The following is a 114,113-nucleotide window of genomic DNA, read 5'->3' on the forward strand; positions in this document are numbered from 1 at the left end:
ACATCGTCCGCGCAAGCGCGGTCGGCCATTCACGCCACAACGCACCAATGTTGGCGTTCTGACGTTCGAGGATGACCGGCACGAGCAGCGCGGCACTGATGAGGCAGATACCGATCAGCCCCCATTTCGGCAGCCGGAACATGACCGTCACCATGGCCAGACTTGCCAGTAGCTCGAAGAACAGCGTCCAGGCAGGCAGGTTTATCGGAAACAGCGCCTGCGCGACCGGGGACGGCAGCATCAGCAGGTTGGTGGGCAGACTGTAGAGTATCTTGTGCGCAACCGCGGAATTCCACCCCTCACCGGCCAGCTTGCCAAGCGCGGTGAGGGTGCACAGGATTATGCCCAGCAGGAACAGTGGATAGAGTCGGATCGCGCGTTGCCGCATGAACGCGAGCGTTCCGTAGCTACGTTCCTTCCATCGGGTGTAGTAAGCCTGCCAGAGCACGAAACCCGACAGCGCGAAGAAGAAATCGACGGCTATGTACCCATGCGGTGCGCGGATGAAGTCGAAGTGGAAAAGCGCGACGGCAAGCGCAGCAATGCCGCGCATCCCGTCCAGCGTGACGTAGCGACCGGGCACCGACCGGACAGGCGTCGATACGCCCGCTCGGTCCGTGGCTGTCCCGGTTTCGCTCATGCCCCTGATCCTTCTGCCCGGCAGCGCCGCAGGTCGGGCCGCCTAGACGAGAAGCGCCGCCACGCCGGGCAGTTCCTTGCCTTCCATCCATTCGAGGAAGGCACCACCAGCGGTGGAAATATAGCTGAAGTCCTTCGCAACACCGGCATGGTTGAGTGCCGCAACGGTATCGCCGCCGCCGGCCACCGAGACCAGCGTGCCTTCGATAGTCAGCGCAGCAGCCGTCTTGGCAAGGGCCACGGTGGCGGCGTCGAACGGGACCATCTCGAACGCACCGAGCGGGCCGTTCCACACGAGCGTACGGCAGGTCTTGAGCACATCGCCCAGCGCTTCGGTTGCCGCCGGACCGGCATCGAGGATCATCTCGTCGGCAGCGACTTCATGCACGTTGCATGTACGCAGCGACGGCGGATTGGCCGCAAATTCCTTCGAGACCACGACGTCGTAAGGCAGGTGCACGGTGCAGCCGGAACTGTCCGCAGCGGCGAGAATCTCGTTCGCCGTGCCGGTCAGATCGTGCTCGCACAGCGACTTGCCCACATCCACACCTTTTGCAGCGAGGAAGGTGTTGGCCATTCCGCCGCCGATGATCAGGTGATCGACCTGCGTCACCAGGTGCTTGAGCACGTCCAGCTTCGAGGAAACCTTTGCACCGCCGACAACAGCCGCAACTGGCTTGACCGGATTGCCGAGCGCCTTGTCGAGCGCGGTGAGTTCGGTTTCCATCGACCGGCCCGCATAGGCGGGAAGCAGCTTGGCCAGGCCTTCAGTCGTCGCATGCGCGCGGTGCGCGGCGGAAAAGGCGTCGTTGACGTAGAAATCGGCATTGGCGGCGATAGCCTTGGCCAGTTCCGGATCGTTCTTTTCCTCGCCCTTCCAGAAGCGGGTGTTCTCGAGGATCGCGACGTCGCCGGCGCGCAGGATGCCGACCGACTGCTCGACCACGGGGCCGGCGATCTCGGGCACGAACATCACTTCCTTGCCGAGCACCTTCTCGACCGCGCCGACCACCATCGAAAGCGACATGGTCGAGACGCGCTCGCCCTTGGGGCGGCCGAAGTGCGCCAGCAGCAGGACCTTGGCGCCCTTCTCGGTCAGGTCGACGATCGTCGGCACCGCCGCGCGAATGCGCGTATCGTCGGTGACAGATCCGTCCTTCATCGGCAGGTTGAGGTCGACACGCACCAGCGCCACCTTGCCGGTCACGTCGCCAAGGTCATCCAGGGTCTTGAAAGAACTCATCTCTCGATCCTCACTTCGTCGCCGACGGCAATCTCGCCGTCCTGCACCACCCGGCCGAGCACGCCCCCGCGCCAGTCCGGCGTCAGGGCGGCCGTCAGTCCGGGCCTGATTTCGTCCATGCGGCTGCATGGATCGCATTCCATGGTTATTTCGATGCGGCAGGTAGCGCCGATGGCGACAATCGCCCCCGGCTCACGCGGAAGCCGAAGCCCCGAAACACACAGATTCGCGCGCCGTGAATGCCACGGCAGGGCATCGCCTTGCGAACCTCCGGTTTCCTGCGTCGCCGCTTCCCAGCTTTCCGCCTCGATGATCGAGACCTGCCGGCGCGGCGGTTTCACGGCGCCCTGACGCACGACGCCGCGAAAGTCCCCTTGGACTCCCGCGGCGGCAGTGACGGCGACGGACTGCAATTCCTCCATGGCAGCGCGCGATTTCGATCGCCGCGCGATGCCCTGGAGTGTGCCCGTCGCCGAGTTCACTTTCAGAGGAACTTCGCCATCGCACCCGCAGTGTCGAGCATGCGGTTGGAGAAGCCCCACTCGTTGTCGTACCAGGAAACGACACGGACGAACTTGCCTTCCATGACGGCCGTTTCGAGGCTGTCGACGGTCGAGCTCGCGGGGTAGTGGTTGAAGTCCGAGGAGACCAGCGGCTCTTCGGTGTAGGCCAGAACGCCCTTCATGGCGCCTTCCGAGGCAGCCTTGAGGGCAGCGTTGATCTCTTCCTTGGTGGTGTCGCGCTTCGGCACGAAGCACAGGTCGACCAGGCTGACGTTCGGCGTCGGCACGCGGACCGACGAACCGTCCAGCTTGCCCTTCAGTTCGGGCAGCACGAGGCCAACCGCACGGGCAGCGCCAGTGGTGGTCGGGATCATGTTGGCGGCACCGGCACGGGCGCGGCGCAGGTCGCTGTGGATCTGGTCGAGCATGCGCTGATCGTTGGTGTACGAGTGGATCGTGGTCATGAAGCCACGTTCGATGCCGACGGTGTCGTTGCAGACCTTGGCGAGCGGCGCCAGGCAATTGGTGGTGCACGACGCATTCGATACGACGATCTGGTCGCCGGTCAGCGTTTCGTGGTTCACGCCGAACACGATCGTGTTGTCGACGCCGGTAGCCGGAGCCGAGATCAGCACGCGCTTGGCACCAGCGGCCAGATGCGGCTCGGATGCTTCCTTCGACTGGAAGAAGCCGGTGCACTCGAGCACGATGTCGATGCCGAGTTCCTTGTGCGGCAGCTTGCCGGGATCACGCTCGGCAGTGACGACGATGTCCTTGCCGTTGACCGTGATCTTGCCTTCGCCGGCCTCGACCGTGCCCGGGAAACGGCCATGGGTGCTGTCGTAGGAGAAGAGAAGAGCGTTCGACTTGGTGTCGGCCAGGTCGTTGATCGAGACCAGTTCGAGTCCGCAGTCGGGGCGTTCCAGAATGGCGCGAGCGACAAGCCGCCCAATACGTCCGAAACCGTTGATCGCAACCTTGGTCGCCATAAATACTCCTCCTTAGGCGCTTAGCTTGTCCAAAATCTTGGGCACAATTACTTCAGCCGTAAAGCCGAAGCGGGCAAAAAGGTCTTTCGCCGGAGCCGATGCCCCAAAGCGATCCAGACCGATATTCAGTCCGCCGTTGCGGCTGAGCGCGGTGTAGCGCTCCCAGCCCATCGTCGCGCCGGCTTCGATCGACACGCGCAGCAGCGCCGGATCGTGCGGCAGAACTTCGTGCTTGTAGGCTTCATCCTGCGCTTCGAACAGCTCCATGCACGGCATGGAAACGACGTCGGCACCAATGCCCTGGCCTTCCAGTACGTCGCGAACCTTGCAGGCCAGTTCCACTTCCGAACCGGTGGCAATGAGGATGACCTTGCGGTCCGCCTCGGCGCTACGCAGCACATAGGCTCCGTGGGCCGAGAGCATGTCGCCCGACTTGCGAAGCTGCGGCAGGTTCTGACGCGTCAGCGCGAGAACCGAAGGCGTCTCTGCCGATTCCAGTGCCAGATTCCAGCACTCGGCCGTCTCGACAGCATCGGCCGGACGGAACACGTTGAGGTTCGGGATCAGGCGCAGGCTCATTACCTGCTCGACCGGCTGGTGAGTCGGGCCGTCTTCACCAAGACCGATGGAATCGTGCGTCATGACGTAGATCGACCGGGTCTGCTGCAGCGCCGCCATGCGGATCGCGTTGCGGCAGTAGTCCGAGAAGATCAGGAAGGTGCCGCCGTAGGGGATCACGCCGCCGTGCAGCGCCATGCCGTTCATCGCGGCGGCCATGCCGAATTCGCGGATGCCGTAATAGACGTAGCGGCCCGAGTAATCGTCATCCGTGAACGGGGCCTGACACTTTGCCTTGGTATTGTTCGAACCGGTAAGGTCAGCCGAACCGCCGATCATCTCGGGCACGACAGGCGCGAGGACGTTCAGCCAGTTCTCGGAAGCCTTGCGGGTCGCGACCGTGGCATCCCCTTCGACCCATTCGGTCAGCGCCTTGCGGATGGCATCGCCGTTGGGAAGTTCGCCCGCCATACGGCGCTTGAACTCGGCCGCGTGCGCACTGACGGCGAGGCGCTCTTCCCAGGCCGCGTGCAGCTTCGCACCAGACTCACCGAGCGAACGCCAGTCAGCGAGCACTGCGGACGGGATTTCGAACGGCTCGGAGGTCCAGCCCAGATATTCGCGCGCGGCCGCGACTTCGTCCGTGCCGAGCGCAGCACCATGGACGTCGTGACCGCCCTGCTTGTTCGGCGCGCCCTTGCCGATCACGGTGCGGCAGGCAACGAGCGACGGCTTGTCGGACGCAGCAGCTTCGGACAGCGCCCGTTCGATATCGGCGTAGTCGTGACCGTCGCAATCGAACACGTCCCAACCGGCAGCGCGATAGCGGGCCGGAATGTCTTCGGAAGTCGAAAGCGAGGTGTCGCCGTCGATGGTGATCTTGTTGTCGTCCCACAGAACCTTGAGCTTGCCGAGCTTCAGGTTGCCGGCAAGGCCGATCGCCTCGTGGTTGATGCCTTCCATAAGGCAGCCGTCACCCGCGATGACCCAGGTGTTGTGGTCGACCAGATCGTTGCCGAACGTCGCATTGAGCTGGCGCTCCGCCATCGCCATGCCGACGGCCATCGCAAGGCCCTGACCGAGCGGGCCGGTGGTGCATTCCACGCCCGGAATCAGGAAGTTCTCCGGGTGGCCGGCGCAGGGGCTGCCGAGCTTACGGAAGTTGCGGATGTCGTCCATCGTCGGGCTTGCGTAGCCCGTGAGGTGCAGGAGCGAGTAGATCAGCATCGAGCCGTGACCGGCGGACAGAACGAAGCGGTCGCGGTCGGCCCACTGCGGATCGGCGGGATCGAACTTGAGGAACTTGGCGAAAAGAACGGTCGCCACGTCGGCCATGCCCATCGGCATGCCGGGGTGACCGCTGTTAGCCGCCTGAACCGCATCCATCGACAGCGCCCGGATGGCATTGGCCATCGGCGCAAAACGGTCGGGGGAAAGGGTCATGGGGTAGCTCCGGAAAACGGGAAATTGCAGGATGATTCGAAGATTTGCGCCCCCCTTTAGGGAGAGGGGCCTTCCCGTCAAGTTCAGCGCCCGAATTCACGACAGTCGTTGCCTGTGCTGCGACCTGTCCATCTCTTCACGAGATTGTGAACAACCTTGGCCAAATACTTGCCTCGTGGCGATAATGAGTTAGCGATGGTGTCATGGAGGATGCATCGATCGTGAATGCGATTGAAAGGATCGAAGCCGCCCTGACGCGTGCCGAAGCCGCCTCGCGCGAAGCGGCGGATCTTCGCCAGCGGCACGAGCGCCTCAAGTCCTCCGTTTCGCGCTCTCTGGAAAATCTCGACACGCTGATCGCCGGGCTGCGGCGATGAGCAATGTCACACTGTCCATCGGCGGCCGCAACTTCACCGTCGCCTGCGCGGACGGCGAGGAAGCGCACATCGGCAAGCTGGCCGCACTGATCGAGGAAAAGGTCACCACCGCTGGCATGGGCGGGCAGACCGAAACCCGCATGCTGCTCTATGCTGCGCTTCTCCTCGCGGACGACGTGCATGAGCTGAAAAGCCGCGCTGCCGATATAGCCCTGCCTGCCGATTTCGAGGATCGGCTCGGCCAGATTGCCACACGCATTGAAAATCTTGCGGACGTCCTTGAGGGACGCCCCGTGAACGCCTAGATAGCACTGGACGGGATCTGCCCGGCACGAGCCGTTCGAACATCCCTGAGGCTATAAGCAATCCAAGGGGGCTGTCCCTGCCCGGACCGTGGTCCGACGTATATGGCTCCCACCTGACGTTGAGGCGTCAGAGGATTTCTAGGCAACCGACCCATGGTGGATTCCGTCACCTTTTCAACGACTTAGGCAGATTGTTCCAACATTCAAACCTGTTTGAACTGGGCTTTTTGGAACGATCGTCTCAACTACTTGAAACTCTTAGCCTGTTCGAACGGTGTCATTTTCCTACAGGGCATATTGTAGTATGTCGCTAACTTCTCGCTGCACAGTGGTGCTAATGCTGCGCCCCATTCTTGCACGGCCAAGCAATCCTGAGAGCATAGAGCATTGATGTGAGCCCTTGCTCATTCGGCTTCCAAACACCGGCCTTTTCGAAATATTCAACGTACACAGCAGCCATCTCGCTGGCCAAATTTGCATCAGTCCGCGGGTTTGATGGGATACAATATTGCCATTGATTGCCTGGCTTCATGCGGCTCGAATATCCCATTGCGACGAGCGCAGTTCCCACACATTGAGCCGCCGAGTAAGGCCTGTATTGAGCGTCGTTCTTTGGAACATCGTCGTTCCTCAAAAATAGGCTGCAGCCGATGTAGGTTTCCCGCGCTGTTGGCCCTTGATCAGATGCAGATGCGCCAGTCGGGCATTGAGATCCAACGGTTAGCGCTGCCGAGAGAATGCGCTTCAACATTATTTTGCCTCCGCAAATTGACCGCCCCAAAGACGTGTAGGCATAGCGCTTAATATGATAGGATTATCGTTCCAACTTTTCGCCAAATTTCTAGCATTTTTGGAACGATTTCACCCTGCAAACCCGCAGAAATGCGTTGTCCTGCCGACTTTCTAGGAAAACGACCCATGGTGGACCCGTCACCCCCAAGGCATCCCGCCGACCACAAGAAGACCTTGCGCAAGGCCTTTCGCGAGGCCCGCGCGGCGCATGTCGCGGCCTTGCCGGAGAGCCTGCGGGCACTCGTTCTCAATCGCCCGCCGGGACCCGTGACCGGCATGATACCATCCGACGCAACCGTGGGCCTCTATCATGCCGTGGGCTCCGAAGCCCCGACGCATGGGTGGGCGCGCTGGCTCTCCGAGAACGGGCATCCGATCGCTCTTCCCTGGTTTGGCGAACGCGATGCGCCGATGGAATTCCGTCTATGGGACAATCCCTGGGATGAGGACGCCCTGCTGCAGGGCCCTTGGGGTGCTCTTCAACCGCCAGAAGGCGATGGTCCGGTGGTTCCGCAGTTCCTCGTGGTGCCGTTGCTGGCATTCACGCCAAGCGGCCGGAGGCTCGGCCAGGGCGGCGGTCATTATGACCGCTGGCTGGATGCCCATCCCGACGTTCCTGCAATCGGGCTTGCATGGGACTGCCAGATCGCCGAGGAGCTGCCGCACGAAGACCATGATCGCCACCTCGCGGCCGTGGTGACACCGACACGTATCTACGAAGGACAGATGTGACATGCGCGAGGCCCCGACATGGCGGATACCGATCGGCGTCCTGCTGCTGGTCGTCGCGCTGGCTTTCTATGGCATAGCCGTCGCCACATTCGTCCCGCCGCTGATCGGCGAGTGGAATGCGCTTGCCCAGACGCCCGTCTACGTCGTGCTCGGCATTGTCTGGATCCTCCCCTTGCGGCGGTTCCTGATCTGGATGGAAACGGGCCGCTGGGGCTGAACGCATCAGACCCCCATCGCAGCCAATAAAAAAGGCCGGGTTTCCCCGGCCTCGTTTTGTTTGCTGCGGCAGCCACTTCGTGAGAAGTGGCGCGAGTGACGGGACTCGAACCCGCGACCTTCGGCGTGACAGGCCGACACTCTAACCAACTGAGCTACACCCGCGCAGCTATATCTCGATCAAGTCGCGCCTGATCATCCGCATCTCTTCCGGTTTCCCGGTAGAGTTCCCAAGTGGCGCGAGTGACGGGACTCGAACCCGCGACCTTCGGCGTGACAGGCCGACACTCTAACCAACTGAGCTACACCCGCGTACTTTGCGGTGCGTCCGCTTGGGAGCCGCGCCACTAAGACAGCCATGGGGGCCTGTCAACTGCCTTGCCTAGGGGTGGACGATTTTTTGTGTCGCACCGTTCCAGCACTGTGCGCTGGCCTCTGAATTAACCATATTTTCGCGAACCCGCGGCATGTTCCATCTGGTCCGCAACCGGGCTGACAGGAACCCGATATCGTGCCTTGGAACCGCAAAGCGCTCTTCGTCTCTGCCATCGCCCTCGCAGGCGCATTCAACGGCCCGGCCCGGGCCGCTCCGGTCGTCGCGACCGACAGTGCCGTCTTCGTTGAACGAATCGCGCCCGATACGAGCCGCCGGCTCGAACCGGCCAGCAGGCTGGCCCGCGGCGATCGTGTGGTGACTGTCGTGCGCTGGTACCGAATGGGCGGTGACGGCGGCTTCGTGATTACCAACCCCTTGCCCGCATCCCTGGCCTATGAAGAAAGCGCCTCGGACTTCCAGGAAGTCTCGGTCGATGGCGGGCGAACCTGGGGCCATCTGGAAAATCTGCGCATAGGCACGCGTGACGCAACGCCTGAAGACGTCACCCACGTTCGATGGCGTATCCCCGCCAGCAGCGCTGCACGGGGACGCGGCGAAATCGTCTACGCCGGAACGGTCCGCTAGATCCTGCGCTCAGCCCGCAAGGATCAGCGCAGGCGCTTCGATCAGCTTCCTGAGATCCTGCGCAAAGCTGGCAGCATCCCATCCGTCGACGACGCGGTGGTCGCAGCTCATCGAGATGTTCATCAGCTTGCGCTTTTCGACGCGTTCGGCGCCGCTCGCATCGCGCACGAACATCGGGCGCTCGACGATACGGTTGGGGCCGATGATCGCCACTTCGGGACGATTGATGACCGGTGTTGTCACCACACCGCCCATCGGGCCGAGCGAGGTGACGGTAATCGTCGATCCGGAAAGCTCCGCCGACTTCGCCGATCCGTCGCGCGCAGCGTTGGCCAGACGCGAGATTTCGGTGGCCAGCTGCCAGAGGTTGCGATCCTGTGCATCGCGGATCACCGGAACCATCAGTCCTGCCGGCGTCTGCGCCGCCATGCCGAGATGGACCGAGCCATAGCGCGTCACGACACCGGCTTCGTCGTCGTAGTGCGCATTGAGCATCGGATATTTCGGCATGAGCTTGCAGATTGCCGAAATCAGGAACGGCAGCATCGTCAGCTTGGGGCGGTCGCCCCGCCCTTCATTGAGTTGCGCGCGTAGCTCTTCGAGCGCCGTGACGTCGTATTCCTCGACATAGGCGAAGTGCGGGATGTTGCGCTTCGAGGCGGCCATGTTCTCGGCAATGCGGCGACGCAGGCCGATGACGCGGACCTGCTCATCCCACCCCTTCTGCCCGGCAGGCTGGAAGCCGCCGGCGGAGTTGTAGGCCAGGAACGCATCGAGGTCGGCGTGACGGACACGGCCATCTTCGGCGGGACGGACCTCACCAAGATCAATGCCGAGGTCCTGCGCACGCTTGCGCACCGCCGGACTGGCCATGACCTTGGACTGTCCGGCGGCAGCCCGGGCAGCCGGAGCCTTGGTACCTGTCGCCGCCGGAGCGGTCTCTGCCTTCGGCTTGGCCGCAGGTTCGGGCGATGGCTCCGGTGCAGGCGCAGGCTTGGGAGCCAGGGCCGTCTCGGGAGCGGCAGCCGCGACACGATCAACGTCACCCGCATCGGGGTTTTCCGCCTCAATCCGCTCCTCGACCTCTTCGTCCTTGGGAGCGGGACCACCGGCATCCTTCTCGTTGCCGGCACCTTCGACTTCGATCACCACCAGGGGCGAGCCGATGGCGATAACGTCGCCGGCATCGCCGCCGACTTCGATCACCTTGCCGGCGACGGGGCTTTCCATTTCGACAGTTGCCTTGTCGGTCATCATGTCGGCCAGGCGGCCGTCTTCCTCGACGGTATCCCCAACCTTCACGTGCCAGGCGACAATCTCGGCCTCGGCGATGCCTTCACCGATGTCGGGAAGGCGGAATGTATAGCGACCCATTGGATCAATCCTTCATCAGCCGGTCCACCGCCTCGCCAATGCGGACGGGACCGGGGAAATAAGCCCATTCAAGGCTGTGCGGGTACGGCGTGTCGAAGCCGGTCACGCGCTCGATCGGCGCTTCCAGGTGATAGAAGCAACGCTCCTGCACGAGCGAAACCAGTTCCGCGCCGAAGCCGGAAGTCTTGGTCGCCTCGTGTATCACCAGACATTTCCCGGTCTTTTCCACGGACTTTTCCACAGCATCGATGTCGAGCGGGACAAGCGTGCGCAGGTCGATGATCTCGGCATCGACGCCCTTTTGCGCCAGCACCGCCTCGGCCACGTGTACCATCGTTCCGTAGACCAGCACGGTCATGGCCGAGCCTTCGCGCACGGTGCGCGCCTTGCCGAGCGGGATAGAATAGTACCCCTCGGGCACCTTGCCGCCCGAATGCGACTTCCACGTCTTGGACGGGCTGTCGTAATTGCCGTCGAAGGGGCCGTTGTAGATGCGCTTGGGCTCGAAGAAGATCACCGGATCGTTGTCTTCGATTGCGGCGATCAGCAGGCCCTTGGCATCGTGCGGGGTCGAGGGGATCACTGTCTTCAGGCCTGCAACATGCGTGAACAGCGCTTCGGGGCTCTGGCTATGCGTCTGACCACCGAAAATGCCGCCGCCGAAAGGCGAGCGCACCGTCAGCGGGGATGTGAACTGCCCGGCCGAACGATACCGCATGCGCGCCGCTTCGGAGATCAACTGGTCTAGCCCGGGATAGATATAGTCGGCGAACTGGATCTCCGGCACCGGGCGCAAGCCATAGGCTGCCATGCCCACCGCGGCACCGATGATGCCGCACTCGTTGATCGGGGAATCGAACACGCGGTTCTTCCCGTATTTCTTCTGCAACCCGGCGGTGGCGCGAAACACCCCGCCGAAATAGCCCACGTCCTCACCGAGCACGACGACGTCGGGGTCATGGCCCATCATGACATCGAGCGCGTCGTTGATCGCCTCGATCATGTTCATCTGCCGGGTCGGGGCCTCGTGGAGGCTGACCGCGTCCTCTTCCAGCATGCCCCCTACTCCTTCCACTCTGGAAACTTGGTTCGTCGTTCGCTGATCGCCTGATCGGCCTGTTCGCGAAGATTCCAGGGCAGGTCTTCGAAAACGTCCTCGAACATCGTGTGGAACGGATGATGCAGACCATGGCCGAGGATGCCGTTCTTCTCGGCCTCCTTGGTTGCCGTACGGACTTCCTCGGCAAGCGCCTTGTCCATTTCCGCGTGCTGCTCATCGGACCATTCGCCGAGCCCGATAAGGTGGTTCTTCAGGCGCATCACCGGATCGCCCAGCGGCCATTCCTCCGCCTCACGCGCCGAGCGGTAGGCGCTCGGGTCGTCGGAGGTCGAATGGCCTTCGGCGCGGTAGGTGAAATGCTCGATAAGCGTGGGTCCCTTGTTTGCCCGCGCGCGGTTGGCCGCCCAGTCCATCGCGGCGTAGACGGCAAGCGCGTCGTTGCCATCTACCCGGAGCCCGGCAATGCCATAGCCGTTGGCACGCGCTGCGAAGGTCGTGCGCTCGGATCCGGCAAAGCCCGAAAAGCTCGAAATCGCCCACTGATTGTTGACGACGTTGAGGACGACCGGCGCGTTATAAACCGCAGCAAAGGTCATCGCGGCGTGGAAATCGCCTTCCGCGCTCGATCCTTCGCCGATGAAGCTGGTGGCGATGCGGGTATCGCCCTTGATCGCACTGGCCATCGACCAGCCCACAGCCTGCGGGAATTGCGTGGCAAGATTGCCCGAGATCGTGAAGAAGCCGTAGTCCTTCGCCGAATACATGATCGGCAGCTGCCGTCCTTTCAGGCGGTCCGCACGGTTCGAGTAGATCTGGTTGATCATCTCGACGAGCGGATAGCCGCGCGAAATCAGGATACCCTGCTGGCGATAGCTGGGGAAGACCATGTCGTCGTCGGCCAGAGCGAAAGCACAGGCCACTGAAATCGCCTCTTCGCCGGTCGACTTCATGTAGAAGCTGGTCTTGCCCTGCCTCTGCCCGCGATACATGCGGTCGTCGAAGGCGCGCGTGAGCGCCATTGTGCGCAGCATGCCGCGCAGAGTCTCAGGATCGAGCTTGGGATCCCACGGGCCGACGGCCTGGTCGTTCTCATCGAGAACACGAATCAGATCGGTCGTGAGCGGCCAGGTTTCGTTTGCCTCACACGCCTCGTCCGGACGGCGCGCAGTGCCCGCTTCCGGTATCTCGAGATGCGAATAATCCACGACGTCGCCCGGCCGGTACCGGGGTTCGGGGACATAGAATTCCAGCGGCGGCAGATTACCCCGCGGCTTACCTGATCTAACCGGACCTTCGGCCATTTTCATGCTCTCCCGTCATGGTCGGGCCGCAAGAACCTTGAGCATCAAAATTCTACGGTGAGGTCATATTATTACGCACTCCCGCAATGTCAATCGCGCGTGATGCACAGCGGAAGCAGACCCTCCACCGAAGCAACGCCTATCTTCCGGTAAAGTTCGCTGCGCGCCGCTCGAACACGGCAGCCACCCCTTCGGCATAGTCCGCAGTCCCCTTGAGCGCGGTCTGCTCAGCGTGTTCGTGCTCCATGGCTTCCACCACTTTCGCGGGCAGGTCACCCGTCAGCGTCGAACGAATGGCGACAAGCGCAAGCGGCGCGTTGCAGGCGATCTCTTCCGCCATGGCCAGCGCGTCGGCTTCCAGGCTCTCTGCCGGGGCCACCCGATCCGCCAGCCCCCATTCGAATGCCTCTTCTGCCTTGATGCGGTTGCCGCTCAGCATCATCCACGAGGCCTTCTGCGTCCCGACGATGCGCGGCAGCGTGTGGGTAATGGCAAAGCCGGGGTGGAATCCCAGCTTCACGAAGTTCGCGGAAAACCGTGCGGCAGGTGATGCGATCCGGAAGTCCGCCGCGAGCGCCAGCCCCAGACCGGCGCCGATCGCCGCGCCTTGCACCACTGCTATCATCGGCTTCTTGCGCTTCATGATCCGCGCCGCGTTCTGATAGAACAGGGCGATTTCATTCATGCCCTCGGCGCCCTGCACTTCATCGGCACCGGCAAGATTGGCCCCGCCGCAAAACACCTTGCCTTCGGCGGTCAGCAGAATGCAGCGCGTGTCGATGTCCGCATCCATCACATCGATCGCATCGGCCAGGGCGCAAAGCATCCCCGACGAGGCAAAGTTATGGGGCGGCGCGGAGAAATGGATCTCGCCGACATGGCCATGATTGCGGGTGGTTACGTCGAATGTCACGAACAAGCCCTTTCGCTGCGCAGAAGTGCGCCCGGGCTGTATCCGACATTACGGGATGTCAAGCCGCGCAGCGCCGGATGTTGGCGCCTCAATATCTGTTCAGACCGCTACGGGGGCAGCGATGTGCTTATGGGGTTCGTAGTCGTGAACCTCGAAATCCTCGATACGATAGTCGAAGATCGATACCGGTTTGCGCGTCAGCTTCAGCACCGGGTGGCCGCGCGGTTCACGCGCAAGTTGCTCATGCACCAGATGCTCGTGATTGAGATAGACGTGCGCGTCGCCCGCGCTCCAGACGAGTTCGCCCGGCTCGAGGTCGCATTGCTGCGCCAGCATGCGTAGCAGCATTGCCGCCGAGAAGGCGTTGAAGGCGAATCCCAGGCCCAGGTCGCAGGACCGCTGCCAGAGCATGCCGGACAGTCGCCCGCCGGCAACATGGTACTGATAGGTCATGTGACAGGGCGGCAGCGCCATCCCGCCCAGTTCAGCGACGTTCCATCCGGTAAACAGCAACCGCCGCGACGTCGGGTTAGTGCGAATATCCTGCACGAGCTGCGCGATCTGGTTAACCGGCTCGCCGCGCCTGAACAGCCCATCACCGACCAGTTCATACGTATCCCAGTTCACCCACTGTTTGCCGTAAACCGGGCCAAGATCGCCCCATTGTGCCGCAAAGGCATCGTCTTCGAGAATGCGGGCCTCGAAGCTGTCGCGATCAATGTCCTCGCCCGTTTCGCGCCGATAGCGATCAAGGGGCCAGTCGGTCCAGATATGCACTTTCTGACGCACGAGTTCGCGGATGTTGGTATCGCCGGTTAGGAACCAGAGCATTTCCCGCGCGGCCGTCTTCCAGGCGACCCGCTTGGTCGTCAGCAAAGGGATTGCCTCATCCGAGAGATCGAAACGCATGGTGGGGCCAAACAGCGATCGTGTGCCGACACCGGTGCGGTCACGCCGTTCATCGCCCTGCTCCCAGACCTTGCGAAGCAGATCGAGGTACTGGTGTTCGAAATGCGGGGCAGTCATCGACGGTCTCGGCTCCTTGTCGGTTCCTCCATCGACCTAACCGCAGCAGCGGGCGAGGAAAAGAAGGTTGCCCAATTTACTCCACGACCTTGGTGATATTCCCTAATGCCAATTTTGCCCGGTTGAAGCGGGTTCCGAGCGATAATCGCCGAATGCCCCTCAAGATTTCCACCACGCTGAAGCGCCTGCTGCCAAGTCCGTTGGCGCTTCAGGGAGTCGTAGCCGTTATAGCATTGGCTTTTGCTCTCTCTCCCGCTCACGGCGGTACGGCGCTCTATCTGCCTCTCGATGGCAGCGACACGGCAAATGCCGTGGCCTGGTCCCGGCAGAATGGTGCGCGCCTTCTTGCTCCGGGCCCTTACGACGGGGCTTTCATCATTCGCGTGAACGCGAGCAAAGATGCCCTTTCCGCTTATTCTAGCGGAGCCCTGCTGATCTCCGTACCGGAATTTCTCTGTGGTGGTCCTGAAACAGAAACGGCTAAAACATCATGAACGGCCTGAATGAATTGCGCCGCAAGGGCGCCCTCGTCCTGATTTACGTGAGCTGGGTGTGCGTGGCCGTGATTGGCTTATGCACTTTCCTTGCCGATACGGGCTTCATGCCGGTGGCCGTTGCAGGTTTCATTACGGCGGTCCCGACATTTCAGGTCGTTCGCGGCGTATACGATGCCCAGACCCGGATGGCTATCGGGCTGGCACTGCCGCTCTATCCAGCCATCCTCCTTTGGCAGTGGGCCGGCGGGCAATGGATGCTCGACATCCACATGATCTTTTTCGCGGCAATCGCGATGCTCACGATCATGGCGGACTGGCGCCCCATCCTCGTGGCAGCGGGCGTTACCGCAGTCCATCACCTGACCACCAACTTCGCTGCCCCCTCGATCGTGTTTCCCAACGGTTCGGACTTGGAGCGCGTTGTTTTTCATGCGGTTGTCGTAGTGATCGAGACGACTGTCCTGATCATCATCGCGCGCAACGTGGAAAAGCTGGTGCTGGACCAGGCTGCGGCCCAGGAAGAACGTCAGCAGGTCGAAGAAGAAGCCCAGCGCGAGCGAAGCCGCACGGCCGAGCAGCAGAACCTGGTCATCGAGAAGATCGGTACGGCCCTCGGTTCGCTGGCCAAAGGCGATCTCTCGCTGCGGCTTACGGAAGCCTTTCCTGCCAGCTACGAAAAGCTGCGCACCCATCTCAACTCAGCTGTCGCCGACCTTGAGGACATCGTCCGCAACGTGACCGGCGCTTCCTTGCAGATTGAAAACGGATCGAGCGAAATCCGCAGTGCCACGGAAGATCTGGCCATGCGCACCGAACAGCAGGCTGCCACACTGGAAGATATCGCAGCGACCCTGCGCCAGCTCAATTCCAAGGTCCAGGCCAACGCTACGAGCGCGCAGGAGCTGCAAGGAAACGTCGCCCGTGCGCGGCAGGATGCCGTCAACGGCAGTTCTGTTGTAGAGACCGCCGTGCAGGCGATGGGCGAAATCGAGCAATCGGCGGACCAGATCAGTCAGATCATCACGCTGATCGACGGGATCGCCTTCCAGACCAACCTGCTCGCTCTCAATGCAGGCGTCGAAGCAGCCCGCGCGGGCGAGGCAGGAAAGGGTTTTGCCGTCGTTGCCACCGAGGTGCGGGCGTTGGCCCAGCGGTCCGCCGATGCCGCCAACGAGATCAAGGCGCTCATCGAAACCTCTGCCAGCCAGGTTGCCCGCGGGGTGAAACTGGTAGGCGAGTCGGGCGAGTCATTGTCGACGATCGTGTCGGGCATTGCCCAGATCAACGAAACGATCGAGACGATCGCGAGTGTTTCGCGTGAACAGGCCCAGGAAATCGGCCATGTCAACGAACGCATCGCGCGCCTGGACTCGGCCACCCAGCAAAATGCGGCGATGGTCGAGCAAGGCACTGCCGCTGCGCGCCACCTCTCCAACGAGGCGATCACGCTCGGTCAGATTGTGGCCCATTTCAAGCTTTCCCAGGAGCCGGCCGGCGGTTCCGGCCGCGCTTCGCATACCTCTTCCCGCCAGGCCGCATGATTTGCACAATCGGCCCTTGCCACCGCAAGAATCGCTCTCTATAGGCGCGCTCCTGCCTCGGGCCGCTTTCGCGCGGCACGATCGGTCGGGGAGTAGCTCAGCCTGGTAGAGCACTGTCTTCGGGAGGCAGGGGCCGGAGGTTCGAATCCTCTCTCCCCGACCATTTCACCACATCGGATCTATACTCAACGGCACCGCCGGCACACCATGTGCCCGGTGCCTTGATCCGTTCTGGCTTCCACAAAAATCGAACCGGCAAGAGCTTCGGCAAGCGAGGAGATTGCTGCCGAATCGGGGGCGTTCACACGCGATCGGCTGTGAACTCATCACTGGCGATCATGCCTGACATTCGCGCCACAGCGGCCTCGCGCCCGGAATCGCCAATTTTCGAGCAATTCGAAAGTGAATCCGGTTCATTTTTTCCGCGCCCGTTGCCGCGATGTCACAGTCTATCGCTCCTACGTAATCTTTTCGCACGCGCGTTGACTTAAAACTGAACGATCTTCAGTTCCTGCGCGCAACAAGCAACCCTGCACTACCTCATGGGAGAGATTATGCGCCTTATTTCCAGCCTGCTGCTGTGCTCTGCGAGCGTGGCCGGCCTTTCGACGCCTGCCTTCGCACAGGACACCGCGCCGGAAGCCGAAGCCGATACGTCGTTCACCGAAAACGTCATCATCGTTCAGACCCGCCGCCGCGCCGAGGACGTTCAGGACGTTCCCGCCGTGATCGACACCGTCTCTGCCGACGACGTCGACAAGCTGAACCTGCGTAGCTTCAACGATGTTGCGTCGATCGTTCCGGGTCTGCAACTGGACACCGAATCCAATGGCGTTGGCGGCGGCGCCAAGCTGCGCGGCGTCAACTTCGACGTGAGCGCGAGCGGCAACAACCCGACCGTCGAGTTCTATTTCAACGATGCCCCGATCACGGCCGGCGTCATCCTCCAGCAGATGTACGACATCGGCATGATCGAAGTGCAGCGTGGACCGCAGGGCACCCTGCGCGGCCGTGCATCCCCGTCCGGCTCGATTACGGTCACTGCCAAGAAGCCCGATCTCTATGAACTCGGCGGCTTCGGCGACATGACCGCCAACGACATCGGCACGCTGAACTTCAAGGGCGGTCTGAACATTCCGATTGTCGAAGGCATCGCCGCCATTCGCGTTGCCGGCGTGTGGGATGAAAACGAAGGTGACCGTGTTCGTTCGATCTACCCGGTCAAGGATCCCTTCTCCCGCACCAAGAGCGGCCGCATTTCCGCACTGGTCCAGCCCACCGACTGGCTCAAGCTGGAAGGCATGTACCAGCGTCTCGACCGCGAGGCCCGCTCGTACACTCAGGTTGCCTCGTTCAGCGAAGTGAATCCCGACGCGCCGGAAAGCCCCGTCTACATCTCCTCATCCGACCGCCTCTCCAACATGGAGCACGGCCTCGACACCCGCCAGGTCTATGACATCTACAACTGGCGCTCCGAAGTTTCCGCTTTGGGTCAGGTCCTCATCTACCAGGGCCAGCACTACACCCAGAAGATTTCTGGGGCAGAAAACATGGACAAGGGCAACTATTTCGACGGCGATTTCTTCCGTTACAACTACTCGCACATCAAATCGACGTCGCACGAAATCCGGCTGCAGAACGATGCTCGCCTGTTTGGGATGATCGACTATGTGGTCGGCTTCTTCGACTACAAGAACGACACCCCGACCGAGCTGCAGAGCCCGACCATCCTCGGCATGCCCAATCCGTTCGTCCCCAATCGCGGCCTTCTCGCATCGGCCCTGGATCCGCGGCTTGATGACACCATCATCACCGAGATCGATCGCACCGGCGGTTCGCATGAGCAGTCTTTCTTCGGAAACATCACGGCTCACATCAGCGACGACACGGAAATCGCGGGTGGCCTGCGTCATATCGACTACAACGATACCAACGGCCTGGTTGTCGGCGGCACACCGATTGCTTCGACCGGCCAGAGTGCAAAGAAGTGGATCTACAGCGCCTCGGTGAAGCACAACTTCACTCCGGACCTGATGATCTATGCAAGCACGGGCAGCTCCTGGCGCCCGGGTCTCAACGTCGTCGGTGACTTCAACCGTGCCCCGTCGGCCCTCGAACAGAGCTTCGTGAACTTGCCGGCCGAAACTTCGAAATCCTACGAAATCGGTCTGAAGAGCACGCTACTGGGCGGACGCGCCAACTTGAATCTGACGGCCTACCACCAGAAGTTCAAGAACTACCCCTACCGCGTCCCCAACCAGGGCGTGTACTATGTGAACACTGCAGTTGACCGGACGACCGGCGATGTTTTTCAGGAGGTAGCTCAGTTCAATTTCGTCGGCGCCGTGCCGGTGGAAGTGAACGGCATCGAAGGCGACCTGTCCGTAGCAGTCACGAACAACTGGGACGTCGGTATCACTGCCAGCTACTCGATCGGCAAGATCAAGGACGGCACCATCCCGTGTAATGACCTTAACGGTGATGGCGTGCCCGATTCGACCGTCTCGGCACCCTCCCTCGAAGAACTTCAGGCCGCCGTGGGCAGCAACAATCTGTCAGCCTGCAACGTCTCGCAGCGTTCGGGCTTCCAGGCTCCGTTCAGCGCCACACTCCGTTCGGAATACCGTGTGCCGGTCTCCGATGACGTGGAAGGCTATGTTCGCGGTCTCGTGAACTTCAACGGCAATTCGCGCGTGGACCCGACAAACATCTACGACGACGTGGATTCCTACGGCCTGCTCAACCTCTACGCCGGTATTCGGGCATTTGACGGCGCTTGGGCGATCTCGCTGTTCGCCAAGAACGTGCTCGACACGACCAAGACGCTCACGCGTGGCGATCCGCTGTTCACGTCGTACCGCAACATCGCCGCAGGTGGTGCCGCGACGACCTACACCAGCACGTACAACTCGGTGACCACCACCGCGCCGCGTGAATTCGGTATCAACGTGCGTTACGCTTTCGGCTCGCGCTGATAGCAGCACACGGCAACTGCCGCATGCGAAGAGGCGGGGGATCGAAAGGTCCTCCGCCTTTTCTCTTTGCGGCGTTCGTTGGTGGCGGAAAATCGTCAGCCGCCGCGAAGCAGCTGCACACCCCAGTCGCGCTCGAAGAGATAAAGGAGCTGCCGCGCAGCTTCGCCGCGCTTGCCCGACAAGCCGCCGTCGCGCTCCATCAATAGCCGGGCATCGTCATGGGCGAGCGGCAGGAGCTTCTGTATCTGCTCCAGACTGGCAATGCGGAATGGCGTATCCCCCGATTGCCGTGTCCCCAGCAATTCGCCGCCGCCGCGCAGTTCGAGATCTTCCTCGGCGAGACGAAAACCATCCTGTGTCTCGCGCATCAGAGCGAGCCGCTGGCGCGCCGTTTCCGACAGCGAATTTCCGCGCAGCAAAAGGCAGGTGGACTTCTCGCTGCCTCGTCCGACGCGGCCTCGCAGCTGGTGCAACTGGGCAAGACCGAACCGCTCTGCCTGCTCGATCACCATGAGCGTGGCATTGGGAACATCGACGCCTACTTCGATCACGGTAGTGGCGACCAGAAGCCGAGCCCTACCCGAAGCGAATTGCTCCATCGCGGCGTCCTTTGCCTCGGGTCGGAGCTGACCATGAACGAGAACGACATCCTCGCCGAAGCGCTCCTTGAGCACCGCGAAACGCGCTTCGGCTGCAGCGATGTCGTCGGTCTCGTTTTCGCGGACCATAGGACAGACCCAGTAGGCCTGCTGTCCGGTCTCGAAGTGCCGGGCCAGTGCACCGGCCACATCCGCGATCCGCTCGACCGAAACGACGCGCGTATCTATAGCCTGTCGCCCCGGGGGCAGTTCGTCGAGGCGGGAGACGTCCATCTCGCCGTACTGGGCCAAGGTGAGCGTGCGCGGGATCGGCGTGGCGGTCATCGCCAGCGTATGCGGCGTGCGCCGACCCTTGCGCGCCAGCATCAGGCGCTGTCCGACGCCGAAACGATGCTGCTCGTCGATCACGACCAGCGCCAGATTCCGATACTCTACAGAGTCCTGAAATATAGCATGCGTGCCGACGACAATGTCGATCGATCCGTCGAGCAGGCCCATCAGGATCGATTCCCGCGCCCTGCCCTTGTCCCGACCGGTGAGCAGCGCAATCTCGACGCCGGTGCCTTCCAGCATCTTGCGGAGCGTTTCGAAGTGCTGCCGAGCAAGAATTTCCGTGGGTGCCAACAGCGCTGCCTGCGCACCCGCTTCGACAGCGATCAGCATCGCCGAAAGCGCGACCACCGTCTTGCCGGCCCCCACATCGCCCTGCAGCAAACGCAGCATCGGCGCGGATTGGCCGAGGTCGCCCTCAATCTCGGCAATGGAGCGCTTCTGGGCACCGGTTAGCGCGAAGGGAAGCCGTAGCTTCGTCCGCAGCGAGCCATTGCCGGAAAGAGGGCTGCCGCGCTGCGCCCGATTGCTTTGGCGCACGAGCATCAGCGCCAGCGCATTGGCCAGAAGTTCATCATAGGCCAGTCGGTCGCGAGCGGCGGCATGAGCAGCCTTGTGCGCCTCTTGCAGCGCTTCGCGCCAGGCGGGCCACTGCATACGGTCCAGCAGCCCCGGCTCGATCCATTCGGGAAGCTCGGGCAGGCCTTTGAGCGCCTGCTGCACAAGTCCGGCGATACGTCCCTGCGTCAGCCCTTCGGACAGGGGATAGACGGCTTCGCGCAGCTGTGCGAGCGGGGCGGACGTACTTTCGGAGACATGCTCGGGATGGACGATCTGCAAGGCCTGCCCGTACTGGTCCAGCCTTCCCGCAACCCAGCGCCGCTCGCCCAAGGCCAATTGCTTCTTCGCCGTGTAGGACGCCCGCCCGAAATAGATGAGCGTGCAATGGTTCCCGATGTCGTCTTCGGCGACGACCCGGAACGGCCCCCTGCCCGCCGCCGCGCGATGTTCGCGCACGGTCAAGGCCACGACGACGTTCTCCCCCACCCCGGCTTCATCGAGATTCGAAACCGCGCGCCGCTCCACGAAACGGTCGGGCAGGTGGTAGGTTAGGTCCTTGATCCGGGCGAGGCCGAGCTTTTCGAGCGGACGGCGCAACTTGGGCCCGACTCCGTCGAGCACGTCCACTTCCACGAACAGGGGATTGAGCGCTTCTGGCCTCATGGCCACCCCTTAGCGCGGGAGCACATCGTTTCACCAGTGAATGCGGAACCGGCGCATGCAAGTTTCGTTGGAAACATGGATCAATCAATAAGAGGAGAAATCCATGCTCTTGCCGCACGGAACAGTGTTCGCGATCGTCGATGGAGAGAACTTCGAGCTCTATCGCAATTCCGGCATGGAAACGTCCCCCAAGCTCGCCGCGATGGACGTGCCCGATCTTAATGGCACCAACTACAGCGCCGGTGCCAAGGACCATGACAAGATATCACGATTCCAGACGGGTGCGCCCAAGGACAAGATCGGCAAGCTCGAGGAAGCAGCCCATGTGACTGCGGTTGCCGAGTGGCTGAATGGGGAGGTTCTGGCCCACCGGATTGATAAGCTGGTGATCGTCGCCGATCCGCGCTCGCTTGGGGAAATGCGCCGCCACTATCACAAGCAGCTGGAAAACGTGCTGCTGGGCGAAGTGCCCAAGACCATGACCGGCCGCCCAACCGAAGACATCGTGCAGATGCTGCACGCCTGACGGATCATAGAGCACCTTGCCGATACCGGCGCCGTGTCGTAACGGCGCCGGTATGTCTGATCTTTCGCCCCGCTTGGCCCGTTTGAAGTTCCGCGCATGGCATCGCGGCACGCGCGAGGCCGACTACATGATCGGCTGCTTCTTCGACCGCTTCCACGCCGATTGGTCCGAAGCCGACCTCGACCTGTTCGAAAAGATGATCGAGGAAGAGGATGTCGATATCATGGCCTGGGCGCTTGGCACCCAATCCATCCCTGAGGAATACCGCGGCCCGCTGATCGAGCGCATGATGAAGCTCGACTACGTCGAAATTCCGCGCTGACCTTCGGATCTACAGCGGGCTGAGCAAATGCCCGCCGTCGACGGGAATAGCCTCGCCAGCATGGCTCTCGATGCGCCCGTGACCAAAGCCCGCTTTCCGCTCAGATCTGTCACCGTCATTTACCGCACCTCGTCTGCTTGCCACGGTGATGGCCCAGAGGCAGCGGCGCACGCAACTCTCAAGATGATTGAAATTCCCACTCAAGCCGTTATCTCGCGCCCATCCTGACATGGCAGACTTTCAACGCATTCTCTCGGCCACCGCGCCCCTGACCCTGGCCTCGGTGACGCGCGGGGCGCAGCCACTCGTCATGGCCGACCTCGCCCGCGCCGCCAAAGGCCGCGCCGTATTCATCGCCGACAACGAAGCGGCAATGAGCGCTATTGCCGAAGCGGCGAAGTTTTTCGCGCCCGAGCTGGACGTGCTGGAATTCCCCGCATGGGACTGCCTGCCCTACGACCGCGCCAGCCCGGCGCTATCGGTCAGCGGGCGCCGGCTTGCCGCGCTTTACCGATTGCAGGCCAAGCGCAAGGGCCCGCAGCTGCTGGTCACGACGGCCAATGCCCTGCTGCAGCGTGTGCTGACGCCCTTTCGCATTCGGGAATCGGTGCGTCTCCTCAAGCCGGGAATGGAGATCGGCCACGAAAGCCTGATCGCGCTGTTACGACGGCAGGGCTATCAGCGTTCCGACACCGCTATCGATGCGGGCGAGTTCGCCGTGCGCGGCTCGATCTTCGATATCGTGCCCGCCGGGCTCGATGCCGGCCTGCGGCTCGACTTCTTCGGCGACGAACTCGAAACACTGCGGCTGTTCGATACGAGCACGCAGCGCTCGACCGGGACCGTCGATGACTACCTTCTGTTGCCCGCCGGCGAAGCCCTGCTCGACGACGCTACGGTCAAGCGCTTCCGCAGCCGCTATCGCGAGATGTTCGGCGCCAATGCCACGGGTGATCCGCTTTATCAGGCCGTCAGCGACGGGCGCCGGCTGGCGGGCATGGAGCACTGGCTGCCACTTTTCGAAGACCGGCTTGTCACGCTGTTCGACCATCTGGCCGACGACGATCTGATCGTCGCCGACACCGCAGCAATCGCCGCCACCGACGAGCGGCTTGGCGATATCGCAGATTACCACAAGGCCCGCCTCGACACCTCGGGCCAGAAGGCCGGCAGTTATCGTCCTCTGGCAACCGATGCCCTCTATCTGGGCGCCGAGGAACTGACGCAGGCGCTGTCGGGCTTTCCCGTCCATCGCGCCGATCCCTTCGCCCAGCCCGAGAGCGGCAAAGTCGTTGACTTCGGCTTTCGCAATGCCCGCGACTTCGCGCCGGAACGCGCGCGAGGCGACAATGCCTACGAAGCCGCCGCCAAGCATCTGCAGGCGGTTGGGAAGAGTGGGCGCAAGGCAATCCTTGCCGCCTATTCCACCGGCAGCCGTGCGCGTCTCGCTTCCATTCTGGGCGAGGCTCAGGGACCGGAACCGCGCCTGACCGAAACCTGGCAGGAAGCCCTGGGGCTGGCCGTGCAGGGCCGCTCCGCCGCGCTGGTGCTGCCGCTCGAAACCGGCTTTAGCAACGATGCGCTGGAAGTCGTCACCGAGCAGGACATCCTCGGCGACCGCCTCGTGCGGCGCAAGAAGAAGCGCAAGGATTCCGACGCCTTCCTCGCCGAACTCTCGGCGCTGACGCCGGGCGACCTGATCGTCCACATGGATCACGGCATCGGCCGCTACGAAGGTCTGCAGTCGATCCCGGTCGGTCAGTCCCCGCACGACTGCGTGATGCTGACCTACGCGGGCGGCGACAAGCTCTACATCCCGGTCGAGAACCTCGACGTGCTCTCGCGCTATGGTAGCGAGAGCGACGGCGTCATGCTCGACAAGCTGGGCGGCGAGGCCTGGCAGAAGCGCCGTGCGCGCCTGAAGGAACGCATACGCGAGATCGCCGGTGAGCTGATGAAGACGGCCGCCGAACGCGCGCTGCGCAAGGCGCCGGTCATGGTGCCCGAAGGCTCCGCCTACGACCAGTTTGTCGACCGCTTCCCCTGGCAGGAAACCGACGATCAGGACCGCGCCATCGAGGACGTGCTGAACGATCTTTCCGAAGGCAAGCCGATGGACCGTCTCGTCTGCGGCGATGTCGGCTTCGGCAAGACCGAGGTCGCTCTGCGCGCCGCTTTCGTCGCCGCCATGGCCGGGCAGCAGGTCGCCGTCGTGGCGCCGACCACCCTGCTCGCCCGCCAGCACTATTCCGGGTTTGCCGAGCGCTTTGCCGGTTTCCCGCTCAATGTAGGCCGCCTCTCGCGCCTCGTGCCCGAGAAGGAAGCGCGTACCACGCGCGAAGGACTGGCGAGCGGTACCGTCGATGTCGTCTGCGGTACGCACGCGATTCTCTCGAAAACCGTGCAGTTCAAGCGCCTTGGTCTCGTCATCGTCGACGAGGAACAGCGCTTCGGCGTAAACCACAAGGAAAAGCTCAAGCAACTGCGCGCCGATGTGCATGTGCTGACGCTCACCGCCACGCCGATCCCCCGCACGCTGCAGATGGCGATGTCGGGCCTGCGCGAACTCTCCACCATCCAGACCCCGCCGGTCGACCGTCTCGCGGTGCGCACCTACGTGATGGAATGGGACGACATGGTGACGCGCGAGGCCCTGTTGCGCGAACACCATCGCGGCGGGCAGAGCTTCATCGTCGTGCCGCGCATTTCGGACATGCCCGAGATCGAAGAGTGGCTGCGCACCCACGTCCCGGAAGTTAACTGCATTACCGCGCACGGTCAGATGAGCGCGGGCGAAGTGGAAGAGCGCATGAGCGCCTTCTATGAGGGCAAGTACGAGGTGCTGCTCTCCACCACCATCGTCGAAAGTGGCCTCGACATTCCGCGCGCCAACACGATCATCATCCACCGCGCCGACCGCTTCGGCCTTGCCCAGCTCTACCAGTTGCGCGGGCGCGTGGGCCGCTCCAAGCTGCGCGCCTATGCGTACCTGACGACGCCGGCCGACACGGCCCTGTCGGAAGTCGCTGAAAAGCGCCTCAAGGTTCTGGGCGATCTCGACAGCCTGGGCGCCGGCTTCCAGCTCGCCAGCCACGACCTCGACATCCGCGGCGCGGGCAACCTGCTGGGTGACGAGCAATCGGGCCATATCCGCGAGGTCGGCTTCGAACTCTACCAGTCGATGCTCGAAGACGCGATCATGGCTGCACGCGCAGGCGGTGTCGGGCTGGAGAAGGACACTTCGGGCCTTTCCCCTCAGATCACCGTCGATGCGCCGATCATGATCCCGGACGACTATGTGCCGGATCTCGCTGTGCGCATGGCGCTCTATCGCCGTCTCAACGATGCGGACAGCCAGCAGGAAATCGAGGCGCTTTCCGCCGAGATGATCGATCGTTTCGGCCCGCTGCCGCAGTCCACGACTAATCTCATCAAGCTCATCGAGATCAAGCGGCAGGCCGTCGAGGCCCACATTGCCAAGATCGACGTGGGCGCGCGCGGCACACTGGTAAGCTTCCACAACGACAGCTTCCCCAACCCCGCAGGCCTCATCGCCTATGCCGAGCGACTGCAGGGTACGGTCAAGCTGCGGCCGGACAGCAAGCTGGTCCTGTCGCGCGCCTGGGGCGATCCCAAGGCGCGGCTCAACGGGCTGGTCCAGCTCACCAAGGGGCTGGCCTCAGTCGCGCGAAAGGCCGGTAGCTGAGGCTCTCAGAGAAGACATATCCTCTTGCCGCCGGGCGATGGACCGTTAAACATTCGCGCCGGTTCGCATCCCCCGACGATACAAAGGATAATCGATGAAACTCCCAGCGACGCTTGCCGTTGTTTCGCTGCTTGTGCTTTCGCAACCGGCTCTCGCGCAAAAGCCCGATGATGATGCCGCCACTGCGGCTAAGGAACACGCCAAGCAGACTGCCAAGACCGTGGCCGACAACTGGGCCAGCGCGCCGGTCGAGGAAGTCTCCAAGTCGACCAAGGGCTCGGTCACGGTCGATGGCCGTTCGATCGCCTACACCGCGACTGCCGGAACGCTCACCATCCGCGACGACAGCGGCAAGCCCACCGCGAGCGTCTTCTACACCGCCTATACCGCGCCGGGTAAGCATCGTCCGCTGACGTTCTTCTACAACGGTGGCCCCGGATCGGCGAGCCTGTGGCTGCGCATGGGCAGCTTCGCCCCGATGCGCGTGCAGACGACCGACCCCGTCTCCGTGAAGCCCGCCCCGTTCAACGTCGCGCCCAATCCAGACAGCCTGATCGGCAGCACCGACATGGTCTTCATCGATGCCGTCGGCGCCGGTTACTCGCGTCCGCTGGGAGACACAAAGCCCTCGACCTTCTACGGAGTCGATCAGGACGTCGATGCCTTTGCCAAGGCGATCTTCCGCTACGTCAACAAGAACGGCCGCTGGGGCGATCCCAAGTACATCTTCGGTGAAAGCTACGGCACGACCCGTTCGGGCGCCCTCGCATACCAGCTCGAGGATCGCGGCATGGCGCTCAACGGCGTGATGCTGCTGTCCTCGATCATGAACTACGGCATCCGCCAGTCTGGCTTCGACAATATCTATGTCGGTTATCTGCCGACCTTCGCGGCGGTCGCCTGGTATCACAACAAGGTCCCCGACCGTCCGGCCGATCTGGCGACTTTCGTCGAACAGTCTCGCCAGTTCGCCAATGGCGCCTACGCGGCGGCTCTGGGCAAGGGGCAGGACATCACGCCGGCGGAAGAGGACGCCGTAGCCCGGCAGCTGAGCCGCTTCACCGGTCTGTCGGTGGAATTCATCAAGAAGGCCAACCTGCGCGTCGACCTCAACCGGTTCCGCAAGGAGCTGCTGCGCGATCAGCGCGAGACGGTGGGGCGCTTCGATGGGCGCTATCTCGGCATCGACCCCGATGCCGCTGGCGAAGGGCCCGACTACGACGTATCAAGCACCGCGATCACCGGCGCCTACGTCGGCAGCTTCCTCGATCGGCTGACCAACACCTTCGGTTATCGCACCGACATGCACTACCGCCTGAGCGCGCGCGAAGGTGCCGATTTCAAATGGGACTGGTCGCACGAATCGCCGCAGCGTGGCTGGGGTCGCAACCAGAATGTCGCCGACGTAACCGTCGACCTCAGCGCCGCGATGCGCACCAATCCGCACCTGCGCGTGTTGTCGCTCAACGGCTACTACGACATGGCCACGCCGTTCCACTCGACCGAGCGGGACCTCAAGCACATGATGCTCGAGCCCAAGCTGCAGCCCAACCTCCAGTTCACGTACTACCCTGCCGGGCACATGATCTACCTGAACCCCGAAGCGTTGCACCAGATGCGCCTCGATCTCGAGCGCTTCTACGCGCAGGGCGAAAACTGATCGAAACAGGGCCGGAGAGGGAAACCTTCCGGCCCTTTTCCTAACCTTCGGTCTGCGTCACGCCTCGGAGCCGGCCAGTTTCTGGAACAGCGCCGCGCTCATCGGCTGCGCTCGCAGAAAGCCTTGATAGAAGCCACAACCTTCCCGCTTGGCGACAACACGCTGGGCTTCCTCTTCGATGCCCTCGGCGATCACCTTCAGGTCGAGTGCCTCGGCCATTGCGACGATGGCGCGCAGCACGGCAACGTCACGCTTGTCTGTAGTCACCCCCTCGATCATCGAGCGATCGAGTTTGAGGTAGTGCATCGGCAGCACCTTCAGATAGCGGAAGTTGCAGAACCCCGCCCCGAAATCGTCGAGCGCGATGCGAATACCCTGCGCGGAGAATTCGGCCATCATGTCTGCGGCCATGGCGATATCGCTGATCAGCGCCTGCTCGGTAACTTCCAGCGTCAGTCGGCGCAGCGGAAAGCCGCTCTCGCGTATCAGGTCGAGCATTTGGCGCACGTAGCTGCCGAACGCGAGATCGGCGGGCGTGACGTTGATCGAGAGACGCAAGTCTCCCGGCCATTCGCTCGCCGCTGCCAAGGCCTTGGCGGCAATGTGGCGCGAAAGCGGACCGATGTGATCAGCGCGTTCTGCTATCGAAAAGAGCGCGCCCGCCCCGATCCGGCCGAGCTCCGGGTGGTTCCAGCGCGCAAGCGCCTCGGCGCCGGTGAGGCTGTCATCCTCGAGGTTGAACTGCGGCTGGAACAGGACTTCGATCTCGTCGCGGTCGATGGCACCGAGCAGGTCCGCTTCCAGCTGCGCGCTGGAATGCCCCGGCGGCGTCACTTCCCCATCTGCCCAGGCCAGACGTTGCCCCTGCTGCTCGCTGGCTTCCTGCAGTGCGTGTCCGAGGCGATCCAGCATCGAGTCCACGCTCTCGTCCGTCAGCGCCCTGATGAGCGCCACGCGGGGCGACAAGCGCAAAACGCCGGTCGGAACGGCAATGGGACGCGAAATGAGATCGGCCAACTGATCGGCCACGAGTTGCCAGCGCTCGCGGCTGCAAGCCTCGTTAGCCACAAGCAAAAAGCTGCCGCCGCCGGCCCGAGCCAGCTGCCAGGGGCCATCCAGCTCTTCGGATGCGAAATGCTGGATGCGGCTAGCGACTTCCTCCAGCGCACCGTCGCCCGCCGCTTCCCCGTAGGCAATGTTGATCGCCTCCAGCCTGCGCAGGCTGAACAGCATAGCGTGAACATGGGCATGGCGCGGTACGATCGCCGGATCCGACCGCCATGCCGCTATCCGCTCGTGCACAGAATCCACACCGGGAATGCCCGTCAGCCGGTCTTCGAGCCGCGTAGAATGGCTCTGAGTTCGATCCTGTTGCGATACACCCATGGAAAGCCCTTAGCCCAAAGCCCTTGCCAAAGCGTTCAAAATTCGACAGCCACCCCCGATATGGTCGAAGGCGACCGGGGGACTTGATGATCGACGATCTGAAGCTTGCACTGATCGTATCGGACAGCGCCAAGGCGCAAGCCGGTGCCCAGTCGCTGCGGGATTCGCACGACTGGGTTTCACCGCAGGAAGCCGACGTACTTGTGGTGCTGGGCGGCGACGGCTTTTTGCTGCACGTTTTGCACGAAATGCTCGACTGGGAATTCCTGAAGCCCGTCTATGGCATGAATCTGGGAACCGTGGGTTTTCTGATGAACGGCCAGCAGGACCACGTCCCGGTGGCACAGCGCATTGCCGAAGCGCACCGGGTCCCGGTTCGTCCGCTCTGCATGCACGCGACCAATCAGAACGGCGAGGAGTTCAGCTACTACGCCATCAACGAGGTCTCGTTGCTGCGCGAAACCCGCCAGACCGCGAAGCTCGAAGTGCGCATCAACGGACGCGTGCGCATGGAGGAACTGGCCGGTGACGGTATTCTTCTTGCCACGCCTGTCGGCTCGACGGCCTACAACCTCTCCGCAAACGGACCGATTCTCCCGCTGGGCTGCCGCATGCTGGCCATGACGCCGCTCAGCCCTTTCCGCCCGCGCCGCTGGAAAGGCGCGATCCTGCCCGAAAGCGCGGAAGTGGAATTCCGCATCCGCGAACCCGGCAAACGGCCTGTCGCTGCCGTCGCCGACCAGAAGGAAGTGCGCGATGTCGCCACCGTACGGATCGCGGCGACGGCGGAGCGCGAATTGACCCTGCTGTTCGACCCCGGCTTCACGCTCGAAGAACGCATCTTTGCCGAGCAATTCCAGGTCTGACCCGCGCCGTCTGCACGACGGAATGATTTTGTACGAAAATTCCTCCAGCTCGGGCTTGCCAAGGCGAAACGAGCCGCTTATAGGCGCACCCCTGCCCCGCGGTGGAGACACTGCAGGGCTGCTCCCCGATAGCTCAGCGGTAGAGCATTCGACTGTTAATCGAATGGCCGTAGGTTCGAATCCTACTCGGGGAGCCACTTTTACAAAAAAGCGCGCAAAACCAATGGGTTAGGCGTTTTTTCATAAGGTTCACCTAAAAGGTGAACCTTACAGACCCCTCCTTTTTCCAACATTGTTTAAGCTTTGTTCGCACGTTGGTTCCGACGCTCTAACTGAGGAAACCAGCTACCATTACCATCTGTGCGACTTAGCATGCAGCCACGTTCTACCCGTGGCTGATAAGCTGGAGAAGGCTGGATGAGATGGCGAGGAAAGTCAGGCATCATCTAGTGATGCCTAATTCAGGCTCCGCCCAACCAGTTCCGATCCTTCATTCGCTACGTGCCATACACTTTGATGCCTCAGCTATAAAAACGATTTTGCTTGCGGCGAGGTGAAGCGCATACGCGGCAATATAACCCGGCACATTCTTCGGAGTAGAGCCTTGCCCATGAGAGGCATCATTGTCTCTTATCTTAGGCAGGCCGCTCTGCAATGTCGCAACAAGTTGATCAAAGCTTCCGTCTAGATAGACTGGCCACAGACCGTTAGCCTTTGCAACTTTTACCAAGTCAGAGATGCGAGCGCCCTTCTGATAAGTCCAGCCTTTTTGATCAAAGATCGATTTGAACGTACTCTCAACCGCATTCGCGGCCATCGCCACTGCTTGTCGAAATTCGCTAGCCCGATAATGCTGATGAGCTTCTAGGAACTCCTGCCTCGGCCCTTCGAACCCCTGGCCGGACAACAATGAGAGCGCAGGCTTCACCACTTCAGCGTGCACATATTGGCTGTCCACTCGGATCAGCCGCGTGCCTTCCAACTGATACCCGACACCAGCCTGAAGCAAACGGTAGTTAATTTCGTCGATTGCCTTTTGACCTTGCATCGACACCTGCCACGTCTGGCGCTTATACCTATACCGCTCTCCAGCCATGATTTCGATGCCGATCGCAATCAACTCAAGAAAGTCCAACCAGTCGAGCGTTGCGCATTTGCGCATGTAAGCAAGAATACGTGCCCCAGAAAAATCTTCATGCGAGATCCTATCCAAACCCTTTTCGCGAAGATATATGCGCTCAATATTATGCCAAACGTCGTTGTCCTCAATTATATTAGTGTAGGATCCGGCATATGAACCATATTGTCCTATGGCTTCAGTACTAATCTGTCCAACCTGAACACGAAGGTTCTGCGGTATTTCATCATATTGATATACGTCTGAAATGCCCGAATTGGCGGCGTCCGCCTGCCGTTTGGAAAATAGATTATATATGGCCATGAACACCCCTTTATGCCTCCTATATGTAAGGCAGTCCTTCAAAGCTTAAAAGGGAACAACAGCACCAAGTCCGCGCATCGAGACTCTCTGCAGCCAGCCCCCCCCACAAGTCCGGGACGTAGACTCCACAGTATCGAAGCAAACGTAGGGAAAGTAGGTGAACCCTTTTGTCTAGGACGCCGCAGACTACCGTGAGTCGCACAAGAGGGTGAACCTTACTCAAACCCGCAGAAATCTGGGGTTCGTATAGAACTACTCGGGGAGCCAATTTTTTCCTCCACCACAACAATTGGGTTTGCGGCCGTCGATCCTTGCTTCACAGCAAGTAGATCACCGCGAAGATTCCGATCCAGAGCAGATCGACGAGGTGCCAGTAGCATCCGGCTGCTTCGATCAGCCGCTCGTCCGCCGCAGTCTCTCTCCGCATATGATTCGCCACCACGGTAAGCAGCAGCATGCCTGCAGCAACGTGAAACCCATGGTATGCGGTGAGGAAAAAATACCAGGTGCGGAAGACATCTGCCGACACCGCGTACCCGGCCTGTGCAGCATGGACATATTCCACGGTCTTAAGCGCAAGGAACACGAGGCCTGAGAAAGCAGCGCCGTATATCCAGGGCGCAGCGAAACGGCCACGCGGAACGACTCGTGTCCCCATGGCAACGGCCCATGAGCCCGTCAGCAGCACCAGTGTATTGATCAGGCCCACGCCAACCAGCAAGCCTTGCCGTCCTTCGTGGAAGACTTGCGGGTTGTGCACCCGGTCGATCGCGCTGAGCACGAAGAAGAGTGCGAACAGGGCCAGATCCATGAAGATGAAGACCCACAGTCCGGTTTCCCCCGGCAAGTGTCGTGTCTCGCTGGTCCTCATGCCGCTGCCTCCGTCTTTGCTGCGGCTGCCTGGGCATTGATCGCGCGGCGCACCAGCCACCAGGTCACCATCATCCAGCCGAAAACGTCGGAGAACGGCAGCCACCACCCGAACAGGTTATTCCAGGCGAACCAGCCATCGTGAAAGAACATCAGCATGGGCGCGGGCAAGATCGCGATGGTCGAAGCGATCGAGAACCAGCAGTACCAGCGCGGGAAAGCCGGTTCGGAAGAGGTGTCGAGAAGCCCTGCGATCGCCACGCAGATGGGAAAGGCGATGTAGGGGCAGGCCATGCCGAGAAACGGCAGAAAGCCAAGGTCGCTGGCGAGCAGGACAAGATCGGGCGAACGGTCCGGCCGGAACAGCGCCACGCCGAGAAACATGAGCGGAAAGGTAAAGGAAACGACGTTGCCCGCCGCTGCCATCAGGGCCGCATAAGTCCAGACGCGCGGCCCCTCCGCCTCGATCCGCGCGATCTGCCCGATAATCGCGGCGCTGAAGGGCATCAAGAAGGCGATGCTCATCATCGAGAGCATCATGCAGGCTATCAGCCGGTCCCTGCTCCCCAGCAGAAAGCGTGCCATCTCTTCACCGCCCAGAGAGGGTGACGGCGGCGGGATCAGATGCCCCAGCACCGCCCAGCCGAGAAAGAACACCGCCATGAAGGGGAACAGGCTATTGAGCGCAATCAGTTGGCTCTGCCGTATGCGGGCGATGCGCGCAAGATCGACTGGCGGACTCACGAGGGCCATCCCGCAATCACCAGTCCGACAGCGGCGAATGTTCCGACATTCCAAGTTACGGCACCAAGACGCCATCCGATACCTGCAGAGCGCAAGCCCATGAACAGCGCTATGACAAGATAGATTTTGATCGCGGCCAAACCCAGTATCGTCGCGATGCGGACCGGGTGGGCGCCCGCCCCGTCATGCCCCGACACCAGCCAGCCGACTACCGTCGCTGCAATCAGTGCCAGCCATACAATGGTGACTGTCCGCCCGCGCGTCGCCGGCCCGCCAGGCATTTCGCTGCCCGTGCTTGCGGTTTCGTCAGCATGCATGCCCGAACCTCTCCCCCGTTGTTGTTGGGGAAGAGGCTATCGACGGGTTTTCAAAGTGCCAAGGCGAAGCGCGGCATCCGCCGTATCAGGCAGGATGCCATTGCCTATCCAAGCAATCGCCAGTGGTCAGACGAGAGCGCCGTGGCAGTGCTTGTACTTGTTGCCCGAACCACACGGACAAGGCGCGTTGCGGCTGATCGGCAGGTCAGCATAGGGGTTCTCACCCGTGCCGCCCGGGCTCGCTCCGGCCTCGGGGCTTCCCGCCAACGAACCGAACAGCGCCGCCTGTGCAGCCGAACCGTCACCATCATTGGAGTTGTCGAGCCCCGTAAACGGATCGATGTGGCCGGTAAGGAAGTCCGGCAGATCCGGAAGGGCAGCAGGCTCGGGCATGCGCAGCTCGCTGACGGCCAGGATGCGCGTCACGTCCTCACGAATGCCTTCCAGCATGCGTTCGAACAGGCTGAACGCCTCCTGCTTGTACTCGTTGATCGGCGTGCGCTGCGCATAGGCGCGCAGGAACACAACCTGACGCAGGGCGTCGAGCGTGGCGAGGTGCTCCTTCCAGTAGTGGTCCAGCCTATCGAGCAGGATCGATTTTTCGACCTGACGCCAGATCGACGGATCGTCCTTGCCCATCTTCTCGTTCATGTGCGCATCGGCCATTTCGGTAATGCGCTGTTCGACGATTTCCGGATCGATACCGTCTTCGTCGACCCAGGTCTCGATCGGCGGATCGATCGCGAGCACGTCCCTGACTCTTTCCTTCAGGCCCTCGACATCCCAGTGCTCGGGGTAGGAACCTTGCGGGCAGGCATCTGCCACCAGTGCGTTGATCGTATCATGGCGCATGTCGACCACCACATCATCGACCGCCTCGGCGTCCATGATATCCGCGCGCTGCTCGTAGATCACCTTGCGCTGGTCGTTCATCACGTCGTCGTATTCGACAACCTGCTTGCGGACTTCGTAGTTGCGCGCTTCGACCTTCTTCTGCGCGGTCTCGATGGCCTTGGAAAGCCACTTGGAACCGATCGCCTCGCCGTCCTGAAGGTTCGAATTCATCATCTTCGAGAACAGGGTGTCCGGCCCAAAGATGCGCAGGAGGTCATCCTCCAGGCAGAGGTAGAACTTCGACAGGCCCGGATCGCCCTGACGGCCCGAACGGCCACGAAGCTGGTTGTCGATGCGGCGGCTTTCGTGCCGCTCGGTGCCGATCACGCAAAGGCCGCCCGCATCGAGCACCTTCTGCTTTTCTTCGGCCACTTCCATCTTGATCCGGGCGATGGCTTCCTCGCGCTCGGGCCCTTCGGGCATGTCGCGCAGTTCGTCGTCTGTCCGGAACTCGAAGTTGCCGCCGAGTTGGATGTCGGTGCCGCGGCCGGCCATGTTGGTGGCGACGGTCACTGCCCCCAGACGGCCCGCCTGTGCCACAATGTGCGCTTCACTTTCGTGGAAGCGGGCGTTGAGCACCGAGTGCTTCACACCTTCCTTGTTGAGGAAGTCCGAAAGCAGTTCCGACTTCTCGATCGAAACGGTGCCGACAAGGACCGGCTGGCCCTTCTCGTTCTTCTCGCGGATGAGCTTGGCGATGGCACCAAACTTGTCCAGCGTGTTCTTGTAGAACTCGTCTTCCTCGTCGATGCGCTGGATCGGCAAGTTGGTCGGGATGGTGACCACGTTCATCTTGTAGATGTCGTAGAATTCCGCGGCCTCGGTCGCGGCCGTACCGGTCATGCCCGAAAGCTTGGGGTACATACGGAAGTAGTTCTGGAACGTAATCGAGGCGAGCGTCTGGTTCTCCGGCTCGATCTTCACGCCTTCCTTGGCCTCGACCGCCTGGTGCAGACCGTTAGACCAGCGGCGGCCATCCATCATGCGGCCGGTAAATTCGTCGATGATGACGATCTTGCCGTCCTTCACAACGTAGTCCGTGTCACGCTTGAACATGACCACGGCCTTGAGTGCCTGGTCGAGGTGGTGGACCACCTGCGTATTCTCGACGTCGTAGAGGTTGGAACCCTCCAGCAGGCCCGCGGCTTCGAGCATGCGCTCGGCCTTTTCCACGCCGTCCTCGGTCAGCATGACGCTCTTCTGCTTCTCGTCGGTCTCATAGTCTTCGGGATCAAACTGCTTCACGACCGCGTCGACCGAGATGTACAGTTCCGACTTGTCGTCCGTCGGACCCGAGATGATGAGCGGGGTACGCGCCTCGTCGATAAGGATCGAGTCGACTTCGTCGACGATCGCAAAGTTGAAGGGGCGCTGCACCATCTGGCTGCGCTCGTGCTTCATGTTGTCGCGCAGATAGTCGAAGCCGAACTCGTTGTTGGTGCCGTAGGTGATGTCGGCGGCATAGGCCTCGCGGCGTTCGAACTCGTTGAGGTTGGGCACAATCACGCCGACGGTGAGCCCCAGGAACTGGTGAACCTGACCCATCCACTCCGCGTCACGGCGGGCAAGGTAGTCGTTCACCGTAACGATGTGCACGCCTTTGCCTTCAAGCGCGTTGAGGTAAGTAGCGGTGGTGGCGACAAGCGTCTTGCCCTCACCGGTGCGCATCTCGGCGATCTCACCGCGGTGAAGCACGATGCCACCGATCATCTGCACATCGAAGTGGCGCATGCCGAACACGCGCTTGGAGGCTTCGCGCACCGTGGCGAAGGCTTCGGGCAGGATGTCGTCAAGACTAGAGCCGTTCGCGAGCTGCTCGCGAAACTTGACGGTCTGTGCCGCCAGTTCCTGATCGTTCAAGGCTTCAAGCGTGGATTCGAAGGCATTGATCTGCTGCACGATCTTGTCGAGCGACTTGACGTAGCGGTCGTTGGAAGAACCGAAAATGGATTTGACGATGGCGCCGAGCATGGCGGGAATCCCTGTTATTCGAAGATGTATGGTAAATTTCGAAGATGCGTCATCGACTTTTGCCGGACGCATCGAGCACGCTCAAAAGGAGCGGAAAACCTGGAGATTTACCCGCTATTCGCGAGCGCGGTCTATTCCCGGCAGCACCGGTACAACCGAAACGACAACCGGCTCGGCTGTGCGGGCCGGCGCATGGCGGCGCGTATTGAGAAGGCCCGGTTCCGGCAAGCGTGCCAGCGCGACCGGTGCACGCGGTGCCTTGGCTGACGCAACCTCGCCCAGCATCGCCACTTGCATGCTGGCAACCTGCGACGCACGCGCCTCGGCCGGGCCGACTTGCGCGGAAAACCCCGTCAACAGGGCAAGGAGGGTCAGGAGCAGGCGATTGGCCATGGCGTGCAGATAAGGACGTGCGGGCCATTAGTCTACTGCCCCGCGCACTCTGACCGAATTTACGGATGAATCGGCGCTACCCGCCGGCTGTCTCGCTAGTGCTTGACCTGTCACAGTCTTGCGTTACCCGCGTGGGCATGACTTACCCGGTATCGCCGCTCGCAACGCCTTTTCCAGACCTGCCGCAAATCGACGGGGTCACGCCGCATGTCGTACGTGCAGGTTACAAGGACTGGGGCCGCTGCGACCTCACCTATGTCACTTTCGAAGAAGGCACCGCCGTCGCCGGGATCTTCACGAAGAATCTGTGCTGTTCGAGCGAAGTCGAACTCGGCCGCGAAAATATCAGGCAGGGTCAGGCGCGGGCGCTTGTCGTGAACGCCGGCAATTCGAATGCCTTTACCGGCTATCGCGGACGCGAGGCGGTCGAGCAGATCATGGATCAGGTCGCGGCCCACCTTGGCTGCGCCAAAGAACAGGTCTTTGTCTCGTCCACCGGCGTCATCGGTGTGCCGCTACCCAAGGACAAGGCGCGTGAGGGCGTGGAAAAAGCGCTAACAGCAGAGCCTTGTTCCTGGAAAGACGCTGCCAACACCATCGCAACCACGGACACATTCGCAAAAGGCGCGACGGCCACGGCGATGATCGGCGACACGAAAATCACCATCAGCGCCATAATCAAGGGTTCCGGCATGATCGCGCCGGATATGGCGACGATGCTAGGCTATCTGTTCACCGATGCCGCAGTGGATCCCGCATTCCTGCAGAAATGCCTCTCGGCAGCGAACCGCAGCACATTTTCTTGCATCACCGTCGATTCGGACACCTCGACGAGCGACACGGTACTGGCCTTCGCCACCGGCAAGGCCGGCAACGCCCCGCTCACTTCGTTCGAAAGCCCCGGCGCGGATGCCTTCTATGCTGCCATCCATGAGGTATGCGCCCAACTGGCCCACCTCGTCGTGCGCGACGGTGAAGGCGCCTCCAAGTTCATCGCCGTGACCGTCAGCGGCGCCGTCTCGGACGAGAGCGCGCGCAAGGTCGGCATGGCCATCGCCAATTCGCCGCTGGTGAAAACCGCCATTGCCGGCGAGGATGCCAACTGGGGCCGCGTAGTCATGGCCGTGGGCAAGGCAGGCGAACCCGCCGACCGTGACAAGCTCTCGATCGGTTTCGGCGGGATATGGGCCGCGCTGGAGGGCATGCCCGTGCCGGACTACGACGAAGCGCCAGTCGCTGCACACCTCAAGGGACAGGACGTGACGATCGAAGTCGATCTGGGTCTTGGCGACGGTATAGCCACCGTGTGGACCTGCGACCTGACGCACGGCTACATCTCGATCAACGCCGACTACCGCAGCTAAACCGATGGCCAAGCCGTTCTTCACGATCTGGGGCCGCCTGAACTCCCACAACGTCAAGAAAGTGGTGTGGTTTGCGGAGGAACTGGGTCTCGCTTACGAGCGCCGCGATATCGGCGGGCAGTTCGGATTTACCGACGAGTATCTCGCCAAGAACCCCAACCGCCTGATCCCCACTATCGAGGATGGCAAGGTCGTCCTGTGGGAATCGAACGCAATCCTGCGGTACATGGCCGCCGAGTACGGCGGAGAACGCTGGTTTGCTGCCGATCCTATCGACCGTGCCCTGGCCGACCGCTGGATGGACTGGCAAGCAGCCTACGCCGAAGCGCAGCGCGTACCGTTTCTCAGCTTCGCACGGACACCGCGTGAAAACTGGGATATGTCAGCGATCGAGCAAGGCGTCATCGCCTGCGCCAGACATCTGTCCGTCATGGAACGCTATCTTCAGGAAAAACCCTGGCTGTCTGGCGGCCAGTTCGGTGTCGGGGACATTCCCATGGGCGTCTACGCCTATACCTGGTTCAGCCTGCCGTTCGACAAGCCGGACTTTCCGGCAATCGCCAACTGGTACGACCGCATACGCGGACGTCCCGGATATGCTTCGCAAGTGATGATCCCGCTCACATGATTACGCCCGCCCTGACAACGGCCGTCGAAGCGATCATGCGGGAAGCGAGCGAGCAGGCCATCCTGCCGCACTACCAATCGCTGACGACCGCGCAGATCGATGCAAAGGCACCCGACGACGTTGTCACGGTCGCAGACCGGAAGAGCGAAGAGCTTCTGACAGACCGTCTCTCCAAGCTGCTTCCGGAAGCCGCTGTCGTTGGCGAAGAAGCCACGTTTGCGGACGGCGGAGTCCTCGACCAGCTGAAGGACCGCCTGTGCTGGATCGTCGATCCGCTGGACGGCACTAACAACTTTGCCGCCGGCAAGCCCCCTTTCGGCGTCCTCGTGACACTGGCGGACAAGGGCGAAACGCTGGGCGGATGGATACTCGATTGTCTGACAGGCCGGTTCTGCCACGCCGGTCTCGGCTCTGGCGCCTGGATAGATGGCGAGCGCGTTGCAGCAAAGCCCAGTGGCGAGACCAGGCCGGTCGCGGCCATTTCTCTCATATTTCTGGAAGAAAGCCGGCGCGCGCAGATCCGCGAGCACATTGCTCCGCACTATCGTCTGGTCGACATTCCTCGCTGCGCCGCCGAGCAGTACCCCCGCCTGGTTCTGGGCACCAACGATGTTTCCGTATTCGAACGCACCCTGCCGTGGGACCACGCAGCCGGTGCGCTGTTTCTCAACGAAGCCGGCGGACACTGCGTCCGCCCTGATGGCTCGGCCTACCGCGTCGATGAATTCGAACGCCGCGGCATGATCGGAGCATCGTCAGCCGCCCTGTTCGACGATTTGGCCGAACGACTGGCTGTGCTCGGCAGCCAATAGCGGCATCCGGAAAACAGAGGCCCTCCCCGCCACATGGCAGGAAGGGCCTCTGTTATTCCTGGAAATCGAAGGTCAGGCGATCAAAGTTCGCCTTCGAGCCAACCCTTGAGAGCATTCTTGGGGGCCGCGCCGAGCTTCTGGGCTACGGGCTTGCCGTCCTTGAACAGTACCATGAGCGGGATCGACTTCACGCCGATCTGGCCGGGAATGTCGGTGTTGGCCATGATGTCCATCTTCGCGATGGTCACCTTTTCAGCCAGTTCCTCACTGATTTCCTCGAGAGCCGGGCCGATCATCTTGCACGGGCCGCACCAGTCCGCCCAGAAATCGACGAGAACGGGCTTGTCGGCATTCAGAACGTCGGCTTCGAAGCTGGCATCGGTGACAGCAATGGTGGACATGGAAAAAACTCCTCGGGGTCTGATGAGGTAACAATCTAGAGACGAAAGCCGCCGGCGCAACGCCCACGGTGAAAAGCATTACTCAATGCCTGTGAAGTCCGGCTTGTGGGCGCTCAGCACATCGGCCGGAACGGGAATGAGGCGGGGCGCCGTGGTGTAGAGAAGCGCCACTTCTATCGAACGCCCCGGGAAAGTCCTTTCCAGAGCCGCCGCATAAGCCGCCATCTGGCGCAGTACGCCCCGGGGCACATGCTCAAGCGATTCCGGGGGGCGTCGCGACGTCTTGTAGTCGATAATTCGCACCCGGCCCGGCTCGATCACCAGACGGTCGATAGTGCCGGCAACGACTTGCCCGCCAACCACCGCCGCAACCGGAACTTCCGCGAGACTATCCGGACGAAACAGCTCTGCCCAATCCGGATTCTCGAGCACGCCCAGCGCCATATCCATCAGCCCGTCCCGCTCGGTTTCTGAAAGATCGGGGGCATTGCGCACTAGCCATGCGTGCCCCGCGTCGGAACGACTGTCGGGTGCAAGGTCTGGCAATCGCTCAAGCAACCTGTGAATCAGCGTCCCGCGACGCGCCGCATCTCGGCCAGAGCCCGGCGGGAACGGCGGATCGGGGGCATCGTCCTCACCCAATGCCGACGGCGCGAGCGGACGTGGCGGACGCGGCTCTGCTGGCGGCGCGCGTTCCAGCCAGGCCGGCAGTGGCTCTCGCAGTGGCAGTTCGGGCGCTGCGGCCGCGACAGGAAGCGAAGGTGACATCGCGCCATGCTCGCAGCGCGCACCCCAGATCGGATCGGGCACTTCGCCTTCGGGCGGGAACAACTCGCGCAGCCGCGCATACCAGCTCTTTGGCGGAGGTCCGTCCTTGTCACGGCGGCCGAGAGCGCCGCCCACGAACAAGGCTTCCTCGGCGCGAGTCATCGCGACATAGAGCAGGCGCCAGTGTTCCTCCTCATCGGCCTCCTTGTTCGCCTCGATGGCTTCGGCGAGGCGCCCCTGTTTTTCGTCTTTCGAAAGTGGGGGGAGCGGGATAGCCCGTTTATCGTTGGCCGGATCAGGCAGATCGAGCCCGCGCTCGCGCGCACTTTCGGGATTACCCGTGGCATCGGCCAGAATGACGATCGGCGCCTGCAGCCCCTTGGAGCCGTGCACCGTCATCACCCGCACGAGGCCCGCCGCATTGTCCGCCTCGCGCTTCAACTCGCCATCGCCAGCCTCGAACCACGCAAGAAATCCGGCCAGACTGGGCGTGTCGGTGGCGACGTAGGCCCTGGCCGCGTTGATCAGTTCGTCGATGGGGTCGTTGGCCTCGGTGCCAAGCCGGGCGACAAGCCGTCGCCGTCCCTCCCAGGGCCCGACCAGTATCCAGTGCAGCAGATCCTGTGGCGGCTCGTAGTCGGCGCGCGCCAGCAGTTCGCCCAGTTGCTCCAGCACCGCGGCCACCTCGGGCTCGCGCGAGCGGCGCAAGTGATCCCACAGCCGCGTATGCTTGTCGCGATAGCCATGCTGCAGCAATTGCTCCTGGCTCCAGCCCACCAGCGGGGAAACCAGCAGCCCGGCCAGATTGAGGTCGTCGAGCGGCTGCGCCGCAAAGCGCAAGGCAGCGACCAGATCCTTCACCGCCAGCGGTGCGCCGAGGCGCAAGCGATCGACGCCGGCAACGGGCACGCCCGCAGCATGCAGCCGCGCGACGATAAGGCCCGCGAGTTCCTTGCGCTGACGCACCAGTACCATGATGTCGCCCGCCGTCGCCCGGCGCGGCCTGCCCTTCACCAGCGTGAAACCGGGGCCCAAAGGATCGAGCCATGCCTTCACCTGCCGGGCGATGTTGTCGGCCATGCGGCGGTCAGGCCGTGAGAGCCAGGTCTGGGCTGTGCCCTCTTCCTGCTCGTCCTCACCGTCCTCATCAGACGCGTCTCGGATGGGCTGCCACAAGGCGACATAGCCGGGGCGCTCCTGACCCTCGTGCCGGTCCGGTTTGTGATCGAGGCCGAAGTTCTCTGGCCCGATTCCGGCAATCGCCCGATCGACGAAATCGAGCACATGCTGCGCGGTGCGGAAACTGCGGTCGAGGCCAAGCTCGATAAGCTTGCGCGCACGCAGATTGCTGCGCAGCATTTCTACGTTCTCGGCAGCCAGCAGCATCTCGCGGCGCACGCGGTCGGCCGCGCGGCGGAAGTTTTCCGGGCTGGTGCCCTGAAAGCGGAAGATCGCCTGTTTGTAATCGCCTACGACGAAGAGCGTGCGCATCACATCGCCGCGCTGACCGAGGCCAGCCCAGAACTCCTCGGCCATGGCGAAGATGATGTCCCATTGCGCAGCATTGGTATCCTGCGCCTCGTCGACGAGAATATGATCGAAGCGCCGATCCAGCTTGTAGCGGATCCAGTCGGCCTGCGCCTTGTTGCCGAGCAGATCTGCTGCGCGGCGGATCTGGTCGTCGAAATCGATCAGCCCTTCGCGCTGCTTGGCCTCGTCCCACGCAAGAGCGAAGGCACGGCCGAGCCGCAGGGCGGGCACGAGCCTGTCAGCCAGTGCCAAGAGTGCAGAAGCCGCGCGCACGTTGGCGAGGCATTCGATCACGCGTGCAGCATAATCGGGATAAGCAGGATCGATTTTTTCCTGCGACGCGCTCGACTTCGGCAGCCCCTTCTGCGTTACGAAGACACTGACGAGCGCATCGATGCCCGCCATCCGCTGCGCCGCATCGCCGAGCAGCCATTCGCTGATCGCATCGACCGCCCCAAGCCCGGTCTTGGTGCCCCACTCATGGTTCACTTCCATGCAGCGGCGCAGCGACTGCACGTCGAACTGCGCATCATCGCACATCGCCGCCACCCAATCCGCATCGGCATCGCTGGGCAAGCCGAGTAGACGCATCACATTGGCGCGCATGTCGCCTGCCTGCCAGCTTCCTGGACCGATCCACGCTTCCCGCGCGGAGGCGCAGCGCAGGAGGAAGCCAACGACCGCATCGGGTCCATGGCGCACCGACAGTTCTTCGACGGCGCGCAGCAATTGCGGATCGCCCATCGGATCGCTTTCGGCATGGAGCAGCAAATCCGCCAGCACCTGCCGCGCGAGCAGCACACGCTCGCGATCCTCCATCGGCCGGCTGCCGGGGATGAGATCGGCCTCCAGCGGGAAGGTCGCGAGCAGCCATTGCGAAAAGGCATGGATCGTATCGATCCGCAGACCTCCGCCTGGGCAATCGAGCACGGCCGCGAACAACGTGCGCGCATGGGCCAGCGTATCCGGGTCGGTCGGCGCGCCGATGGCATCGAGGCGAGCGAACAAGTCGGTCTCGCTCAACCGTACCCATTCCGCCAGCGTTCCGTTGATGCGCGCCGCCATTTCGGTCGCACCGGCCTTGGTGAAGGTAAGGCACAGGATCTGCGACGGCTCGACGCCCGGCTGCAGCAGCAGGCGCAGCACGCGCGATGACAGCACCTGCGTCTTTCCGGTGCCGGCGGACGCGGAGAGCCACACGGTCTCCTGCGGATCGACGGCCCGCATCTGGTTGCCATGAAGAGGATGGACGGTCGCAGAGCCGCTCATTCTGCATCCTCCGCGCCGATGTCGCCGAGCGATGTCAGCCACTCATCGAGACGCATGACCTGATCGTAATCGGCGTAGCTACCGAGTTCGGGATTGAGCCGCGCGGTGAAGGGCTCGGTTCCGAGAATCCAGCGGTCAAGCGCGTCGTTGAGGAAGAACTCGGTCTTGGGCAGAAATTCTTCCGGATCGATACCGCTGCGCTTGTTTCCGATCTTCAGCGGCGTCGCAACATAGCCGATCTGGTCCTTGTTCTTGGCCAGCGACCAATACTCGAAACCGGCAGCCTCACCATCAATGCCCTCAAAACCGCCGTTCTCGGCGATCATTCCGATCAGTCCCAGTTGCAGGGCAAATCCTTCTTCCACCCTGCGCGAAGAGGGCGGGGTTCCGGTCTTGTAGTCGACGACCGCAAGGCTCCCATCGGGCAGCCGGTCGATGCGGTCGGCGCGGCCGTGGATGCGCACGCCCCGATAATGCATGCCGCCCCATTGCTCGACGGCAACAACCTTGCGGCCCTCTTCCTTTTGCGCAGCGATCGCCTCGTCTATCCAGTCGAGCCCCTTGAGCAAGCGCGGCCGCCACAAGGCGCGCATCAGCGGGTGCGCGCTCATCTCATCCAGCACTTGCTCAGCGATGGCGTGCAAACCGCGTGCGGGCTCACCAGCCTTGTGCCAGCGTTCGAGGATGGCGTGGACGGCGATGCCCTGCCAGGCCGGGGTCGGCTCGGCATCGAGGCTGTCTAGAGACCGCAGATGCAGGATCGCATTGGCATAGAACTGGTAGGGATCGCCGCGCAGCCGGTCCAGTCCAGTGACGGAGACCTCGACCTTGCGCTGCTCGGCAGATGGCAGCGGCTGCGGGCGCGGATGCGCGGGCACCGAAGGCGCATCGTCAAGCTTGCGTGCAAGATCCCGCGCGCGCTTCTCCTCATGTCGGGCAACTTGATCGCCGAGCATGGCCTTCACGCGCAGTACGAAGCGTGAGGGAATGACGGGCCCGCCCTCGTCCCGTTGCGCCCAGCTCAGGACGACTTCGGGCGCGCCCAATGCCGCGGCCAGATCGTGCGCGGCGAGCCCGATGCGGAAATCCGCCCCCGGCACCCCGAGCGCGCGCAGCACAGCGGGCGGCAACAAAGAGTCCTGCGAAGGCGTAGCCGGCCAAACGCCCTCTGCAAGACCCGCGCATATGACGAGATCAGCGCGGCTCATGCGTGCTTCCAGCAGACCGTAGATGGCCACGCGCGGGTGACCGCCCCAGGGGGGACGCACGGAGCTGCGATCCATGGCATCGCGCAGCACGGCATGCAGTTCGCGAGGATCGAGCAAGGTGCCCGCTGCATCGGCCGCTTCGCGAACCTCCTCGATGAAGGTGCCGAGCGCGCGGCCATCCGGGCCGGTCCATATCGCTTCACCGCACAGCGCTTCGGCCGCTTCGGACAGCGCGCCGAGCATCGCCGCCAAAGGTTCACCATCGCTCAGTGTAAAGAGCGGTGCCAGGATCGCTTCGACCTCGGCCCACCATTCGCCAAGCTTATGCTCCGCAGCAATCTTCTTGAGCGGTGCCAAGCCCGCGCCGGGTCTCGGACCGCGCAATGCCAGATCCAGCTTGCGGGCATTCTCAAGCCAGCGCGCCCTGCCCTCACCGCTTCCCGCCAGCGGATGCACAAGCAGCGCGATGAGCGGTACGGGTGCGGCCTGCTCGGCCATGACTTCCGCGAGCAGCAGAAACAAACGCCCCGCTGCAGTCTGTGGCAGCGGTTGACCCGCCGTATCGTCCGCTTCGATGTCCCAGCGTTGCAAGTGGGCGACGACGCGCGCGGCCAGCCCGCGATCCGGCGTAACCAGCGCTACGCGCCGTTCAGGCACCTCCAGCGCCTCACGGATCAAGACGGCTATGGCCTGCGCTTCCTCGCCGGGATGAGTCGCTTCCATCAGCCGCACATTGGAAAGGCGGCGATGCTCAGGCTTGAGATCGGCCCAGATGGCAGAGGCCTTGGGCGGCAGGAACAGGTTCGAGATCGCCTTGCTGCGCACCGGCGGTGCTGCGGACAGACCCGAGCGGTGCCAGGGCTGCACTTCATCGCGCGCAATGCCCATGCGGTTGAGCAGCAGTTTGAGATGGTACTGCGGATGCGTCACGGCGTCCTGCCTGCCGAACGGCGGATCGTCCTTCTCGGCCGGGGCGCCGGCAGTGCCCAGTTCCTCCCACACCTCGGGCGCGAGGGCCAGATCGAGGTCCGGCAGGATCACGCTGCCGCGCTCCAATTCGCTCACCACCCGCAGCAGACGCGCGAGCGACGGGGAAGCACTGGTGACGCCGGCCGCAACGATCGGATGGGCGGGCGGTTCATCCCGCCAGCGCCGGGCGGCATGCTCGAACAGGCGGTTGCGGCGTTCGGGCGCGTCGATCTCGCCGCGTTCGGTCAGTTCGGCGATCCAGTATTGCTGCACCATCAGGAAGGTGCGGGTGTTTTCACTCCAGTGCCCGGCCAGATCGCCGACGATCCCGACAACTTCTTCGGACATCAGATCGATCGGCGCGATGCCTTCGACCAGCAACCGGTCCATGGTGCGGCCGATTTCCCATGCCCGGCGCAGCAAGGCCGCGCCTTTCCCCGCCTTGTCGCCTTCGACTTCGCGCAGGTAATGGGCCAAGCGCAGCCAGCGGCGTGTCGGATCGGCCGCAGGCGGTATATCGGCAGCACCCAACGGATCGAGCAGCGGCCCCAGCATTTCGTCGAGATCGAGATCGCCGACGACCGCCATGCGCGGCAGCAGCATGCCCTGCGATGTATCGCCGCCGGAATGCCGCACGAAGGCTTCGGTCACCGTGCGCACCGTCCGGCGGCTCGGCAGCAGGAGTGTCAGGCGAGCAAGGCCGAGGTCCGGTTCCGCGTAGCGCGGGACAAGGCCCGCCACGAGGGCATCGGCAAAACCGCGGTGAGCGGCAATGGAGTATAGATTGGGCCCTGCCCTTTCAGGCACGGGTCAGCCATTCCTCCGTCGGCTTGATCGCCGCCGGTTCGCCGACCTCGAACCACAATCCCATATGCGAGATGCCAAAGAGGCGGTCTTCCTCGATCGCACGGGTCCACAGCACGTTGGTCGAGAAAGGCCCTACCGGAGCATCGCGCAGCAAACGGTGCGAAACGAGCTGGATGCCCGAGTAGATGAAGGGGGCAACATAGCCCCGTTTGCGGCGTGTGATCCGGCCTTCGGGATCGAGATGAAAGTCGCCTTCGCCGCGATAATTCATCGCCCGCGGATGGGGGACGAGCAGCAGGAGCGCATCCATGCGCTCCGGATCCCACGCCTGCGACAGTTCATTGAACACGTCATTGGGCCCATCGACCCAGATATTGTCGCTGTTGAGGCAGAAAAACGGATCGGGCAGCATTGGCGCAGCCTTCACCATACCGCCGCCCGTTTCTAGCAGCTGCTCGCGTTCATCCGAAACACGGACCTTCGGCGCCCTGCTGCGGACATTGCAGTGGCCTTCCAATGCATCGGCGAGATAGTGGACGTTCACAACCGCATTCCCGATGCCGGCGCTCTCCAGCTTGTCGAGCGCGTGATCGATCAGCGACTTGCCGGCAACGCGCACCAGCGGCTTGGGCTGGCTCGCAGTGAGCGGACGCATGCGCTTGCCCAGCCCTGCGGCCAGGATCATCGCGGTGTCGCTGGCGAGAGGTTTTCCGGTCATGCCTGGAACTGTCCCCCATGCGCCGAACGCAGCTCGGCGGGTATGTTCGCATCGAACCACGCGGCGACCGGCGCCAGCGCCGGATGCGCGAGATCACGTTCGAGCAGCGCCCATACACGCGGGATCAGGTCGAGGTAACGCGGCTTGTTGTCGCGCCGCCAGAGCCGCACGAAGATGCCGACGATCTTGGCATTCCGCTGCGCGCCCAGGCGCGCGTAGTCGGCGAGAAAAACATCCTTGTCGACGCCCATCGCCCGCACGTAGCGGTCGAACATCCGGCTCTCGATTTCGGGGGAAACATCGCGGCGGGCATCCTGCAGCAGCGATACGAGATCGTAGGCTGGGTGGCCGACCAGCGCGTCCTGAAAATCGAGCAGGCCCTGCTTCTCCAGCGCACCGAGCAGCATGATGTTCTCGGCATGATAGTCGCGCAGCACCGTTACGCCCGGACGCTGATTGGGCAGCAATTCCCTGAACACCGATTCCCAGGCCGACGTGAAGCCTGACGCATCGACGTAGAGGTTCTGCGCCGTACAGTACCAGTCGATGAAAAGCCGGGCCTCGCGCTGATACTCGTGCAGCGAGTAATCGAGGAACGGCCCCGGCGGCAGATCGTGCAGCGCTACAAGCGCATCGACCGCGCCCTTGTAGACCGCCTCTTCATCGCTCGGCCACTGATCAAGATAATCGCGCATGCGCGCGGCGCCGAAGTCTTCCAACAGGACCAATCCGCGCTCTGGATCGTCTGCGAATATCCGCGGGGCGCGCATGCCATTGGCATCGAGCCATCGCGCCGCGCGGAGGAAAGGCACCGGGTCCTCGTTAGGCGGCGGCGCGTCCATCAGCATCGCCGCCTTGTCCTCGCCCTTGCGGATGCGGAAGTAGCGGCGGAACGAGGCGTCACCCGGCAAGGGTTCGACGGTCGCGCCCTCCCAGCCTGCCTTGGCTAGAAAGGTTTCGAGATCGGCGGGTAGGTCGGATTGAGTCGATGTCATTGTGGCATTCGCCCTAGCCAATCCGAACCACCTTCGACAATGGCGATACGTCCATTGCCGACAACATCGAGCGTAATCGAGAGGCACCCCCCCTCATCGGCAAAGCCCCCCGCATGATCGGGCCACTCGGCGATCATCGCCGCCCTTGCCCGGTAATCATCAAGACCGATCTCTTCCGCCTCTCCCGGATCGTTCAACCGATAGAAGTCCGCATGGACCAGAGGTATCCGGACAGCAGGCGGATCATAGAGTTCGACAATGGAAAAGCTGGGAGATGGAACTTCGCCTTCGTGCCCGAGCGCCGCAATGATCGCCCGGGCCAGCGTGGTCTTGCCTGCGCCGAGTCCGCCCGTGAGAGCGACGACATCGCCTGGGCGCAAGTTCGAGGCGATGGTGCGCCCCAGACGATCCATCGCCTGCAGATCGGGCAGATCGATGGTCATGGCAGCTCGATAATCGCTCTGGTGCCCTGGCCGGGCTCCGATTCCAGACGCAATGTCCCGCCATGTGCCTCGACAAGCTGCCGGGCCAGCGGCAGCCCGAGCCCACGGCGGCGCTCCATGGTCTTGCCGTCGGCGCTCACCTTCATGCCTTCCATGGCGCGGGCCAGACTGCGGCCGTCCATGCCCTTGCCCCGATCCTGGATGAGAATGCGGATTCGGTCGGCACCGCCGGCCTTGCGCCGCGAGACCTTGACGAGAATGCGTCCGCCCTTCTCGCTTGCGGTGATGGCATTGTCGACGATGTGCCCGACCGCTCGGGCCAGACGGCGGCGATCGGCCGAAAGCGAGCGCAGCAGACCATCGGCCCGCAGGTCCATCGTCAGCCCGGCCTTCTCGAGCCGCGCCGCCCGCTCTTCCGCCACACCGCGCAGGAACGGCATGACGTCGATGTCTTCCTTCTTGAGCGGAAGCATGCCCGCTTCGCTTTGCGACAGGTCGAGCAGGCTATCAATATGCTCGCCAAGCTGGGCCGAGGCTTGGAGGATCGAACCGACGTAATCCTTGCCGGAATCAGTAAGGTCCCCGCCGAGCCCATGTTCGAGCATTTCCGCAAACCCGCCGATGGAATTGAGCGGATTGCGCAGTTCGTAGCTCATGTTGGCAAGGAAGCGCGTCTTGATGGCATCGGCCTCGATCAGCGCAGCATTGCTCTCGCGCAGGGCATCCTCAGCCTTCTGCGAGTCCGTAATGTCGAGCACGGCGAGCAAGCCGTTTCCGTCCGGCAGTGGAACGCCCGCGAACTCGAGTATCCGTCCGTCAGCCAAGGCGATCCGGCCGCCTTTCTGAGTGCGGTCGAGCGTTGCCGCGCGCACGACATTGCCGACGGTTTCCGCCTCGACCGGTTTCTTGAGGCGCGAGGAAATCTTCTTCAGCAGCGTCTCGACATGGGGGTGCGTGTCGAGGAATTCGCTGTCGAGGCCCCAGTCGGCAGCGAAACGCCGGTTCCAGAGCTGCATCCGCCCATCCGGCGCAAAGACTGCAATCGACTCGAACAGGCTGTCGAATGTCGCCGTACGGGTGCGCAGCAAGGTGTCGCGCATGGCGGAGAGACGCAGCTGTTCGGTGCGGTCTTCGACAATCAGCAGCAGACCGCCATCGGGGATCGGCTGCGCCACGATGCGCAAGTGCGTGCCGTCAGCCAGCGACCAGGCTTCCTCTTGGGTGTGGCCCGAAGCGAACCAGGCCGCCCTTTCGCGGCGCCAGGCCGGGAAGTCGCGAACTTCGGGAACACGGCCGGCATCGCGCGCGGCATCGAGCAGGCGCTCGAACGCCGGTGGATCCGTCATGGACCGCGTCGATAGCCGGAAAAGGCGCTGGAATGGCTGGTTGGCAAACGCCAGCCGCTTCTTGTCATCGAACTGCGCCACGCCGGCGGAGAGCTGGTCGAGCAATGCGCGCTGCGCATCGCGGAAAGCGCGGAACGAACGGGACAGCTCTTCCATGTCCTCGATGTCCACCGCGTACCCCGCGATGCCATCCTCGCCCAGCGGGAGATCGCTGACACGCAAGGCACGCCGCTGACCGTCAATCGTCGCATGAACAATGCGCTCGATCGGTGTTCCTCCCGTCACCGCCTGCTGCGCAACTTGTGCAGGCGCCACACCGTCGACCGTCTCGATCAGTTCTACACCGCTTGCGACGACAGCCTCTGCGCTCTTGGCGCCGACAGCGGCGACGTAGGCGGAGTTCACGAGCTGCAGTTCGCCATCAGCACGGCGGAACCACATCGGCATCGGCGCAGCTTCGATCAGCGAGACGAGCGCATGGAAATCGCCGCGCGCCCGGGCCGCTTCCTCGCGCAGCCGATTGAGTTCGCTCTCGCTGTCGCTGAAATCGAAAATCCAGACCAGAGCCGCGCCGCCCGGCGAGACCTGCGGATCGGCCAGATGGCCGCGCAGTGCAAGGCTGCGGGTCGAGCCTTCAGGCGTCACGACCATGCGGAAAGGCGCTGCCGTCTTCTGGCAGCGGCGCACCGCCTCGGTCAGTTCATCGAGCTTGTCTTTGGGCAGCCCCCGTCCGCCCCCGTCGAGTTCGGACAGATACTGGGGCATGGCATCGAGGCCGAGCCATTGCGCAAGACGCGGGCTGGCTTCGATTCGGCCATCGGAGCGAACCAGCAAGGGAAGCGCCGGCGATTCCTCGACCATGTGGGCAAGGCGGCGGGCGGATTTGAGCTGGCTTGCCGTGCGCTGGTCCCGCGCGCGTGCTGCAAGTACGGCCCAGGCAGCTACCAGTGTCCAGGCACCAAGCAGCAGGCCGATCAGCAAGGGCAGGAAACGGTTCAGCTCCATCGCCTTCGGCTATGGTGCCGCGAACGCACTATGACAATGGGGGGATCGCACCCTGAAGGCGCAATCCCCCGATCTGTCGGATCAGTAACGGTAGTGATCAGGCTTGAACGGACCAGCCTGCGGCACACCGATGTATTTGGCCTGCTTTTCGGAAAGCTTGGTCAGCTTCACGCCAAGCTTGTCGAGGTGCAGCGCCGCGACCTTTTCGTCGAGGTGCTTGGGAAGCACGTAAACGCGGTTTTCGTACTCGTCGGACTTGGTGAACAGCTCGATCTGCGCCAGCGTCTGGTTGGTGAAGCTGGAGGACATGACGAAGCTGGGGTGGCCGGTGGCGCAACCCAGGTTCACCAGGCGCCCCTTGGCCAGAATGATGATCTGCTTGCCGTCCGGGAAGGTCACGAGGTCGGTACCGGCCTTGATTTCCTTCCAATTATAGTTGTCGAGCGCCGAAATCTGGATCTCGGAGTCGAAGTGGCCGATGTTGCAGACGATGGCCTTGTCCTTCATCTGCTCCATATGCTCGCCGGTGATGACGCCTTCGTTGCCGGTCGCCGTGCAGAAGATGTCGCAGCGCTTCACGGCTTCTTCCATGGTGACGACTTCGTAGCCTTCCATGGCGGCTTGCAGGGCACAGATCGGATCGATTTCGGTGACCATGACGCGAGCACCGGCCTGGCGCAGCGAGGCGGCCGACCCCTTGCCGACGTCACCGAAGCCGGCGACACAGGCGACCTTGCCCGAAAGCATGACGTCGGTGGCGCGGCGCACCGCATCGACCAGCGATTCGCGGCAGCCATAGAGGTTGTCGAACTTCGATTTGGTCACCGAGTCGTTCACGTTGATGGCCGGGAATGGCAGCTTGCCGTCCTTGGCGAGGTGGTAGAGGCGGTGCACGCCGGTGGTGGTCTCTTCGGACACGCCCTTGATGGCGTTGACCGAGCGCGAGAGGTAGCCAGGCTTGGCCTTGAGGAAGGCCTTGAGGGCACGGACGAATTCGATTTCCTCGGCATTGGAGGGTTCGAACAGCTCTTCGCCTGCCTCCACGCGCGCGCCCCACAGCGCGAACATGGTGGCGTCGCCGCCGTCGTCAAGGATCATGTTGGCGGTAAGATCCGGATTTTCTTCGGTCGACCAGTCGAAGATCTTGCCGACATAGTCCCAGTAGTCCGAGAGGCTTTCACCCTTGATTGCATAGACCGGGATGCCCTTCGCCGCGATGGCGGCAGCCGCGTGATCCTGGGTGGAGAAGATGTTGCACGTGGCCCAGCGCACTTCGGCGCCGAGCGCAACCAGCGTTTCGATCAGCACTGCCGTCTGAATCGTCATATGCAGTGAACCGGTAATGCGCGCGCCCTTGAGCGGCTTCGATTCGCCGAACTCTTCGCGCAGAGCCATCAGGCCCGGCATCTCGGTTTCCGCGATAGCAATCTCATCAAAGCCGTATTCGGCAAGCGAGATGTCAGCGATGGCGTAATCTTGTGCGTCGGTCTTGGCAGTGGCCACGGGCGCAAACTCCTGGGTGGTTCAAAGGTTAGGCGCCGCACGCGTAGATCCGACTTCCAGCGGCACCGGGATGCGCGATCCCTACTCATTCCCGGGCATCGAAGCAAATATAAAGATATCTTTATATGATTTTTCAAAGAAGCGTTTGCACTCCCGCAACACGATTTCGCCATGCGGGCCAGGTCCCTACCCTCTGACGCTCTCTGTCTTGGAGACGCACTCCCAACCGGATTCACCAACAGGGGACGTTGTCCTATGGCGCGGGCGTCCTATATCTGCCCGCGTTGCGATTCACTTGCAGAAAAAGGATGCATTCCATGACCATCGCCGTTGGAGACAAGCTGCCTGACGTCAAACTGATGAAGGCTGGCGAAAGCGGACCCGAACCGGTCCAGACCGCCGACTACTTTGCAGGCAAGAAAGTCGCACTCTTCTCGGTCCCGGGCGCGTTCACGCCGACCTGCTCGGCCAAGCACCTGCCAGGCTTCGTCGACAAGGCGGGCGATCTGAAGGCCAAGGGCATCGACGAAATCGTCTGCACCGCCGTCAACGACGCCTTCGTCATGGGCGCATGGGGCAAGGCTTCCGGTTCGTCGGACGTCACCATGCTGGCCGACGGCAATGCCGACCTCGCCAAGGCCGTGGACCTGGTAATGGACGGTTCGGGCTTCGGCATGGGCACGCGCGGCCAGCGCTTCTCGATGGTCGTAAACGACGGCGTTGTCGAACAGCTCAATGTCGAAGAGCCCGGCACCTTCGAAGTGAGCTCGGCCGAGTACATGCTCAACCAGCTCTGATAGGTAATCTGCGGATTAGCCAAGGGGCGGCCTTCCGGAAGGACGGCCGCCCCTTTTTCGTGGCCGGTATCGGCAGGGCGTTGGACCGACAGGCCTGCTTGCTCCCCTGCCCGGCCCAAGTTAGCCTCAGTCGCAAAGCAAGGAGTTTTCATGGCACGTTCGGTTATCGTCACAGGTGGTTTCGGAGTTCTGGGTCAGGCGGTGGCGGAAAAGTTCGCTGCCGCCGGCGCCAAAGTGGCTCGCATCGATTTTGCGCCCGAAGCCAAGACCCCAATCGAAGGCGCGCTGGACATCGGCGGCGTCGACCTGACCAATGAAGAGGCGACCAAGGCCGCGCTCGAAAAGGTGGTGGCCGCGCATGGCGGGATCGATACGCTCGTCAACATTGCCGGCGGCTTCACCTGGGAAACGCTGGAGGATGGTTCGGTCAGTGAATGGGCGCGCATGCACTCGATGAACCTCATGACCGCCGCCACCATCACCAAGGCCGCGCTGAGCGAACTGAAGAAGTCCGACGCCGGCCGCATCGTCAACATGGGGGCCGGGGCTGCCGTAAAGGCCGGCATGGGCATGGGCGCCTATGCTGCGTCGAAGTCCGGTGTGCACCGCCTGACGGAAGCGCTGGCCGAGGAACTGGCGGGCACGAGTGTGACGGTGAATGCTGTTCTGCCCACCATTATCGACACCCCGACCAACCGCGCGGACATGCCCGATGCCGATTTCTCGCAGTGGACCAAGCCCGACGCCATTGCCGATGTAATCGCGTTCCTCGCCTCGAACGAAGCGCGTGCCGTCACCGGTGCACTCGTTCCGGTTCCACGCGGGGCCTGAAATCGCGCTTGCCCGAAAGTGTCTTGCGGGCAAGGCGATCAAAGAAGGCGCCGGGGCTCAACCCCGGCGCTTTTTCGTTGGGATCAATAGCCCATCAGGCTGAGCACTTCCTTGCGCGAGCGATCGTCTTCGAGGAACGTCCCCATCATGCGGCTGGTGATCATGCCGACACCGGGGGTGCGCACGCCGCGAGCGGTCATGCAGGCGTGGCTTGCCTCGATCACTACGGCAACGCCGTGCGGCTTCAGGTTGTCCCAGATGCACTGCGCCACCTCGGCCGTCAGCCGCTCCTGGATCTGCAGCCGACGGGCATAGCCGTGCAGCACGCGGGCCAGCTTTGAAATCCCCACGACATGGTCGCGCGGCAGATAGGCGATCGCGGCCTTGCCGATGATCGGAGCCATATGGTGCTCGCAGTGCGACTGGAACGGAATGTCCTTGAGCAGGACCACCTCGTCGTAGCCGCCCACTTCCTCGAACACGCGCGAGAGGTGGATCGAAGGCTCCTCCTGGTAGCCCTGGCAATATTCCAGCCAAGCCCGAGCGACGCGCTTGGGCGTGTCGATCAGGCCCTCACGGGTTGGGTCATCGCCTGCCCAGCGGATCAGGGTGCGGATAGCATCCTGCACGTCCTCCGGGACTTCCGGCTTTCCGAGCGGGTTGTCTTCGTCGGGGCCGACCAGACTGCTCATCCCTTGAAACTCCTTTTCAATCTTCGCATCAGGCGCATACGCATCAATTGTCCCTTACGCCGGAACAACCCGCGTGTTTCGATTGGCTCGAACATTTCGCCGGGGCGTTCCGGATCGAGCACTCCGCTAGTGCCAAGGGCTCTTTCAGCTTCGGACAGATGTTTCAAGGGTAACCGTTCGAGGCGCTTGCCCGACATGGACAACGAATCGATCATCGCGGCCATGGACCCGTGGGTCTCGATCCCCGCTTCGACCTCCTCCTGCTCTGCGCCGCAATGTTCAGCGAGAAGCCGCAGGCGCAGCCTGCGGATCGTGGGCACCACATGCCCATTGGCAGGTCGTGCCGCGTCGATGAAGACGTCGCACTCGCTGTCCAGTCCCATCGACCGGTTGTTCATGTTGGCGGAGCCCACCCGCAGGATCTCGTCATCGACGATCATCAGCTTGGCATGGACGTAGATCGGTGTCCCGTCCGACGCCACGGGGTGATAGATATGGAACCGGCCCTGCCGATCGGCTTCCTGCAACGTTTCGACAAGTTCGACCCGCGCCGAGTCCATCGCAATCTGCTCCAGCCAGCCATCCGCGGTCAGCGGGTTCACGATCACGAATTCCGGAGGATCGGGCTCACACAGCCTTTCGCATATGACTTCGGCGATGGCCCGCGATGCGAAATACTGCGTTTCGGCATAGATGAAATGGCGCGCCCGTCGGATCTGCTCGATGAACAACTGCTCGATCTCGCAGATCTGGGGCGTGTCCTCGTATCGGGCGCTCGTGCGGGCAATACCGATTTCAACATTCCTGAAATCGGCATCGAGATCTTCCGGCCACGGACTTGCGGGTTGCGGCTTGCACGGCTCCATTTTCTCGCCGCCGGCCAGCTGCCAACGCTCCCGGCCGAGTTCGCCAAGGGCAACCGCGACATCCCCCTCCATCACCATGGTCACGTCGTGCCAGGGATCGTAAAGCCGTCCACCCGGTCGCCGCCGACGCGGATCTTTCGGCAGATGCTCGGAAGTATCCCAACGATCCGTCGTCATGTCGATGCCGCCGCATGCAGCCATGACGTCATCCAGAACCACGATCTTCTGGTGATGGCTGCAACCAACCGGGTGTGCCGAATCAAACTTGAAATCGATCTGCTTGCGCACGACCCAGCGCATGAGATCGAACAGCATCGTCCCGCGGAACAGGTACTTCACGAGGGCGAAGTTCCATTTCAGCAACCGCACTTCGATCTGAGGGTGCTTCTTGACCAGCCACAAAATGTAGGACCCAAGGCGAGCAGGGAATCTGTACTTGCGCCCCTTCTGCCACCAGCGCCGCCCTGCAGGCAGCATGATGCGAGAATCGAAGTCCCACCCGATCAGGAAGATGCGCTGGCGCGCACGGAACATAGCCCTGCGCATAATGGCGAAATAGTCGGCCGCATCGATGCACAAGTGCGCGCGATTCGCCATGACATAGCGCCAGACCGAAGGCCGAGCCTCCTCTTCACACTCGGCTTCTGCGACACCTTGTTCTTCCATCATCTACCTTGCTGGAGCAGTCACTTCGGGGGATCAAGCCTCGAAGCCGCGAGGTTGTTCCCTGCGACCGGCTGGAGCCTCGCTCGGCTGTCCCTCTTGCCTCCAGATGTCAGCCGGGATCCAGCCATTGCACCCCAGGCCACGAGCCACAATCCTTACAGATAATTGCACGGGACGATGCGGGAGAAGGACATGTCCACGAAAGTTTCCAAGATCATGGAGGAGCTTGCCGACCGGGAAGCGATCCGCGAATGCCTCTATCGCTATTCGCGCGGCGTGGACCGGCTCGATGCCGACATGGTCCGTTCCGCCTACTGGCCGGACTGCGTCGACGACCACATGGGTTTCACCGGCAATACCGAAGAGTTCATCGCCTGGGCCTTTCCCATCATGGGATCGATGGACCAGACCATGCACCTGATCGGCAATGTCCTGACCGCCATCAATGGCGACACTGCCGAGGTGGAAAGCTATTTCTACGGCATCCACCGCATAAACGTGCCGGAAGGCGGCAAGTCCGACGTCATCGGCGCGGGGCGCTATCTCGACACCTTCGAAAAGCGGGATGACGAGTGGCGCATCGCCAAACGCCTCGTCGTAACCGACTGGTTCCGGCAGTATCCGGACTCTGCCGACTGGTCGCAGGGCATGCTCGGGATCATGGTCGATCCGGGCGGACGCTTCCCCGACGATGAGAGCTATCGGCGCACGAAGATCACCTGAAGCGGCGGTCCGACCCTCTCCTTTTCGCGATTTGGCACGGAAAACTGTCATTTCGCAATTGATCTGCAACCGTTCAGCGGCCATTCGGTTTTAGTGGTGTAAATAATGCACCCTAGCCGTTCGCCCTTGCGCGCGCCTCGACGCCGGCGAACGTTCCTCGGTCCACCGGGCCGGGTCAGCCGTCCGGGCACAGCTTCCGGACCGTGTTTCGTGCCCCCACAGGGTCGGGGGCTATCCGGGATCGCCAACTGGTCCCGCACCGAAGAGGAGTACAACATGAAGAAATCCCTCATCGCCGCCGCGATTGTCGCAGCGAGCCTGGCTCCTGTCGCCGCCACGGCGCAGGATGCAGCCAGCGCGGCTGTCGCCCCGACGGTGGGAGCCAAGGTTTACGGCCCCGAAGGCAACGAAGTTGGTACGGTTGAATCCGTCGCGAACGGTGTGATCACCGTCAGCACGGGCACGGCGCGCGCCGGCCTGCCACCGAGCGCTTTCGCAATGCGCGAAAAGGGCCTGACCATCGGTATGACCAAGGCTCAGCTCGAAGCTGCCGTTAACGGCGCCAAGGCCGAAACCGGCGCTGCGAAGGAAGCAGCCATGGTCGTTGACGCTCCGATCAAGAGCAGCGACGGTATCGTCCTCGGCACGATCTCCAAGATCGAAGGCGACGACGTCACCGTGCAGCTCAGCGATGGCAACGCGGTCATCCTGAAGAAGTCGTACCTCGGCCTCGTGAACGACGCTCTCACGCTCGGCATGACTGCCGAAGCCTTCGCTCAGCAGACCCAGGCAAGCGCCTCTGCAGAAGCTGGTGCCGAAGCCGCTGCACCGGCGGAAGGCGAGGCAGCCGCCACGGAAGAAACTGCCGGCGAATAATCCAGAGACATCCGTCCTGGACGACTGACCGAAGGGCCGGAGCGACCACTCGCTCCGGCCCTTTTTCATGCCTGAGAGCGACTTGGGCCCAAGCGCTCGCGCCCCTTTCCCGAGAAAGCGCGATTTTTCGGGGAAAACCCTTGCTCTTGTCTGTGCGCTTGGCGCAATAGAGCCCGCAAAAGCACCCTGCGCGCTTCGGCGCGTTTTCACACCCAGCCCAGCGAGCGACACCGCCTTGACCTCCCAGGAGAGAATCCGCGAATTTCTTCACGCCGTCCCAGGCTTCGACAACTCCATGGACCTCGCGCGGCGCCGCGCGGCGACGGCGATCGGGGCGATCTCTCTGGGTCTGATAGCCATCGTCTTTGCGTGGCTGGGCGACAAGTCGCAGGAAATCTTCAACCAGTTTCAGGAACAGAACCGCTACCTTCCACTGGTGCTCACTCCAGCCATCTTCGTGGCCGTCGTGTGGATCACCAACCGCTGGTCTCCCGATGCACGCGGTTCCGGCATTCCCCAGGTGATGGCGGCCGGACGCGATCTCGATCTCGCCTATACCAAGCTGCTGTCGATGCCGACGGCCATCGTCAAGCTCCTGCTGACGCTGGCCATGCTGCTCGCGGGCGGGTCCGTGGGCCGCGAAGGACCGACGGTTCAGGTCGCCGCCGCGATCATGATCACCTGCCACAAGATCTTTCGGGTCCCGATGACGGCAGGCGTGCTGATTGCCGGCGGTGCGGCCGGTGTTGCGGCCGCATTCAACACGCCGCTCGCCGGTGTGGCCTTTGCGATCGAGGAACTCGCTGCGGCCTTTGAACAACGCGTTGCCGTGCTCGTCATGGGCGCCGTGGTCATCTCCGGCCTCGTCAGCCTCGGCCTGTCGGGCGACTACATCTATTTCGGCGTGATGCACGAGACGCTGAACGTCAGTTCGGTAGTCATCGTTGCTCCGGTTGCCGGGATCATCGGCGGCGCTCTGGGCGGGCTCTTCTCACGCACGTTGCTGGCGTTCGCCCGAAGCGGTCAACGCTGGTTCGTCTTCTTCCGCCAGCGCCCGGTTCTCCTCGCGCTCATCTGCGGGATCATCGTAGCGGTCGCCGGCGTGATATCCGGCGGGTCGACATGGGGCACCGGCTACGAAGTCACCAAACAGATGGTCGAGGGCCAGCAGGGCGCTTCACCGTGGTTCGGACCGGCCAAACTGCTGGTAACGGCTGCGACTGCCGTGTCCGGCGCTCCCGGCGGCATTTTCGCGCCCTCGCTTTCCGTCGGCGCGGGTGTGGGGCAACTCCTCACGTACTGCTTTCCCGACGATCCCATGTCGGCCGTGATCCTTCTGGGCATGACGGGATACTTCGTGGGCGTCGTGCGCGCGCCGCTCACCGCCGTGATCATCCTCATGGAGACTACGGCGAGCAGAGGCATGATCCTGCCGCTGTTCGCAACGGCCATCATTGCCGACGCCGTCAGCAAGCTGGTGTGCCGCGAGAAGCTCTATCACGGCCTCTCGCACGGTTTCGCCCTCCAGAGCGAACCGCGCCGCGCCAAGCAGGCCTGACGGCGATCGAGAAGGGACAGTCCCGAACGAAGAAGGCCCGGTCGCGCTGACCGGGCCTTCTTCGTTCGGGGAGAGATGTGGCGCGCCCGGAACGATTCGAACGTCCGACCCTCAGATTCGTAGTCTGATGCTCTATCCAGCTGAGCTACGGGCGCGTTGGAGGTGCGCCTTTAGAAAGGGATTCGAGTCCGGTCAACGTCTATATCGCCTTATCGCCCGAGGAATGTCCGCGAAGATACCGATTAAGGGCTTCTGCAAGCGGATAATCCAGCGGCGGCATGGCCAGACCGGCAATCTTTTCCGGATAGAGCCATTCAACGGCTTCTGCTTCCTGCACGCGTGGAATGCCCTGCCATGTGCGGCAAGCGTAAAGAAGAATTACAAGCGGACGCTGCTGGTCCCGACCTCCGCCCGACGGCGGTGCAGTATATCCGCTCGCAAAGCCGACGGGCTCAAGCGTTTCCGGCAGGACACGCAAGGCCAGCTCTTCCTCGAGTTCGCGCACCGCAGCGATCTCGGGAGTCTCGCCCGACTCAACCTTACCCCCCGGGAATTCCCAGAGGCCGCCATGCACCGCCGCGAAATGCCGCTGCTGCATGAGAACTTTTTCGTCCTCATCGACAAGGGCGACAGCAGTAACGAGCAAGGGTGTCAGAATTTCTTCCAGTTCAGATGATCCTGTTAAAGACTAATTAACGCCGCTGTGAGACCCCGAGACGATCGCGGGACGCATGAAGGGTGCCCATGACAAGCTTTCGACGCCTTTCCAATATTATTCGTAATGTTCGAGGGACCTCGTCTGTCGAATACGGTATTATTCTCGGCATGATTGTTCTTGTCGTCTTCCTCGCCATTGAGGGTCTTGCGACCGAAACCATCGGCATGTGGGACGATATTTCCACAAAGTCGTCAAATGCAATCAACGGCAAATAAGTCGGCCGCGGATTTAAGCCTTTTTCAAGATTTCTCACCTAATCCTCAGAACGTCCGAAGCGCAGCAGACAGCTTGAGGCGCAGCGGAACGGGTACATACGACTGCATCATCAGGAGACACATCATGAAGTTTCTCGCCAAGCTGCGCCGCAATGAAGAAGGCGCCACCGCTATCGAATACGGCCTCATCGCCGCTCTCATCGCCGTCGCCGCGATCGCCGCCATGCAGGGCATGGGCTCGCAGCTGACCTCGACCTTCGAGAAGACCTCCTCGACCATGGCTTCGACCAACTAATCGAACCATTCGAGTTGAACGGATTAGGGCGGCAGGGAAACCTGCCGCCCTTTTTCGTTTGTGCCAGCGGCGCTGCAAACCGTCAGCAGTATTGACCTTAGTAGCTGATAATCTTGATTTTCTGTCCGGCCTGAAGCGTCGAATTGGACTGCAGGCCATTGAGCACCAGGAAGCGCTCCAGCTTCGCGTCGGAATAGGCCATGCGCCCGGCAAGGCTCTGAACGGTGTCGCCCGGCTTTACAGTCACGACATCCAGCATACGCGGTTTGACACTTCCCGCCTGCGCCGCTGAGATGCGCTGGAAGCTCTTGAACATCGGATTGAACACGCCGGCCTGCCCCGCCTGCGTGATCGTGACGAAGTGGTAGGCCTTCCCGCCACCGAAGTCGTAAGCGAACACAGTCACATCGACAGGGCCGTTCGAAGCCTGCACCCGCGCCACGCCATAGGCTGCGGGAATGCCATTCACGGCCGCCTTTTCGATATTCGCCGGCGTGATTCGCGTCTGATTCGAATCGGTGAGACTGGCGAAAACCGTATCGATGTAGGCATCGAGGCTGCCCGAGAGGTTGCCGCCAGAGAATTGCGCCTTACCCGATCCACCATTTATCGACACGGCCTGCGTTCCGTTGACCATGTAATAACCGTCCGGCGCCTGGAACGACAGACGCAGCACCGGGTGCGTGAAATTGCTGCCGTCGATAATGCCCTGTTTCGGATCGTCACCGTAGATCAGCCCATCGATGTTGGTCAGGAACCCGTCTCGATTGGTGATGCCCGTGGCATTGGCGCCTGCCTTGGCCAAGGCATCGCGCACACGCGAAGCCGGATCGGGGTGGGTCGAGGCCCATTCCGGGACCTGATTGCTCGTTCCACGCAGCTGGGCCTCGAGCGCGTTCTGCCGGGCAAGGCTTTCCAGCACCGTCGACATGGCGCGCGGATCGTAGCCGGCTCGCTGCAGATAGGCGATACCGAGATCGTCCGCCTCAAGCTCCTGCGAACGCGAATACTTGAGCGTAAGCATTTGCGATCCCTGCGAAAAGACCTGCTGCCCAAGGCGCCCGAAGGCACTGTCGCCCAGCAATACACCGGAGAGAATCGAGCCAAGTGCGCCAAGCAGCTGATTGCGCGACGCCGCTTGTTGCCGCTTGGCCGAGTGCCGTGCAGCAACGTGGCCGACTTCGTGCCCCAGAACGGCGGCAAGCTGCGCCTCGTTGTTCATCAGCGCGGTCAGCTGCCGCGTCACGTAGACGTAGCCGCCCGGAATCGCGAAGGCATTGTTCACCGACGAATTCAGCAAGGTCACCGTAAAGTCGCTGCGCGCATTGCCGAGCCCGGACTGCATGGCGATGCCCTTGCCGACTTTCTCGACATAGGCCGCCTGGGATCCCGTCACGGCACCACCGAATTCCTGCAACAATTGCGGATGGGCCTTGGCGCCTTCCGCTTTGTCAGCCTGGCTGATCGTCGCAGGTGTCGAGGCATCGCCGCTCGAAGCCACGCCTCCACCCGAAGCCGCCGGCACGCAGCCCTGCAGCATAAACGCGAATGCCGTAACCGAACCGGCCGTTATCAACTTCAGCCCGTTCCGGCCGCCTAACTTGAACATAACCTTCCCCTATCGTGATGCGCCGCGCGCATCGCCTTCCGGCACAAAACGATGAACCCTGCGCCTAGTTCCCCTTATTGGCGAGCGGGTGCCGGGCGTTCACCAGTGCAACGAGCCGCGCGCTATCGACATGCGTGTAGATCTGGGTCGTCGCAATGTCGGCATGGCCAAGCAGCATTTGCAGCACGCGCAGGTCCGCGCCGCCTTCAAGCAGATGCGTCGCGAAGGCATGGCGCAGCACATGCGGCGATATGCGCGCGGGATCGATATCGGCGCGCGCTGCAAGGTCGCGCAGCAGCTGGAACAGACGCACTCGTGTGAGATGCCCGCTTGCCCCGCGCGATGGAAACAGGAACTTCGAAGCGTGCGGGCGCCTAAAGGTCAACCAGCGCGACAGGGCCTTACGCGCCCGCGTACTCACCGGGACCATTCTCTGCTGCCCCCCCTTTCCCGTCACATGCAGAAAAGGTGCGTCGTGCGGAACCGACGACACGGGAAGCGACACCAGTTCAGTGGCCCGCAATCCGGAACCGTAGAGGAGTTCCAGCAGGCAGAGCAGCCGGACGGCATCGGGCCTTTCACTTTCAGCCTCCGCTTCGGCAAGCGCCAGAAGCCGCTCGACATCTTCGTGGCTCAGCAAGCGCGGCAGAGGTCTGCGCGTGCGCGGCTTCGGCAGGAAGCCCGAAGGATCGTCTTCGCGCACGCCTTCATCAACGAGAAAGCCGTAAAACTGGCGCAAGGCTGAACACTTGCGGGCGAGGCTGGAAGCAGCAAGGCTGCTCCATGCCTCTCCCAGCGATGCCAGCGCCGATCCATCGGCCGAAGCCAGATCGCCGATCGCTTCCCTAGCCGATTCCAGATCACGTCTATAGGCTGCGAGAGTATTGGCCGCAGCGCCCCGCTCGACCGCCAGCATCGCCAGAAAGCGTTCGGGGAGATCGTCTCCCGCCACGGCCCGCTCAGGCTCTGGCGACGGCTTCCGCCGCAATCATGCGCGCTTCGGCTTCGAAGCCGACACGGCGCAGAGCGGAAACGATATGATAGAGATAACGCGGCGTCATGCGATGCCAGTTCGTTCCCTGCATGCCGAACCCTGCCAGCAGGACCACACTTGCGCTATCGCCCCGCTCCGCTGCGCTGTCGATTGCCCGGGTCCAGCGGGTATCCGCCCCGAGGCCCAGCGACATGTCGTTAGAGTAGCGCTCGAATTCGCTCGGCCCCAAACGCTCGAGCCCGGCAAGCCCGGCCACCAGGAAAGAGGACTTGCGCTTGTCCGCGCTTTCGTCCGCATCGATGAATGTGTCGAGCGACGAAGTGGAAACAGGGTTCGTGCGGCCCGGAGCGGCCAGAACGAGCATGCCCCAGCTCTGGCTACCTGCCGGGACGACCGAAGACCAACGTACTGCATTGGCGTCGTACCCTGCCGACAGCATCGAAGCGATGAGCGGTGCCGCTTCGTCAGCCAGGTCCTCGCTTGCCGGCATGCGCGCAGCGGCGGCCGCTGTCAGCACTTGCCGCCCATAGCGGGCCGAAGCATCGCCCGCCCCGTCCCACAGCGACTGCATGGCCGAAAGCCGCGCTTCACTGTCGCTCAGGGTATAGGCGTTGCGCAGGCTCTCCGCGCGCTCCTGCCAGTCGCCGCTCACTTCCGCATCGGAATAGATCTGCGCATAGAGATCGACCATGGCGGCATTCGACAGCACACCCGATGCCCCTGCCCGATCCGCCGCGGTTGCGCGGCGCTCGAGACCGACCATGGGCGCCAGCGCAGTGACGTAGCTGTATTCGGAGCCTGCGGTATCCACAAGGCGCTTGGGCGGCTCTACGCCGACACCAATCGCCAGACCGTAGCGCCATGGCGTCAGGGCATCGACGTTATCCCACTCGATGGTCACGGCGCGCCGCGTCTTGCCGGCGGCCCCGGCGTACTTCTGCGCCAAAAGCAGATCGATCTTGGGCATGGAGCCGCGCGAAACGTCACGATCGAGCTGGGAAAGCGCGGCGCGGCTGTTGCCCCGGAAGGCTTCACAGATGGTCTTGGCCGTCTCCCAGTGCGAATCGTCGCGCAAGGAGCCTTGCGTTGCCATGATCGGGCAAAGCCCGGTGAAATCGGCGGTCTTCTCGTAAACGCCGAGCGCTACATTGCCCACGGCGGGGGTGTAGTCGGCTATGTCGACGTCCTGCAGCAAGGCCCTCGCCGCATCGGTTTCCCCCATGCGCAACAGCAGACCCACACGCAGGGCAAGAAAGTCCTGCGGCGTCATTCCCTGCGGCGCCTGCAAACGCGACAGCAGGGCGCGGCGCATCAGGATATGGCCCCAGCGCGAAACCAGCGTTCCCTTGTTGCCCGAGAGCACGAGATCGACCAGTTGCGCGCTCTGACCCGCAAGCGAGTCTGCAGCAAGACCACCCTCGCTCTGATCGAGAAGACCTGCCCGTTCCATCGAGCGACGCGCCTGCGGCGGCATGTCGAAAACGACCTGGCTGCCGAACAGCGCTTCGAAGTCCTCCGGCGTCATCTTCGCCAGTTCCTGGAGACTGGGAACACGCTTGAGCACGTCCTGACCGCCACTGGAGGCCGGTTGCTCATCGGCATCGGCAGCCTGATCCGGAAGCGCTTGAACGACCGGTGTGGACACCGAGCCGCTGCTTGACGCGCTCGAGGATGACGTCGGCGTCGCTGCAGGCCGCGAGGGAGCCGGTCGCTGAGTAGGCGTTGGCGTCGAGGTGGGTGCGTCCTCGAACATCTTGGGCAGGAGAGACTCTGGCGCATCCTGCGCCACCGCCCATGCGGACGTCAGAACCAGCGCAGCACCGGCAAGCAGATAGGCAGCCCTCATCGCGGCAACTCCGGCACGGGAACGGAAATCGTAATGTCGTGCACCGGACGACGCCCGGCGTCGACCCACGCATACGTGCACAGGGCAATGGCGGAAATCGGAACTGCCACGGCGATCGCTATCAACACCCCTCGCCCGCGCATTTGGATCGTCACTCGCCTTCCTTTACCTGTGCTTGCGCTGCGACCTAGCGCAACTATAGGCAGTGGAGCAATGGACGTTCAACAAACCCACTTTTCCGCTCAGGAAATCGCGGGTCTGGCGCGGCAGCTGGACCGCCCCATCGTGCTCGTGGGCATGATGGGCGTAGGCAAGTCCAGCGTCGGCAAACGGCTCGCGGGCTTGCTGGGCTGCGCTTTCGTCGACGCGGACGAGGAAATCGAACATTCCGCGCAGATGACCATCCCCGAAATCTTCGAGGATTTCGGGGAAGACTATTTTCGCGATGGTGAGCGCCGCGTGATTGCGCGGTTAATCAGCGAAAGCACCGAAGAGCCCGGCTGCAACATCGTCATCGCCACGGGCGGCGGCGCATTCTGCAATCCGGAAACCCGGGCGCTCATTTTGGACAAGGCGATCACCGTCTGGCTCGACAGCGAGATCGACACGCTGGTCGAACGCACCGCGCGCAAGGACAACCGCCCCCTGCTCAAGGAAGGCGACCCGCGCGAGATCCTGACGCGCCTGCGCAACGAACGCGCGCCTCTCTATGCGCAAGCCCCGATCCATGTGGTCAGTGGCAGCGGGCCGCATGTTCAGACCATCAACAAAGTCCTCCAGGGAATTTCGCAATGGCTGTGATCCCCGTCGATATCGCCGGTCGCCCCTACGAAGTTCGCGTGGGCGCAGGCCTTCTCGCCGAACTCGTGCCGCATTGCCGCGGCCGCCTCCGCAAACGCGGCGTGCCCATCGTCACCGACAGCAACGTCCATGCCGCGTGGGGCGACGTCATCGAAAAGAGCCTGCGCGACAACGGCCATGAACCGCACTGGCGCATCCTGCCCCCGGGCGAACAGACCAAGTCATGGGATGAACTCGCCGCCACGGTAAACTGGCTGCTGGCGCTGGAAGTCGAGCGGGGAGATCACATTATCGCGCTGGGCGGCGGCGTCATCGGCGATCTCACCGGGTTTTGCGCCTCCGTGCTCAAGCGAGGGTGCAAGTTCATCCAGGTGCCCACGACGCTGCTCGCACAAGTCGATTCCAGCGTGGGCGGAAAGACCGCCATCAACACGCCCGCGGGCAAGAATCTTGTCGGGGCCTTTCACCAGCCCTCGCTGGTGCTGGCCGATCTGTCCGCGCTTGAAACGCTGCCCGAACGCGAACTGCTCGCCGGTTATGCCGAAGTCGTGAAGTATGGCCTCATCGACGATGCCGATTTCTTCGCCTGGTGCGAACGTAATGGTTCCGCGCTCATCGCCGGCGACAGCGCGCTGCGCGAATACGCCGTTTCGCATTCGGTAGCAGCCAAGGCGCGCATTGTCGCCGAGGACGAATTCGAAACCACCGGCAAGCGGGCCCTGCTCAATCTCGGCCATACCTTCGGCCATGCGCTGGAGGCCGAGACCGGCTTTTCCAACCGCCTGCTCCATGGCGAAGCCGTCGCGCTCGGCATGGTGCTGGCCGTGCGCTATTCGGCGCGCAAGGGACTCATGCCACGGGCCAGCGCCGAACGCGTGGCGCAGCATATCGATGAAGTCGGACTGCCTGCCTCGCTGCCGGCTCTCGGGCTGGATTGCGACGGCAGCGGACTCGCCAGGCACATGCTGCACGACAAGAAGATGGATGCGGGAACGCTGCCCTTCCTCCTGCTGCACGGCATCGGCAAGACTTACCTCGACAAGGAGGTGTCTCTGGACGACGTAGCCGCATTCCTTAACCAGGAACTCGCGCGCGAAACCGCCTGACGCCCTCCGCTCAACAGGCCGATCCGGAACCGCCTGGGCGGCGGATGCATTTTCTCCGTGAAAGGAGAAAATCATGCCAGCCAAGTCCAAAGCCCAACAGAAAGCCGCGGGAGCAGCCCTGTCCGCCAAGCGCGGCGAAACGAAGAAGAGCGATCTTCAGGGCGCCGCGCGGGACATGTACGATTCCATGTCCGAGCAGCAGCTCAAGGACTTCGCCGAAAGCGACCGCAAGGGCAAACCCGAGCACGTTGACGACTGACGTCAGGCCTTCCCGAATTGGGGTCCTTCCGGCGTGACATTGCCGAATGGCGTGTCTAAGTTGCGCGACAAGACAACAATAATACGAGGGTCGCCATGACAGCCGCCGAAGCCACGCCGGAACTCGACTTCCCCGAGGAAGCCGTGCACGACGACCGTGCTTTTCTCGGACATCCCAAGGGTTTAGGCTTTCTCGGCATGGTCGAGGCGTGCGAGCGCTTCTCGTATTATTCCATGCAGACGCTGCTGACGCTCTACATGGTGAAGTACCTCCTGCTGCCCGGACGGCAGGAAAGCGTGATCGGCCTTGCCTGGCTCAAGACCCACATCTTTCCGGGGCTGGAAGGACAGCCGCTCGCCTCTGAAATCTTCGGCGTCTATACAGCCACGGTCTACCTGACACCGATCCTCGGCGGCATACTGGCCGACCTCCTGCTTGGCCGCCGCGCCGCGCTGATTGCCGGTGCGCTCATCATGTCGCTGGGCCACTTCCTGATGGCCTTCGAGAGCGCTTTCCTCTTCGCGCTGATCTCGCTCGTCGTCGGCGTCGGTTTGTTCAAAGGCAACATCGCCAGCCAGGTCGGCGAGCTCTACGGCCCCAACGACAACCGCCGCGCAATGGCGTTCCAGATCTTCTACATCTTTATCAACGTCTCGGTGATTGCAGCCCCGCTCGTCTCTGGCACTCTGGGCGAAAAAGTAGGCTGGCACTGGGGCTTCGGCTGCGCCGGCGTGGTCATGGTGCTGGGCCTATTCCTGTATATCTTCGCTCGTCCGTGGTTGCCTGCCGACAGCGGCAAGCCGGAAAAATCGGCAGAGCCGCGTGCCAAGTTTCAGCCCGGAGACGGCCCTCGCGTACTGGCCGTGCTGGTGCTGGTGCCGATCATGGCCGTCTCGCTCCTGACCAATCAGGAAATCTTCAACGCCTATCTCGTCTGGGCCGATCAGCAATTCCAGCTCACCTTTTTCGGCACGACGCTGCCGACCAGCTGGATGATCACGATCGACGCAACGCTCAGCTTCTCGATGCTGGTTGCTGTCGCTGCCTTCTGGGCCTGGATCGGCGGACGTACCGGCAAGGAGCCGGACGAGCTGGGCAAGATGCTCATCGGCTGCGTCTTCATCATTGGCGGCGGGCTGTGCCTCTACACGGCAGCTACCACCCAAGGGTCTGGCAAGATCGGGCTGTTCTGGCCGGTGATGTTCCACCTCGTGAACTCGATCGGCTTCGCGCATCTCCTGCCGGTCAGCCTGGCGCTGTTTACACGACTGGCGCCGCGCGCGCTCAACGCCTCGATCATAGGGATTTATTACCTGTCGTTCTTCGGTGCGAACCTTGCCGTGGGCAAGATCGGCACGCTGTTCGAGACGATGCCGACACCGCAGTTCTGGCTGCTGCACGTAGCCTCGGCCGTGATCGCCCTCGTCGGCTTCGGTGCCTTCAAGCTGTTTCTGGCCGACCGGCTTATGGGACAGCCGGATACGGCCTCCGGCTAGCCCCCTTTCCATTGGTGGCGACTTCGCTCGACACCAATGGCATTGGAGTTCTCAAATTAGCCGAAAATCGCGATGGACTGCATGCCGGCCATGACCGGCTCGCCCTGCGTGTTCCAGATCGCCATGCGCTGGCTGGAGCAGCCCTGTTCGGCATAATCGCCGACGGTACGCAGCAACCACCACCCATCCTGTGTGGTCGGAGCCGGCGTCAGCAGATTGACCTGCCAGTGCATGGTGGAAACCGGCACGACCGCATTGAGCATGGGCATGACGCCGGGCGGCAGGGCATCGCCTACGAGCAGCATCTCGACCATCGCGTCGAGACCTCGCCGCTCGGTGGCGCGCACCCAGCGGCACATCTCGGGGCGCTTGCCGTCGCGTGGCGGCAGTGCGTGGCGGGTCTCGAAATTGTTGGCAAGGAAAGCCGGGGTGTGCCGGGTGTATGACACCTCTCGCGTAGCATAACAGGCAACGAGACCCTTGGGCACGGGCCGGTCGTTGATGTGGAGGCCGCTGTCGACGGCGCCCATGAAGACAAAGCTGGCGCTGAAGGCGAGGCCTTTCTCTCCATGAATTTCCGCTGCGACCCAAGTGGCATTGCGCCCTGCCCGTTCGATCCGGGCACGCGCCTCGACGCGTCCGCTCACCGGCGCTATCATCGCCATCTGCGCCGAGCGCAGCGGCGGCAAGCCATCACCACCCACCTTGCAGGCAGCAGCAAGAGCCAGTGCCGAGGAAAATCCGCCGTAGGCCGTGCGCCCTTGGTGCCAGGTTTCGGGCACGGTCAGCGCAAGGCCATCGTCCAGGGACTCCGCCTCGGCCAGTAGCCCGCCAAACCCGGTCATCAGAACAGCCGCGATCCGTTGGGCACAGCCTTGTCCGGCGAGAACAGCGTCACACGACCTTCCTCATCAGCGAAGCCCAGCGTGAGCACTTCGGACAGCGCCTTGCCGATCTGACGCTTCGGGAAGTTCACTACCGCAGCCACCTGCCGACCGACCAGATCCTCAGGCGTATAGAGCGCCGCGACTTGCCCGACGCTCTTCTTTTCGCCGATACCCGGACCGAAATCGATCCGCAGCTTGTAGCTCGGCTTACGCGCGCCTTCGTAGACTTCCGCCGCGACGACGGTGCCCACGCGAATGTCGACTTTCAGGAAGTCGTCAAACGCAATCTCGGCACCGGCGGACGCGGCGGGATCGTGATCGAGATGCAACGGTTACTCCAGCTCGAGAATAACCGCGTCCACGGCAAGGCTGTCACCGGCCTTGGCGTTGACCGACTTCACCACGCCCGACTTTTCGGCGCGCAGGATGTTTTCCATCTTCATCGCCTCGATCACGGCCAGCGGCTGCCCGGACTCGACCTTGTCGCCTTCGGCAACATTCAGCGAAACGAGCAGGCCGGGCATCGGGCAGATGAGGTACTTCGAAAGATCCGGCGGGATCTTTTCGATCATGTGCTGCGACAACGAAGCCACGCGCGTCGGCAGGCAGCCGATCTGGTGGATCGCACCGCGCGTCGTCATCTTGAAGCCGAGGCGCGTAGGCTCGATCTTGATCGTGATGTCCTCGCCATCGACTTCGGCGTCGATGAAGCGGTCACCCGGCGTATACTCCAGCGCCAGTTCGACTTCGGCGCCATTCACGACGACGGTTTCTTCGCCGATCACGACTTCGAAAGCCTCCTTGTCGATCGTCACCGTCCATTCCGACGGCGGATCGAGCGGCGTCGCGAGTTGACCGTCGACACGACGCGAACGATCCGACCGTGCCGTGGCGACGAAGGCGCCGATCGCGGCAAGCTTGACCTTGAGGTCATCCGATGCCGGAGCGCCGTGGAAGCCTTCCGGATACTCTTCAGCGATGAAGCCCGTGGTCAGTTCGCCGGAGCGGAAGCGCGGGTGCTGCATGATGGCAGAAACGAAGTCGATGTTGTGACCGAGCCCCTCGATCTCGAAGGCATCGAGCGCCGCAATCTGCTTGTCCGCCGCTTCGTCGCGCGTCTCGCCCCAGGTCACCAGCTTGGCGATCATCGGGTCGTAGAACATCGAAACCTGGCCGCCTTCATAGACGCCGTCGTCGACACGGATGCCGTCGACGCCGCGGCGGCCATTCTCGGCGCCATCGTCGGTCCAGCCTTCCACCGGCGGGTTGTAGCGCACGAGGCGACCGGTCGAGGGCAGGAAGCCGCGATAGGGATCTTCGGCATAGACGCGGTTCTCGATGGCCCAGCCATCGATCTTAACGTCGTTCTGCGTCATTTCCAGTTTCTGGCCGGCGGCAACGCGGATCATCTGCTCGACAAGGTCGACGCCGGTGATCGCTTCGGTGACCGGGTGCTCCACCTGCAGACGGGTGTTCATTTCCAGGAAGTAGAAGCTCTCGCCCGTCGGGTCGGCGCCCGAGACGATCAGTTCCACCGTACCCGCCGAATAATAGCCCACGGCCTTCGACAACGCGACGCACTGCTCGCCCATGGCCTTGCGCATTTTCGGCGTAACGAAGGGGGACGGCGCTTCCTCGACCACCTTCTGGTGGCGGCGCTGAATCGAGCATTCGCGCTCGTTCAGGTACAGGATGTTGCCGTGTTTGTCGCCGAGGATCTGGATCTCGATGTGGCGCGGGTTGAGAATGAATTTCTCAATGAAAACACGATCATCGCCGAAGGAGTTGAGGCCTTCGCGCTTGGTCGCCTCGAAGCCTTCGCGCACGTCCTGCTCGGAATAGGCAAGGCGCATGCCCTTGCCGCCACCGCCGGCCGAAGCCTTCATCATCACCGGATAGCCGATCTCGTTCGAGATGCGCACAGCGTGTTCGGTGTCCTCGATCTCGCCGACGTAGCCCGGCACGACGTTGACGCCGGCTTCCTTGGCGAGCTTCTTGGACTCGATCTTGTCACCCATCGCGGCAATCGCATTCACGGGTGGGCCGATGAACTCGATACCCTCTGCCGCCAGCGCCTCGGCGAACGAGGTGCGCTCGGAAAGGAAGCCATAGCCCGGGTGTACCGCCTCTGCGCCGGTCTGCTTGCAGGCGGCGATGATCTTGTCGGCGATCAGGTAGGATTCCGAGGCCGGCGGCGGACCGATGTGGACGGCCTCGTCGGCCATCTGCACGAAGGGCGCCATGGCGTCGGCGTCCGAATAGACGGCCACCGTCTGGATGCCCATGCGGCGAGCGGTCTTGATGACGCGGCAGGCGATCTCGCCCCGGTTTGCAATCAGGATTTTTTTGAACATGTCACCTCGAAGCCCCAATCGGGGTCATGCGTGTTAGCGGTCGGAAAAAGAAACTGGAGCGCCTGCGGCGTGAGTACGTGATAGGCCGTGGCGTGGGTCAGGTCCGTGCGCGGAACGAGGCAGGCCTTGTCGCCGGCAGCTGCCGCGAATAGCTCTGCGCCCTGCTCGGTCTCGGGCCCTTCGTTGGAATAGGTAAGGTAGATCGGTCCGCGATCTTTGCCGTCCGCCACACTCCTTGCAGCGGACCTCGCCAAAGACTGCTCATCCCACCACAGGCTGGCGTCGATCGCTGCATAGCGATCGAACAATGTCGGTTCGACAAGCCAGGTTTCGGCAATGAACAGTCCGGCCAGCGATTCCCCCATGACCGCGTCTTCGCCATTGGTACGATAGTCGGCCTCGATCATCGGCTTGACCGCGTCATGCAGGAAAGCGCGAAACTCAGCCGACTTGCCAGCGGTAGGAAACTGCTTCCGTTGCGCTGCATTGCCGGGCGTACCGATCAGTTCGGCGCGACGATCCTTTGTCTCAATGCCGACAACAATAGCCGGCTTGGAACGTCCCCAAAGCGCGTTGAGAGCACTCGTCCCGGTCACGTGCAGGAAGTCCTGCGACAGACCTCCGTCTATGAGGTAGAGCACCGGGTAACGACCGTCCGTCTGTGCATAACCCTCCGGCAGATAGACATTGACCTCCCTGATGTCGCCCTCCCCGTAGGCGAGCATATGCGTCTCACCAATGGTGATAGGACGCACATCGTCGGTCGCCGGAGCCGCAGCGGAGGCTGCGGTCCAAGCGGATGCGGTCATCGCCAGCAAAACAGGGAGAGCCGGAAGGCGCACTATTCGGCAGCCTCCAGCTTCACGCAGCCCTTGGGCATGCGCGAGGCTTCCACCTGCGCCTGTGTTTCGCTGATGGCCATCGGCTTGATGCCGAGCCGCGCAAACATCGCCGCATCGGTGTCGTCGCCCGCGTTGGGCGCGGTCAGCAGCTTGTCGCCGGTGAAGATCGAGTTCGCGCCCGCCATGAAGCACATCGCCTGGGTCATCTCGGACATGGACTCGCGCCCCGCCGAGAGGCGCACCATCGAGTGGGGCATGGTGATGCGCGCGACTGCCACGGTGCGCACGAATTCCACGTCGTCGATCTTGGCGAGCGGTGTGTCGGCGAGCATGTCGCCCAGCACCGTGCCCTTGACCGGGACCAGCGCGTTGACCGGCACCGACTGCGGATGGTCGGGCAGCGTCGCCAGCGTGTGGACGAAGCCCACGCGGTCCTCGCGCGTCTCGCCCATGCCGACGATGCCGCCCGAGCAGACGTTGATCCCGGCGCGGCGCACTTCGGAAAGCGTGTCGAGACGGTCCTCCATCGTGCGCGTGGTGATCACCTGATCGTAGCGCTCGGGCGAGGTGTCGATATTGTGGTTGTAGTAATCGAGCCCGGCTTCCTTGAGCATGTCGGCCTGCTGCGGCGTCAGCATGCCGAGCGTCATGCAGGTTTCCATGCCCATCTCGCGCACGCCCTTCACCATCTCGATGATGGCGGGCATGTCGCGGTCCTTGGGATTACGCCAGGCGGCGCCCATGCAGAAGCGGGTGGATCCCTGATCGGCCGCCTGCGCCGCGCGCTGCAGCACGGCCTGCACATCCATCAGCTTAGTCGCCTTGACCCCCGAATCCGCCTTCACCGACTGCGAACAATAGCCGCAGTCCTCTGCGCAGCCGCCGGTCTTGATCGACAGCAGCGTGGAGAGCTGCACTTCATTGGCCGCATGGTTCGCGCGGTGAACCTCGGCAGCGCGGAAGACCAGCTCGGTAAACGGCAGGTCAAACAGCGCCGCGATTTCCTCGCGCGTCCAGTCGTTACGGGTTTCTGTCTGGGGGGCTTCAGTCATAAGGTCAGATTTGCTCCAGGGCCTGTGCAAGGTCAGCCTTGATATCGTCGATATGCTCGATGCCAATGGAGAGGCGCACCACGTCGGGCGCCGCGCCGGCAGTTTCGAGTTCATGTGGCTCGAGCTGGCTATGGGTGGTCGATGCCGGGTGGATGATGAGCGAGCGGGTGTCGCCGATGTTGGCGAGGTGGCTGAACAGCTTGACGCTCGAAACGAGCTTCACGCCCGCTTCCATGCCGCCCTTCACGCCAAACGTGAAAACCGCACCGCCCTTGCCGCCGAGATAGGTCTGGGCAAGGCCGTTGTAGGCATCGCCGGGAAGACCGGCATAGGACACCCATTTCACCTTCGGATGATCCTGCAGCCACGTCGCCAGTTCCAGCGCGTTGGCGCAGTGGCGCTCCATGCGCAGGGCCAGCGTTTCCATACCGGTCAGCGTCAGGAACGCGTTCATCGGGGCCATGGCAGGACCGAGGTCGCGCAGGCCGAGCACGCGGCAGGCGATAATGAATGCAATCGGACCAATTGGCGCCAGCGCGTCGTTGAGGACAACGCCATGATAGGACGAATTCGGCTCGGTCAGAGTGGGGAACTTGCCGCTTGCCGCCCAGTCGAACTTTCCGGAATCGACGATCAGACCGCCCACCGAATTACCATGGCCGTTCAAGAACTTGGTGCAGGAATAGACGGCGATGTCCGCACCATGGTCGAACGGACGGCACAGCATCGGGGTGGCCATCGTGTTGTCGACAATCAGCGGCACGCCCGCATCGTGGGCAATCTTGGCGATCGCCGCGATATCCATGACGATGCCGCCCGGATTGGCTAGGCTTTCAATGAAGACGCAGCGCGTGTTCTCGTCGATAGCGGCCGCGATGTTGGCCGGATCGCTGGCGTCAACGAACTTGGAGTCCCAACCGAACTTCTTGAAGCTGTGACCGATCTGGTTGAGCGAGCCACCGTAGAGACGCGAAGCTGCCACGATATTGCAGCCCGGCTCCATCAGGGTGTGGAAGGCGAGGAACTGCGCGGCATGGCCCGAGGCCACTGCCAGCGCGCCAACGCCACCCTCCAGCGCGGTGATCTTCTTTTCCAGCACATCGCAGGTCGGATTCATGATCCGCGTGTAGATGTTGCCGAATTCCTGCAGGCCGAACAGACGGGCGGCGTGATCGGCATCGTCGAACACGTAGCTCGCGGTCTGGTAGATCGGCGTAATGCGCGCCTTGGTGGTGGGATCGGGTTCCGCACCACCATGGATCGCGAGCGTTTCAAGTGCCTGTGTCATTGCATCCCCTCCTCAAGCGGCCTGCGCCCGGGCGCGACCTGCTGCATAGCCGAGCAGCGCGGGAGCATAATGTGGACCAGCGCGGCGTTCCAGTTCGCCGTCCATGAACCCTTCTACCGATTGCGCGATGCGCGCAACGCCCTCGTCACTGAGCATGCCGAGAGGCGTGCGATAGATGCCGATGGTAAAGACGATGGCCCGCGACTTCGGCAGCCGCCGCAAGGCCTCGCGCTCACAGCGCGCGAATAGAGTCTCACCCGCGTTTTCCGCCGTCACATGTGCGAAGCGCTCGGCCGGCGACACTTCGGGCATGTAGCGCATGTCGTCCGAAGCGACGACGAAGGCATTGGTGCGGCCGAAGATGTTGAACGACTGCAACCCGTCCATGAACTTGTCGACAGGCGATGCGAGCTTGTCGGCATAGCCATGGATCGGCTCGTGCACCTGATGCACCGGCTTTCCCATTTTCTCGGACAGGCGCCAGTCGGTCGGAAAGGCAACCGCGCCGGCACCGAGACGGAACGGCTCGCCGGGCGCGTCCTGCACCATCACGCAGAGATCTTCCCATACCGAACGGGCACAGGCTTCAAGACCGCCATCAACGCCCAGCAGCTCGGCCAGCTCCGAAATTCCGGCTTCGGCTTCGGGCAGCACCATCACGCTTTCGGGATGGGCATCGAAGCCTGCCTTGCGCGCGGCAAGGTCAGGCTGCGGATCGAGCCACGCGTTCTCGGCGAGCTTGACCAGCCCCATGCGCAGCGGGCCGGAAACCCGTGCGCTGGGAAGCAGGTCCTCTACCGAGAAGCCCAATGACATCGTGCCGCGTACCTCCAGTCCTGATTATTCAGCGGCTTCCAGAGCATCGTCGGCAGGCGGCATGTTGTGGCCGAGGAGACGCAGGACGTCAGCAGCGCATTCCACCACGTTCGAGCCGGGACCGTAGATGCCCTGGACGCCAGCGCGCTTGAGGAAATCGTAGTCCTGCTGCGGGATCACGCCGCCGGCAACGACCTTGATGTCGGCGCGGCCGGCATCCTTGAGATGGCCGATCAGTTCGGGGATGAGCGTCTTGTGACCGGCCGCCAGCGAGCTGGCACCCACGGCATCGACACCGTTCTCAACCGCCATCTTGCAGGCTTCTTCGGGCGTCTGGAACAGCGGTCCGGTAACAACGTCGAAGCCCATGTCGCCGAAGGCGGAGGCAATGACGTTGGCGCCGCGGTCGTGGCCGTCCTGGCCCATCTTGGCAACGAACAGCTTGGGCGCACGGCCAAGGCGGGTAGTGACGGCTTCGACGCCATCGAGCACCTGCTGATAGCGGCTGTCCCCGGCGTAGGCCGAACCGTAAATGCCCTTAACCGGGGTCGGCATCGTGCCATAGCGGCCGAATGCGGTTTCCATGGCATCCGAAATCTCGCCGAGGGTCGCACGCTCGCGAGCGGCATCGACGGCGAGTGCGAGCAGGTTGCCCTTGCCCTTCGCGCCTTCGGTCAGCGCCTTGAGCGCGGCCTGGCACTTGGCTTCGTCGCGGCCCTCGCGGGTGCGCTTGATGCGCGCGATCTGCGCTTCGCGGACCTTGTGGTTGTCCACCTCGAGCGTCTCGATCGGGTCTTCCTGGTCGCGGCGATACTTGTTGACGCCGACGATCACATCCTCGCCGCGGTCGACGCGGGCCTGACGGCCAGCAGCCGCTTCCTCGATCATCGCCTTGGGCCAGCCAGCGGCAACCGCCTTGGCCATGCCACCTTCGTTCTCGACGCGCTCGATGATTTCCCAGGCCTTGTCGACCAGTTCCTTGGTCAGCGCCTCGATGTAGTACGAGCCACCCAGCGGATCGACGACATTGCACATGCCGGTCTCTTCCTGGATGACGATCTGAGTGTTACGCGCGATGCGGGCCGAGAAGTCGGTCGGCAGCGCGATCGCCTCGTCGAGGGCATTGGTGTGCAGCGACTGGGTGCCGCCCAGCATCGCCGCCATTGCCTCGATCGTGGTGCGCATGACGTTGTTGTAGGGATCCTGCTCCTGCAGCGACACGCCCGAGGTCTGGCAGTGGGTGCGCAGCATCTTCGAACGCTCGGACTGGGCGCCGAGCTGGGTCATCGCACGGTGCCACAGCGTACGCGCGGCGCGCAGCTTGGCGATTTCCATGAAGAAGTTCATGCCGATAGCGAAGAAGAACGACAGACGGCCGGCGAACCTGTCGATATCGAGGCCCGAGGCGACGCCGTACTTCACGTATTCCATGCCGTCGGCAATGGTGAAGGCGAGTTCCTGCACCTGCGTCGCACCGGCTTCCTGCATGTGGTAGCCGGAAATTGAAATGCTGTTGAATTTCGGCATGTTATCCGCGGTATATGCGAAGATGTCCGAAATGATCCGCATCGAGGGCTCGGGCGGGTAGATGTAGGTGTTGCGGACCATGAACTCCTTGAGGATGTCGTTCTGGATGGTCCCGGTCAGCTTTTCGGGGCTGACGCCCTGCTCTTCGGCGGCGATAATGTAGAACGCCAGGCACGGGATGACCGCACCGTTCATCGTCATCGAAACCGACATCTCGTCGAGCGGAATGCCGTCGAAGAGAATCTTCATGTCCTCGACCGAATCGATGGCGACGCCCGCCATGCCGACGTCACCGACCACGCGCGGGTGATCGGAGTCGTAGCCGCGGTGCGTGGCAAGGTCGAAAGCCACCGACAGACCCTTCTGACCGGCGGCGAGGTTGCGGCGGTAGAAAGCGTTGGATTCTTCAGCGGTCGAGAAACCGGCATACTGGCGGATCGTCCAGGGCCGACCGGCATACATCGACGCCTTAACGCCGCGGGTGAACGGCGCGAAACCGGGCAGGCCCGGATCGGTGGTGACGTCCTCCGCGGTGTAGAGCGGCTTGACCGCGATGCCTTCAGGCGTGTTCCAGGTCAGGTCCCGGCCCTTGACCTCCTTGTCGGCAAGCGCCTTCCAGTCGTTGATGTCTGCCATAGTCGGTTTCCTCAGTCGGGCGCCCTTCCCTGTCCGAGGGCGCCTTTCGTCAATATCAGTGGGCTTCCTTGGGCGTTTCCATGATCTCGGTCAGCTGTCCGCCCATGTCCTTGGGGTGGACAAAGAAGATCATGGTGCCGTGAGCACCGATGCGGGGTTCGCCCAGCACGCGCTTGCCCTGGCTCTCGAACCAGGCCTTGGCCTCGTTGATGTCCGGCACTTCGTAGCAAACGTGGTGCTGGCCGCCCAAGGGGTTCTTTTCCAGCCACTTGCCGACCGCCGAGTCCGCCTCGGTGGGCTGGAGCAGTTCGACCTGCGTGCCTGCCGTACCGTTCTCACCCGGCGTGTTGACGAAGCATACACGCACCTTCTGGCTGTCGAGCACGAAAGGCTCGGTAATGTCCGTGGCGCCCATCACGTCGCGGTAGAAAGCGATGGAAGCGTCTAGGTCGGGCGTAGCAACGCCGATATGGTTCATGCGGCCGAGTTTCATGGCAGATTACTCCACATTCTCGATGATCATGGCGATGCCCTGGCCACCACCGATGCACATGGTGATGAGACCATACTTACCGCCGATGCGCTTCAGCTCGTACATGCACTTGATGGTGAGCATACAGCCGGTCGCGCCGACGGGGTGGCCGATGGACACGCCCGAACCGTTGGGGTTCACCTTCTCCGGATCGAAGCCGAGCACCTTGGCGCAGGCAGCGGCCTGGGCGGCGAAGGCTTCGTTGGATTCGATCACGTCCATCTGATCGAGCGAGAGGCCAGCACGTTCCAGCGCGATCGGCACGGCCTTGATCGGGCCTTCGCCCATGTAGTCGGGCTCGACGCCCGCGTGGCCCCAAGCAACGATCTTTGCCATCGGCTTCAGGCCGCGGCTTTCGACTTCGCTGCCGGTCGCCAGCACGACTGCAGCAGCACCGTCGTTGATGCCCGAGGCGTTGCCGGCGGTGACCGAGCCGTCCTTCTTGAAGGCGGGCTTCATCTTGCCCAGCACTTCCATGGTGGTGTCGGCCTTCACGTGCTCGTCGGTGTCGAACACCACGACGCCCTTGCGCGACTTCACCTCGACCGGAAGGATCTGCTCCTTGAAGCGACCTTCGGCGATGGCGCGGCTGGCGCGCTGGTGGCTGGTAACCGACAGCTTGTCCATGTCCTCGCGCGTCACCTGATGACGTTCGGCGACGTTCTCCGCGGTGATGCCCATGTGATACCCGCCGATGGCGTCGGAAAGACCGAGCGTCAGGGCGTCTTCCTGCACGTTCGGGCCCATCTTCTTGCCCCAGCGCGTACCATGGTCATGATAGGGCACGTTCGACATCGACTCTGCACCGCCGGCGAGCGTGATCTTGGCCTCGCCCAGCTTCATCATCTGCGCGGACGAGACAATCGCCTGAACGCCCGAGCCGCACAGGCGGTTGAGCGTCAGCGCTGGTGTCGACAACGGCACACCGGCATTGATACCGATCACGCGGCTGAGCATCTCATCGCGGGCGCTGTTGGGCATGACCTGGCCGATCACGATGTGCTCGACCGCTTCGGGCTCGACACCCGCGCGCTTAAGCGCCTCGGTTGCGACCATGCCGCCCAGCTCCGAAGGCGCGAAGCTCTTGAGCGAACCACCGAAGTCGCCGACTGCCGTGCGCACGCCGCTGACGATGTAGATGTCTTCCATGACCTGACTTCCAATCCCTAGTTCAGTTTCGATCGGGGAGGACCTGTGCAGGTCCGTACCCGATCGCGATACTCGCAAAAGGGACACTTCCCGCCGATTGCGGCGACTGTGCCCCGCTTGCGTTACAGCGGAATGTTATCGTGCTTCTTCCAAGGGTTCTCGAGCTGCTTGTTGCGCAGCTTGCGAAGGCCCAGAGCGATGCGACGACGGGTCGAATGCGGGTAGATCACTTCGTCGATGTAGCCGCGGCTCGCCGCCACGAACGGGTTGGCGAAGCGGTCCTCGTATTCCTTGGTCCTGGCGGCGATGCCGTCCGCGTCGAGACCGCGGAAAATGATCTCCACCGCGCCCTTGGCGCCCATCACTGCGATTTCAGCGGTCGGCCAGGCGTAGTTGAGATCACCGCGCAGGTGCTTCGAGCTCATCACGTCGTAAGCGCCGCCATAGGCCTTGCGGGTAATCACGGTGATCTTCGGCACCGTCGCTTCGGCAAAGGCGAAGAGCAGCTTGGCGCCATGCTTGATGATGCCGTTGTGTTCCTGATCGGTGCCGGGAAGGAAGCCCGGAACGTCCACGAAGGTGATGATCGGGATGTTGAAGGCGTCGCAGAAACGCACGAAACGCGCGGCCTTCTTCGAGGAGTCGATGTCAAGCACGCCCGCCAGAACCATCGGCTGGTTGGCGACAATACCGACAGTACGACCTTCGACGCGGCCAAAGCCGCACAGGATGTTGCCAGCATGAAGCGGCTGGATCTCGAAGAATTCACCCTCGTCGAGCGTCTTGCGGATCACTTCCTGCATATCGTACGGCTGGTTCGCCGATGGCGGGATGATCGTGTCGAGACTTTCCTCGGCGCGATCCCACGGATCGGCGCAGGGACGCTCGGGGACTTCGTCACGGTTCGAGGCCGGTAGAAAATCGATAAAGTCGCGCGCTGCCAGCAGCGCCTCGATGTCGTTTTCCAGCGCCAGGTCGGAAACCGAAGTCTTGCTGGAGTGCGTGATCGCGCCGCCCAGCTCTTCCTGGGTCACGACTTCGTTGGTGACGGTCTTCACAACGTCGGGACCAGTCACGAACATGTACGAGCTGTCCTTCACCATGAAGATGAAGTCGGTCATCGCCGGCGAATACACGGCACCGCCCGCGCAGGGGCCCATGATCAGCGAGAGCTGCGGGATCACGCCCGAAGCCGTGACGTTGCGCTGGAAAACGTCGGCATAACCGCCAAGCGAAGCGACGCCTTCCTGAATGCGCGCGCCGCCGGAGTCGTTGAGACCGATGACCGGGGCGCCGACCTTCATCGCCGCGTCCATGACCTTGCAGATCTTCTGCGCGTGGCGAGCCGACAGCGAACCGCCGAAAACCGTGAAGTCCTGCGAAAAGACGTAGACGAGACGGCCGTTGATCGTGCCCGAACCGGTAACAACACCGTCACCCGGGATCTTCTGGTCCTGCATGCCGAAATCGACGCAGTCGTGTTCGACGTAGAGATCCATCTCTTCGAAGCTGTCTTCGTCCAGCAGAACCTCAAGGCGCTCGCGCGCAGTGAGCTTACCCTTGGCGTGCTGACCATCGATGCGCCGCTGACCGCCGCCCATCTTGGCGGCTGCACGACGGCTTTCCATTTCGGCGATATTGGCTGACATCCGGCTTCCCTTGTCCGCAGTGGTTCCAGCTTGGAAATGCTGGGTTTGCTAAGGCAGGTCGAAGCGCTCAGGTCAATAGTTTTAATCGCACGATTAAAACAAATCGCAGCCCCGGTTAGGCCCACTTCGCCCCACCGATAGATCGCCCGGGGCCGGAAACGCTCTAGCCCGGAATCTGACCGGAAAGCCCGAAATCGCGGGCCTTGTCATGCGGATGATCGATCAGCGAGACGACGCTGAAGACGATCGCCAGCATCAGCAACGCGAAACCGGCCAGACCCAAAGCCAAAGTCCGATTGGCGCCCGAACTCGCAACCGCCATATCCCGCCCGGTGCGCAGACGCCGGGTGACAACGCGGTGTTCCTCGCTGCCCCAGCGGTGGATGACCAGAATGGCGCTAACCGCGAACATCATGGTGCCCGGAATCCACATAATGATGCCGCCGGTCTGCTCGTCGGTCAGCATCGAGACATGCCACATATGTCCGAAAGCCAAGTAGGCGTCGTAGAGCGGCACCGTCTTGAATGTCAGGAATGCACCCAGCACGATGTTGCCCAGCGCGGCAAAGACGAACATGCCCAGCCGTGCACCCAGCCCCGGCCCCTGCGGAGCGGTGCGCCGGTCGAAGATCACCGAGAAGAAGATCAGTCCTGTCGCCAGCAGGCTGATGTGCCACATGTAATGGATCGGCTCGTCGAGGATCGCCATGTCGTGGAAATGCGGCAGCATCCAGAAGTAGCTGGCGAACAGGAACAGCAAGGTCGCGACGACCGGGTGGCGCAGAAAGTCGACAAGCCCTCGCAGCCAGCCGGTGCCCGCGAAAAACTTGCAAACCCCATTCGGCAGGCCACGCACCATGGCCGCTTGCGGCCGCGACAAGAAGATCAGCATCGGCGCCACGGTTCGCAGCAGCATGTGTTCGACCTGATGGACCGCGAAAATATGGTCCGCGAGGCGCTCAACCGGCGAAATCAGCGCCACGAAAAGCGCCACAAGTCCACCGAAGAACGCAGCGATGCGCCAACGCTCGTCGACCAGGCCGTGGCGGCTCCCGCGCCAGTAGATCAGCCCGGCAATGACAAGGCCCAGCAGGATTTCCGGCGAGAGTTGCCAGAGCGTCCAGGGGTTGACGTCTTCATGCACGTGCCCGCCATGCGCGAGCACCGGTGTCGAAAGGAGGGCGAGGAGAACCGCGGACAGCCATCGTAGATAACGCATGGCGGGGGCATAGCCCCCTCGCCCGCGCATGCAACCCCTGCGCCTGTTCCGTCACTTCAGCAGGACGAGTTCCTCCGACATCGTCGGGTGAATAGCGACGGTTGCGTCGAAGTCCGCCTTGGTGAGGCCAGCTTTCACGGCAATGGCCGCTGCCTGCATGATCTCGGGGCTCTCCGGCCCGATCATGTGCATGCCGACGACACGGTCGGTCGCGGCATCGCAGATCATCTTGTAGAGGGCGCGTTCGTTGCGATGCGCAACGACATTCTTCATCGGCCGGAAGTCGCTGGTATAGACCTTGATCGAACCCAGCGTGTTGGTCGCTTCGGCCTCGGTCATACCCACCGCGGCAATCGGCGGATGACTGAACACGGCCGAGGGGATGCAGCCGTAATCGACTGTGGTCGGCTTGTCGCCGAAGACGGTGTCGGCAAAGGCTTGCCCCTCGCGGATCGCAACCGGCGTGAGCTGGACGCGGTTGGTCACATCGCCCACGGCATAGATGTGATCGACGCTGCTCTTGGAGTACTCGTCGACCTTGATCGCGCCCTTTTCGTCGACTTCGACGCCCACGTCCTCGAGACCAAGGCCCTCGACATTGGGCACGCGGCCGGTAGCAAACATCACGCAGTCCACTTCGAGCGGTTCGTGATTGGTCATGTGCGCGGTCAGAGAACCGTCTTCGTTCTCCTCGATCTTGATGAACTCGGCATTGAACCGGAAATCGATACCCTTCATCAACGAGATCTGCAGCAGGCGATCGCGCACGCTCTCGTCATAGCCACGCAGAAGCTGGTCGGAACGGTTGATCAGCGTCACCTTGGCCCCGAACTCGTTGAAGATGCCGGCAAACTCATTGGCAATGTAGCCTGCGCCTGCGATCAGAACACGCTTCGGGATAGCGTCGAGGTGAAAGGCCTCGTTCGAGGTGATGCCCAGCTCGTGACCCGGAAAACTGGGTACATGCGGACGCGCGCCCGTTGCAATCAGGATGACCTTGGCCGTCTTCTTCTCGCCGCTCGACAGGGTGATTTCGTGCGGTCCGGTAATCGTCGCACGCTCATGGAAAATCTCGACTTCGTGGCTCTCCAGCGTCTTGGTGTAGAGCCCGTTGAGCCGGTCGACGTCGCCGAGCACATTGTCGCGCAGCTTGACCCAGTCGAACGTGCATTCAGGGATGTCCCAGCCGAAATGCTTGGCGTCCTCGAGATCCTCGGCAAAGTGGGCGCCGTAGATGAGCATCTTCTTGGGCACGCAGCCCCGGATCACGCAGGTGCCGCCGACCCGATGCTCTTCTGCCACCGCTACTCTGGCACCGTGGGCCGCCGCCACACGACTGGCGCGCACACCGCCCGATCCGGCCCCGATGGTGATAAGGTCGTAGTCGTATTCGGCCATGCAGATGCTCCTGTTGCGCGCCTAAATGCGGATCGCGGGCGCATATGGGGCATGTGCTGCCGGATTGCCAACCGGCGACGGGATTTTCAGCGATCCATCACGGCAATGTCACGCGCCAGATCCCCAATGCACGCACGTCGCTTGCATCGGCGTTGCTGGCCAGCCCGAAGTGCACCAGCGAATTCGACCCGCCACGGGCGTACCCCAAGGTCAGGAGCGGATCGATCCGACCGGAAAAGTCGACCCGGCGATTGGTGAAGAGCAGGGAACGGCTGGCGAGATCATAGCTCGAGCCGACAGTGTAGGTTCCGCTGCCGGATACGACCGTGAGCGGCTGCACAAGCCCGAAGCTCATTTGGCCACCGAGAGCATTCCGGCTTGCGGTAAGGCCGAAGCGGTTGGTCAGCATCGTTCCCGCATCGGTCAGCAGCGTATCGTCGGCAAGCTTGAGCCGGGTTGCGCCGAGACTGGCGTAGCCCCCCAGCTTCCACTTTCCGAGCGCGACGTCGTGCGAGGCTTCGAGAAAAACGGTCCTCGCCCCGTCTCCAAAGCGCAAGGCGCCCGAACCGGTCGGCGTACCGAACACGACGTTGTTCTCATCCAGCATGCCCGCCTTGAAACGCAGCCCTGCCTTTCGCCACGATACGACCGCGCCCTTGGCGGAACCGTAATCGGTCCTGCCCCCGACAGTCTCGACGCCGAGCCAACCGCCCGCCAGCGGATAGCGCGCCCCGATCGCGAGATTGGCGACAGGCGAATAGGCGAAGACGGCATCGGAACTCGGCGCCAGACCCATGAACTCGTCCGCCACCGAGTCGCTCGAACTGAGTGAAGCGGTGAACCACGCCTTTCCGCTGCGCACGGCCACACGGCCATTGGTAAGCATCGTGCGCACTTCGTCTTCACCCGGCCCGGTACGCAGATGCGTGAAACCCGCACTGGCCTGCAAGTCCGGTGTACCGATGAACGCGGAGCCGGCGTGGGCCTGCACCTGCACCCGGCGATCCAGCCATGCGCTATCGGTGCCGGGCTTGACGACAAGCCCGGAAAGATCGCCCTTGAAGTCCCGCCCATAGGCATCGAGCACCGTCACGTCGCCCAGCGCCTTGGCCGCGAAACCAGCACTGCCGATAGCGGTCGGAACGACCATGACGGAGCCTGTCGCCGAAGTCTGGGTCGCACCGTTGGACAAAGTGGGTTTCACTGGCGAGAGGGCCGCCTGCACATCGATCAGGCCGTGACCGTACACGGGGTCGACGCCCTTCGCGCCGATGTCGCGGGCGGTGTTGACGATGACCTGCCCGGCCTCGATCCCGGAAAGCTGCGGCCACTTGCTCAGGATCAGCGCGGCAAGGCCGCTGACCTGCGGCGTCGCGGAGCTGGTGCCGCTGAACATGACGAGCGACCCATCGACGTCCTGCGTGGCATTGGTCCCCATGGCGGCGACGCAATTGTTCATCGCGGCGGCACCGCACGCATTGGAATAGCCTGCCAACTGGTAGCTGGTCTGCGTGCCCGCCAAAGCCACCACGAAAAGCCAGCTCTTCGAATTGCTGGAATTGAGATCGAGATAGCCGACGGCCTCATCCGCGCTCTCGTTCCCCGCTGCATTGACGAAAAGCCCGCCAGTCTTCTGATAGCTCGCGACCGCCTGTGCCCAGCCCGCACTCGGCTTGGCAGCATCGAGCTTGGCGATTGAGGCATTGATCACCTTGATACCGAGGCTTCCGGCATAGTCGATGGCATCGGCAAGGCCGATCCCCAGCGTCTCCTGATCGTCGGGGTTGGTCTCGTCGAGATTGATCTCGCTGATCCGCAAGGCAACGATTTCGACGCCGGGAGCGATGCCCTGAACGCCGGTACCGTTGTTGGACGCCGCAAGCACCCCCGCAACCATGGTCCCATGATCGGAATAGTCATCGCCGATGACATTGCGGCGGGTGGTCACGCCGTTTTCGGTCACCGTGCCGTAGTCGCGGCTCAGGCTGGAGATCTTGCCTGCGAGTTCGGGGACTTCCTTCACCCCGTCATCGAGAACTGCAACCTTTACGCCCTGCCCGGTCCAGCCGTTGTCGAGCGCATAAAGTGCATTCACGTATTCGAACGAGATGTAGTTCCGCCTGAATTCGGTGTCGTCTTCGGCCGAACGCTTGGGCTGCTGGTTTTCCGGCACGATGACGTATCCGGCGGGCGGAGACGGGGTCGGCGTCGGAGTGGGCGAAGGCGTCGGCGTTGGGGACGGTGTTGGGCTGGGCGCGGAGTTCACGCCTCCACCGCCACCGCCTCCGCACGCAGAAAGCGCCAGTGCCAGCGCGCTTGCCACGAACGCGTTGCGGAGAGTTTTCGATGCGACCGCCATGCCCCGTACCCCCGCAGTGCCGCCCGCTGGTTCCCCTGAACCTATCCGCGACGGACTGCTTCTTATCGTGTCCTGGCCTCCCATTTAAGCGCGCAAATATTGCCGCTTTCTGAAAGGCTGCCCCTGCGGGAAGGCGACGCCGACGAGAGCCGATGCGAAGGCCGGACCTCAGTCGATCCCTGCAAGCTCCAGCAAAGCCTCCGTCGAAGGATCGAAAGTCGTACCGCCCTTCTCGATCTGTTTGGCGATTTCCTTGCCGAGTTCGACACCGAACTGGTCGAAGGGATTGATGCCCATCAGCACCGCGTTGGCAAAGGTGCGGTGTTCATGGAAGGCAATCAGGGCACCGAAAGTCGCCGGACTGACTTCATCCAACAGAATAGTGGCCGAGGGACGGTCGCCCGGATAGGCGCGGGCCGGGTCGTCGCTTTCCTTGCCCGCCATCAGCGCCGCACCCTGAGCGAAGCAGTTGGAAAGCAGGATGCGGTGATGCAGCGGTGCCAGATCGTGCCCCGGCGCGATAGCTGCGATGAAGTCCACCGGCACCAGCGTCGTGCCCTGATGGAGCAGCTGGAACACGGCGTGTTGGGCATCGGTCCCGACGCCGCCCCAGGTGATCGGCGCGGTCGGTCCGTCCACTGGCGAGCCGTCGACCTTCACGCTCTTGCCGTTCGATTCCATTTCGAGTTGCTGCAAATAGTCGGGCAGCATCGCCAGACGTTCGTCATAGGCGAATACCGCCCGCGTCTGGCAGCCGCGCAGGCGCGTGTAATACTGGTCCGCGAAGGCAGCCCGCAGCGGCAGATTGGCCATACCCTCGGCATCGCGGAAATGCTCGTCCATCGCGGCGGCCCCGGCGAGGAACTCCGCGAAGTCGGGACAGCCCAGGGCCATGGCCACAGGAAAGCCGATCGAGGACCACAGCGAATAGCGCCCGCCGACGCTTTCGGAGAACGGCAGTATCCGGGTCTCGTCGACGCCCCATTCCATTGCCTTTTCGGGCGAGGCCGTAAGCGCCACGACCCGACCGTAGGGATCATCCACACCGTTCTCGCGAAGCCATGCGATCGCGCTTTCGGCGTTGGTCATGGTTTCAATGGTCGTGAAAGTCTTGGACGCAACCGCCAGCATGGTCGTCGCGGGATCGCATGCCTCGAAAGCCTCTTCGAGGGCGCAACCATCGATATTGGAAACGACATGCACATCGACCATCGCTCCGTCGCGGGCCAATGCATCTACCGCGAGAGCGGGGCCAAGCGCAGAGCCGCCGATGCCGACATGGATCAGATGCTTCACATCGCCCATCGCGCCGCGATGAATGGCCTCGACAATCGCCGCCATGCGGTGATGGTTCTCGGCGGCCAGAGCGACGCTCTCCTCCTTGCCGACACCGCGCTGGGCGGTGTGCTCGGCGGCGCGCGCCTCAGTCACGTTGACGACCTCTCCGGCAAACAGCGCTGCCCGGCGACCGGCGAAGTTCATGGCTTCGGCGAGTTCCTCGAAAGCGGCCACGTGAGCGGCGTCGAGATGCGTCTTCGACCAGTCGAAACGGATCGAACAAGAGCTCTCCTCGTCACCGAGTTCGAAGGGCGTCGCAAATGTGTCTAGGCGGTCGGGATCGGCAGCGAACAATTGCGCGAGAGTCGGCTTGTCGAGATCCTTCAGCTTGTTCCACACCGCATCGCTCATGCATCACTCCTCACTGGCCCTGATCGGAGGTCTTATGGGTGCTGCATCCGCGAAATCCAAGCGCGAGTTTGTGCCATAATCGATCTGGCCCTCTACTTGGCAGGTAACGCTCTTGACGTATCGCCCTGCTGGCAACAAGGGTTCGCGCATGAGCGAGACTCCCAGCGCCGCCGACGCGGAAACCAAAAATCCAGCGCCCCAAAAGACTGGCGACAAGCCGAAAGCGCCCGTGAAGAAGGACGAGAACTTCTTCTCCTTCCTCCTTTGGCTGGTGCTGGGTGTGCTGGCGCTGCGCAGTTTCATCATCTCGCCGTTCAACATTCCCAGCGAGTCCATGCTGCCCCGCCTGCTCGACGGCGACTATCTATTCGCCACCAAGTGGTCCTACGGCTATTCCAAGTATTCGCTGCCCTTCAGCGTACCTCTGATCCCGGGCCGCATCCTCGCCAACCAGCCCGACCGCGGCGACGTCGTCATTTTCAAGGCGCCGCCGGGCAACCACGTCGATTACATCAAGCGCGTGATCGGTCTGCCGGGCGATGAAGTGCAGGTGAAGAGCGGTCAGGTCTGGTTGAACGGCAAGCCCATCCCCAAGAAGCGCATTGGCGATTTCGTGGTGCCGGTTTCCCCGAACACCCACTGCTATGCCCCCCGCTTCCAGAAGATGGACGTCAACGGCAAGGCCTTCTGCCACTATCCGCAGTTCCGCGAAACGCTGCCCGGCGGCAAGAGCTACAACGTGCTCGACTTCGGGCCGTCGGATGCGAACAATCCCTGGGGCGTCGATGCCGACAACACCCAGACCTTCATCGTGCCCGAGGGACACATGTTCGTGATGGGCGACAATCGCGACAACTCGATGGACAGCCGCTTTCCTGCCGTCGAGGGCGGCGGCATCGGGATCGTCCCGCAAAAGAACCTCGTGGGCAAGGCCGCAGTGATGATGTTCTCTACCGACGGTTCGGCCGAATGGCTGAAGCCCTGGACCTGGTTCACCGCTGCACGCTGGAACCGGATCGGGAGCACGATCTGACTTCGCCATGCCTATGCTTGATGGTGACACCCGCGCTTTTATAATCCAGCATTCCGGCTGCGAGCCCAAGGACGAGGCGCTGTGGATTGCAGCCCTGACGCACGGCTCGACCGGCGAAAAGCGTAACTACGAGAGACTGGAATTCCTCGGCGACCGGGTTCTCGGACTGTCGGTCGCTGAATGGCTTTATCAGAACAGCGAAGAGGCCGAAGGGCGTCTCTCGCAGCGGCTCAACGCGCTCGTCAGCCGCGCCACTTGCGCGCGGATCGCCCGCGATATCGGACTCGGGCCGCACATGCGGTTGGGCAAACAGGCCCGCGACGATGGTGGGCTCGATTCAGACAACATCCTGGGCGACGTGATGGAAGCACTGATCGGGGCCTGCTTCATCGAGAACGGCTTTCCGGCCGCGCGCGACATGGTCCGAAGCCTTTGGACCGACACGCTCGCCGGCAAGACGGGCAAGCGCAAGCACCCCAAGTCGGCGCTGCAGGAATGGGCCGCCGGCAATCGCCGCCGCATGCCCGAGTACCGCCTTGTCGAACGCAGCGGTCCGGACCATGCCTCGCGCTTCACCGTCGAGGTCTCGGTCCACAATGTCGGCTCGGCACAGGCAACCGCCAATTCAAAGCAGGATGCCGAAACGCAGGCCGCAGAAGAGTTCATGCGCAAATTCGGGTAATTGCTGACGTCAGACGCAGGCAAACGGCTTTGCAATTGCAACGCGCCGGCTGTTGCCCCAAATAGCGCGTGCGCAGGGTGTGTTCGACCACCGCCACGCACGAAATTCAAAGGAACACTGTCTCAATGACCGAAAAATGCGGTCTGGTCGCCGTGATCGGCGCGCCCAATGCGGGCAAGTCCACGCTCGTCAACGCTCTTGTCGGCCAGAAGGTCGCCATCACCTCGGCCAAGGCGCAGACCACACGCGCCCGGCTGATGGGCATCGCGCTGAAGGACGACGTGCAGATCATCCTCGCCGACACGCCCGGCATCTTCGCGCCCCGTCGCCGGCTCGACCGGGCGATGGTCGCCGCCGCTTGGGAAGGGGCTCAGGAGGCCGATGCCATCCTGCTTGTCGTCGATGCCGTGAAGCAGAGACGCCATGAACTCGAACCGCTGCTGGAAACGCTGAAAGACCGTTCGGAGCGTAAGCTGCTCGTCCTCAACAAGGTGGACGCCAGTGCCAAGGAACCGCTGCTCGCGCTGGCCGAAGACCTGACCGGCAAGGCCGCCTTCGACGAAGTGTTCTTCGTCTCGGCCCTCTCCGGCGACGGCGTTCCCGAACTGAAGCAGCGCCTTGCCGACCTGATGCCAGAAGGCCCCTGGCACTATCCCGAGGAGCAGGTCTCGGATGCTTCGGAACGCCTGCTCGCCTGCGAGATCACGCGCGAACAGCTCTACCAGCAACTCCACGACGAACTGCCTTATGACACCGCGGTACGTCCCGAGAGCTACACGCAGCGGAAAGACGGCTCAGTCGAAGTCCGCCAGCAGATCGTCGTTGCACGCGACAGCCAGAAGGCCATCGTGCTAGGCAAGCGCGGGGCGAAGATCCGCGCGATCGGGGAAGCGGCCCGCAAGGAACTCGCCGAAATCCTCGGCCAGAAGGTTCATCTCTTCCTGCACGTGAAGGTTGAGGAGAACTGGGCCGAAGCGCGCGACATTTACGAAGAAATCGGTCTGGACTGGGTGAAGTGATGAAGCGGATTGCCGTTGCGGCTGCCCTGTCGGCGGCAGCCTCCATTTTGCCGCTGACGCCCGCCATGGCTGGTACGGACAAGGCCCAAGCCGAAGCGGTCGAGGACACGCTGGAAGGCGCACAGTACGTTGCTATGGGCTCGTCTTACGCGGCAGGCCCCTTGCTACCCCCTGCCAAACCCGGTGCGCCGGCCCGCTGCGGTCAGAGCCTGAATAACTATCCCACGCTACTGGCCGAGCGGTTCGGCATGGTGCTTATCGACCGTAGCTGCTCGGGCGCGAAAACCGACCATGTGCTCGGTCCGTGGAATGAAGTCCCGGCGCAGGTCGCCAGCGTCACACCGGAAACGCGGCTGGTGACGATTACCATTGGCGGCAACGACCTGTCCTACGTCGGCAACCTGTTTTCGGCGACTTGCGCCTTCAATGCCAAGGCCGTGGCCTTGTCCGGCGCTAAGCCGAAGTCCTGCGCGCCCGTCCGGATTCCGACCGAGGCAGACTATGCCCGCGACGAAGCCCAGCTCAATGCCATAGTTCAGCGAATCCGCGACGTAGCGCCGCAAGCGAGGGTCGTATTCGTCCAGTACCTCTCACCGCTGCCACCTGCCGGATCGCTCTGCGCGGCAACGCCGGTCAGCGAAGAGCACGCCGCCATTATCCGTGCCATTGGCCAGCGTCTGGCGGAGATGACCGACCGGGTTGCCATCGCCAACGGCGCGCTGGTGGTCGAGATGAACCTTGCCTCCGCCAACCATACGCCGTGCGATCCCGAGCCGTGGATGATCGGCGCGCCGCAAGGCTACGATGGTAAGCAGGGACTGCAATGGCATCTCAACAAGGCGGGGATGCAGGCAGCCGCCGATGGCATTGCCTACTGGCTCATCGAAGCGGGTGTGAAGCCGGGCGAGGCGGTCGAGCCTGTCGCTCCGGAAGCGCCGTCCGATCAGCCTGCGACCACCGAAGAGGACGCGGCCCTCCCAGCGGCAACCACCGTCACCCCAGAGGACGGCGCGCCCTGATCGCCTGGGCGAGCGTGCCCTCGTCGAGATAGTCCAGCTCGCCGCCGACCGGCAGGCCGTGCGCGAGCTGAGTAACGCGAACCGGATAGTTCTCCAGCCTCTCGGCGATGTAGTGCGCGGTCGTCTGCCCCTCGAGCGTCGCGTTCATGGCGAGCAGGACTTCATCGATCCCGCCTTCCTCGATGCGGTGGAGCAGGCGATCGATCGTCAGGTCCTCCGGCCGCACGCCGTCGAGCGCCGAGAGCCTGCCGCCGAGCACATGATAGCGCCCGGTGAAGAGCTTGGCGCGGTCGAGCGCCCAGAGGTCGGCCACTTCCTCGACGACGCAGATCGAGCGGGCATCGCGGCGCGGATCGGTGCAGATGCCGCAGGGGTTGGTGGTATCGACGTTCCCACAGGTATCGCACTCGACCAGCGTATCGCGCACTTTCGCCAGCGCATCGAGCAGCTGCACCAGCGCCGTCTCGCGCCGCTTGATCAGCCAGAGCACGGCGCGGCGGGCGGAGCGCGGCCCCAGGCCGGGAAGGCGCGACAGGGCGACGGTAAGCGTCTCGATCTCTTGCGATGCCATAGCTTGACCGATAGGGCCTTGCGGGCACAAGCGAAAGAGACCCGGAGATTTCCCCACATATGCGCATCATCTTCATGGGAACGCCCGATTTCGCGGTGCCGGCGCTGGTCGCCCTGGTCGAGGCCGGGCACGAGATCGTGGCCGCCTATACCCAGCCCCCGCGCCCCGGTGGCCGGCGCGGCAAGGAACTGACCCCCTCGCCCGTCCACAAGGAAGCCGAACTGCGCGGGATCGCGGTGCGCCATCCGGTTTCGCTCAAGGGCGCCGAGGAACAGGCCGCCTTCGCCGCGCTGGAGGCCGACATCGCCGTCGTCGCCGCTTACGGGCTGATCCTGCCGCAGGCGATCCTCGATGCACCTGCACGCGGGTGCCTCAACATCCACGCCTCGATCCTGCCGCGCTGGCGCGGGGCGGCGCCGATCCAGAGGGCGATCCTCGCGGGCGATCCGACCACCGGCGTCACCATCATGCAGATGGAGGCCGGGCTCGATACCGGCCCGATGCTCGCCACTTTGCGCACCACCATCGACCGCAAGACCGCCGGCGAGCTGACCGCGGAGCTGGCCGAGAAAGGTGCGCAGCTTCTTGTCGGCACGCTGCGCGATCTGGCGATCCACCGCCCGGTTGCCCAGCCCGAGGACGGGGTGACTTACGCGAAGAAGATCGACAAGGCCGAAGCCCGGATCGACTTCGCGCAGCCCGCCGAGCAGGTCGAGCGACAGGTTCGCGCCTTCATGCCCGCGCCCGGCGCCTTCTTCGAACTCGACGGCGAGCGCTACAAGGTGCTCGCCGCCGATCTTGCCGAGGGATCGGGCGTACCCGGCACGGCGCTCGACGATGTTCTCACCGTCGCCTGCGGGACCGGCGCGATCCGCGTCACCCGCATCCAGCGCGCCGGCAAACCCGCGATGGACGCCGCCGACCTGCTGCGCGGCAAGCCCGTTCCTGCGGGGACGAAGCTGGGGTAAATCCCCCTCCACCATCCGCTATGCGGATAGTCCCCCTCCCCGAGCTTGTCTTGGGGAGGGGGCAGCCCGTCAGGGCTGACGGAGGGGGAAGCCCCTCAGACCTTCTCCGGCATCTTGCGCACGGGCGGGGGTTCATCCGCCCAGCGTGTGCCGCCGTCGCGGAGCTGGTCGACGTATTTCTCCCAGGCGCCCATGGGCTTGTCCTTGACGCGGATGTTGAAGCTGTCGGTGCCGCGAAATTCCAGCACTTCGGCGCCTTCGGGCCCGGCGGTGTAGGCATAGGGCACTTCGCTGCCGACGAAGAACCCGTCCCCGGCCACCAGCGTCTCGGTGCCCATGCGGATCGATCCGGCGACGACGTAGTAGAGGCAATCGCAGTCGTGCGTGTGCAACGGCAGCGGGAAACCGCTCTTCACCCACAGCCGAGCGAGGCTCATGCCCTCGCGGCGGTAGGGAACGTCGGCATATTCGCCGCGCACCGTCATGGCCTCTGCGAACTTGGGCTGCATGGCGATCAGGTTGGGCGTCTCGCTGTCGTTGGTCATGCAGTCGCATTCCTCGAGCGGCGTCGCATCGGCGCCCCTGAAAATCTCGAAACGCGGGCGCTCGGTTTCCGCCCGTTCATTCTCAGCCATAATCTCGGCTCCTCTTCCTCGAAGATCGCATGGTGCCATCCCCCCGCCCATGCGCCAAGCCATTTGCACCGCTGCGCCAGTCCTGTATCGGCGTGGCGAAATGACCCGCTTTGCCCTCACCCTCGAATTCGACGGCGCGCCCTTCATGGGCCTGCAGCGGCAGGCGCACGGACCCTCGGTGCAGCAGACGGTCGAGGACGCGGCCCGTGCCATCACCGGAGAGGCAGTAACGATGCATGCTGCCGGGCGCACCGACACCGGCGTCCATGCCCTCGCCATGCGTGCCCATATCGACATCGTCAAGGCCTTCACCCCCTTCCGCCTGATGGAAGCGCTCAATGCGCGGATGCGGCCGAATCCGGTCGCGGTGACCGCCTGCGAGCAAGTGGCGGACGACTGGCACGCCCGCTTTTCCTGCACCGGGCGCGCCTATATCTACCGCATCGTCAACCGCCGCGCGCCGCTGACGCTGGAGCGGGGGAAGGCCTGGCTGGTCTCCCGCCCGCTCGATGCCGAGGCCATGCACCGCGCCGCGCAGGCGCTGGTCGGGCTGCACGACTTCACCACGTTCCGCTCGGCCCACTGCCAAGCGAAGAGCCCCCTGAAGACGCTCGACCGGCTCGACGTGTGGCGCAAGGGCGAGCAGGTGCTGATCGAGGCCGAGGCGCGCAGTTTCCTGCACCATCAGGTCCGCTCGATGGTCGGCTGCCTCGCGATGGTCGGCATGGGCCGCTGGCGCGAGGAGCAGGTGGCCGAAGCCCTCGAAGCCCGCGACCGGCAGGCCCTCGGCCTCAACGCCCCGCCCGACGGGCTCTACTTTGTATGCGCAGTCTATCCCGAAGGGTGATCGCGATCAGGCGGTGAGAAGCTTGAAACCCGAAATGGCCAGCATCGCGGCGAGGATGTAGCGGATCAGGCGCTCGTCGATCTTCCCGGCGATGAGCGAGCCGATGATGATTCCCGGGATCGAGCCGAGCAGCAGCATCGCCAGCAGCGACATGTCGACGTTGCCCAGCCACGACTGCCCAATCGCGGCGACGAGGGCCAGCGGGATGGCATGGAGAATGTCGGTACTCACGACCGTGCGCGTATCGAGGCGCAGCGGGTAGAGCATCATCAGGAGCACCGCGACCAGTGCCCCGGCGCCGATCGAGGTGATGGTAACCAGAGCCCCCACGGCTGCTCCGGAGACCACCGTACACCAGAACTGGCGCCGCCGCAGGCTGGGGCCCAGCTTGCGGCGCAGTTCGATGAGCGGCGAGCGCAACTTGTCCTTGAAGGGCATCACCGCGGCAGTCAGCAGCAGCGCAATGCCCAGCAGGATGAAAAGCACGTCGGCATCGAGCCGACCCTGGTGGAATACCTTCAGCCAGACCAATGTGACGACGGCCGCCGGGACCGAGCCCAGCGCCAGACGGCGGATCACTTGCCAGTCCGGCGAGCCGACGCGGCGATGGATCAGCCCGCCCACGCTCTTGGTAATGGCGGCAAACCACAAGTCCGTGCCGATGGCGACGGCCGGATTGAACCCGAAAAACAGGATCAGGATCGGCGCCATCAGCGAACCGCCGCCGACTCCGGTCAGACCGACAAGAATTCCGACCAGAAGACCAGCTACCGAATAGGCTAGATTCATGCCTGTGAATGTCTCCGTGCGATCCGCATGGGACCGGCCAAGGATTTAACAAGAATAGATGTTCTCCCCCTTGGCACCGAGGCAAGCCGGAACTTCCGCAAGCCAGACGGTGAAGGCCTAGGGTGTAATTCGCCGTAGGTCTAGGGGCCGTCGACTTTGACAAATTGGGCAGTGCCGGAAAAACAGCATGGCCCGGACGAGGCACCCGACGCCTGCGACTGGCAGACGGCGCATTGCCAGACGCAATGGCGGAAGGGTTCACGCGGAGGCGCGGAGGCGCGAAGGCGCGAAGAGGTCCCGCCGCGCCGCAGGCGCCTTGCCCTTCCCGGAGCTTTCGTCAGCCGCGAGGCCCGCAAGGAAAGCGGCTGCGCCGCAAGCCCCATTCCTCCGCGTCTCCGCGCCTCCGCGTGAACCCTCGACGGTCACAAGGTGACAGTCCGGTTGACACGCGTGACACGGTCCAGGGGAAAACGTGTCACCTTGCGCCTCCGGTGTCACCTTGGCGCGCGAAAGTGTCACCTTGCGGCACCCACCTGTCACCTTGCGCGTCGTAGACCAGCCCGCCCCGCCGCATCTGCGCGCCGAGGCGCAGCCCCTCGTCCCAGACCTCCGCAAAGCCCGCGCCGAGCCGCCGGCGCAGGCGATAGGCCGACTGCCGGCTCACCCCCACGGCGCGCGACGCCGCCGCGACCGACCCCGTCACCGCCAGCGCGCGCAGGAAGGCATGGATGCGGAGCCGGCTCCAGCGGTACTCGGCGTTGGAACGGCGGAACGGACGGGGGTTATGGGTGTGAGGCATGCGGCGAGGGTACCGCAGGCGGGAGTGTGTAGGAAAATGCGGAAATTCGCCTCCACCCCTTCCCCCTTGATGGGGGAAGGATACGAAGCCTTGGAGAGCGCAGCGAACCTAGGCGCAGTTGGAAGGGGGTGATGAAGCGCGGCGCCGGGACCTCACCCCCGCCCAACTGCGGCTAGCACCCGCTTCGCGGGCACAAGCCTGCGTATCCCTCCCCCATCAAGGGGGAGGAAAGTGTGAGTGTATCGGGAAATGCAGTTACTCTTGATGGCAACTTTGCGCCCTAGTTGGCCGTTCGAGGATCGATTTGACGATCCAGGAAGCCGCCCGTCCGGTTTCGCCTGCCGACCCAATCGGCCAGAAGCCTAGATTGGCTGATTAAAGGCTGACGCTTATTGGTACGAGCGGGTGCAAATAGCTCTGGCCGAAGGGAGCTTGTGTAGGTCTACATCGAACCGCGTAAACTATTGCAAATCGAAGGATTTCTTCCTCCCCCGACCCAAAATTGGTATGCTTAATCCGCAGCTTGTGCGGATTAATACATCACGGTGCTGCTATCACCCTTCTATCGTAAAGGCTGCCGGAAACTTCGATAATCGACGCCCCGTCGCTGTCGGTTTTCAGGACAGCCTGCTTAGCCCCTTTCATGAAGTCGGACCTGCGCCCCACGTCTATGATATTCTCGCCGCCATCCAGCAGTGCACCGGAATGATAGGGCATCGACAGCATCACCCCCTTGGTCTTTAACTTTTCCTTGATATCCGCCTCGGCGGCGCTGAGGCTGAGCGCTCTGACAGCAAGGCGACCCAATCGGTTAAGTGCTACGGTCAACTCCTGACGCATGAGAGCAGCGCTGTTGTCCATCCATTTCGCTCGGCAGGTCGACCGACGCAGCTGCCCATAACAATGAGGCAAGGGCACCGTGAATACAGACGTATCGAGCGCCACTTCCACTTCCGCAGACTTGCTAAAAGCGAGCTTTCCGTCCTTCCAGCGATCGCCCGGCTGATTCCCAACAGTCCGCTTGTCGGCTACCCTCACCGAACAGATGCCAAAGATTGCCTGGAAGCTCTCTCCAACATTATATCGGCAATCGATATCGATCAGGTAATTAGTATCGACCGTTTCGAGCAGCGCATCTTTGGCCGCAATACTGCCGTCGCGCAGCGAGGACTGCGACACGAGCTGAATCCATGGTTGTTCTGCCAAACCGCTCGAGACACCAGCCATAAGGGGTTTGGCGCCATCGAAGTCGCCCAGCGCCTGCAGTAGAGGCAGCACCTCCGCTCGCCCGCGTTTCGACTGGCCGTCTTCCAGCGCTCCTATCAACAGGGCACCGATCAACCCATAATTGTTGGGGGTCATCCCAGCCCCGGGGTCCGGCCCGATCAGTAGCTTATCTTGCACGAGATGAACGGCAACAGGCAATGGCGCAGTCGCATCGCGAAGCTTCGAAGGAACCGTTGTCCAATGCTCCGCCGACGCTGGCATCGCCGTTGCCGCCAGCATCAGCATCACTGCCAGTCTCATAGTTCGCATGCATTCCCCCGAGGCCCAACAGGCATGCCCAAGCAATCTTCAGCATTGCTCTCGCGCACTGTTCGCTCGCACAAAGTCGCGGTCCAATCAAGCGCATGCTAGTCAGGAACCTTTGTGCAGCCTCGACATCGATGCCTGCAGTGAGGGTGGCGTCAAGCCGATGACGACCATATTTGCAAACTTGAGTACCCCATACAGTGCAGCGCGTTCCGCGCGGTGCCAGGGTTGTTCAAGCCGGTGGATGATTACTTTTGGCTGGAGTCTTGTCGGTAGGACGGATTAGTTGGCGATTTGGACACCTTCGATAAATGTCCACTTACGGGAAGCCGGATAACCCACAGGGTGGCCAGAAATGATCGACTGCTTAAGGACCGCTTTCAACGGCGCCGAAGGAATCGCGTGTAGAAAGCTGACTGGCGGCTTTCTGAAGCTATGCCTCTGTGAGCTGCCCTTCCGCAACCGGCCTATTGCGGTCGCTTGAAAGTCTGCCCCCCCTCAAGCCTTGCCCACCACACTCTCCGGCAGCTCCGTCCCGAAGACCCGCTGGTAGTATTCGGCCACCAGCATGCGCTCGGTCTCGTCGCACTTGTTGAGGAACGAGAGGCGGAAGGCGAAGCCGACGTCCTTGAAGATCGCCGCGTTCTGCGCCCAGGTGATCACCGTGCGCGGGCTCATCACGGTCGAGATGTCGCCGTTCATGAAGCCCTGACGCGAGAAGTCGGCGACCTTGACCATGTTGGCGATGGTTCCGGCATCGACCTGCGGCACCTTGGCGGTGACGATGGCGATCTCGGTCTCGGCCGGAAGGTAGTTGAGGCCGACCACCAGATTCCAGCGGTCCATCTGGCCCTGGTTGATCTGCTGGGTGCCGTGATAGAGGCCCGAGGTATCGCCGAGGCCCACCGTGTTGGCGGTGGCGAAGAGGCGGAAGTGCTTGTCCGGGCGGATCACGCGGTTCTGGTCGAGCAGGGTCAGCTTGCCCTCGGTCTCCAGAATGCGCTGGATCACGAACATCACGTCGGGCCGGCCGGCGTCGTATTCGTCGAACACCAGCGCGACCGGGTGCTGCAGCGCCCACGGCAGCAGGCCTTCGCGGAACTCGGTGACCTGCAACCCATCGCGCAGGACGATGGCGTCGCGGCCGATCAGGTCGATACGGCTGATGTGCGCATCGAGGTTGATACGGATGCACGGCCAGTTGAGGCGGGCGGCGACCTGCTCGATATGGGTCGACTTGCCGGTGCCGTGGTAGCCCTGCACCATCACGCGGCGGTTGAAGGCAAAGCCCGCGAGGATCGCCAACGTGGTGTCCGGATCGAACACGTAGGTCGCGTCGAGGTCGGGCACGCGCTCGTCCGCCTTCGAGAAAGCGGGCACCTTCATATCGATGTCGATCCCGAAGGTTTCGCGCACGTCGACTTCGGTGTCGGGAGCAGCCAGTACAGTGGAGTCGCGGGTGTCGGTCATGATGTTCGCAGATTCAGCCATATCGCCACCCGCCTAAAGGACGCGGCGCTGCACCGCAATAAGCTTTGGCCGGATTAGCGGCGGACCTGTCCGAAAAGGAAGGGGTGGTGTCCGGCCTTCGTCCTTTCCGCACGCTATACCTTCGTCATTGCGAGCCCGCGGGGTGAAGCAATCCAGGGCGGTTTGCGCTCGCTCTGGATTGCTGCGTCGGCTTCGCCTCCTCGCAATGACGAATAAGGGTAATGGGCAAGCTTCTAGGCGGCGTGGACAAATTCCTCGCGGATCACGGTTGGCGTCAGATTGGCCCTGGTGAGGCGCGAAGGCGCAGACAGAGCAGGCCTCTTTCAAGCCGGAACAACGCTGCCAGGGCCAATCTGACGCCAACCCCTGCGGGGCCGGACCAAAACCCGCCACTTCCGCGTCGGCTCGGCTGGAACTATCGACATAGTCCTGCACCTCGCCTTCTTGAATTGACGGGTTTTGCCTCCGGCCGTGACCACGAGGAATTTGTCCACGCCGCCTAGTTCACCCCGCAGCCTTCATCTCCACCTTTTCCGGCAGTGCGAACAGGTCGATGAACCGCCGCGCCAGATCCGCGTCGCCGCCGATGGCCAGCCGGTTGCCCGCTTCCTCGGGCGTCTTCTTGCCGTAGAACACGGGCAGGAAGTCCGAGGCGCTGCCCGCGCTGAAACGCAGGTCGGGCGAGAGCATGGTATCGCCGACGGGATGGATGCTGAGCCCGTCGTGGCGCAGGCGTCCGGCGAAGTGATCCTCACCCACGTCGAAGGCGACCCACAGCTCCATGTCACCAATCTTGCGGTGATCGAGCAGCGTGCGCATCGAGAGCATGAGCGAGGTGGGCGTGAGCGGCAGGGTGGGATCGTGGAACGGCGCGCGCAGGGCCCAGCGGCCCAGTTCCTGCAGCACCTTTTCCAGCCCGCGGCCCCACTCGGTGAGCTGATAGACCTGCGCCGAGACCGGCGGCGGCAAGTGCGCGCGCTCGACCAGGCCCAGCTCCTGCAGCGTCTCCAGCCGCTCGGTCAGCGTCTTGGCGGAAAGGTTGGGCAGGCTGGCGCGGATGTCGCTGAAACGGCGGCCGCCCAGCATCAGCTCGCGGATGACGAGCAGCGTCCAGCGCTCACCGATCAGCTCCATGCCGAAGGCGGCGGCGCAGGCATCGCCATACCACTTGCCGTGGACTTTGGGTGTTCCCTGAACGTCTCGACCCGCTTTGGTTTCTTTTTGCAACTTCATCGTTGCTTTTTGTAACCCAAGTGCCACCGTCAGGCAAGATCGATTCGCAGCGACGCCGATGGAGAGACGACCATGCCGATGACCGATACCGCCGAGACCGTGATCAGCGCCTTCGACAATGTGCCCGCTTTCGCCAAGGGCATGGTCCGCGATCTGCGCGTGCGCTGGGCGCTGGAGGAAATCGGGCGCGACTATGCGGTGCAGAACCTCGATGCCTTCAAGCCCAAGCCCGAGGGCTACCGCGACTGGCAGCCCTATGCCCAGGTGCCCGCCTTCGCCGACGGCGACATGCGCCTGTTCGAAAGCGGCGCGATCCTGCTCTATCTGGGCGAGCAGGACGAGCGCCTGCTGCCCCGCGATCCCGGCATCCGCTGGTCGGCGATCACCTGGACCATCGCGGCGCTCAACAGCGTCGAGCCCTCGCTGATGCAGATCGTCAATCTCGACTTCTTCCTCGCCGGCCAGCCCTGGGCCAGGGAAGCCCGTCCGGCGATGCTCGAACTGGCGCGCGCCAGGCTCGAGAGCACCGAGAAGGCGCTGGGCGAGCGGGAGTGGTTCGCCGGCCCCTTCACCATTGCCGACATCATGATGACATCGGTGCTGCGCAATGTGAATCACACCGACCTGCTGGACGGCTTCCCCGCCCTCGCCGCCTTCAAGGCCCGGGGCGAGGCCCGACCCGCTTTTCAGCGCGCGCTGGCCGATCAGATGGCGGGATACCGCGAGCCCGTCTGAGCAGGAGACGTACCATGTCTTATATCGAAGGCTTCTTGATCCCGGTCCCTACAGCCAACAAGGACCGCTTCATTGCCTATGCCCGCGAGATCGACCCCATTTTCCTGGAATACGGGGCCAAGCGGGTCTGGGAATGCTGGGGCGACGAGGTCCAGCATGGCAAGCAGACCGACTTCTTCCGCGCCGTCGAGGCGAAGGACGACGAGACGGTCTGCTTCAGCTGGATCGAATGGCCCGACAAGGCCACGCGCGACGCGCAGATGGCCGCGCTTATGGACCTCATGGAGAACGATCCGCGTTTCGATCAGGAGCAGAATCCGGTGCCGTTCGACGGCAAGCGCATGATCTTCGGCGGCTTTCAACCCGTCGTTGCCCTGGGAGAGTGGCCATGACCAATCCGGCAGGCAGCTTCATCTGGTACGAACTGATGACCACCGATCCCGACGCAGCCAGCGCCTTCTACGGCGATGTCGTGGGCTGGCAGGTCACCGCAGAGGGCCCGCAGGCGCCGCAGGGTATCGAGTACCGCCACATCATCCGAAGCGACGGCGGCAGCGCGGGCGGTATGCTCGCGCTGACCGACGAGATGCTGGCCGGTGGCGCGCGGCCGGGATGGTTCGGGTACATCCATACGCCCGACCTGGACGCGACGGTCGAGGCGATCGTCGCGGATGGGGGCGGCGTAATGATGCCGAAAATGACCATCGCGGTCGGCAGCTTCGCGCTCGTCACCGACCCGCAGGGTGTGCCTTTCTACGCGATGACGCCGGTGCCGCCCGCGCACGATCCCGATGCCACCAGCGACGTCTTCTCGGTGGATCGGCCGCAGACCGTGCGCTGGAACGAACTGGTCACGCCCGACGACGACGCAGCCCTCGCGTTCTACAGCAGGCACTTCGGCTGGACGCAGGAAGGCGCAATGCCGATGGGCCACATGGGCGACTACCGCTTTCTGCAGGCGGACGGGATCGGCATCGGCGCCGTGATGAAGAAGCCGGATTCGATGCCCGTCGGCGGCTGGACTTTCTACTTTGGCGTCGACGACATTGACCGCGCCGTCTCCACAGCCAGGGCTGGCGGCGGCAACGTCATGGGCGAGCCCAACCAGATCCCTGGAGGCGAATGGAGCGTTCACGCCTTCGATCCTCAGGGCGCCTTCTTCGGCTTGGTCGGGCCGCGGCTCGAACCGGCACAAGCGGATTGACGCCTACATTTGTTCGCTTAATGTTCCAATCATTGAAATAATCGAGGATACTGGGTGATGGCCGACTATACGTTCTACACCAATCCGATGTCGCGCGGACAGATTGCCCGCTGGGCTCTTCACGAGGCTGGGGCAGACTATGATGCGGTCATTGTCCAGTGGCAGGACAAGCCTGCCGCTTTCCTGGCCGCCAACCCGATGGGCAAGGTGCCCACGCTGGTCCACCATGCGGAGGACGGGGACAGGGTCGTCACCGAGGCAGCGGCGATCTGCCTCTACCTGGCCGAGATGCATCCCGAAGCCGGCCTGCTGCCCAACGATGCGGAAATGGCCGATTACTACCGGTGGACATTCTTCGCCGCCGGCCCCGTCGAACAGGCCATCACGTCGCGGAACTTCAAGTTCGAACCCGCGGCGGAACAGGAAGGCATGGCCGGCTGGGGCAGCTTCGAACGGACGATGAAGGCGCTCGACAGCCACTTTTCGGTCTCGAAGTGGGTCTGCGGAAACCGGTTTACCATGGCCGACGTCTATGTCGGCAGCGCCGTGGACTGGGGTCTCAACTTCGGGATCATGCCGCCGCTGCCCTCCTTCGTCGGCTATGCCGAACACTGTCAGGCTCGCCCGGCCTACAAGGCGGCCAAGGCCATCGACAATGCCCTCATTGCGGAGATGAAGAAGTGACCGCGCCGAACACCGAAGCCAGGGCCCGCATCTGCCTATGGTACGATGGCACGGCGCTGGAGGCGGCCGAATTCTACGCCGCTACATTTCCCGACACGCGCGTGACCCATGTCGAACGCTCGCCAACGGACTATTCCGATGGCAGTGAAGGCGACGTTCTCACGGTGGAATTCACGCTGATGGGAATCGACTGCTTTGGCCTCAACGGCGGCCCGCAATTCCCGCATTCGGAAGCCTTCTCCTTCCAGATCGCCACCGACACGCAAGAGGAGACCGACTGCTACTGGAGCGCCATCGTCGAGAACGGCGGCACAGAAAGCGCGTGCGGCTGGTGCAAAGACAAATGGGGGCTATCGTGGCAGATCACGCCACGTGCATTGACGCAGGCGCTCTCCGATCCAGACCGGGAGGCTGCCCGCCGCGCGATGGAGGCCATGATGACAATGCGAAAAATAGACATCGCTGCGATAGAGGCGGCGCGAAAGGGAGAAACTGCTTGAGCCTGGAACTGTTTGGCCACCCCTTTTCCTCGTACACCTGGAAGGTGCTCATCGCGCTCCATGCGGCCGAGGTCGATTTCGAGTTCCGGATGGTCGACGCCGATCATCCCGACAACCTTGAGGTCGTACAGTCGGCCGGGCCGCTGGCCAAGTTTCCGGTTCTGCGCGACGGCGAGAACCTGCTGTTTGAAGCCACGACGATCATCGAATACCTCTCGCAGCACCACGCTCCCGGCGAAATGCTGATCCCGTCCGAACCCGACGCGGCGATCGGCATACGCATGCTCGACCGGGTGTTCGACAACTACGTCATGGGGCCGATGCAGGCCGTGGTCGACGAGTACCTGCGCGACGCGCAGACTCCGGCCGCAGACCGCATCGCGGAGGCCCGCGCCAGGCTGGACAGGGCCTATGCCTGGCTGGAAGGCTGGCTGCAGTTCTACCCGGCGGGCGATCAGATCACCCTGATCGAATGCGCCGCCGCGCCGGCGCTGTTCTACGCCGACTGGGTGCATCCTATTCCGGAAGACCGCCCCCGGCTGCGTCGCTGGCGCAAGCACCTGCTGCGCCAGCCCGCCGTGGCACTTTGCGTGGACGGCGCCCGGCCATACCGACAGTACTTCCCTCTGGGCGATCCCGGCCGCGATTGAAGGAGAGACGCTGTGACCGATGGCCCCCAGCTCAACGAGCTTTCGGTAACCCGCTATATCGATGCCCCTCCCTCCAAGGTGTGGGAAGTCCTCACCGAACGACAAAATGAATGGAGGTGTCCGCGCCCTTGGCGGGCGGAAGTGGACCGGCAAGACCGGCACGCGGGCGGCGCCTGCAACATGACGTTCTACGGACCGGATGGCGAGGAAATGCCGCAGAACGGCATCTATCTCGCCTATGAGGAAGGCCGCCGTTTCGTCACCACCGATGCCATAACCGAAGATTTCCAGCCCTCGGGGCCCTTCATGATTGGCATATGGGAAATCGAGCCGGAAGGCGCAGGCACGCGCTATACGGCCCGCGCGCGTCATTGGAGCGAGGACACCCGCAAACAGCACGAGGAAATGGGCTTCATCGAGGGATGGACGATTTGCGCGGCCCAACTCGCTAAAATCTGTGAAGGCGAAGCACCATGACCGCACAGGGGCGCTGCGCCTGCGGCGAGGTTCACTACCGGCTCACTGCCGGGCCGATCGTCGTACATTGCTGCCATTGCCGCTGGTGCCAACGCGAATCCGGCACCGCCTTCGCTCTCAATGCGCTGATCGAGACGAGCCACGTCACCGTGGTCGCAGGGACACCCGAACGGATCGACACGCCCTCGGCCAGCGGCAAGGGGCAGGCGGTGTTTCGCTGCCCCCGGTGTCAGGTCGCGCTATGGAGCCATTTCGCCGGCGCTGGCGAGAAAGCCGCTTTCGTCCGTGTGGGAACGCTCGACGATCCCGATGCCTGTCCGCCCGACGTCCACATCTATATCGAAAGCAAACAGCCCTGGGTCATGTTCCCCGCAGGATCGGAACAGTTTCCCGGCTACTATTCGGGCAAGGACGTCGTGCGGATCTACGGCGAGGATGGCGCCGCACGCTGGAAAGCCCTGCGCAGCGGCTGAAGCCACCGTACCGAAGCGCTGCTCTCAGCCCTCGTCCTCCGGAGCCGCTTCCCCGGCCTTGCCGGCTTCGACAAGCGCATCCCAGGTTTCCCAGTCCACCGAGTGGCCGGGATAGGCGACCTTCTCGAACGGCCATTCGGTTTCGATCCAGTTGGTCGCAAAATTGTACAGTTCGTCTTCGAAGCCGGCGTCATATTCGGCCTTGGTAACCCACATCCTGACGACGGCATCGTACCCGTCGACATTGCTCGGATAGACATAGATGCACCCGCGCTCGCGAAGGCCATCCGGGGGCAGGACTGCGTAGGCGAACGACGAGCGCTTTTGAAAGCGGGCCTGCTCGTTCTCCATGTCCTTCATGGCATCCGCATCCGAGATCCCTTCGTGCGGCCACGACGTGCTGCGGCTGAAGGTCTTCTGAAGATGTTCGATCGAAGACATATATGCGTCGAAATCGATCTTCACCAGGTCCGGGCCCAGCGGCACGAGTTTGAAGCTCTCGGCTTCCACCAGCGTCGGAACCTCAAAATCCGCCGGGACGAAGGGCGAGGCTTCTGCGGCGTGCCCTTGCTCTGCGGGCGCCGGGTCATCGCCAGCCATTACCGGGGAGCCCGCCACCATGGCCATCGTCAACGCCAGAGCCGCGCCGGTGATCCTCAAATTCCTCATGCAAACTCCTCGAACCGGGCGGTGCACCCGCTGGTCAATCGACAAAACCGTATGGAGCAGATGTGCGGAACCTCTGCCTTGCGCGGCTTGAGACTTTAGGCAGCGATCGCGCAGCGCCGCAAGCGCCGAGTTCAGGCCAGTGCAGCCGCTTTACGCAGCAGCTGATAGGCTTCCACCACCGTCTGCAACCGCGAGGAGTGACTGTGATCGCCGCCGTTGTGATCGGGATGATACTGGCGCAGCAACCGCGTGTAGCGGGCGCGCAAGGTCTTGCGGTCGACGTCGGATTCCAGTCCAAGCACTTCGAGCGCGCGGCGTTCATTTGGAGAGAAGCGGTTCTGCGCGCGCATGTCCGCCTGTTGGCGCTTCACATGGGCACGGGCGCGCGAACTGATCGCATCCAGCGGATCGGAGAAGTTCGCCCAGTTCGGCGTTCCGTCCACCCCCGCGTCGTGCCGGAACGCGCGCGTCTCGGTTTCCCAGCCATGCAGCGGCGACTGGGCGCGGAAGATTTCTTCGGCCTCCATGCCCTCGAAATAGTCGTAACCCGAATTGAACTCGCGCACGTGCTCCAGACAGAACCAGCGGTAGTCCCCCGGCCCGTCGAACCCGGACGGCCGCCCGCCCGGAGCCCGGAACTCGCCCGCCTCTTCACATCCCGGCCAACTGCACTCGCGGCCGCCGGATTCGTACCTGCCATGAAATCTTTGATGTCTCACCGGCTTCAAGATGGGGCATAGCATCGCTAAATGGAAGCCATGACCGGACCACTCGCGCAGGAAATGCGGCAACTGCTAACAGCCGCGCTGGAGCCCACGCAGCTCGATATCATCAACGATTCCGCCAGCCACAGCGGCCACATGGGCGATGACGGCAGCGGCGAATCGCACTTCACCATCGTCATCGAAAGCGCGAAGTTCGCCGGCGTCTCGCGCCTGCAGCGCCAGCGCATGGTCAACGGCGCGCTGGGCGACATCCCCGGCGAGCGCGTCCACGCCATCGCCATCAAGGCCCGCGCGCCCGGCGAATAAGGCCGCTACCGCCTTCCACTTGCAGGCGTCTCATCGCCGGTTGCCCTTTCGCTGCATGCGCCCTAAATGCGCGCACCATGCCGAAACCGCTGACATTCGCCGTGCCCAAGGGCCGTATCCTCGACGAAGCGCTGCCACTCATGGCGCGTGCAGGGGTCGTGCCCGAGGCGGAGTTCCACGACAAGAAGTCTCGCGCACTGTCGTTCGACTGCGAGAACAGCGACATGCGCCTGATCCGCGTGCGTGCGTTCGACGTCGCGACTTTTGTGGCGCATGGTGCCGCGCAGGTCGGCATTGTCGGCTCTGACGTGGTCGAGGAGTTCAACTACTCCGACCTTTACGCGCCGGTCGATCTCGACATCGGGCACTGCCGCCTGTCGGTGGCCGAGCCGGTGGGCGAAGAGGGCGGCGCCCTGCCCTCGCACCTACGGATCGCCAGCAAGTATCCCAACCTCACCCGCCGCCACTTCGAGAAACTGGGCGTGCAGGCCGAGGTGGTGAAGCTCAACGGCGCGATGGAACTGGCACCCTCGCTCGGACTGTCGAGCCGGATCGTCGATCTCGTATCCACCGGGCGCACGCTCAAGGAAAACGGCCTCGTCGAAACGAGCCGCATTCTCGACATTTCCGCGCGCCTCATCGTCAACCGCGCCGCGCTCAAGACCGACGAGCGCGTGGGCGCGCTGGTCGAGGCTTTCCGCGCGCTGGTGAGCGAGAAAGCGGCGGCCTGATGCTGCGCCTTTCCTCCAGGGCGCCCGGCTTTGCCGAGGCCTTTGCCCGCGTGGTGGCGGACCGGCGCGAAAGCGCGGTCGATGTCGCCGCCGATGTCGCGGCGATCCTTCAGGACGTGCGCGCCCGCGGCGATGCGGCACTGGCGGAGCTGACCGCGAAGTTCGACGGCCACGATCTCGACACGAGCGGCTGGAACATCGATGCCGAGGCGTGCCGCAAGGCCTTCGACGCGCTCGATCCGTCGCTGCGCGAAGCCCTTGAGCTCGCGGCCGAGCGTATCCGCGCCTATCACGCCGCGCAGCTTCCCGAGAACCGCGACTATACCGATGATACCGGCGTGCGCCTCGGCGCGACCTGGCATCCGGTCGATGCAGCGGGGCTCTATGTGCCCGGCGGACGGGCCGCCTATCCCTCCTCGCTGCTGATGAACGCCATTCCCGCCAAGGTCGCGGGCGTCGAACGGCTCGTCGTCGTTACGCCGACTCCCAAAGGCGAAGTCAACCCGCTGGTGCTCGCCGCCGCGCATCTCGCGGGCGTCGATGAAGTCTGGCGCGTAGGCGGGGCCCATGCCGTCGGCGCGCTCGCCTATGGCACCGGACGGATCGCGCCGGTCGATGTCATCACCGGCCCCGGCAATGCCTGGGTCGCCGAGGCCAAGCGCCAGCTCTACGGCGTCGTCGGCATCGACATGGTGGCAGGCCCGAGCGAGATCCTCGTGATCGCCGACGCAAAGAACGAACCGAGCAAGGTCGCCGCCGACCTGCTCAGCCAGGCCGAGCATGATCCGACCTCGCAGTCGATCCTCATCACCGACGATGCGGCCTTTGCCGACGCGGTGGCCGCTGCGGTAGAAACCGAACTTGCCGCGCTTGCGACGCAGGAAACCGCCAGCAAGAGCTGGGACGACAACGGCGTGATCATCGATGTAGCCGCGTTCGATGAAGCGCCCGCGCTCGCCAACCAGCTTGCCGCCGAACACGTCGAGATCGCCACCGACGATCCCGAAGCGCTGATGCGGCAGATCCGCCACGCCGGTTCGGTGTTCCTCGGCCGCATGACTCCCGAAGCGGTGGGCGATTACGTCGCCGGCCCCAACCACGTGCTGCCCACCGGGCGCCGCGCGCGGTTCTCCTCGGGGCTCTCGGTTCTCGATTTCATGAAGCGCACCAGCTTCATCCAGCTCGACCAGGCGGCGCTGGAGGCCATCGGCCCCGCCGCCGTAGCCCTTGCCGATGCGGAAGGGCTTCCCGCGCACGCGCGCTCCATTTCCGTAAGGCTCGGCCAATGACCACATCCAAGAAGGCGCGCACCGCCGCCCGCCTCGCCGCCGTTCAGGCACTCTACCAGCACGAGATGGAAGGCACTCCACTTGCCAGCCTGCTCGACGAATTCCACCGCCACCGCCTCGGCGCGGTGATCGACGACGAGCAGTACCTCTCCGCCGAAGTCGCGTTCTTCGACGACGTGGTGAAAGGCGCCCTCGCCCGCCGCGAGGACATCGACGACCTGCTCGGCCGCAAGCTGGCGCAGGGCTGGTCGCTCAAGCGCCTCGACAAGACCATGCTGCAGATCCTGCGCGCCGGCTCCTACGAACTCATGGCCCGCGCCGACGTGCCGACTGCTGCCGCGATCAGCGAATACGTCGACGTCGCCCACGCCTTCTTCCAGCCGCGCGAGGCGAAGTTCGTCAACGGCGTGCTGGACGCGGTGGCCAAGGCGGTTCGCTGAGCACCTGCCAGCAGCTTCGCTCGACACGAACGGGATAGACCTGCATGAGGGCGAGGTGACCACCGAACTCGCCCTCATCGCTGCCCTTCGCGCGCTGGCCGGAACCCCTGAGGCGCGCGGTCTGATGGACGATGCGGCGGTGCTGGAGATCGGCGGCGAGAAGCTGGTGCTGACGCTCGATACCATGGTCGAGAGCGTCCATTTCCTCCCCGGTGATCCACCCAAGGACATTGCCTGGAAGCTGGTGGCGGTGAATGCCTCGGACGTCTCGGCCAAGGGCGCGGAGCCGCTGGGCTGCCTCTATTCGCATGCGCTGGGCGAGGAGAGCTGGGACGAGGCCTTCGTCGCCGGGCTGGCGGCGGCCTCCGCGCACTTCCGCCTGCCTCTGCTGGGGGGAGACACAGTCCGCATGCCCGCGGGTGCGCCGCGCAGCTTTTCGCTGACGGCGCTCGGCCGAACCAAGGGCCCCGTGCCGTCGCGCGGCGGAGCGCAAGCGGGCGACCGCATCTGGGTCAGCGGCACGATCGGGGATTCCGGGCTGGGCCTGTCCGTCCTGACGGGGCAGGAAGCCGAAGGCCAAGCGGCGGAATGGCTCGCAACGCGCTATCGCCGGCCCTCTCCCGACACGCCGCTAGGGCCTGCACTGGCGCCCTTGGTTTCCGCTATGATGGACATTTCGGATGGCCTGCTCGTCGACGGGCAGCGCATGGCCGATGCCAGCGGCGTCGCCATGATCATCGGCGCCGACTCCGTCCCGCTGTCCGAAGCCTTCCGGGCCATCGCCGGAGACGAATTGCCGGCGCGGCTCGCGGCCATGACGGCGGGGGACGATTACTGCCTGCTGTTCACCGCCCCGCCCCAACATACCGCGCAGATCAGGGAAACCGCAGCGGCGCTGGGATGTGAGGTCCACGCCGTCGGCGGCGTTTCCGCAGGAACGGGGCTCAGCGTCTCTCACAAGGGCGTGCCCGTCCCCCTCCCCGACCAGCTCGGCTACCAGCACTGAACCCGCTCCGGACAGGCGAATTTAACGAGGCGCAAGGCTCACCGGCGAAAAACGCAGTTAAGCCGCTTGCCAGTCATATTGCTTGTCTATAGCCCTTTCGACTTCGAGCGGGAAAACCCGTCGAAATAGCGAAAAACATTGGGAAGGGGGCGTTACGTGGATCTAGTCACGATCGCAATTGTCCTGGGACTTCTGGCCATCGTCTATGGCTTCGTCACCAGCAGACAGGTGCTCGGCTCGCCAGCCGGCAACGAAAAAATGCAGGAAATCGCAGGAGCCATTCAGGAAGGCGCTCAGGCCTATCTGAAGCGGCAATATTCCACCATCGCCGTGGTCGGCGTGGTCGTGGCGATCATTATCGCCGTGACCCTGACCTGGGTCTCAGCCATCGGCTTCGTCATCGGAGCGATCCTTTCGGGCGTGGCCGGCTTCATCGGCATGAACATCTCGGTGCGCTCCAACGTGCGTACTGCGGCTGCTGCGCAGACCGGGTTGCAGCAGGGCCTGACGCTCGCTTTCCGCGCCGGTGCCATCACCGGCATGCTCGTGGCTGGGCTCGCACTCCTCGCGATCGCGGTGTTCTACTGGTACCTCACCGGCCCTGCAGGCCATACCGTGGGCGGTGAAGACCGCACCGTGGTGGAGGGCCTGACCGCCCTCGCCTTCGGCGCCTCGCTTATCTCGATCTTCGCGCGTCTTGGCGGCGGCATCTTCACCAAGGCCGCCGACGTCGGCGCCGACCTCGTCGGCAAGGTCGAGGCCGGCATTCCCGAGGACGACCCCCGCAACCCGGCGGTAATCGCCGACAATGTGGGCGACAACGTCGGCGACTGCGCGGGCATGGCCGCCGACCTTTTCGAGACTTACGTCGTGACCGTCGGTGCCACCATGGTCCTGACCGCGCTCCTGCTGAAGGGCGCGGACAACCTGATGGCGATTATGGCGCTCCCGCTGCTGATCGGCGGCGTGTGCATCGTTACCTCGATCATCGGCACCTATTTCGTCCGCCTTGGCAAATCGAACAACATCATGGGCGCCATGTACAAGGGCTTCCTTGTCACCGCAGTGCTGTCGATCCCCGCCATCTGGTGGGCGATCAGCTACGCGCTGGGCAGCATGGAAACGCCGATCGCCGATACCGACTTCAATGGCCGCGTGCTGTTCTACTGTGCGCTGCTGGGCCTTGCCATCACCGGGCTGATCATCTGGATCACCGAGTACTACACCGGCACCCAGTTCCGTCCGGTGAGGTCGATCGCCAAGGCTTCGGTTACCGGTCACGGCACCAACGTGATCCAGGGGCTTGCCATCGCCATGGAAGCGACGGCGCTGCCGACGCTGGTGATCGTTGCCGGCATCGTCATCGCCTACCAGCTCGCCGGGCTTCTGGGCATCGCCTATGCCGCCACGGCCATGCTGGCACTCGCGGGCATGGTGGTTGCGCTCGACGCCTATGGACCAGTCACCGACAATGCCGGCGGGATTGCCGAAATGGCCGGTCTCGACGATGCGGTCCGCGAGAAGACCGACGCGCTCGATGCCGTGGGCAACACCACCAAGGCCGTGACCAAGGGTTACGCCATCGGCTCGGCCGGTCTCGCCGCACTGGTGCTCTTCGCCGCCTACACCACCGACCTTCGCGAATTCTTCCCGACGCTGACCGTGAACTTCAGCCTCGAGAACCCCTACGTGATCGTCGGCCTGCTGCTGGGGGCGCTGCTTCCATACCTGTTCGCTGCAATGGGCATGACCGCCGTGGGGCGCGCCGCCGGTGACGTCGTAATCGATGTCCGCGACCAGTTCGCCGCCGATCCCGGCATCATGGCGGGCACCTCCAAGCCGGACTATGCCCGGACAGTGGACCTCGTCACCAAGGCCGCGATCAAGGAGATGATCATTCCTTCGCTGCTACCGGTGCTGGCGCCCATCGTGGTGTACTTCGTGATCTCGTGGGTGGCCGGTTCGGAGAACGGCTTTGCCGCTCTCGGCGCTCTGCTCCTCGGCGTGATCGTCGGCGGCCTGTTCGTCGCGCTCTCGATGACCTCGGGCGGCGGCGCGTGGGACAACGCCAAGAAGTACATAGAGGACGGCAACCATGGCGGCAAGGGCTCCGAAGCCCACAAGGCCGCGGTGACCGGCGATACCGTCGGCGATCCCTACAAGGATACCGCCGGCCCGGCGGTGAACCCAATGATCAAGATCACCAATATCGTCGCCCTGCTGCTGCTCGCAGCCATGGCGGCGGGTTGATACGAGCCTGACGGCTTAACCTTTACAACGGCCCCGCCGGCGCGCCCGGCGGGGCCTTTTTTGTGCCCTCGTCCGGCGATCTCCCCACGTTAGCAATTCCTTGATGGTTAACGCGTAGCGTGATCGTGAAGATTTCCAGCCCCCAAACCGGATATTCCGCACCGTGGCGAGCAAGGCTCAGGATTACGAGGTTCCTTCTTCGGTAGTCGATCCCGAAGCGGAAGCCGTGCGTCCCCCGTCCTACCGGCTCGATTGCGTGCCCTGGCGCGACATGGAAGATGAGGTGTTAGCCTGGGACCGGCTTGCCGATCGGGCCAGCGAACCCAATCCCTTCTTCGAAAGCTGGTATCTCTTGCCTTCGCTGCGCGCCATGCCCGAGACCGAGGAGGTCACGGTGCTTCGCTTCGAGCGGGATGGCGAACTGGCGGGGCTGCTGCCGATGATCCGGGCGCCAAAGTACTACCGCTGGCCGGTACCGCACCTCTCCAGCTGGCTGCACGCCAACAGCTTCTGCGGCGTCCCGCTGGTGGCGCACGGCTGCGAGGTTCCGTTCTGGCAGGCTGTACTGCGCTGGGCCGACGACGAACCGGGAACGGCACTGTTCATGCACTTGCGCGGTGTCGTGCTGGGGGGACCGCTACACGCCGCGCTGGAGGGCGTCGTCGCCTGCGACGGGCGGCAGGTGGAAATCGTCCACCACGAAGCGCGCGCGATGCTCTGTTCCAGCCTCTCGCCCGAGGCCTACCTCGAAGCCTCGATGAGCGGCAAGAAGCGCAAGGAACTGCGCCGGCAGGCCAACCGCCTTGCCGACCTCGGCGAAGTCCGTTTCGAGCGCCGCACAGACGCCGACGACATCGAGGACTGGTGCGACCGCTTCCTGGCGCTGGAAGCGGCGGGCTGGAAAGGCGAGGCCGGCTCCTCGCTCGCCAGCGACGAAAGTACGACGACCCTGTTCCGCGAAAGCCTCGCCGGCGCCGCCGAACGCGGCAAACTCGAACGTTTGGCGCTCTGGCTCGACGACAAGCCGCTGGCGATGCTGGCGACGTTCCTGACGCCGCCGGGCGCCTATTCCTACAAGACCGCGTTCGATGAAGAATACGCACGTTTCTCGCCCGGCGTGCTGCTGCAACGCGAGAACCTTGCCGTGCTG

The 114,113-nt window shown here is 63.1% G+C and carries 104 protein-coding genes and 5 tRNA genes (2 of these 109 running past the window's edge); 50 read left to right on the plus strand and 59 right to left on the minus strand.

The features are described from left to right. The 5 genes from IEX64_RS04940 to tkt all read right to left on the minus strand — a co-directional run. Window positions 1-640, minus strand: the 5' portion of a protein-coding gene (locus IEX64_RS04940; protein WP_188818582.1) for an acyltransferase family protein. The gene continues 497 nt to the left of window position 1, outside the view; 640 of the gene's 1,137 nt are visible here — the first part of the coding sequence; its start codon is at window positions 638-640; its stop codon lies beyond the left edge, outside the window. Between the two features lie 42 nt (window positions 641-682). Next, window positions 683-1,882 (minus strand): phosphoglycerate kinase, encoded by a 1,200-nt coding sequence (locus IEX64_RS04945; RefSeq protein WP_188818583.1) that lies wholly within the window; start codon window positions 1,880-1,882, stop codon window positions 683-685. Then, window positions 1,879-2,304: an MOSC domain-containing protein gene (locus IEX64_RS04950; RefSeq protein ID WP_188818765.1), complete on the minus strand. Its 426-nt coding sequence runs from the start codon at window positions 2,302-2,304 to the stop codon at window positions 1,879-1,881. Before IEX64_RS04950 ends, IEX64_RS04945 begins: the two co-directional genes overlap by 4 nt. 62 nt (window positions 2,305-2,366) lie before the next feature. Continuing rightward, window positions 2,367-3,374 (minus strand): type I glyceraldehyde-3-phosphate dehydrogenase, encoded by a 1,008-nt coding sequence (gene gap, locus IEX64_RS04955; protein WP_188818584.1) that lies wholly within the window; start codon window positions 3,372-3,374, stop codon window positions 2,367-2,369. Window positions 3,375-3,386: 12 nt separating this feature from the next. Further along, window positions 3,387-5,375, minus strand: a complete 1,989-nt coding sequence (gene tkt, locus IEX64_RS04960) for a transketolase (RefSeq protein ID WP_188818585.1) — start codon at window positions 5,373-5,375, stop codon at window positions 3,387-3,389. Between the two features lie 221 nt (window positions 5,376-5,596). On the opposite strand from tkt, the gene IEX64_RS04965 reads away from it, so the two are divergent. The 4 genes from IEX64_RS04965 (at window position 5,597) to IEX64_RS04980 (ending at window position 7,798) form a co-directional block, all read left to right on the plus strand. Next, entirely contained in the window at window positions 5,597-5,752 is a 156-nt protein-coding gene (locus IEX64_RS04965; RefSeq protein ID WP_188818586.1) for a hypothetical protein, read from the plus strand. Next, window positions 5,749-6,057 (plus strand): cell division protein ZapA, encoded by a 309-nt coding sequence (locus IEX64_RS04970; RefSeq protein WP_188818587.1) that lies wholly within the window; start codon window positions 5,749-5,751, stop codon window positions 6,055-6,057. The genes IEX64_RS04965 and IEX64_RS04970 overlap by 4 nt, the downstream gene beginning before the upstream one ends. Window positions 6,058-6,975: 918 nt before the next feature. Then, entirely contained in the window at window positions 6,976-7,581 is a 606-nt protein-coding gene (locus tag IEX64_RS04975) for a 5-formyltetrahydrofolate cyclo-ligase (protein WP_188818588.1), read from the plus strand. Window position 7,582: 1 nt separating this feature from the next. Then, window positions 7,583-7,798: a DUF2842 domain-containing protein gene (locus tag IEX64_RS04980; protein WP_188818589.1), complete on the plus strand. Its 216-nt coding sequence runs from the start codon at window positions 7,583-7,585 to the stop codon at window positions 7,796-7,798. Between the two features lie 87 nt (window positions 7,799-7,885). On the opposite strand, the gene IEX64_RS04985 is transcribed toward IEX64_RS04980, so the two are convergent. Together IEX64_RS04985 and IEX64_RS04990 are read right to left on the minus strand one after the other, a co-directional pair. Beyond that, a tRNA-Asp gene (locus IEX64_RS04985) sits at window positions 7,886-7,962 on the minus strand. A 70-nt stretch (window positions 7,963-8,032) separates the two neighbouring features. Further along, window positions 8,033-8,109, minus strand: a tRNA-Asp gene (locus IEX64_RS04990). A gap of 199 nt (window positions 8,110-8,308) precedes the next feature. Between IEX64_RS04990 and IEX64_RS04995 the strand changes: the two genes are divergently transcribed. Further along, window positions 8,309-8,758: a hypothetical protein gene (locus tag IEX64_RS04995; RefSeq protein ID WP_229710078.1), complete on the plus strand. Its 450-nt coding sequence runs from the start codon at window positions 8,309-8,311 to the stop codon at window positions 8,756-8,758. Window positions 8,759-8,767: 9 nt separating this feature from the next. Here the strand turns inward: IEX64_RS04995 and IEX64_RS05000 are convergent, their stop codons facing one another. From IEX64_RS05000 to thyA, 5 genes are all read right to left on the minus strand, one after another. Continuing rightward, window positions 8,768-10,132, minus strand: coding sequence for a dihydrolipoamide acetyltransferase family protein (locus tag IEX64_RS05000; RefSeq protein ID WP_188818590.1), 1,365 nt, complete (start codon window positions 10,130-10,132; stop codon window positions 8,768-8,770). A gap of 4 nt (window positions 10,133-10,136) precedes the next feature. Then, window positions 10,137-11,189, minus strand: a complete 1,053-nt coding sequence (locus IEX64_RS05005; protein ID WP_188818591.1) for an alpha-ketoacid dehydrogenase subunit beta — start codon at window positions 11,187-11,189, stop codon at window positions 10,137-10,139. Window positions 11,190-11,194: 5 nt separating this feature from the next. Continuing rightward, window positions 11,195-12,493, minus strand: a complete 1,299-nt coding sequence (locus tag IEX64_RS05010) for a 3-methyl-2-oxobutanoate dehydrogenase (2-methylpropanoyl-transferring) subunit alpha (RefSeq protein WP_188818592.1) — start codon at window positions 12,491-12,493, stop codon at window positions 11,195-11,197. A gap of 139 nt (window positions 12,494-12,632) precedes the next feature. Further along, the gene (locus IEX64_RS05015; RefSeq protein ID WP_188818593.1) at window positions 12,633-13,406 is read right to left on the minus strand and encodes an enoyl-CoA hydratase/isomerase family protein; all 774 of its coding nucleotides are present in this window, start codon (window positions 13,404-13,406) and stop codon (window positions 12,633-12,635) included. A 99-nt stretch (window positions 13,407-13,505) separates the two neighbouring features. Beyond that, window positions 13,506-14,432, minus strand: coding sequence for a thymidylate synthase (thyA, locus tag IEX64_RS05020; RefSeq protein WP_188818594.1), 927 nt, complete (start codon window positions 14,430-14,432; stop codon window positions 13,506-13,508). 152 nt (window positions 14,433-14,584) lie between these two features. Between thyA and IEX64_RS05025 the strand changes: the two genes are divergently transcribed. The 4 genes from IEX64_RS05025 (at window position 14,585) to IEX64_RS05040 (ending at window position 19,445) form a co-directional block, all read left to right on the plus strand. Then, entirely contained in the window at window positions 14,585-14,926 is a 342-nt protein-coding gene (locus IEX64_RS05025) for a hypothetical protein (protein WP_188818595.1), read from the plus strand. Then, a complete protein-coding gene (locus IEX64_RS05030) occupies window positions 14,923-16,470 on the plus strand; it encodes a methyl-accepting chemotaxis protein (protein WP_188818596.1) in 1,548 nt (515 codons plus the stop codon). Before IEX64_RS05025 ends, IEX64_RS05030 begins: the two co-directional genes overlap by 4 nt. An 86-nt stretch (window positions 16,471-16,556) precedes the next feature. Next, window positions 16,557-16,633 (plus strand) — tRNA-Pro (locus tag IEX64_RS05035). A 391-nt stretch (window positions 16,634-17,024) separates the two neighbouring features. Then, window positions 17,025-19,445: a TonB-dependent receptor gene (locus IEX64_RS05040; RefSeq protein WP_188818597.1), complete on the plus strand. Its 2,421-nt coding sequence runs from the start codon at window positions 17,025-17,027 to the stop codon at window positions 19,443-19,445. A gap of 95 nt (window positions 19,446-19,540) precedes the next feature. Here the strand turns inward: IEX64_RS05040 and recG are convergent, their stop codons facing one another. Beyond that, window positions 19,541-21,598 (minus strand): ATP-dependent DNA helicase RecG, encoded by a 2,058-nt coding sequence (gene recG / locus IEX64_RS05045; protein WP_188818598.1) that lies wholly within the window; start codon window positions 21,596-21,598, stop codon window positions 19,541-19,543. Between the two features lie 103 nt (window positions 21,599-21,701). Here recG and IEX64_RS05050 point away from each other — a divergent pair, with 103 nt between their 5' ends. The 4 genes from IEX64_RS05050 (at window position 21,702) to IEX64_RS05065 (ending at window position 27,812) form a co-directional block, all read left to right on the plus strand. Beyond that, on the plus strand, window positions 21,702-22,124 hold the full coding sequence (locus IEX64_RS05050; RefSeq protein ID WP_188818599.1) for a baeRF12 domain-containing protein: 423 nt from the start codon (window positions 21,702-21,704) through the stop codon (window positions 22,122-22,124). A 52-nt stretch (window positions 22,125-22,176) separates the two neighbouring features. After that, window positions 22,177-22,446, plus strand: coding sequence for an FAD assembly factor SdhE (locus IEX64_RS05055; protein WP_188818600.1), 270 nt, complete (start codon window positions 22,177-22,179; stop codon window positions 22,444-22,446). Window positions 22,447-22,675: 229 nt separating this feature from the next. Then, complete coding sequence (mfd, locus tag IEX64_RS05060; protein ID WP_188818601.1) at window positions 22,676-26,152, plus strand: transcription-repair coupling factor; 3,477 nt, start codon at window positions 22,676-22,678, stop codon at window positions 26,150-26,152. Window positions 26,153-26,246: 94 nt separating this feature from the next. Then, complete coding sequence (locus IEX64_RS05065; RefSeq protein ID WP_188818602.1) at window positions 26,247-27,812, plus strand: S10 family peptidase; 1,566 nt, start codon at window positions 26,247-26,249, stop codon at window positions 27,810-27,812. A 57-nt stretch (window positions 27,813-27,869) separates the two neighbouring features. On the opposite strand, the gene IEX64_RS05070 is transcribed toward IEX64_RS05065, so the two are convergent. After that, window positions 27,870-29,198, minus strand: coding sequence for a GGDEF domain-containing phosphodiesterase (locus IEX64_RS05070; RefSeq protein WP_188818603.1), 1,329 nt, complete (start codon window positions 29,196-29,198; stop codon window positions 27,870-27,872). Between the two features lie 86 nt (window positions 29,199-29,284). Between IEX64_RS05070 and IEX64_RS05075 the strand changes: the two genes are divergently transcribed. Next, window positions 29,285-30,064, plus strand: coding sequence for an NAD kinase (locus IEX64_RS05075; protein ID WP_188818604.1), 780 nt, complete (start codon window positions 29,285-29,287; stop codon window positions 30,062-30,064). Window positions 30,065-30,186: 122 nt separating this feature from the next. Next, a tRNA-Asn gene (locus tag IEX64_RS05080) sits at window positions 30,187-30,261 on the plus strand. A 293-nt stretch (window positions 30,262-30,554) separates the two neighbouring features. Here the strand turns inward: IEX64_RS05080 and IEX64_RS05085 are convergent. The 6 genes from IEX64_RS05085 to IEX64_RS05110 all read right to left on the minus strand — a co-directional run bounded on the left by IEX64_RS05085 (window position 30,555) and on the right by IEX64_RS05110 (window position 36,694). Next, window positions 30,555-31,505: an abortive infection family protein gene (locus tag IEX64_RS05085; protein WP_188818605.1), complete on the minus strand. Its 951-nt coding sequence runs from the start codon at window positions 31,503-31,505 to the stop codon at window positions 30,555-30,557. Between the two features lie 316 nt (window positions 31,506-31,821). Then, a complete protein-coding gene (locus tag IEX64_RS05090) occupies window positions 31,822-32,376 on the minus strand; it encodes a cytochrome c oxidase subunit 3 (protein WP_188818606.1) in 555 nt (184 codons plus the stop codon). Continuing rightward, window positions 32,373-33,119, minus strand: a complete 747-nt coding sequence (locus IEX64_RS05095) for a hypothetical protein (protein ID WP_188818607.1) — start codon at window positions 33,117-33,119, stop codon at window positions 32,373-32,375. Before IEX64_RS05095 ends, IEX64_RS05090 begins: the two co-directional genes overlap by 4 nt. Next, window positions 33,116-33,436 carry a cytochrome C oxidase subunit IV family protein gene (locus IEX64_RS05100; protein ID WP_188818608.1) on the minus strand — a complete coding sequence of 107 codons (321 nt, stop codon included), beginning with the start codon at window positions 33,434-33,436 and terminating at the stop codon, window positions 33,116-33,118. Before IEX64_RS05100 ends, IEX64_RS05095 begins: the two co-directional genes overlap by 4 nt. A 126-nt stretch (window positions 33,437-33,562) precedes the next feature. Beyond that, a complete protein-coding gene (gene secA / locus IEX64_RS05105) occupies window positions 33,563-36,301 on the minus strand; it encodes a preprotein translocase subunit SecA (protein ID WP_188818609.1) in 2,739 nt (912 codons plus the stop codon). Between the two features lie 114 nt (window positions 36,302-36,415). Next, window positions 36,416-36,694 (minus strand): hypothetical protein, encoded by a 279-nt coding sequence (locus IEX64_RS05110; RefSeq protein WP_188818610.1) that lies wholly within the window; start codon window positions 36,692-36,694, stop codon window positions 36,416-36,418. A gap of 137 nt (window positions 36,695-36,831) precedes the next feature. Between IEX64_RS05110 and argJ the strand changes: the two genes are divergently transcribed. The 3 genes from argJ to IEX64_RS05125 are packed head-to-tail and all read left to right on the plus strand — an operon-like array spanning window position 36,832 to window position 39,498. Further along, entirely contained in the window at window positions 36,832-38,058 is a 1,227-nt protein-coding gene (gene argJ / locus IEX64_RS05115; RefSeq protein WP_188818611.1) for a bifunctional glutamate N-acetyltransferase/amino-acid acetyltransferase ArgJ, read from the plus strand. Window positions 38,059-38,062: 4 nt separating this feature from the next. Next, window positions 38,063-38,686, plus strand: coding sequence for a glutathione S-transferase family protein (locus IEX64_RS05120; RefSeq protein WP_188818612.1), 624 nt, complete (start codon window positions 38,063-38,065; stop codon window positions 38,684-38,686). After that, on the plus strand, window positions 38,683-39,498 hold the full coding sequence (locus IEX64_RS05125) for an inositol monophosphatase family protein (RefSeq protein WP_188818613.1): 816 nt from the start codon (window positions 38,683-38,685) through the stop codon (window positions 39,496-39,498). Before IEX64_RS05120 ends, IEX64_RS05125 begins: the two co-directional genes overlap by 4 nt. 80 nt (window positions 39,499-39,578) lie before the next feature. Here the strand turns inward: IEX64_RS05125 and trxA are convergent, their stop codons facing one another. The 8 genes from trxA to ahcY all read right to left on the minus strand — a co-directional run bounded on the left by trxA (window position 39,579) and on the right by ahcY (window position 52,460). Continuing rightward, window positions 39,579-39,899: a thioredoxin gene (trxA, locus tag IEX64_RS05130; protein WP_188818614.1), complete on the minus strand. Its 321-nt coding sequence runs from the start codon at window positions 39,897-39,899 to the stop codon at window positions 39,579-39,581. 78 nt (window positions 39,900-39,977) lie between these two features. Then, window positions 39,978-43,466, minus strand: coding sequence for a double-strand break repair helicase AddA (addA, locus tag IEX64_RS05135; RefSeq protein WP_188818615.1), 3,489 nt, complete (start codon window positions 43,464-43,466; stop codon window positions 39,978-39,980). Continuing rightward, entirely contained in the window at window positions 43,463-46,450 is a 2,988-nt protein-coding gene (locus IEX64_RS05140) for a PD-(D/E)XK nuclease family protein (RefSeq protein ID WP_188818616.1), read from the minus strand. The genes addA and IEX64_RS05140 overlap by 4 nt, the downstream gene beginning before the upstream one ends. Beyond that, window positions 46,443-47,168 carry a nucleotidyltransferase family protein gene (locus tag IEX64_RS05145; RefSeq protein ID WP_188818617.1) on the minus strand — a complete coding sequence of 242 codons (726 nt, stop codon included), beginning with the start codon at window positions 47,166-47,168 and terminating at the stop codon, window positions 46,443-46,445. The genes IEX64_RS05140 and IEX64_RS05145 overlap by 8 nt, the downstream gene beginning before the upstream one ends. Further along, a complete protein-coding gene (locus IEX64_RS05150) occupies window positions 47,165-48,163 on the minus strand; it encodes an aminoglycoside phosphotransferase family protein (protein WP_188818618.1) in 999 nt (332 codons plus the stop codon). The genes IEX64_RS05145 and IEX64_RS05150 overlap by 4 nt, the downstream gene beginning before the upstream one ends. Continuing rightward, entirely contained in the window at window positions 48,160-48,606 is a 447-nt protein-coding gene (gene tsaE / locus IEX64_RS05155; RefSeq protein WP_188818619.1) for a tRNA (adenosine(37)-N6)-threonylcarbamoyltransferase complex ATPase subunit type 1 TsaE, read from the minus strand. Before tsaE ends, IEX64_RS05150 begins: the two co-directional genes overlap by 4 nt. Then, window positions 48,603-50,957, minus strand: coding sequence for a PAS domain-containing sensor histidine kinase (locus tag IEX64_RS05160; RefSeq protein WP_188818620.1), 2,355 nt, complete (start codon window positions 50,955-50,957; stop codon window positions 48,603-48,605). Before IEX64_RS05160 ends, tsaE begins: the two co-directional genes overlap by 4 nt. An 81-nt stretch (window positions 50,958-51,038) precedes the next feature. Further along, window positions 51,039-52,460, minus strand: coding sequence for an adenosylhomocysteinase (gene ahcY / locus IEX64_RS05165; protein WP_188818621.1), 1,422 nt, complete (start codon window positions 52,458-52,460; stop codon window positions 51,039-51,041). Between the two features lie 317 nt (window positions 52,461-52,777). Between ahcY and IEX64_RS05170 the strand changes: the two genes are divergently transcribed. Together IEX64_RS05170 and IEX64_RS05175 are read left to right on the plus strand one after the other, a co-directional pair. Continuing rightward, the gene (locus tag IEX64_RS05170; RefSeq protein WP_188818622.1) at window positions 52,778-53,257 is read left to right on the plus strand and encodes a peroxiredoxin; all 480 of its coding nucleotides are present in this window, start codon (window positions 52,778-52,780) and stop codon (window positions 53,255-53,257) included. 150 nt (window positions 53,258-53,407) lie between these two features. After that, window positions 53,408-54,088: an SDR family NAD(P)-dependent oxidoreductase gene (locus IEX64_RS05175; RefSeq protein WP_188818623.1), complete on the plus strand. Its 681-nt coding sequence runs from the start codon at window positions 53,408-53,410 to the stop codon at window positions 54,086-54,088. An 83-nt stretch (window positions 54,089-54,171) separates the two neighbouring features. Here IEX64_RS05175 and folE read toward each other — a convergent pair whose 3' ends face one another. Both folE and IEX64_RS05185 read right to left on the minus strand, forming a co-directional pair. Beyond that, complete coding sequence (gene folE, locus IEX64_RS05180) at window positions 54,172-54,780, minus strand: GTP cyclohydrolase I FolE (RefSeq protein WP_188818624.1); 609 nt, start codon at window positions 54,778-54,780, stop codon at window positions 54,172-54,174. After that, window positions 54,777-56,315 carry a phospholipase D-like domain-containing protein gene (locus IEX64_RS05185; protein WP_229710079.1) on the minus strand — a complete coding sequence of 513 codons (1,539 nt, stop codon included), beginning with the start codon at window positions 56,313-56,315 and terminating at the stop codon, window positions 54,777-54,779. The genes folE and IEX64_RS05185 overlap by 4 nt, the downstream gene beginning before the upstream one ends. A 189-nt stretch (window positions 56,316-56,504) precedes the next feature. Between IEX64_RS05185 and IEX64_RS05190 the strand changes: the two genes are divergently transcribed. The 3 genes from IEX64_RS05190 (at window position 56,505) to IEX64_RS05200 (ending at window position 59,469) form a co-directional block, all read left to right on the plus strand. Beyond that, window positions 56,505-57,035, plus strand: a complete 531-nt coding sequence (locus tag IEX64_RS05190; RefSeq protein ID WP_188818625.1) for a nuclear transport factor 2 family protein — start codon at window positions 56,505-56,507, stop codon at window positions 57,033-57,035. A gap of 276 nt (window positions 57,036-57,311) precedes the next feature. Further along, a complete protein-coding gene (locus IEX64_RS05195; RefSeq protein WP_188818626.1) occupies window positions 57,312-57,911 on the plus strand; it encodes a hypothetical protein in 600 nt (199 codons plus the stop codon). Between the two features lie 295 nt (window positions 57,912-58,206). Then, window positions 58,207-59,469, plus strand: a complete 1,263-nt coding sequence (locus IEX64_RS05200) for a chloride channel protein (RefSeq protein WP_188818627.1) — start codon at window positions 58,207-58,209, stop codon at window positions 59,467-59,469. 78 nt (window positions 59,470-59,547) lie between these two features. Here IEX64_RS05200 and IEX64_RS05205 read toward each other — a convergent pair. Continuing rightward, a tRNA-Arg gene (locus tag IEX64_RS05205) sits at window positions 59,548-59,624 on the minus strand. A 44-nt stretch (window positions 59,625-59,668) separates the two neighbouring features. Beyond that, window positions 59,669-60,115 carry an NUDIX domain-containing protein gene (locus IEX64_RS05210; protein WP_188818628.1) on the minus strand — a complete coding sequence of 149 codons (447 nt, stop codon included), beginning with the start codon at window positions 60,113-60,115 and terminating at the stop codon, window positions 59,669-59,671. A gap of 98 nt (window positions 60,116-60,213) precedes the next feature. Between IEX64_RS05210 and IEX64_RS05215 the strand changes: the two genes are divergently transcribed. After that, window positions 60,214-60,402 carry a Flp family type IVb pilin gene (locus IEX64_RS05215; RefSeq protein WP_188818629.1) on the plus strand — a complete coding sequence of 63 codons (189 nt, stop codon included), beginning with the start codon at window positions 60,214-60,216 and terminating at the stop codon, window positions 60,400-60,402. Between the two features lie 124 nt (window positions 60,403-60,526). Further along, window positions 60,527-60,697 (plus strand): Flp family type IVb pilin, encoded by a 171-nt coding sequence (locus IEX64_RS05220; RefSeq protein WP_188818630.1) that lies wholly within the window; start codon window positions 60,527-60,529, stop codon window positions 60,695-60,697. A gap of 97 nt (window positions 60,698-60,794) precedes the next feature. Here the strand turns inward: IEX64_RS05220 and IEX64_RS05225 are convergent, their stop codons facing one another. The 3 genes from IEX64_RS05225 to IEX64_RS05235 all read right to left on the minus strand — a co-directional run bounded on the left by IEX64_RS05225 (window position 60,795) and on the right by IEX64_RS05235 (window position 65,146). After that, window positions 60,795-62,306, minus strand: a complete 1,512-nt coding sequence (locus tag IEX64_RS05225; protein WP_506330848.1) for a M48 family metalloprotease — start codon at window positions 62,304-62,306, stop codon at window positions 60,795-60,797. A gap of 64 nt (window positions 62,307-62,370) precedes the next feature. After that, on the minus strand, window positions 62,371-63,258 hold the full coding sequence (locus tag IEX64_RS05230) for a tyrosine recombinase (protein WP_268238437.1): 888 nt from the start codon (window positions 63,256-63,258) through the stop codon (window positions 62,371-62,373). A 7-nt stretch (window positions 63,259-63,265) separates the two neighbouring features. Then, window positions 63,266-65,146: a hypothetical protein gene (locus tag IEX64_RS05235; RefSeq protein WP_188818631.1), complete on the minus strand. Its 1,881-nt coding sequence runs from the start codon at window positions 65,144-65,146 to the stop codon at window positions 63,266-63,268. A gap of 213 nt (window positions 65,147-65,359) precedes the next feature. Here IEX64_RS05235 and IEX64_RS05240 point away from each other — a divergent pair, with 213 nt between their 5' ends. From IEX64_RS05240 to IEX64_RS05255, 4 genes are all read left to right on the plus strand, one after another. Beyond that, window positions 65,360-65,947, plus strand: coding sequence for a shikimate kinase (locus IEX64_RS05240; protein ID WP_188818770.1), 588 nt, complete (start codon window positions 65,360-65,362; stop codon window positions 65,945-65,947). Further along, window positions 65,938-67,053, plus strand: a complete 1,116-nt coding sequence (gene aroB, locus IEX64_RS05245) for a 3-dehydroquinate synthase (RefSeq protein ID WP_188818632.1) — start codon at window positions 65,938-65,940, stop codon at window positions 67,051-67,053. Before IEX64_RS05240 ends, aroB begins: the two co-directional genes overlap by 10 nt. A gap of 73 nt (window positions 67,054-67,126) precedes the next feature. Next, window positions 67,127-67,312 (plus strand): DUF3008 family protein, encoded by a 186-nt coding sequence (locus IEX64_RS05250; protein WP_188818633.1) that lies wholly within the window; start codon window positions 67,127-67,129, stop codon window positions 67,310-67,312. 95 nt (window positions 67,313-67,407) lie between these two features. Next, window positions 67,408-68,808, plus strand: coding sequence for a peptide MFS transporter (locus IEX64_RS05255; protein WP_188818634.1), 1,401 nt, complete (start codon window positions 67,408-67,410; stop codon window positions 68,806-68,808). Window positions 68,809-68,864: 56 nt separating this feature from the next. On the opposite strand, the gene IEX64_RS05260 is transcribed toward IEX64_RS05255, so the two are convergent. The 15 genes from IEX64_RS05260 to pgi form a co-directional block, all read right to left on the minus strand. Further along, window positions 68,865-69,653: an acyl-CoA thioesterase gene (locus IEX64_RS05260; RefSeq protein WP_188818635.1), complete on the minus strand. Its 789-nt coding sequence runs from the start codon at window positions 69,651-69,653 to the stop codon at window positions 68,865-68,867. Beyond that, entirely contained in the window at window positions 69,653-70,024 is a 372-nt protein-coding gene (locus tag IEX64_RS05265; RefSeq protein WP_188818636.1) for a tRNA-binding protein, read from the minus strand. Before IEX64_RS05265 ends, IEX64_RS05260 begins: the two co-directional genes overlap by 1 nt. A gap of 3 nt (window positions 70,025-70,027) precedes the next feature. Then, window positions 70,028-72,049, minus strand: coding sequence for an acetyl-CoA carboxylase biotin carboxylase subunit (locus IEX64_RS05270; protein ID WP_188818637.1), 2,022 nt, complete (start codon window positions 72,047-72,049; stop codon window positions 70,028-70,030). Then, window positions 72,031-72,858 (minus strand): alpha/beta hydrolase, encoded by an 828-nt coding sequence (locus IEX64_RS05275; protein WP_188818638.1) that lies wholly within the window; start codon window positions 72,856-72,858, stop codon window positions 72,031-72,033. The genes IEX64_RS05270 and IEX64_RS05275 overlap by 19 nt, the downstream gene beginning before the upstream one ends. 32 nt (window positions 72,859-72,890) lie before the next feature. Next, window positions 72,891-73,943 (minus strand): biotin synthase BioB, encoded by a 1,053-nt coding sequence (gene bioB, locus IEX64_RS05280; protein ID WP_188818639.1) that lies wholly within the window; start codon window positions 73,941-73,943, stop codon window positions 72,891-72,893. Between the two features lie 4 nt (window positions 73,944-73,947). Beyond that, entirely contained in the window at window positions 73,948-75,231 is a 1,284-nt protein-coding gene (locus IEX64_RS05285; RefSeq protein ID WP_188818640.1) for an O-acetylhomoserine aminocarboxypropyltransferase, read from the minus strand. 12 nt (window positions 75,232-75,243) lie between these two features. Continuing rightward, window positions 75,244-76,047: a heme-dependent oxidative N-demethylase family protein gene (locus IEX64_RS05290; protein ID WP_188818641.1), complete on the minus strand. Its 804-nt coding sequence runs from the start codon at window positions 76,045-76,047 to the stop codon at window positions 75,244-75,246. A 24-nt stretch (window positions 76,048-76,071) separates the two neighbouring features. Next, window positions 76,072-78,210 carry a methylmalonyl-CoA mutase gene (scpA, locus tag IEX64_RS05295; RefSeq protein ID WP_188818642.1) on the minus strand — a complete coding sequence of 713 codons (2,139 nt, stop codon included), beginning with the start codon at window positions 78,208-78,210 and terminating at the stop codon, window positions 76,072-76,074. 55 nt (window positions 78,211-78,265) lie between these two features. Continuing rightward, on the minus strand, window positions 78,266-78,703 hold the full coding sequence (gene mce / locus IEX64_RS05300; RefSeq protein ID WP_188818643.1) for a methylmalonyl-CoA epimerase: 438 nt from the start codon (window positions 78,701-78,703) through the stop codon (window positions 78,266-78,268). Window positions 78,704-78,709: 6 nt separating this feature from the next. Continuing rightward, window positions 78,710-79,891, minus strand: a complete 1,182-nt coding sequence (bktB, locus tag IEX64_RS05305) for a beta-ketothiolase BktB (RefSeq protein ID WP_188818644.1) — start codon at window positions 79,889-79,891, stop codon at window positions 78,710-78,712. 122 nt (window positions 79,892-80,013) lie between these two features. Beyond that, window positions 80,014-81,540 (minus strand): acyl-CoA carboxylase subunit beta, encoded by a 1,527-nt coding sequence (locus IEX64_RS05310; RefSeq protein WP_188818645.1) that lies wholly within the window; start codon window positions 81,538-81,540, stop codon window positions 80,014-80,016. 163 nt (window positions 81,541-81,703) lie between these two features. Then, window positions 81,704-82,759, minus strand: a complete 1,056-nt coding sequence (locus tag IEX64_RS05315) for a cytochrome c oxidase assembly protein (protein ID WP_188818646.1) — start codon at window positions 82,757-82,759, stop codon at window positions 81,704-81,706. A gap of 51 nt (window positions 82,760-82,810) precedes the next feature. After that, on the minus strand, window positions 82,811-84,157 hold the full coding sequence (gor, locus tag IEX64_RS05320) for a glutathione-disulfide reductase (protein WP_188818647.1): 1,347 nt from the start codon (window positions 84,155-84,157) through the stop codon (window positions 82,811-82,813). A 97-nt stretch (window positions 84,158-84,254) separates the two neighbouring features. Next, complete coding sequence (locus IEX64_RS05325) at window positions 84,255-86,330, minus strand: S8 family peptidase (RefSeq protein WP_268238438.1); 2,076 nt, start codon at window positions 86,328-86,330, stop codon at window positions 84,255-84,257. 354 nt (window positions 86,331-86,684) lie between these two features. Then, complete coding sequence (gene pgi / locus IEX64_RS05330) at window positions 86,685-88,205, minus strand: glucose-6-phosphate isomerase (RefSeq protein ID WP_188818649.1); 1,521 nt, start codon at window positions 88,203-88,205, stop codon at window positions 86,685-86,687. A gap of 148 nt (window positions 88,206-88,353) precedes the next feature. Between pgi and lepB the strand changes: the two genes are divergently transcribed. The 4 genes from lepB to IEX64_RS05350 all read left to right on the plus strand — a co-directional run bounded on the left by lepB (window position 88,354) and on the right by IEX64_RS05350 (window position 91,958). Then, window positions 88,354-89,238: a signal peptidase I gene (gene lepB / locus IEX64_RS05335; protein WP_188818650.1), complete on the plus strand. Its 885-nt coding sequence runs from the start codon at window positions 88,354-88,356 to the stop codon at window positions 89,236-89,238. A 13-nt stretch (window positions 89,239-89,251) separates the two neighbouring features. Next, on the plus strand, window positions 89,252-89,920 hold the full coding sequence (gene rnc, locus IEX64_RS05340) for a ribonuclease III (RefSeq protein WP_188818771.1): 669 nt from the start codon (window positions 89,252-89,254) through the stop codon (window positions 89,918-89,920). A gap of 125 nt (window positions 89,921-90,045) precedes the next feature. Beyond that, window positions 90,046-90,939 (plus strand): GTPase Era, encoded by an 894-nt coding sequence (gene era / locus IEX64_RS05345; protein WP_188818651.1) that lies wholly within the window; start codon window positions 90,046-90,048, stop codon window positions 90,937-90,939. After that, complete coding sequence (locus tag IEX64_RS05350) at window positions 90,939-91,958, plus strand: SGNH/GDSL hydrolase family protein (RefSeq protein WP_188818652.1); 1,020 nt, start codon at window positions 90,939-90,941, stop codon at window positions 91,956-91,958. Before era ends, IEX64_RS05350 begins: the two co-directional genes overlap by 1 nt. Here the strand turns inward: IEX64_RS05350 and recR are convergent. Then, a complete protein-coding gene (recR, locus tag IEX64_RS05355; protein WP_188818653.1) occupies window positions 91,933-92,529 on the minus strand; it encodes a recombination mediator RecR in 597 nt (198 codons plus the stop codon). The genes IEX64_RS05350 and recR overlap by 26 nt on opposite strands. A gap of 59 nt (window positions 92,530-92,588) precedes the next feature. On the opposite strand from recR, the gene fmt reads away from it, so the two are divergent. Next, on the plus strand, window positions 92,589-93,497 hold the full coding sequence (gene fmt / locus IEX64_RS05360; RefSeq protein WP_188818654.1) for a methionyl-tRNA formyltransferase: 909 nt from the start codon (window positions 92,589-92,591) through the stop codon (window positions 93,495-93,497). A gap of 95 nt (window positions 93,498-93,592) precedes the next feature. Here fmt and IEX64_RS05365 read toward each other — a convergent pair whose 3' ends face one another. Next, the gene (locus IEX64_RS05365; protein WP_188818655.1) at window positions 93,593-94,132 is read right to left on the minus strand and encodes a cupin domain-containing protein; all 540 of its coding nucleotides are present in this window, start codon (window positions 94,130-94,132) and stop codon (window positions 93,593-93,595) included. Window positions 94,133-94,232: 100 nt separating this feature from the next. On the opposite strand from IEX64_RS05365, the gene truA reads away from it, so the two are divergent. Further along, window positions 94,233-94,979, plus strand: a complete 747-nt coding sequence (gene truA, locus IEX64_RS05370; protein ID WP_188818656.1) for a tRNA pseudouridine(38-40) synthase TruA — start codon at window positions 94,233-94,235, stop codon at window positions 94,977-94,979. A gap of 6 nt (window positions 94,980-94,985) precedes the next feature. Here the strand turns inward: truA and IEX64_RS05375 are convergent, their stop codons facing one another. The 5 genes from IEX64_RS05375 to IEX64_RS05395 all read right to left on the minus strand — a co-directional run bounded on the left by IEX64_RS05375 (window position 94,986) and on the right by IEX64_RS05395 (window position 100,824). Next, the gene (locus IEX64_RS05375) at window positions 94,986-95,768 is read right to left on the minus strand and encodes a sulfite exporter TauE/SafE family protein (RefSeq protein WP_188818657.1); all 783 of its coding nucleotides are present in this window, start codon (window positions 95,766-95,768) and stop codon (window positions 94,986-94,988) included. Window positions 95,769-96,243: 475 nt separating this feature from the next. After that, on the minus strand, window positions 96,244-96,567 hold the full coding sequence (locus tag IEX64_RS05380; protein ID WP_188818658.1) for a LysR family transcriptional regulator: 324 nt from the start codon (window positions 96,565-96,567) through the stop codon (window positions 96,244-96,246). Window positions 96,568-97,107: 540 nt separating this feature from the next. After that, window positions 97,108-98,082, minus strand: coding sequence for a hypothetical protein (locus IEX64_RS05385; protein ID WP_188818659.1), 975 nt, complete (start codon window positions 98,080-98,082; stop codon window positions 97,108-97,110). A 516-nt stretch (window positions 98,083-98,598) separates the two neighbouring features. After that, window positions 98,599-99,591 carry a cobaltochelatase subunit CobS gene (cobS, locus tag IEX64_RS05390; protein WP_188818660.1) on the minus strand — a complete coding sequence of 331 codons (993 nt, stop codon included), beginning with the start codon at window positions 99,589-99,591 and terminating at the stop codon, window positions 98,599-98,601. 504 nt (window positions 99,592-100,095) lie between these two features. Beyond that, window positions 100,096-100,824, minus strand: a complete 729-nt coding sequence (locus tag IEX64_RS05395; RefSeq protein WP_188818661.1) for a winged helix-turn-helix transcriptional regulator — start codon at window positions 100,822-100,824, stop codon at window positions 100,096-100,098. Window positions 100,825-100,896: 72 nt separating this feature from the next. On the opposite strand from IEX64_RS05395, the gene IEX64_RS05400 reads away from it, so the two are divergent. Genes IEX64_RS05400 through IEX64_RS05435 form a run of 8 tightly spaced genes read left to right on the plus strand, consistent with a single transcriptional unit; the run spans window position 100,897 to window position 105,547 of the window. Then, window positions 100,897-101,559 carry a glutathione S-transferase family protein gene (locus IEX64_RS05400; RefSeq protein WP_188818662.1) on the plus strand — a complete coding sequence of 221 codons (663 nt, stop codon included), beginning with the start codon at window positions 100,897-100,899 and terminating at the stop codon, window positions 101,557-101,559. 14 nt (window positions 101,560-101,573) lie between these two features. Next, window positions 101,574-101,951 carry a DUF1428 domain-containing protein gene (locus IEX64_RS05405; RefSeq protein ID WP_188818663.1) on the plus strand — a complete coding sequence of 126 codons (378 nt, stop codon included), beginning with the start codon at window positions 101,574-101,576 and terminating at the stop codon, window positions 101,949-101,951. After that, complete coding sequence (locus IEX64_RS05410) at window positions 101,948-102,763, plus strand: VOC family protein (protein WP_188818664.1); 816 nt, start codon at window positions 101,948-101,950, stop codon at window positions 102,761-102,763. The genes IEX64_RS05405 and IEX64_RS05410 overlap by 4 nt, the downstream gene beginning before the upstream one ends. Window positions 102,764-102,820: 57 nt before the next feature. Beyond that, window positions 102,821-103,447 (plus strand): glutathione S-transferase family protein, encoded by a 627-nt coding sequence (locus tag IEX64_RS05415; protein WP_188818665.1) that lies wholly within the window; start codon window positions 102,821-102,823, stop codon window positions 103,445-103,447. Then, window positions 103,444-103,947 carry a VOC family protein gene (locus tag IEX64_RS05420; protein WP_188818666.1) on the plus strand — a complete coding sequence of 168 codons (504 nt, stop codon included), beginning with the start codon at window positions 103,444-103,446 and terminating at the stop codon, window positions 103,945-103,947. The genes IEX64_RS05415 and IEX64_RS05420 overlap by 4 nt, the downstream gene beginning before the upstream one ends. Beyond that, window positions 103,944-104,597: a glutathione S-transferase family protein gene (locus tag IEX64_RS05425; RefSeq protein WP_229710080.1), complete on the plus strand. Its 654-nt coding sequence runs from the start codon at window positions 103,944-103,946 to the stop codon at window positions 104,595-104,597. Before IEX64_RS05420 ends, IEX64_RS05425 begins: the two co-directional genes overlap by 4 nt. Before the next feature lie 12 nt (window positions 104,598-104,609). Next, entirely contained in the window at window positions 104,610-105,074 is a 465-nt protein-coding gene (locus IEX64_RS05430; RefSeq protein ID WP_188818667.1) for an SRPBCC family protein, read from the plus strand. Beyond that, window positions 105,071-105,547, plus strand: coding sequence for a GFA family protein (locus tag IEX64_RS05435; protein ID WP_188818668.1), 477 nt, complete (start codon window positions 105,071-105,073; stop codon window positions 105,545-105,547). Before IEX64_RS05430 ends, IEX64_RS05435 begins: the two co-directional genes overlap by 4 nt. Before the next feature lie 24 nt (window positions 105,548-105,571). On the opposite strand, the gene IEX64_RS05440 is transcribed toward IEX64_RS05435, so the two are convergent. Further along, on the minus strand, window positions 105,572-106,216 hold the full coding sequence (locus IEX64_RS05440; RefSeq protein WP_188818669.1) for a twin-arginine translocation pathway signal protein: 645 nt from the start codon (window positions 106,214-106,216) through the stop codon (window positions 105,572-105,574). Window positions 106,217-106,347: 131 nt separating this feature from the next. Beyond that, a complete protein-coding gene (locus IEX64_RS05445) occupies window positions 106,348-106,935 on the minus strand; it encodes a J domain-containing protein (RefSeq protein ID WP_188818670.1) in 588 nt (195 codons plus the stop codon). A gap of 39 nt (window positions 106,936-106,974) precedes the next feature. On the opposite strand from IEX64_RS05445, the gene IEX64_RS05450 reads away from it, so the two are divergent. From IEX64_RS05450 to IEX64_RS05480, 7 genes are all read left to right on the plus strand, one after another. Further along, the gene (locus IEX64_RS05450) at window positions 106,975-107,247 is read left to right on the plus strand and encodes a BolA family protein (protein WP_188818671.1); all 273 of its coding nucleotides are present in this window, start codon (window positions 106,975-106,977) and stop codon (window positions 107,245-107,247) included. A gap of 77 nt (window positions 107,248-107,324) precedes the next feature. Then, on the plus strand, window positions 107,325-107,978 hold the full coding sequence (hisG, locus tag IEX64_RS05455) for an ATP phosphoribosyltransferase (protein ID WP_188818672.1): 654 nt from the start codon (window positions 107,325-107,327) through the stop codon (window positions 107,976-107,978). Beyond that, window positions 107,978-109,267 (plus strand): histidinol dehydrogenase, encoded by a 1,290-nt coding sequence (hisD, locus tag IEX64_RS05460; protein ID WP_188818673.1) that lies wholly within the window; start codon window positions 107,978-107,980, stop codon window positions 109,265-109,267. Before hisG ends, hisD begins: the two co-directional genes overlap by 1 nt. Beyond that, a complete protein-coding gene (gene nusB / locus IEX64_RS05465; protein ID WP_188818674.1) occupies window positions 109,264-109,707 on the plus strand; it encodes a transcription antitermination factor NusB in 444 nt (147 codons plus the stop codon). Before hisD ends, nusB begins: the two co-directional genes overlap by 4 nt. Before the next feature lie 55 nt (window positions 109,708-109,762). Then, window positions 109,763-110,713 carry a thiamine-phosphate kinase gene (gene thiL, locus IEX64_RS05470; RefSeq protein WP_188818675.1) on the plus strand — a complete coding sequence of 317 codons (951 nt, stop codon included), beginning with the start codon at window positions 109,763-109,765 and terminating at the stop codon, window positions 110,711-110,713. A 156-nt stretch (window positions 110,714-110,869) separates the two neighbouring features. After that, complete coding sequence (locus IEX64_RS05475) at window positions 110,870-112,963, plus strand: sodium-translocating pyrophosphatase (protein ID WP_188818676.1); 2,094 nt, start codon at window positions 110,870-110,872, stop codon at window positions 112,961-112,963. A gap of 271 nt (window positions 112,964-113,234) precedes the next feature. Continuing rightward, window positions 113,235-114,113 carry the 5' portion of a GNAT family N-acetyltransferase gene (locus tag IEX64_RS05480; protein ID WP_188818773.1) on the plus strand. Its footprint extends 189 nt past the window's final position, so only the first 879 of its 1,068 coding nucleotides appear in the window; its start codon is at window positions 113,235-113,237; its stop codon lies beyond the right edge, outside the window.

Source organism: Novosphingobium indicum, assembly GCF_014645195.1.
GTDB lineage: Bacteria > Pseudomonadota > Alphaproteobacteria > Sphingomonadales > Sphingomonadaceae > Novosphingobium > Novosphingobium indicum.

What these genes read in the sequence shown, in the direction of transcription:
- IEX64_RS04945 (WP_188818583.1), bottom strand. Translation starts at nt 1,882, where the DNA reads ATGAGTTCTTTCAAGACCCTGGATGACCTTGGCGACGTGACCGGCAAG.
- IEX64_RS04950 (WP_188818765.1), bottom strand. Translation starts at nt 2,304, where the DNA reads ATGGAGGAATTGCAGTCCGTCGCCGTCACTGCCGCCGCGGGAGTCCAA.
- gap (WP_188818584.1), bottom strand. Translation starts at nt 3,374, where the DNA reads ATGGCGACCAAGGTTGCGATCAACGGTTTCGGACGTATTGGGCGGCTT.
- tkt (WP_188818585.1), bottom strand. Translation starts at nt 5,375, where the DNA reads ATGACCCTTTCCCCCGACCGTTTTGCGCCGATGGCCAATGCCATCCGG.
- IEX64_RS04970 (WP_188818587.1), top strand. Translation starts at nt 5,749, where the DNA reads ATGAGCAATGTCACACTGTCCATCGGCGGCCGCAACTTCACCGTCGCC.
- IEX64_RS04975 (WP_188818588.1), top strand. Translation starts at nt 6,976, where the DNA reads ATGGTGGACCCGTCACCCCCAAGGCATCCCGCCGACCACAAGAAGACC.
- IEX64_RS04980 (WP_188818589.1), top strand. Translation starts at nt 7,583, where the DNA reads ATGCGCGAGGCCCCGACATGGCGGATACCGATCGGCGTCCTGCTGCTG.
- IEX64_RS05000 (WP_188818590.1), bottom strand. Translation starts at nt 10,132, where the DNA reads ATGGGTCGCTATACATTCCGCCTTCCCGACATCGGTGAAGGCATCGCC.
- IEX64_RS05005 (WP_188818591.1), bottom strand. Translation starts at nt 11,189, where the DNA reads ATGCTGGAAGAGGACGCGGTCAGCCTCCACGAGGCCCCGACCCGGCAG.
- IEX64_RS05010 (WP_188818592.1), bottom strand. Translation starts at nt 12,493, where the DNA reads ATGGCCGAAGGTCCGGTTAGATCAGGTAAGCCGCGGGGTAATCTGCCG.
- thyA (WP_188818594.1), bottom strand. Translation starts at nt 14,432, where the DNA reads ATGACTGCCCCGCATTTCGAACACCAGTACCTCGATCTGCTTCGCAAG.
- IEX64_RS05025 (WP_188818595.1), top strand. Translation starts at nt 14,585, where the DNA reads ATGCCCCTCAAGATTTCCACCACGCTGAAGCGCCTGCTGCCAAGTCCG.
- IEX64_RS05030 (WP_188818596.1), top strand. Translation starts at nt 14,923, where the DNA reads ATGAACGGCCTGAATGAATTGCGCCGCAAGGGCGCCCTCGTCCTGATT.
- IEX64_RS05040 (WP_188818597.1), top strand. Translation starts at nt 17,025, where the DNA reads ATGCGCCTTATTTCCAGCCTGCTGCTGTGCTCTGCGAGCGTGGCCGGC.
- recG (WP_188818598.1), bottom strand. Translation starts at nt 21,598, where the DNA reads ATGAGGCCAGAAGCGCTCAATCCCCTGTTCGTGGAAGTGGACGTGCTC.
- IEX64_RS05050 (WP_188818599.1), top strand. Translation starts at nt 21,702, where the DNA reads ATGCTCTTGCCGCACGGAACAGTGTTCGCGATCGTCGATGGAGAGAAC.
- IEX64_RS05055 (WP_188818600.1), top strand. Translation starts at nt 22,177, where the DNA reads ATGTCTGATCTTTCGCCCCGCTTGGCCCGTTTGAAGTTCCGCGCATGG.
- mfd (WP_188818601.1), top strand. Translation starts at nt 22,676, where the DNA reads ATGGCAGACTTTCAACGCATTCTCTCGGCCACCGCGCCCCTGACCCTG.
- IEX64_RS05065 (WP_188818602.1), top strand. Translation starts at nt 26,247, where the DNA reads ATGAAACTCCCAGCGACGCTTGCCGTTGTTTCGCTGCTTGTGCTTTCG.
- IEX64_RS05070 (WP_188818603.1), bottom strand. Translation starts at nt 29,198, where the DNA reads ATGGGTGTATCGCAACAGGATCGAACTCAGAGCCATTCTACGCGGCTC.
- IEX64_RS05075 (WP_188818604.1), top strand. Translation starts at nt 29,285, where the DNA reads ATGATCGACGATCTGAAGCTTGCACTGATCGTATCGGACAGCGCCAAG.
- IEX64_RS05085 (WP_188818605.1), bottom strand. Translation starts at nt 31,505, where the DNA reads ATGGCCATATATAATCTATTTTCCAAACGGCAGGCGGACGCCGCCAAT.
- IEX64_RS05090 (WP_188818606.1), bottom strand. Translation starts at nt 32,376, where the DNA reads ATGAGGACCAGCGAGACACGACACTTGCCGGGGGAAACCGGACTGTGG.
- IEX64_RS05100 (WP_188818608.1), bottom strand. Translation starts at nt 33,436, where the DNA reads ATGCATGCTGACGAAACCGCAAGCACGGGCAGCGAAATGCCTGGCGGG.
- secA (WP_188818609.1), bottom strand. Translation starts at nt 36,301, where the DNA reads ATGCTCGGCGCCATCGTCAAATCCATTTTCGGTTCTTCCAACGACCGC.
- IEX64_RS05110 (WP_188818610.1), bottom strand. Translation starts at nt 36,694, where the DNA reads ATGGCCAATCGCCTGCTCCTGACCCTCCTTGCCCTGTTGACGGGGTTT.
- argJ (WP_188818611.1), top strand. Translation starts at nt 36,832, where the DNA reads ATGACTTACCCGGTATCGCCGCTCGCAACGCCTTTTCCAGACCTGCCG.
- IEX64_RS05120 (WP_188818612.1), top strand. Translation starts at nt 38,063, where the DNA reads ATGGCCAAGCCGTTCTTCACGATCTGGGGCCGCCTGAACTCCCACAAC.
- IEX64_RS05125 (WP_188818613.1), top strand. Translation starts at nt 38,683, where the DNA reads ATGATTACGCCCGCCCTGACAACGGCCGTCGAAGCGATCATGCGGGAA.
- trxA (WP_188818614.1), bottom strand. Translation starts at nt 39,899, where the DNA reads ATGTCCACCATTGCTGTCACCGATGCCAGCTTCGAAGCCGACGTTCTG.
- addA (WP_188818615.1), bottom strand. Translation starts at nt 43,466, where the DNA reads ATGAGCGGCTCTGCGACCGTCCATCCTCTTCATGGCAACCAGATGCGG.
- IEX64_RS05145 (WP_188818617.1), bottom strand. Translation starts at nt 47,168, where the DNA reads ATGACCGGAAAACCTCTCGCCAGCGACACCGCGATGATCCTGGCCGCA.
- IEX64_RS05150 (WP_188818618.1), bottom strand. Translation starts at nt 48,163, where the DNA reads ATGACATCGACTCAATCCGACCTACCCGCCGATCTCGAAACCTTTCTA.
- tsaE (WP_188818619.1), bottom strand. Translation starts at nt 48,606, where the DNA reads ATGACCATCGATCTGCCCGATCTGCAGGCGATGGATCGTCTGGGGCGC.
- IEX64_RS05160 (WP_188818620.1), bottom strand. Translation starts at nt 50,957, where the DNA reads ATGGAGCTGAACCGTTTCCTGCCCTTGCTGATCGGCCTGCTGCTTGGT.
- IEX64_RS05170 (WP_188818622.1), top strand. Translation starts at nt 52,778, where the DNA reads ATGACCATCGCCGTTGGAGACAAGCTGCCTGACGTCAAACTGATGAAG.
- IEX64_RS05175 (WP_188818623.1), top strand. Translation starts at nt 53,408, where the DNA reads ATGGCACGTTCGGTTATCGTCACAGGTGGTTTCGGAGTTCTGGGTCAG.
- folE (WP_188818624.1), bottom strand. Translation starts at nt 54,780, where the DNA reads ATGAGCAGTCTGGTCGGCCCCGACGAAGACAACCCGCTCGGAAAGCCG.
- IEX64_RS05185 (WP_229710079.1), bottom strand. Translation starts at nt 56,315, where the DNA reads ATGATGGAAGAACAAGGTGTCGCAGAAGCCGAGTGTGAAGAGGAGGCT.
- IEX64_RS05190 (WP_188818625.1), top strand. Translation starts at nt 56,505, where the DNA reads ATGTCCACGAAAGTTTCCAAGATCATGGAGGAGCTTGCCGACCGGGAA.
- IEX64_RS05195 (WP_188818626.1), top strand. Translation starts at nt 57,312, where the DNA reads ATGAAGAAATCCCTCATCGCCGCCGCGATTGTCGCAGCGAGCCTGGCT.
- IEX64_RS05200 (WP_188818627.1), top strand. Translation starts at nt 58,207, where the DNA reads ATGGACCTCGCGCGGCGCCGCGCGGCGACGGCGATCGGGGCGATCTCT.
- IEX64_RS05215 (WP_188818629.1), top strand. Translation starts at nt 60,214, where the DNA reads ATGACAAGCTTTCGACGCCTTTCCAATATTATTCGTAATGTTCGAGGG.
- IEX64_RS05220 (WP_188818630.1), top strand. Translation starts at nt 60,527, where the DNA reads ATGAAGTTTCTCGCCAAGCTGCGCCGCAATGAAGAAGGCGCCACCGCT.
- IEX64_RS05225 (WP_506330848.1), bottom strand. Translation starts at nt 62,306, where the DNA reads ATGTTCAAGTTAGGCGGCCGGAACGGGCTGAAGTTGATAACGGCCGGT.
- IEX64_RS05235 (WP_188818631.1), bottom strand. Translation starts at nt 65,146, where the DNA reads ATGAGGGCTGCCTATCTGCTTGCCGGTGCTGCGCTGGTTCTGACGTCC.
- IEX64_RS05240 (WP_188818770.1), top strand. Translation starts at nt 65,360, where the DNA reads ATGGACGTTCAACAAACCCACTTTTCCGCTCAGGAAATCGCGGGTCTG.
- aroB (WP_188818632.1), top strand. Translation starts at nt 65,938, where the DNA reads ATGGCTGTGATCCCCGTCGATATCGCCGGTCGCCCCTACGAAGTTCGC.
- IEX64_RS05250 (WP_188818633.1), top strand. Translation starts at nt 67,127, where the DNA reads ATGCCAGCCAAGTCCAAAGCCCAACAGAAAGCCGCGGGAGCAGCCCTG.
- IEX64_RS05255 (WP_188818634.1), top strand. Translation starts at nt 67,408, where the DNA reads ATGACAGCCGCCGAAGCCACGCCGGAACTCGACTTCCCCGAGGAAGCC.
- IEX64_RS05260 (WP_188818635.1), bottom strand. Translation starts at nt 69,653, where the DNA reads ATGACCGGGTTTGGCGGGCTACTGGCCGAGGCGGAGTCCCTGGACGAT.
- IEX64_RS05270 (WP_188818637.1), bottom strand. Translation starts at nt 72,049, where the DNA reads ATGTTCAAAAAAATCCTGATTGCAAACCGGGGCGAGATCGCCTGCCGC.
- IEX64_RS05275 (WP_188818638.1), bottom strand. Translation starts at nt 72,858, where the DNA reads ATGACCGCATCCGCTTGGACCGCAGCCTCCGCTGCGGCTCCGGCGACC.
- bioB (WP_188818639.1), bottom strand. Translation starts at nt 73,943, where the DNA reads ATGACTGAAGCCCCCCAGACAGAAACCCGTAACGACTGGACGCGCGAG.
- IEX64_RS05285 (WP_188818640.1), bottom strand. Translation starts at nt 75,231, where the DNA reads ATGACACAGGCACTTGAAACGCTCGCGATCCATGGTGGTGCGGAACCC.
- IEX64_RS05290 (WP_188818641.1), bottom strand. Translation starts at nt 76,047, where the DNA reads ATGTCATTGGGCTTCTCGGTAGAGGACCTGCTTCCCAGCGCACGGGTT.
- scpA (WP_188818642.1), bottom strand. Translation starts at nt 78,210, where the DNA reads ATGGCAGACATCAACGACTGGAAGGCGCTTGCCGACAAGGAGGTCAAG.
- mce (WP_188818643.1), bottom strand. Translation starts at nt 78,703, where the DNA reads ATGAAACTCGGCCGCATGAACCATATCGGCGTTGCTACGCCCGACCTA.
- bktB (WP_188818644.1), bottom strand. Translation starts at nt 79,891, where the DNA reads ATGGAAGACATCTACATCGTCAGCGGCGTGCGCACGGCAGTCGGCGAC.
- IEX64_RS05310 (WP_188818645.1), bottom strand. Translation starts at nt 81,540, where the DNA reads ATGTCAGCCAATATCGCCGAAATGGAAAGCCGTCGTGCAGCCGCCAAG.
- IEX64_RS05315 (WP_188818646.1), bottom strand. Translation starts at nt 82,759, where the DNA reads ATGCGTTATCTACGATGGCTGTCCGCGGTTCTCCTCGCCCTCCTTTCG.
- gor (WP_188818647.1), bottom strand. Translation starts at nt 84,157, where the DNA reads ATGGCCGAATACGACTACGACCTTATCACCATCGGGGCCGGATCGGGC.
- pgi (WP_188818649.1), bottom strand. Translation starts at nt 88,205, where the DNA reads ATGAGCGATGCGGTGTGGAACAAGCTGAAGGATCTCGACAAGCCGACT.
- lepB (WP_188818650.1), top strand. Translation starts at nt 88,354, where the DNA reads ATGAGCGAGACTCCCAGCGCCGCCGACGCGGAAACCAAAAATCCAGCG.
- rnc (WP_188818771.1), top strand. Translation starts at nt 89,252, where the DNA reads ATGCTTGATGGTGACACCCGCGCTTTTATAATCCAGCATTCCGGCTGC.
- era (WP_188818651.1), top strand. Translation starts at nt 90,046, where the DNA reads ATGACCGAAAAATGCGGTCTGGTCGCCGTGATCGGCGCGCCCAATGCG.
- IEX64_RS05350 (WP_188818652.1), top strand. Translation starts at nt 90,939, where the DNA reads ATGAAGCGGATTGCCGTTGCGGCTGCCCTGTCGGCGGCAGCCTCCATT.
- recR (WP_188818653.1), bottom strand. Translation starts at nt 92,529, where the DNA reads ATGGCATCGCAAGAGATCGAGACGCTTACCGTCGCCCTGTCGCGCCTT.
- fmt (WP_188818654.1), top strand. Translation starts at nt 92,589, where the DNA reads ATGCGCATCATCTTCATGGGAACGCCCGATTTCGCGGTGCCGGCGCTG.
- IEX64_RS05365 (WP_188818655.1), bottom strand. Translation starts at nt 94,132, where the DNA reads ATGGCTGAGAATGAACGGGCGGAAACCGAGCGCCCGCGTTTCGAGATT.
- truA (WP_188818656.1), top strand. Translation starts at nt 94,233, where the DNA reads ATGACCCGCTTTGCCCTCACCCTCGAATTCGACGGCGCGCCCTTCATG.
- IEX64_RS05375 (WP_188818657.1), bottom strand. Translation starts at nt 95,768, where the DNA reads ATGAATCTAGCCTATTCGGTAGCTGGTCTTCTGGTCGGAATTCTTGTC.
- IEX64_RS05380 (WP_188818658.1), bottom strand. Translation starts at nt 96,567, where the DNA reads ATGCCTCACACCCATAACCCCCGTCCGTTCCGCCGTTCCAACGCCGAG.
- cobS (WP_188818660.1), bottom strand. Translation starts at nt 99,591, where the DNA reads ATGGCTGAATCTGCGAACATCATGACCGACACCCGCGACTCCACTGTA.
- IEX64_RS05395 (WP_188818661.1), bottom strand. Translation starts at nt 100,824, where the DNA reads ATGAAGTTGCAAAAAGAAACCAAAGCGGGTCGAGACGTTCAGGGAACA.
- IEX64_RS05400 (WP_188818662.1), top strand. Translation starts at nt 100,897, where the DNA reads ATGCCGATGACCGATACCGCCGAGACCGTGATCAGCGCCTTCGACAAT.
- IEX64_RS05405 (WP_188818663.1), top strand. Translation starts at nt 101,574, where the DNA reads ATGTCTTATATCGAAGGCTTCTTGATCCCGGTCCCTACAGCCAACAAG.
- IEX64_RS05410 (WP_188818664.1), top strand. Translation starts at nt 101,948, where the DNA reads ATGACCAATCCGGCAGGCAGCTTCATCTGGTACGAACTGATGACCACC.
- IEX64_RS05415 (WP_188818665.1), top strand. Translation starts at nt 102,821, where the DNA reads ATGGCCGACTATACGTTCTACACCAATCCGATGTCGCGCGGACAGATT.
- IEX64_RS05435 (WP_188818668.1), top strand. Translation starts at nt 105,071, where the DNA reads ATGACCGCACAGGGGCGCTGCGCCTGCGGCGAGGTTCACTACCGGCTC.
- IEX64_RS05440 (WP_188818669.1), bottom strand. Translation starts at nt 106,216, where the DNA reads ATGAGGAATTTGAGGATCACCGGCGCGGCTCTGGCGTTGACGATGGCC.
- IEX64_RS05450 (WP_188818671.1), top strand. Translation starts at nt 106,975, where the DNA reads ATGACCGGACCACTCGCGCAGGAAATGCGGCAACTGCTAACAGCCGCG.
- hisG (WP_188818672.1), top strand. Translation starts at nt 107,325, where the DNA reads ATGCCGAAACCGCTGACATTCGCCGTGCCCAAGGGCCGTATCCTCGAC.
- hisD (WP_188818673.1), top strand. Translation starts at nt 107,978, where the DNA reads ATGCTGCGCCTTTCCTCCAGGGCGCCCGGCTTTGCCGAGGCCTTTGCC.
- nusB (WP_188818674.1), top strand. Translation starts at nt 109,264, where the DNA reads ATGACCACATCCAAGAAGGCGCGCACCGCCGCCCGCCTCGCCGCCGTT.